At 67.2% G+C, this 113,220-nt stretch carries 103 protein-coding genes and 1 pseudogene (1 of these 104 only partly in view); 63 read left to right on the plus strand and 41 right to left on the minus strand.

Annotated features, from left to right (window positions below; all coding sequences use genetic code 11):
* The first annotated feature begins 388 nt into the window (after nucleotides 1-388).
* On the plus strand, nucleotides 389-853 hold the full coding sequence (locus tag DIE06_RS24560; RefSeq protein ID WP_124663608.1) for a GNAT family N-acetyltransferase: 465 nt from the start codon (nucleotides 389-391) through the stop codon (nucleotides 851-853).
* Between the two features lie 31 nt (nucleotides 854-884).
* Here the strand turns inward: DIE06_RS24560 and DIE06_RS24565 are convergent, their stop codons facing one another.
* The gene (locus tag DIE06_RS24565; protein WP_124663609.1) at nucleotides 885-1,763 is read right to left on the minus strand and encodes a helix-turn-helix domain-containing protein; all 879 of its coding nucleotides are present in this window, start codon (nucleotides 1,761-1,763) and stop codon (nucleotides 885-887) included.
* A 300-nt stretch (nucleotides 1,764-2,063) separates the two neighbouring features.
* Between DIE06_RS24565 and DIE06_RS24570 the strand changes: the two genes are divergently transcribed.
* A complete protein-coding gene (locus DIE06_RS24570) occupies nucleotides 2,064-2,489 on the plus strand; it encodes a gamma-glutamylcyclotransferase (RefSeq protein WP_124663610.1) in 426 nt (141 codons plus the stop codon).
* A 108-nt stretch (nucleotides 2,490-2,597) separates the two neighbouring features.
* Here the strand turns inward: DIE06_RS24570 and aceB are convergent, their stop codons facing one another.
* Both aceB and DIE06_RS24580 read right to left on the minus strand, forming a co-directional pair.
* Entirely contained in the window at nucleotides 2,598-4,190 is a 1,593-nt protein-coding gene (aceB, locus tag DIE06_RS24575; protein ID WP_124663611.1) for a malate synthase A, read from the minus strand.
* A gap of 67 nt (nucleotides 4,191-4,257) precedes the next feature.
* Nucleotides 4,258-5,019 (minus strand): haloacid dehalogenase type II, encoded by a 762-nt coding sequence (locus tag DIE06_RS24580; RefSeq protein WP_124663612.1) that lies wholly within the window; start codon nucleotides 5,017-5,019, stop codon nucleotides 4,258-4,260.
* Between the two features lie 153 nt (nucleotides 5,020-5,172).
* On the opposite strand from DIE06_RS24580, the gene DIE06_RS24585 reads away from it, so the two are divergent.
* Nucleotides 5,173-6,078, plus strand: a complete 906-nt coding sequence (locus DIE06_RS24585) for a LysR family transcriptional regulator (protein WP_124663613.1) — start codon at nucleotides 5,173-5,175, stop codon at nucleotides 6,076-6,078.
* A gap of 159 nt (nucleotides 6,079-6,237) precedes the next feature.
* Complete coding sequence (locus DIE06_RS24590; RefSeq protein ID WP_057929788.1) at nucleotides 6,238-6,672, plus strand: universal stress protein; 435 nt, start codon at nucleotides 6,238-6,240, stop codon at nucleotides 6,670-6,672.
* A gap of 219 nt (nucleotides 6,673-6,891) precedes the next feature.
* On the opposite strand, the gene aceA is transcribed toward DIE06_RS24590, so the two are convergent.
* The 3 genes from aceA to DIE06_RS24605 all read right to left on the minus strand — a co-directional run bounded on the left by aceA (nucleotide 6,892) and on the right by DIE06_RS24605 (nucleotide 10,770).
* Nucleotides 6,892-8,199, minus strand: a complete 1,308-nt coding sequence (aceA, locus tag DIE06_RS24595) for an isocitrate lyase (protein WP_124663614.1) — start codon at nucleotides 8,197-8,199, stop codon at nucleotides 6,892-6,894.
* A gap of 390 nt (nucleotides 8,200-8,589) precedes the next feature.
* Nucleotides 8,590-10,131: a DEAD/DEAH box helicase gene (locus tag DIE06_RS24600; RefSeq protein WP_124663615.1), complete on the minus strand. Its 1,542-nt coding sequence runs from the start codon at nucleotides 10,129-10,131 to the stop codon at nucleotides 8,590-8,592.
* A 369-nt stretch (nucleotides 10,132-10,500) separates the two neighbouring features.
* The gene (locus tag DIE06_RS24605; protein WP_124663616.1) at nucleotides 10,501-10,770 is read right to left on the minus strand and encodes an acyl-CoA-binding protein; all 270 of its coding nucleotides are present in this window, start codon (nucleotides 10,768-10,770) and stop codon (nucleotides 10,501-10,503) included.
* Between the two features lie 147 nt (nucleotides 10,771-10,917).
* Here DIE06_RS24605 and tsaB point away from each other — a divergent pair, with 147 nt between their 5' ends.
* The 4 genes from tsaB to DIE06_RS24625 are packed head-to-tail and all read left to right on the plus strand — an operon-like array spanning nucleotide 10,918 to nucleotide 14,180.
* Nucleotides 10,918-11,685 (plus strand): tRNA (adenosine(37)-N6)-threonylcarbamoyltransferase complex dimerization subunit type 1 TsaB, encoded by a 768-nt coding sequence (gene tsaB, locus DIE06_RS24610; RefSeq protein ID WP_124663617.1) that lies wholly within the window; start codon nucleotides 10,918-10,920, stop codon nucleotides 11,683-11,685.
* Nucleotides 11,682-12,182 (plus strand): ribosomal protein S18-alanine N-acetyltransferase, encoded by a 501-nt coding sequence (gene rimI / locus DIE06_RS24615; protein WP_124663618.1) that lies wholly within the window; start codon nucleotides 11,682-11,684, stop codon nucleotides 12,180-12,182. The genes tsaB and rimI overlap by 4 nt, the downstream gene beginning before the upstream one ends.
* Nucleotides 12,169-13,224, plus strand: a complete 1,056-nt coding sequence (locus DIE06_RS24620; protein WP_124663619.1) for a uracil-DNA glycosylase — start codon at nucleotides 12,169-12,171, stop codon at nucleotides 13,222-13,224. Before rimI ends, DIE06_RS24620 begins: the two co-directional genes overlap by 14 nt.
* Entirely contained in the window at nucleotides 13,221-14,180 is a 960-nt protein-coding gene (locus tag DIE06_RS24625) for a DUF1853 family protein (protein WP_124663620.1), read from the plus strand. The genes DIE06_RS24620 and DIE06_RS24625 overlap by 4 nt, the downstream gene beginning before the upstream one ends.
* 18 nt (nucleotides 14,181-14,198) lie before the next feature.
* On the opposite strand, the gene thiD is transcribed toward DIE06_RS24625, so the two are convergent.
* The gene (gene thiD, locus DIE06_RS24630; RefSeq protein WP_124663621.1) at nucleotides 14,199-15,008 is read right to left on the minus strand and encodes a bifunctional hydroxymethylpyrimidine kinase/phosphomethylpyrimidine kinase; all 810 of its coding nucleotides are present in this window, start codon (nucleotides 15,006-15,008) and stop codon (nucleotides 14,199-14,201) included.
* A gap of 67 nt (nucleotides 15,009-15,075) precedes the next feature.
* Nucleotides 15,076-16,383 carry a lysophospholipid transporter LplT gene (lplT, locus tag DIE06_RS24635; protein WP_124663622.1) on the minus strand — a complete coding sequence of 436 codons (1,308 nt, stop codon included), beginning with the start codon at nucleotides 16,381-16,383 and terminating at the stop codon, nucleotides 15,076-15,078.
* Between the two features lie 218 nt (nucleotides 16,384-16,601).
* Here lplT and alr point away from each other — a divergent pair, with 218 nt between their 5' ends.
* The 3 genes from alr to DIE06_RS24650 all read left to right on the plus strand — a co-directional run bounded on the left by alr (nucleotide 16,602) and on the right by DIE06_RS24650 (nucleotide 19,476).
* Entirely contained in the window at nucleotides 16,602-17,672 is a 1,071-nt protein-coding gene (alr, locus tag DIE06_RS24640; protein WP_124663623.1) for an alanine racemase, read from the plus strand.
* An 11-nt stretch (nucleotides 17,673-17,683) separates the two neighbouring features.
* Nucleotides 17,684-19,060 carry a DNA repair protein RadA gene (gene radA / locus DIE06_RS24645; RefSeq protein WP_124663624.1) on the plus strand — a complete coding sequence of 459 codons (1,377 nt, stop codon included), beginning with the start codon at nucleotides 17,684-17,686 and terminating at the stop codon, nucleotides 19,058-19,060.
* Nucleotides 19,061-19,209: 149 nt separating this feature from the next.
* Nucleotides 19,210-19,476 carry a DUF2866 domain-containing protein gene (locus DIE06_RS24650; protein ID WP_063549890.1) on the plus strand — a complete coding sequence of 89 codons (267 nt, stop codon included), beginning with the start codon at nucleotides 19,210-19,212 and terminating at the stop codon, nucleotides 19,474-19,476.
* A 188-nt stretch (nucleotides 19,477-19,664) separates the two neighbouring features.
* Here the strand turns inward: DIE06_RS24650 and DIE06_RS24655 are convergent, their stop codons facing one another.
* The gene (locus DIE06_RS24655; protein ID WP_124663625.1) at nucleotides 19,665-21,593 is read right to left on the minus strand and encodes an ATP-binding cassette domain-containing protein; all 1,929 of its coding nucleotides are present in this window, start codon (nucleotides 21,591-21,593) and stop codon (nucleotides 19,665-19,667) included.
* 136 nt (nucleotides 21,594-21,729) lie between these two features.
* Between DIE06_RS24655 and DIE06_RS24660 the strand changes: the two genes are divergently transcribed.
* Entirely contained in the window at nucleotides 21,730-22,209 is a 480-nt protein-coding gene (locus DIE06_RS24660) for a glutathione peroxidase (RefSeq protein ID WP_124663626.1), read from the plus strand.
* Nucleotides 22,210-22,329: 120 nt separating this feature from the next.
* On the opposite strand, the gene cls is transcribed toward DIE06_RS24660, so the two are convergent.
* From cls to dapC, 6 genes are all read right to left on the minus strand, one after another.
* The gene (gene cls / locus DIE06_RS24665; RefSeq protein WP_124663627.1) at nucleotides 22,330-23,769 is read right to left on the minus strand and encodes a cardiolipin synthase; all 1,440 of its coding nucleotides are present in this window, start codon (nucleotides 23,767-23,769) and stop codon (nucleotides 22,330-22,332) included.
* A gap of 111 nt (nucleotides 23,770-23,880) precedes the next feature.
* Complete coding sequence (gene prmB / locus DIE06_RS24670) at nucleotides 23,881-24,789, minus strand: 50S ribosomal protein L3 N(5)-glutamine methyltransferase (protein ID WP_124663628.1); 909 nt, start codon at nucleotides 24,787-24,789, stop codon at nucleotides 23,881-23,883.
* An 11-nt stretch (nucleotides 24,790-24,800) separates the two neighbouring features.
* Nucleotides 24,801-25,940, minus strand: coding sequence for a succinyl-diaminopimelate desuccinylase (dapE, locus tag DIE06_RS24675; protein ID WP_124663629.1), 1,140 nt, complete (start codon nucleotides 25,938-25,940; stop codon nucleotides 24,801-24,803).
* A 90-nt stretch (nucleotides 25,941-26,030) separates the two neighbouring features.
* Nucleotides 26,031-26,399 carry an ArsC family reductase gene (locus DIE06_RS24680; RefSeq protein WP_044847939.1) on the minus strand — a complete coding sequence of 123 codons (369 nt, stop codon included), beginning with the start codon at nucleotides 26,397-26,399 and terminating at the stop codon, nucleotides 26,031-26,033.
* Nucleotides 26,399-27,226, minus strand: coding sequence for a 2,3,4,5-tetrahydropyridine-2,6-dicarboxylate N-succinyltransferase (gene dapD, locus DIE06_RS24685; RefSeq protein WP_014896723.1), 828 nt, complete (start codon nucleotides 27,224-27,226; stop codon nucleotides 26,399-26,401). Before dapD ends, DIE06_RS24680 begins: the two co-directional genes overlap by 1 nt.
* Before the next feature lie 45 nt (nucleotides 27,227-27,271).
* Nucleotides 27,272-28,519: a succinyldiaminopimelate transaminase gene (dapC, locus tag DIE06_RS24690; RefSeq protein WP_124663630.1), complete on the minus strand. Its 1,248-nt coding sequence runs from the start codon at nucleotides 28,517-28,519 to the stop codon at nucleotides 27,272-27,274.
* Nucleotides 28,520-28,678: 159 nt separating this feature from the next.
* Here dapC and DIE06_RS24695 point away from each other — a divergent pair, with 159 nt between their 5' ends.
* The 5 genes from DIE06_RS24695 (at nucleotide 28,679) to def (ending at nucleotide 37,437) form a co-directional block, all read left to right on the plus strand.
* On the plus strand, nucleotides 28,679-29,620 hold the full coding sequence (locus tag DIE06_RS24695; RefSeq protein ID WP_124663631.1) for a DMT family transporter: 942 nt from the start codon (nucleotides 28,679-28,681) through the stop codon (nucleotides 29,618-29,620).
* Between the two features lie 141 nt (nucleotides 29,621-29,761).
* Nucleotides 29,762-33,274, plus strand: coding sequence for a chromosome segregation protein SMC (gene smc / locus DIE06_RS24700; RefSeq protein ID WP_124663632.1), 3,513 nt, complete (start codon nucleotides 29,762-29,764; stop codon nucleotides 33,272-33,274).
* An 85-nt stretch (nucleotides 33,275-33,359) separates the two neighbouring features.
* The gene (locus DIE06_RS24705) at nucleotides 33,360-34,652 is read left to right on the plus strand and encodes a cell division protein ZipA C-terminal FtsZ-binding domain-containing protein (protein WP_124663633.1); all 1,293 of its coding nucleotides are present in this window, start codon (nucleotides 33,360-33,362) and stop codon (nucleotides 34,650-34,652) included.
* Nucleotides 34,653-34,831: 179 nt separating this feature from the next.
* Nucleotides 34,832-36,907 (plus strand): NAD-dependent DNA ligase LigA, encoded by a 2,076-nt coding sequence (gene ligA / locus DIE06_RS24710; protein WP_124663634.1) that lies wholly within the window; start codon nucleotides 34,832-34,834, stop codon nucleotides 36,905-36,907.
* Nucleotides 36,904-37,437: a peptide deformylase gene (gene def / locus DIE06_RS24715; protein WP_124663635.1), complete on the plus strand. Its 534-nt coding sequence runs from the start codon at nucleotides 36,904-36,906 to the stop codon at nucleotides 37,435-37,437. Before ligA ends, def begins: the two co-directional genes overlap by 4 nt.
* Nucleotides 37,438-37,545: 108 nt before the next feature.
* Here the strand turns inward: def and DIE06_RS24720 are convergent, their stop codons facing one another.
* From DIE06_RS24720 to map, 3 genes are read right to left on the minus strand one after another with little or no spacing between them, the layout of a single operon-like run.
* Nucleotides 37,546-39,363 carry a pseudouridine synthase gene (locus tag DIE06_RS24720; protein WP_124663636.1) on the minus strand — a complete coding sequence of 606 codons (1,818 nt, stop codon included), beginning with the start codon at nucleotides 39,361-39,363 and terminating at the stop codon, nucleotides 37,546-37,548.
* A 16-nt stretch (nucleotides 39,364-39,379) separates the two neighbouring features.
* Entirely contained in the window at nucleotides 39,380-41,956 is a 2,577-nt protein-coding gene (locus tag DIE06_RS24725; RefSeq protein ID WP_124663637.1) for a [protein-PII] uridylyltransferase, read from the minus strand.
* A gap of 51 nt (nucleotides 41,957-42,007) precedes the next feature.
* On the minus strand, nucleotides 42,008-42,823 hold the full coding sequence (gene map / locus DIE06_RS24730) for a type I methionyl aminopeptidase (protein WP_012328760.1): 816 nt from the start codon (nucleotides 42,821-42,823) through the stop codon (nucleotides 42,008-42,010).
* A 389-nt stretch (nucleotides 42,824-43,212) separates the two neighbouring features.
* Between map and rpsB the strand changes: the two genes are divergently transcribed.
* The 16 genes from rpsB to DIE06_RS24810 all read left to right on the plus strand — a co-directional run bounded on the left by rpsB (nucleotide 43,213) and on the right by DIE06_RS24810 (nucleotide 58,849).
* A complete protein-coding gene (rpsB, locus tag DIE06_RS24735; protein WP_006483818.1) occupies nucleotides 43,213-43,953 on the plus strand; it encodes a 30S ribosomal protein S2 in 741 nt (246 codons plus the stop codon).
* Nucleotides 43,954-44,115: 162 nt separating this feature from the next.
* Complete coding sequence (tsf, locus tag DIE06_RS24740; protein WP_034184758.1) at nucleotides 44,116-44,997, plus strand: translation elongation factor Ts; 882 nt, start codon at nucleotides 44,116-44,118, stop codon at nucleotides 44,995-44,997.
* A gap of 156 nt (nucleotides 44,998-45,153) precedes the next feature.
* Nucleotides 45,154-45,867 (plus strand): UMP kinase, encoded by a 714-nt coding sequence (gene pyrH, locus DIE06_RS24745; RefSeq protein WP_011885142.1) that lies wholly within the window; start codon nucleotides 45,154-45,156, stop codon nucleotides 45,865-45,867.
* Nucleotides 45,868-45,969: 102 nt separating this feature from the next.
* Entirely contained in the window at nucleotides 45,970-46,530 is a 561-nt protein-coding gene (gene frr / locus DIE06_RS24750) for a ribosome recycling factor (RefSeq protein WP_124612218.1), read from the plus strand.
* Between the two features lie 49 nt (nucleotides 46,531-46,579).
* Entirely contained in the window at nucleotides 46,580-47,362 is a 783-nt protein-coding gene (gene uppS, locus DIE06_RS24755) for a polyprenyl diphosphate synthase (protein ID WP_124612219.1), read from the plus strand.
* On the plus strand, nucleotides 47,356-48,177 hold the full coding sequence (locus tag DIE06_RS24760) for a phosphatidate cytidylyltransferase (RefSeq protein ID WP_124663638.1): 822 nt from the start codon (nucleotides 47,356-47,358) through the stop codon (nucleotides 48,175-48,177). The genes uppS and DIE06_RS24760 overlap by 7 nt, the downstream gene beginning before the upstream one ends.
* 15 nt (nucleotides 48,178-48,192) lie before the next feature.
* Nucleotides 48,193-49,389 carry a 1-deoxy-D-xylulose-5-phosphate reductoisomerase gene (locus DIE06_RS24765; RefSeq protein WP_124612221.1) on the plus strand — a complete coding sequence of 399 codons (1,197 nt, stop codon included), beginning with the start codon at nucleotides 48,193-48,195 and terminating at the stop codon, nucleotides 49,387-49,389.
* A gap of 11 nt (nucleotides 49,390-49,400) precedes the next feature.
* Nucleotides 49,401-50,774, plus strand: a complete 1,374-nt coding sequence (gene rseP / locus DIE06_RS24770; RefSeq protein ID WP_124663639.1) for an RIP metalloprotease RseP — start codon at nucleotides 49,401-49,403, stop codon at nucleotides 50,772-50,774.
* A gap of 64 nt (nucleotides 50,775-50,838) precedes the next feature.
* Nucleotides 50,839-53,145: an outer membrane protein assembly factor BamA gene (gene bamA / locus DIE06_RS24775; protein ID WP_124663640.1), complete on the plus strand. Its 2,307-nt coding sequence runs from the start codon at nucleotides 50,839-50,841 to the stop codon at nucleotides 53,143-53,145.
* A 64-nt stretch (nucleotides 53,146-53,209) separates the two neighbouring features.
* Nucleotides 53,210-53,707: an OmpH family outer membrane protein gene (locus DIE06_RS24780; RefSeq protein WP_185733470.1), complete on the plus strand. Its 498-nt coding sequence runs from the start codon at nucleotides 53,210-53,212 to the stop codon at nucleotides 53,705-53,707.
* A gap of 16 nt (nucleotides 53,708-53,723) precedes the next feature.
* On the plus strand, nucleotides 53,724-54,803 hold the full coding sequence (gene lpxD / locus DIE06_RS24785) for a UDP-3-O-(3-hydroxymyristoyl)glucosamine N-acyltransferase (RefSeq protein ID WP_124663642.1): 1,080 nt from the start codon (nucleotides 53,724-53,726) through the stop codon (nucleotides 54,801-54,803).
* Between the two features lie 129 nt (nucleotides 54,804-54,932).
* Nucleotides 54,933-55,400, plus strand: coding sequence for a 3-hydroxyacyl-ACP dehydratase FabZ (gene fabZ, locus DIE06_RS24790; RefSeq protein ID WP_006495559.1), 468 nt, complete (start codon nucleotides 54,933-54,935; stop codon nucleotides 55,398-55,400).
* Between the two features lie 67 nt (nucleotides 55,401-55,467).
* On the plus strand, nucleotides 55,468-56,256 hold the full coding sequence (gene lpxA, locus DIE06_RS24795; RefSeq protein ID WP_124663643.1) for an acyl-ACP--UDP-N-acetylglucosamine O-acyltransferase: 789 nt from the start codon (nucleotides 55,468-55,470) through the stop codon (nucleotides 56,254-56,256).
* 3 nt (nucleotides 56,257-56,259) lie between these two features.
* Nucleotides 56,260-57,429 (plus strand): lipid-A-disaccharide synthase, encoded by a 1,170-nt coding sequence (gene lpxB, locus DIE06_RS24800; protein WP_124663644.1) that lies wholly within the window; start codon nucleotides 56,260-56,262, stop codon nucleotides 57,427-57,429.
* Nucleotides 57,426-58,070, plus strand: a complete 645-nt coding sequence (gene rnhB / locus DIE06_RS24805; protein WP_124663645.1) for a ribonuclease HII — start codon at nucleotides 57,426-57,428, stop codon at nucleotides 58,068-58,070. Before lpxB ends, rnhB begins: the two co-directional genes overlap by 4 nt.
* A complete protein-coding gene (locus DIE06_RS24810; RefSeq protein ID WP_124663646.1) occupies nucleotides 58,067-58,849 on the plus strand; it encodes an RNA methyltransferase in 783 nt (260 codons plus the stop codon). The genes rnhB and DIE06_RS24810 overlap by 4 nt, the downstream gene beginning before the upstream one ends.
* A gap of 119 nt (nucleotides 58,850-58,968) precedes the next feature.
* On the opposite strand, the gene DIE06_RS24815 is transcribed toward DIE06_RS24810, so the two are convergent.
* Nucleotides 58,969-59,784, minus strand: coding sequence for a pyruvate, water dikinase regulatory protein (locus DIE06_RS24815; protein WP_059450011.1), 816 nt, complete (start codon nucleotides 59,782-59,784; stop codon nucleotides 58,969-58,971).
* Between the two features lie 374 nt (nucleotides 59,785-60,158).
* Between DIE06_RS24815 and ppsA the strand changes: the two genes are divergently transcribed.
* The 3 genes from ppsA (at nucleotide 60,159) to DIE06_RS24835 (ending at nucleotide 64,167) form a co-directional block, all read left to right on the plus strand.
* On the plus strand, nucleotides 60,159-62,558 hold the full coding sequence (gene ppsA, locus DIE06_RS24825; RefSeq protein ID WP_124663648.1) for a phosphoenolpyruvate synthase: 2,400 nt from the start codon (nucleotides 60,159-60,161) through the stop codon (nucleotides 62,556-62,558).
* 205 nt (nucleotides 62,559-62,763) lie between these two features.
* Nucleotides 62,764-63,198, plus strand: a complete 435-nt coding sequence (locus tag DIE06_RS24830; RefSeq protein WP_124663649.1) for an NfeD family protein — start codon at nucleotides 62,764-62,766, stop codon at nucleotides 63,196-63,198.
* 33 nt (nucleotides 63,199-63,231) lie between these two features.
* Nucleotides 63,232-64,167, plus strand: a complete 936-nt coding sequence (locus tag DIE06_RS24835; RefSeq protein WP_124663650.1) for an SPFH domain-containing protein — start codon at nucleotides 63,232-63,234, stop codon at nucleotides 64,165-64,167.
* 233 nt (nucleotides 64,168-64,400) lie between these two features.
* Here DIE06_RS24835 and smpB read toward each other — a convergent pair whose 3' ends face one another.
* A complete protein-coding gene (smpB, locus tag DIE06_RS24840; RefSeq protein WP_050012888.1) occupies nucleotides 64,401-64,847 on the minus strand; it encodes an SsrA-binding protein SmpB in 447 nt (148 codons plus the stop codon).
* A 98-nt stretch (nucleotides 64,848-64,945) separates the two neighbouring features.
* Between smpB and DIE06_RS24845 the strand changes: the two genes are divergently transcribed.
* Nucleotides 64,946-65,383: a type II toxin-antitoxin system RatA family toxin gene (locus DIE06_RS24845; RefSeq protein WP_044843759.1), complete on the plus strand. Its 438-nt coding sequence runs from the start codon at nucleotides 64,946-64,948 to the stop codon at nucleotides 65,381-65,383.
* A 4-nt stretch (nucleotides 65,384-65,387) separates the two neighbouring features.
* Complete coding sequence (locus DIE06_RS24850) at nucleotides 65,388-65,711, plus strand: RnfH family protein (protein WP_006752170.1); 324 nt, start codon at nucleotides 65,388-65,390, stop codon at nucleotides 65,709-65,711.
* 64 nt (nucleotides 65,712-65,775) lie between these two features.
* On the opposite strand, the gene DIE06_RS24855 is transcribed toward DIE06_RS24850, so the two are convergent.
* The 3 genes from DIE06_RS24855 to DIE06_RS24865 all read right to left on the minus strand — a co-directional run bounded on the left by DIE06_RS24855 (nucleotide 65,776) and on the right by DIE06_RS24865 (nucleotide 68,873).
* Complete coding sequence (locus DIE06_RS24855; protein WP_124663651.1) at nucleotides 65,776-66,759, minus strand: DMT family transporter; 984 nt, start codon at nucleotides 66,757-66,759, stop codon at nucleotides 65,776-65,778.
* Nucleotides 66,760-66,938: 179 nt separating this feature from the next.
* Complete coding sequence (locus DIE06_RS24860) at nucleotides 66,939-67,622, minus strand: glutamine cyclotransferase (protein WP_124663652.1); 684 nt, start codon at nucleotides 67,620-67,622, stop codon at nucleotides 66,939-66,941.
* Nucleotides 67,623-67,652: 30 nt separating this feature from the next.
* On the minus strand, nucleotides 67,653-68,873 hold the full coding sequence (locus tag DIE06_RS24865; RefSeq protein ID WP_124663653.1) for a helix-turn-helix domain-containing protein: 1,221 nt from the start codon (nucleotides 68,871-68,873) through the stop codon (nucleotides 67,653-67,655).
* Nucleotides 68,874-68,986: 113 nt separating this feature from the next.
* Between DIE06_RS24865 and DIE06_RS24870 the strand changes: the two genes are divergently transcribed.
* The 17 genes from DIE06_RS24870 to DIE06_RS24950 all read left to right on the plus strand — a co-directional run bounded on the left by DIE06_RS24870 (nucleotide 68,987) and on the right by DIE06_RS24950 (nucleotide 85,947).
* Complete coding sequence (locus DIE06_RS24870; RefSeq protein WP_124663654.1) at nucleotides 68,987-69,751, plus strand: DUF899 domain-containing protein; 765 nt, start codon at nucleotides 68,987-68,989, stop codon at nucleotides 69,749-69,751.
* A gap of 30 nt (nucleotides 69,752-69,781) precedes the next feature.
* Entirely contained in the window at nucleotides 69,782-70,609 is an 828-nt protein-coding gene (locus DIE06_RS24875; RefSeq protein WP_124663655.1) for a DUF2182 domain-containing protein, read from the plus strand.
* Between the two features lie 276 nt (nucleotides 70,610-70,885).
* Nucleotides 70,886-72,346, plus strand: a complete 1,461-nt coding sequence (gene guaB, locus DIE06_RS24880) for an IMP dehydrogenase (protein WP_059464274.1) — start codon at nucleotides 70,886-70,888, stop codon at nucleotides 72,344-72,346.
* Nucleotides 72,347-72,352: 6 nt separating this feature from the next.
* Nucleotides 72,353-72,940: a hypothetical protein gene (locus DIE06_RS24885; protein ID WP_124663656.1), complete on the plus strand. Its 588-nt coding sequence runs from the start codon at nucleotides 72,353-72,355 to the stop codon at nucleotides 72,938-72,940.
* Between the two features lie 107 nt (nucleotides 72,941-73,047).
* Entirely contained in the window at nucleotides 73,048-74,667 is a 1,620-nt protein-coding gene (gene guaA, locus DIE06_RS24890) for a glutamine-hydrolyzing GMP synthase (protein ID WP_124663657.1), read from the plus strand.
* A gap of 455 nt (nucleotides 74,668-75,122) precedes the next feature.
* Nucleotides 75,123-76,340 (plus strand): MFS transporter, encoded by a 1,218-nt coding sequence (locus DIE06_RS24895; protein WP_124663658.1) that lies wholly within the window; start codon nucleotides 75,123-75,125, stop codon nucleotides 76,338-76,340.
* Between the two features lie 274 nt (nucleotides 76,341-76,614).
* Nucleotides 76,615-77,016 (plus strand): DnaJ family domain-containing protein, encoded by a 402-nt coding sequence (locus tag DIE06_RS24900; protein WP_057925390.1) that lies wholly within the window; start codon nucleotides 76,615-76,617, stop codon nucleotides 77,014-77,016.
* Complete coding sequence (gene tadA, locus DIE06_RS24905) at nucleotides 77,013-77,594, plus strand: tRNA adenosine(34) deaminase TadA (protein WP_124663659.1); 582 nt, start codon at nucleotides 77,013-77,015, stop codon at nucleotides 77,592-77,594. Before DIE06_RS24900 ends, tadA begins: the two co-directional genes overlap by 4 nt.
* A 108-nt stretch (nucleotides 77,595-77,702) precedes the next feature.
* Nucleotides 77,703-78,641 (plus strand): muramoyltetrapeptide carboxypeptidase, encoded by a 939-nt coding sequence (gene ldcA / locus DIE06_RS24910; protein ID WP_124663660.1) that lies wholly within the window; start codon nucleotides 77,703-77,705, stop codon nucleotides 78,639-78,641.
* 306 nt (nucleotides 78,642-78,947) lie between these two features.
* Nucleotides 78,948-79,652 carry a GntR family transcriptional regulator gene (locus DIE06_RS24915; RefSeq protein ID WP_124663661.1) on the plus strand — a complete coding sequence of 235 codons (705 nt, stop codon included), beginning with the start codon at nucleotides 78,948-78,950 and terminating at the stop codon, nucleotides 79,650-79,652.
* A 149-nt stretch (nucleotides 79,653-79,801) separates the two neighbouring features.
* A complete protein-coding gene (locus DIE06_RS24920) occupies nucleotides 79,802-81,286 on the plus strand; it encodes an NCS1 family nucleobase:cation symporter-1 (protein ID WP_124663662.1) in 1,485 nt (494 codons plus the stop codon).
* 10 nt (nucleotides 81,287-81,296) lie between these two features.
* Nucleotides 81,297-82,133, plus strand: coding sequence for an aspartate/glutamate racemase family protein (locus tag DIE06_RS24925; RefSeq protein ID WP_124663663.1), 837 nt, complete (start codon nucleotides 81,297-81,299; stop codon nucleotides 82,131-82,133).
* 150 nt (nucleotides 82,134-82,283) lie between these two features.
* Nucleotides 82,284-83,237 (plus strand): allantoinase PuuE, encoded by a 954-nt coding sequence (gene puuE / locus DIE06_RS24930; protein WP_124663664.1) that lies wholly within the window; start codon nucleotides 82,284-82,286, stop codon nucleotides 83,235-83,237.
* The gene (gene uraD, locus DIE06_RS24935) at nucleotides 83,234-83,755 is read left to right on the plus strand and encodes a 2-oxo-4-hydroxy-4-carboxy-5-ureidoimidazoline decarboxylase (RefSeq protein WP_124663665.1); all 522 of its coding nucleotides are present in this window, start codon (nucleotides 83,234-83,236) and stop codon (nucleotides 83,753-83,755) included. Before puuE ends, uraD begins: the two co-directional genes overlap by 4 nt.
* A gap of 62 nt (nucleotides 83,756-83,817) precedes the next feature.
* Nucleotides 83,818-84,831 carry an allantoicase gene (gene alc / locus DIE06_RS24940; RefSeq protein ID WP_124663666.1) on the plus strand — a complete coding sequence of 338 codons (1,014 nt, stop codon included), beginning with the start codon at nucleotides 83,818-83,820 and terminating at the stop codon, nucleotides 84,829-84,831.
* On the plus strand, nucleotides 84,828-85,340 hold the full coding sequence (locus DIE06_RS24945; protein WP_124663667.1) for an ureidoglycolate lyase: 513 nt from the start codon (nucleotides 84,828-84,830) through the stop codon (nucleotides 85,338-85,340). Before alc ends, DIE06_RS24945 begins: the two co-directional genes overlap by 4 nt.
* A gap of 196 nt (nucleotides 85,341-85,536) precedes the next feature.
* A complete protein-coding gene (locus tag DIE06_RS24950) occupies nucleotides 85,537-85,947 on the plus strand; it encodes an ACT domain-containing protein (protein ID WP_124663668.1) in 411 nt (136 codons plus the stop codon).
* A 97-nt stretch (nucleotides 85,948-86,044) separates the two neighbouring features.
* Here the strand turns inward: DIE06_RS24950 and DIE06_RS24955 are convergent, their stop codons facing one another.
* The 3 genes from DIE06_RS24955 to DIE06_RS38435 form a co-directional block, all read right to left on the minus strand.
* The gene (locus DIE06_RS24955) at nucleotides 86,045-87,238 is read right to left on the minus strand and encodes a urate hydroxylase PuuD (RefSeq protein WP_124663669.1); all 1,194 of its coding nucleotides are present in this window, start codon (nucleotides 87,236-87,238) and stop codon (nucleotides 86,045-86,047) included.
* A gap of 53 nt (nucleotides 87,239-87,291) precedes the next feature.
* Nucleotides 87,292-87,645 carry a hydroxyisourate hydrolase gene (gene uraH, locus DIE06_RS24960; protein ID WP_011657188.1) on the minus strand — a complete coding sequence of 118 codons (354 nt, stop codon included), beginning with the start codon at nucleotides 87,643-87,645 and terminating at the stop codon, nucleotides 87,292-87,294.
* A gap of 77 nt (nucleotides 87,646-87,722) precedes the next feature.
* Nucleotides 87,723-88,028, minus strand: a complete 306-nt coding sequence (locus DIE06_RS38435; RefSeq protein WP_185733471.1) for a hypothetical protein — start codon at nucleotides 88,026-88,028, stop codon at nucleotides 87,723-87,725.
* 126 nt (nucleotides 88,029-88,154) lie between these two features.
* Between DIE06_RS38435 and DIE06_RS24970 the strand changes: the two genes are divergently transcribed.
* Entirely contained in the window at nucleotides 88,155-89,567 is a 1,413-nt protein-coding gene (locus DIE06_RS24970) for an 8-oxoguanine deaminase (protein WP_124663670.1), read from the plus strand.
* A 130-nt stretch (nucleotides 89,568-89,697) separates the two neighbouring features.
* Here DIE06_RS24970 and DIE06_RS24975 read toward each other — a convergent pair whose 3' ends face one another.
* Both DIE06_RS24975 and DIE06_RS24980 read right to left on the minus strand, forming a co-directional pair.
* Nucleotides 89,698-90,627: a LysR substrate-binding domain-containing protein gene (locus tag DIE06_RS24975; RefSeq protein ID WP_084903657.1), complete on the minus strand. Its 930-nt coding sequence runs from the start codon at nucleotides 90,625-90,627 to the stop codon at nucleotides 89,698-89,700.
* Between the two features lie 224 nt (nucleotides 90,628-90,851).
* Nucleotides 90,852-91,061, minus strand: a complete 210-nt coding sequence (locus tag DIE06_RS24980) for a dodecin (RefSeq protein WP_006755984.1) — start codon at nucleotides 91,059-91,061, stop codon at nucleotides 90,852-90,854.
* A 135-nt stretch (nucleotides 91,062-91,196) separates the two neighbouring features.
* On the opposite strand from DIE06_RS24980, the gene DIE06_RS24985 reads away from it, so the two are divergent.
* Nucleotides 91,197-92,105, plus strand: a complete 909-nt coding sequence (locus DIE06_RS24985) for an NAD(P)-dependent oxidoreductase (protein ID WP_124663671.1) — start codon at nucleotides 91,197-91,199, stop codon at nucleotides 92,103-92,105.
* 77 nt (nucleotides 92,106-92,182) lie between these two features.
* Here DIE06_RS24985 and DIE06_RS24990 read toward each other — a convergent pair whose 3' ends face one another.
* The 4 genes from DIE06_RS24990 to DIE06_RS25005 all read right to left on the minus strand — a co-directional run bounded on the left by DIE06_RS24990 (nucleotide 92,183) and on the right by DIE06_RS25005 (nucleotide 95,599).
* On the minus strand, nucleotides 92,183-92,629 hold the full coding sequence (locus DIE06_RS24990; RefSeq protein WP_027784713.1) for a hypothetical protein: 447 nt from the start codon (nucleotides 92,627-92,629) through the stop codon (nucleotides 92,183-92,185).
* 341 nt (nucleotides 92,630-92,970) lie between these two features.
* Nucleotides 92,971-93,402 (minus strand): large conductance mechanosensitive channel protein MscL, encoded by a 432-nt coding sequence (mscL, locus tag DIE06_RS24995; protein WP_006752022.1) that lies wholly within the window; start codon nucleotides 93,400-93,402, stop codon nucleotides 92,971-92,973.
* 244 nt (nucleotides 93,403-93,646) lie between these two features.
* A complete protein-coding gene (locus tag DIE06_RS25000; protein ID WP_124663672.1) occupies nucleotides 93,647-94,840 on the minus strand; it encodes a tetratricopeptide repeat protein in 1,194 nt (397 codons plus the stop codon).
* A gap of 78 nt (nucleotides 94,841-94,918) precedes the next feature.
* Entirely contained in the window at nucleotides 94,919-95,599 is a 681-nt protein-coding gene (locus tag DIE06_RS25005) for a PspA/IM30 family protein (RefSeq protein ID WP_044843730.1), read from the minus strand.
* Between the two features lie 439 nt (nucleotides 95,600-96,038).
* On the opposite strand from DIE06_RS25005, the gene DIE06_RS25010 reads away from it, so the two are divergent.
* Nucleotides 96,039-98,552: a penicillin-binding protein 1A gene (locus tag DIE06_RS25010; protein WP_124663673.1), complete on the plus strand. Its 2,514-nt coding sequence runs from the start codon at nucleotides 96,039-96,041 to the stop codon at nucleotides 98,550-98,552.
* Nucleotides 98,553-98,639: 87 nt separating this feature from the next.
* On the opposite strand, the pseudogene DIE06_RS25015 reads toward DIE06_RS25010, so the two are convergent.
* The 4 genes and pseudogenes from DIE06_RS25015 to mfd form a co-directional block, all read right to left on the minus strand.
* A pseudogene (locus tag DIE06_RS25015) lies at nucleotides 98,640-98,750 on the minus strand (DUF3574 domain-containing protein); the annotation flags it as partial.
* Nucleotides 98,751-98,882: 132 nt separating this feature from the next.
* On the minus strand, nucleotides 98,883-99,902 hold the full coding sequence (locus tag DIE06_RS25020) for a threonine/serine dehydratase (RefSeq protein WP_124663674.1): 1,020 nt from the start codon (nucleotides 99,900-99,902) through the stop codon (nucleotides 98,883-98,885).
* A gap of 60 nt (nucleotides 99,903-99,962) precedes the next feature.
* The gene (gene argE / locus DIE06_RS25025; protein WP_124663675.1) at nucleotides 99,963-101,183 is read right to left on the minus strand and encodes an acetylornithine deacetylase; all 1,221 of its coding nucleotides are present in this window, start codon (nucleotides 101,181-101,183) and stop codon (nucleotides 99,963-99,965) included.
* A gap of 107 nt (nucleotides 101,184-101,290) precedes the next feature.
* Nucleotides 101,291-104,761 (minus strand): transcription-repair coupling factor, encoded by a 3,471-nt coding sequence (mfd, locus tag DIE06_RS25030; protein WP_124663676.1) that lies wholly within the window; start codon nucleotides 104,759-104,761, stop codon nucleotides 101,291-101,293.
* Between the two features lie 108 nt (nucleotides 104,762-104,869).
* Here mfd and ispD point away from each other — a divergent pair, with 108 nt between their 5' ends.
* Nucleotides 104,870-105,580 carry a 2-C-methyl-D-erythritol 4-phosphate cytidylyltransferase gene (gene ispD / locus DIE06_RS25035; RefSeq protein ID WP_124663677.1) on the plus strand — a complete coding sequence of 237 codons (711 nt, stop codon included), beginning with the start codon at nucleotides 104,870-104,872 and terminating at the stop codon, nucleotides 105,578-105,580.
* Nucleotides 105,581-105,609: 29 nt separating this feature from the next.
* Nucleotides 105,610-106,095 (plus strand): 2-C-methyl-D-erythritol 2,4-cyclodiphosphate synthase, encoded by a 486-nt coding sequence (ispF, locus tag DIE06_RS25040; RefSeq protein WP_057925367.1) that lies wholly within the window; start codon nucleotides 105,610-105,612, stop codon nucleotides 106,093-106,095.
* A 137-nt stretch (nucleotides 106,096-106,232) separates the two neighbouring features.
* Here the strand turns inward: ispF and DIE06_RS25045 are convergent, their stop codons facing one another.
* From DIE06_RS25045 to ompR, 4 genes are all read right to left on the minus strand, one after another.
* Nucleotides 106,233-106,760 (minus strand): carboxymuconolactone decarboxylase family protein, encoded by a 528-nt coding sequence (locus tag DIE06_RS25045; RefSeq protein WP_124663678.1) that lies wholly within the window; start codon nucleotides 106,758-106,760, stop codon nucleotides 106,233-106,235.
* A gap of 75 nt (nucleotides 106,761-106,835) precedes the next feature.
* Nucleotides 106,836-107,384, minus strand: a complete 549-nt coding sequence (locus tag DIE06_RS25050) for a peroxiredoxin (protein ID WP_031399305.1) — start codon at nucleotides 107,382-107,384, stop codon at nucleotides 106,836-106,838.
* Nucleotides 107,385-107,573: 189 nt separating this feature from the next.
* Nucleotides 107,574-108,935, minus strand: coding sequence for an ATP-binding protein (locus DIE06_RS25055; RefSeq protein WP_124612264.1), 1,362 nt, complete (start codon nucleotides 108,933-108,935; stop codon nucleotides 107,574-107,576).
* Between the two features lie 40 nt (nucleotides 108,936-108,975).
* Entirely contained in the window at nucleotides 108,976-109,710 is a 735-nt protein-coding gene (ompR, locus tag DIE06_RS25060) for a two-component system response regulator OmpR (protein ID WP_004192636.1), read from the minus strand.
* A 258-nt stretch (nucleotides 109,711-109,968) separates the two neighbouring features.
* On the opposite strand from ompR, the gene DIE06_RS25070 reads away from it, so the two are divergent.
* From DIE06_RS25070 to DIE06_RS25080, 3 genes are all read left to right on the plus strand, one after another.
* Nucleotides 109,969-110,247 (plus strand): hypothetical protein, encoded by a 279-nt coding sequence (locus DIE06_RS25070; protein ID WP_124663679.1) that lies wholly within the window; start codon nucleotides 109,969-109,971, stop codon nucleotides 110,245-110,247.
* Between the two features lie 118 nt (nucleotides 110,248-110,365).
* Nucleotides 110,366-111,862 carry a DUF1800 family protein gene (locus DIE06_RS25075; RefSeq protein ID WP_124663680.1) on the plus strand — a complete coding sequence of 499 codons (1,497 nt, stop codon included), beginning with the start codon at nucleotides 110,366-110,368 and terminating at the stop codon, nucleotides 111,860-111,862.
* A gap of 67 nt (nucleotides 111,863-111,929) precedes the next feature.
* Nucleotides 111,930-113,150 carry a DUF1501 domain-containing protein gene (locus DIE06_RS25080; protein WP_124663681.1) on the plus strand — a complete coding sequence of 407 codons (1,221 nt, stop codon included), beginning with the start codon at nucleotides 111,930-111,932 and terminating at the stop codon, nucleotides 113,148-113,150.
* 24 nt (nucleotides 113,151-113,174) lie between these two features.
* On the opposite strand, the gene hpnD is transcribed toward DIE06_RS25080, so the two are convergent.
* Nucleotides 113,175-113,220 carry the 3' end of a presqualene diphosphate synthase HpnD gene (hpnD, locus tag DIE06_RS25085; RefSeq protein WP_124663682.1) on the minus strand. Its footprint extends 788 nt past the window's final position, so only the last 46 of its 834 coding nucleotides appear in the window; its start codon lies beyond the right edge, outside the window; the stop codon is at nucleotides 113,175-113,177.

A 113,220-nucleotide genomic window follows, 5' to 3' on the forward strand; every position in this document is an offset into this window, starting at 1 on the left:
GGTTAGAATACCGGCCTGTCACGCCGGGGGTCGCGGGTTCGAGTCCCGTCCGCTCCGCCAAAAATGAAGAAGCCCGCCTTGTGCGGGCTTTTTCATTTGTACCGTCGGCTGCGCCCGCTTGCGGGTGCGTGACTGCGGAGTGGAGGAAGCCGCCTGCGCGGCTTCCGGCGGGACTCGAAGGGCAGCGCGTGCACGCGCTGCCGCGGCCTGCGGGATGTAGGCGAGTCCCGTTCGCTCCGCCAGAAAATGAAGAAGCCCGCCTTGTGCGGGCTTTTTCATTTGTATCGCCGGTTTCTGCGCTGACGGGGCGCGCCGCTACGAGAAATTCGCGATTGCATCCACCCGCGACTGCGCTATCGTGGCGGGATGCGTTCTTGACCCCTGCGCGATGCTCGATCCGACCGACCTGCGATTGCTGTATCAGCTCCGGCCCGCGGAGCCTGGCGATTTTCCCTTTGCCGAGGCGCTGACGCACGGCAACATGGGCGGCTATTACAAGCGCCATGGGCTCGTCTGGCGCAGCGACCTGTTTTATGCGAGCTGGCGCGAATCCGAAAACTTCATCCTGGAAGCCGACGGCGAACGTATCGGCGTGCTGCGCGTGACCGAGGAGGGCGATTCGCTGCACATCCGCGACGTGCAGATCGCAGCCGGTCATCGCGGGCAGGGCGCCGGCACCTACATGCTCGACATGTCGCATCGCTGGGCGCGCGCCCGCGGGCTGCACGAACTGCAGTTGCGCGTGTTCGTCGACAATCCGGCCGCGCGCCTTTACCAGCGCATGGGCTACAGCGTTACCGGGTCGAAGCTGGCCCAGCTCGGATCGATCCGCCACATGGTGCGCCCGGTTTGAGCGCGTGACGGTACAACGCGGGGTGCGGCGGTCAGCGTGCAGTGCCGATCGAGTCGTCGTCGGGGGCGTCGTCAGTTGCGATGCTGTCTTCCGCGCCACGATGCTCGTAGCCGCGCAGCATGAACGCGCGCGGGCTTTCGCCGAACGCGCGCCGGAACATCGCTGAAAACGCGCTCTGGCTCTGGTAGCCGAGTTCGCGCGCGATATGCGACAACGGACACCCCTGGTTCAACAGCGGAATCGCGCGCGCGAGCAGCGCCTGCTGCCGCCACTGCGAAAAACTCACGCCCAGTTCCTGCTTGAATAGCCGCGAGATCGTGCGCGTGCTCGCGCCGACCTCGCTCGCCCAGTGTTCGAGCGATTCCGCATGCGCCGGTTGCGCGAGCACCGACTCGCACAGCATGCGCAGCCGTTTCTCGTCGGGCATCGGTACCGCGAGCGGCAGCGGTTCGGCGCGGCTCAGCTCGTCGAGTACCAGCCCGCACAGCAGCCGTTCGCGGGTGCTGGTCAGGTCGCGCGCGTCGAGCGCGACGATCAGTTCGCGCAGCAAGCCCGTCACTTCGACTACCCGGCAGGCGTCGAGCCCTTCCGGCACGGCCGACTCGTCGATATACAGCGTGCGCAAGTACGCTTCTTCGACGATCACGACCTCGTGCGTGACATGCGGCGGCACCCAGATCGCGCGGGAAGGCGGGACCATCCATGTCGTCCCGGTCGTTGCGACGCGCAGCACGCCGCGCGACGCATATGCAAGTTGCGCCCACGCGTGCGTGTGCAGCGGGATCCGGCGGCCGGCATCCACCTGCCGCGCCCGAACACGCATCGGGTGGATGCGGGTCGGCGCGAACTCGGGCGGGATGTCGATGACGTCGTAGGGGTTCGATGCGTCGGCTTGGGCAGGCGGATTCATGGACGATTCGGTCGGCGCGGCGGCGATGCCGTTATTTTAGAAGGCGCCGCGCAGGCGCATGCGGCGGTTTTTCGGCCGATAATGCGCCGTTCAAATGAACTTTGTATGGGGCCGCACGTGTTCCGGCCGATGCAAGCCCGGGCCCGGGGCAGCGCGAAGCATCGTGCCGAAAAGAACCATCATGTCGCCGGTGCAGTCTATCGATGCGGGCGCGTCTTCGCGCGAGCGGCGACGCCGGCGCCCGCGGCGCGGCCGCGACGGCCCGGCACGGCAACACCTGAATCGAAGAGGAGAACCACAATGCGCTACGTATTCGTCTACGGCACGTTGAGAGCGGGAGAAGCCAACGACATCGGCCATGCGGCCGCGCGGCACGGGATCGCCGCGCCGACGCTGCTCGGTGCGGCCGCGCTGCCGGGCGAACTATATGATTTCGGTACGTATCCGGGGATGCTTGCCGGGACGGCCGGCCAGTCGCTCGTGTGGGGCGACGTCTACGAGATCGACGAACAACTGGTGCCCGTGCTCGACGAGATCGAGCGCGTCTATCCGGGTGTCGACACGCTGTTCCGGCAGGAGCCCGTGACCGTCGCGCTCGGCGGCCGTACGTATGCGTGCGTCTACTATCCGGTCGCCGCGCATGCGGCAGCCGACCGTCCGCGCATCGCGTCGGGCGACTGGGTTCAGCACCGGCGCGAGCGGGAAGCCGCCGGAGCGTCCGCATAGCGAACCGCTGCGCCGCAAAATGAAAAGCGCCCCGCGGGGCGCATTTTTTTGTGCCGCCTTGTCGTGCGACCGGCGGCGGGCAGGACCGAGGCAACCCGGTCCGGGTCGTCAGATTTCCTCGTACAGCGGCAGCGTCAGGAATTCGGTGAAGCCTTCCGACGTCGACATCTGTTCGAAGATCGCCGCGGCACGCTCGTACGGCTGCGTGTTGCCGCCGACCGAACGTTTCACGTTGTCGAGCTCGGCCTTCGCGAATTCGCGCACGAGTTCCGCGCTGACCTTGCGGCCGTCGTCGAGCACGCCCTTCGGCGAGCGGATCCACTGCCACACCTGCGAACGGGAGATCTCGGCGGTCGCCGCGTCTTCCATCAGGTTGTGGATCGGCACGCAGCCGTTGCCGTCGAGCCAGGCGCCGAGATAGTGGATGCCGACGTTGATGTTGTTGCGCAGGCCGGCTTCGGTGATCGGTGCTTCAGGCTGGAAGTCGAGCAGGTTCCTGCCTTCGATCTGCACGTCGTCACGCTGCTTCGCGATCTGGTTGGGCTTGTCGCCGAGCACCTTGACGAATTCTTCCATCGCGATCGGCACGAGGCCCGGGTGCGCGACCCAGCCGCCGTCGTACCCGTCGGTCGCGTCGCGCTGCTTGTCCGAGCGCACGCCGCCCATTGCCTTGTCGTTCGCTTCCGGATCGTTCTTGATCGGAATCAGCGCGCTCATCCCGCCAATCGCCGGCGCATTGCGCTTGTGGCAGGTCTTCAGCAACAGCAGCGCGTACGCGCGCATGAACGGCACCGTCATCGTGATCTTCGAGCGGTCGGCCAGGCAGAAGTCGCGGTCGTTCTTGAACTTCTTGATCGCCGAGAAGATGTAGTCCCAGCGGCCGGCGTTCAGGCCCGAGCTGTGTTCGCGCAGTTCGTACAGGATCTCGTCCATCTCGAACGCGGCGAGGATCGTCTCGATCAGCACCGTCGCGCGGATCGTGCCGCGCGGCACGCCGATTGCCTCCTGTGCCGCGACGAAGATGTCGTTCCACAGGCGCGCCTCGAGATGGCTTTCCATCTTCGGCAGGTAGAAGTACGGGCCCGAGCCGCGCGCGATCAGTTCCTTGGCGTTGTGGAACAGGAACAGCGCGAAATCGAAGATGCCGCCGGACACGCGCTGGCCGTCGACCGTCACGTGCTTCTCGTCGAGGTGCCAGCCGCGCGGACGCACGATCAGCGTCGCGACCTTGTCGTTGAGCTGGTACGACTTGCCGTTCTGCTCGAGCGAGATCGTGCGTCGCACCGCGTCCTTCAGGTTGATCTGGCCGTCGATCTGGTTCGTCCAGCTCGGCGCGTTCGAATCCTCGAAGTCCGTCATGTATGAGTCGGCGCCCGAGTTCAGCGCGTTGATGATCATCTTGCGCTCGACGGGGCCGGTGATCTCGACACGGCGGCATTGCAGGTCGGCCGGCAGCGGCGCGACCTTCCAGTCGCCTTCGCGGATCGCCTTCGTGTCGGCCAGGAAATCGGGGCGTTCGCCGGCGTCGAGGCGCTTGGTGCGCTCGACGCGGGCCTGCAGCAGCGCCTGGCGGCGCGGCTCGAAGGTGCGGTGCAGCGCCGCGACGAGCGCGAGCGCGTCAGGCGTCAGGATCGCTTCGTAACCCGGCTTGAGTTCGCCGGTGATCGCCATGCCTTGCGGCAGCGTGATCGGGGTGCTCATGAGTCTCATCTCCTTGGTCGGTCAGTTGCGGTTTCGGTGAAGGGGGAAGGTGGCAGCGCCGCGAACGTCATGCGCCCGGGCCGGGGCGCGCGCGGTTTGCGGGTCTGCCGGACGGAGCCGGGGTGGCGAGGAAGGCGAGCAGGTCGGCCATGCCGCTGCCGGTGCCGTCGGGCGGCACGCCGAGTTCCTCGGCGGGCGCGCCCGTGCGGTTCAGCCAGAACGTCGTGTAGCCGAACCAGGCGGCCCCGGCGACGTCCCAGGCGTTCGACGACACGAACACGATGTCGCGCGGGTGCGCGCCGAACGCGGCGGTGCCGAGTGCGTACGCGACCGGGCTCGGCTTGTACGCGCGCACCGCGTCGGCCGACAGCACGCGATCGAACAGGCCGGTCATGCCGGCGCTCTTGATCGCGATGTCGAGCATCTCCGGGTTGCCGTTCGACAGGATCGCGAGCGGCGGCCGCGGTTCAAGCGCGCGCAGCTTGCGCAGCGCGGGCACCGTGTCGGGATAGGTGGACAGGCACGCGTATTCGTCCATCAGCCGCTTCTCGGCCGCGCTGTTCAGCGTGAGGCCGAGCAGGCGCGCGGCGAACCGCAGCGCATCGAGCGTGATGTCGCGGAACGGGCGATAGCGGGCGCCGGACGGATCGGCGAGCGTGCGCAACTGCGAGTATTCGATTTGCTTGCGTCGCCACAGCTGCGACAACCGGTCCCCGTGACCGGGAAACATCTGCTCTGCCGCGGCCACGACCGCATGCACGTCGAACAACGTGCCGAATGCGTCGAAGAGGATTGCGTCGGGAGAGGAGAGTGCCGTTGTGGCCGACATAGCCTTGCGCTCCAGTTTCAGAGGTCGGGTCGATTCTATTCGTGATAACAGGTGCTAAAAAAGACGCTAATCATCACTTGATCTTTTACTTTCATATACCTAATCTTGGCCGCTCAAGCTATTTGAAGGGCGGGAGCGCCGCCCTTGCGAGTCATGGACCGGTTCAAACAGATCGAAACGTTCGCCGCGGTCGCGGCGAAGGGCAGCCTCTCGGCGGCTGCGCACGCGGAAGGCGTCGCGCCGGCCATCATCGGCCGCCGCCTCGACGCGCTCGAGGAGCGGCTCGGCGTCAAGCTGCTGGTGCGCACGACGCGCAAGCTCACGCTGACCTTCGAGGGTTCGGCCTTCCTCGAGGATTGCCAGCGGATCATCAACGACATGCAGAACGCGGAGGCGAGCGTGTCCGCAGGCGGCGTGAAGGCGAGCGGCCACCTGCGCATTTCCGCGCCGGCCGGCTTCGGGCGGCGCCACGTCGCGCCGCTCGTGCCCGAGTTCAGCGGCGCGCATCCGGACGTGTCGGTCACGCTGGACCTGTCCGACCGGATGGTCGACCTCGTCAATGAAGGGTTCGATTGCGCGGTGCGGCTCGGTGAGCTGCCCGATTCGTCGCTGGTATCGCTGAAGCTCGGCGAGAACCGGCGCGTGTGCGTCGCGTCTCCCGCGTATCTCGCGCGGCGCGGCACGCCGGCCACGCTCGCGGAACTCGCGCGCCACAACTGCCTTGCACTTGCCGCGAACGCGAACCAGCAACGCGGCTGGGCGTTCCAGGCGGACGACAAGGTCGTGTCGATTCGCGTGAACGGCACGATGGAATGCTCGGACGGCGCGGTGCTGCACGAGTGGTGCCTTGCCGGCTACGGGCTGGCATGGCGATCGTGGTGGGAGGTCGGCGAAGACATCGCGGCCGGCCGCCTCGTCAGCGTGCTCGACGCGTTCGCGGCGCCGCCGATCGGCATCCACGCGGTGTTTCCGCAGCGCCGCCACCTGCCGCTGCGCGTGCGCCTGTTTCTCGATTACCTGAAACATACTTACGAACGGCCCGGGTATTGGGGCGAGTAGGGCGCGCCCGCCCGCGCGTTTCCGATATGAGGGCGAACCCGCTGCCGGCGCCGGTCGCCCGGTTTCGCGCACTACAATCGAAACTGGCATGCGCGACGCGCCCGGGCCAGCCCGCATGGGTTTGCGGCGCGCGCGGTGCATCTGACGCAGGAGGGCGCGATGTTCCGGCACATCCTCGTTCCAACCGACGGTTCCGAACTGTCGCAGAAGGCGATCGACGGCGCGATCGATCTGGCGCGTGCGGTCGGCGCGCAGGTCACGGCCTATGCGTGCCTGCCGCAGTATCCGTACTCGCCGTTTTCCGAAGTGATCATCGAGCCGCCCGCCGATTTCCGGGCGCGCAGCGAGCGCGAGGCGCGCGCGCACCTGGACGACGTGCAGGCGGCCGCGAAGGCGGCCGGCGTCGTCTGCGACAGCTGGACGAGCGTGCATCCGTCGCCGTACCTCGGCATCATCGAGGCGGCCGAGCGCGGCGGCTGCGACGTGATCTTCATGGCGTCCCACGGACGCCGCGGGCTCGGCAGTCTGCTGATCGGCAGCGAAACGCAGCGCGTGCTGACCCATACGAAAATTCCGGTGATCGTCTATCGGTAGATGCGGCGCCGTGTGTGGCCGCGCGGGCGGCCGCACGGCAGCACCGCTGAAAGAAGGGCGCGCCGGACGAAGCCGGCGCGCGTCGTTGCTGGCGGCCGCAGCCGCGCGGCGGGTCGCGCGGATCACCGCGCGCCTGCCGTCTCCTCCCTGATTGTTGTTCGTGCGGCCGATGCTGCGCCGTCGCGTGACGGGCGGGCATCGGCATGACGCTTTCGCGCGTTACGCGACCTTCTTGCCGTCGAAGAACTGTTCGTCTTCGGTCGAGCCGTGCAGCGCGGTCGTCGAGGCTTCGCGCTCGACCGTCTGCGTGACGGCGTCGAAGTAGCCGGTGCCGACTTCGCGCTGGTGCTTGACGGCCGTGAAGCCCTTGTCGGCCGCCGCGAACTCGGCCTGCTGCAGTTCGACGAACGCGCTCATCTGCATGCGCGCATAGCCGTGCGCGAGGTTGAACATCGAGTAGTTCAGCGCATGGAAGCCGGCCAGCGTGATGAACTGGAACTTGTAGCCCATCGCACCGAGTTCCTTCTGGAACTTCGCGATCGTCGCGTCGTCGAGGTTCTTCTTCCAGTTGAACGACGGCGAGCAGTTGTACGACAGCATCTTGCTCGGAAACTGCTTGTGGATCGCTTCCGCGAACTTCTTCGCGTACTCGAGATCCGGCTTGCCCGTTTCGCACCAGACGAGATCGGCGTGCGGCGCATACGCGAGGCCGCGCGAGATCGCCTGCTCGATGCCCGGTTTCGTGCGGAAGAAGCCTTCGACCGTGCGCTCGCCCGTCAGGAACGGCTTGTCGTTGTCGTCGATGTCGGACGTGATCAGGTCCGCCGCTTCCGCGTCGGTCCGCGCGACCAGCACGGTGGGCGTGCCCATCACATCGGCCGCGAGCCGCGCCGCCGACAGCTTCGCGACCGCTTCGCGCGTCGGCACGAGCACCTTGCCGCCCATGTGGCCGCACTTCTTCACCGACGCGAGCTGGTCCTCGAAGTGGACGCCCGACGCGCCTGCCTCGATCATCGCCTTCATCAGTTCGAACGCGTTCAGCACGCCACCGAAGCCGGCTTCAGCGTCCGCGACGATCGGCGCGAAGAAATCGACATAGCCTTCGTCGCCCGGGTTCTTGCCTTCCGACCACTGGATCTGGTCGGCGCGCGTCAGCGTGTTGTTGATACGCTTGACCACGAGCGGCACCGAGTTCGCCGGGTACAGCGACTGGTCCGGGTACATTTCGCCCGCGACGTTCGCGTCGCCGGCCACTTGCCAGCCGGACAGGTAGATCGCCTTCAGGCCGGCCTTTACTTGTTGCATCGCCTGGTTGCCGGTCAGCGCGCCGAGTGCGTTGACGAACGGCTCTTCGTTGATGAGGCGCCACAGTTTTTCCGCGCCGCGCTTGGCCAGCGTGTGCTCGACGGCGATCGAGCCGCGCAGGCGCACCACGTCCTCAGCCGTGTAGCTGCGCTTGATGCCCTTCCAGCGCGGATCGGTTTCCCATTGCTTTTGCAGTTCCTGTGCCTGTTGCTGTCGCGACATGATGAGCTCCTTGATGCGGTGTGTTGCCAAATCGGTCGAATCGGATGGTGCGGACGCTGTTCTCGAAGCGGGGCGGGATGCGTACCGTTTCGCGAAGTCTTGTATAAGAGTCTAGGCAAACCGATCGGAGTGAAACAGAGGCCGTCTCAGGAAGTTTTAAACTTTTTAATCGTTATTAATCAATGATTTATGATTTGTGTTTCGCAATAAGAAACGATTTTTCCCATCTCGCAATTGTAAGGTTGTGCCGCGCAGCATGATTTTTTACGACGCAAAAAAATTTTCCGCATCGTGAAATTTGGCTCGGGACGAAAAAAAACCGGCGCGGGTGCGCCGGTCTGCCGGATGGGGCGGCCATCCGCGGGCGGCCGCGGGGCCGCCGGGGCGTGCTTACGACGCCGAATTGCTGCGACGCGGGCCGCCGCTGCGCTGGCCGTCGCGACGCGGGCCGCCGTCACGGCTGCCGCCCGGCTTGCCGCTCCAGCCGCCGCCATTGCCGCCGCCGTAGCTGCGGCCGTTGCCGCCATGACCGCCGCCCGGCTTGCCGCCGAAACGACGACCGCCGTTACCGCCGCCCGGACGGCCGCGGCCGCCGGTGCCGCGATCGTTGCGCGGGGGGGCCTTGCGCGGCTCGAAGCCTTCGATCACGTTGACCGGCAGCGGCGAGCGCACGAAGCGCTCGATGCGCTTGAGCGTGCCCTGTTCGGCGTGGTGCACGAGGCTCACCGCGGTGCCCGAACGGCCGGCCCGGCCCGTACGGCCGATACGGTGCACATAGTCTTCCGCGAACTTCGGCAGGTCGTAGTTGAACACGTGCGTGATGCCCGGGATGTCGATGCCGCGTGCCGCGACGTCGGTGGCCACCAGCACACGCACGCGGCGCTCGCGCAGCGCACGGATCGTGCGGTTACGCGCGCCCTGCGGCAGGTCGCCGTGCAGTGCGGCCGATTCGAAGCCGGCGTCGGCGAGACGGCCGGCGAGCTGGTCGGCATCGATCTTGGTCGCCGTGAAGATGATCGCCTGGTCGAGCGCGTCGTCGCGCAGCAGGTGATCGAGCAGGCGATCCTTGTGGTCGCGGTCGTCGACGTAATGGACGGTCTGCGCGATGTTCGCGCGCGATTCGAGACGCTGCTGGATTTCGATGCGCTCCGGATCCTTCAGCAGGCGGCTCGTCAGCGAACCGATCTTGCCGTCGAGCGTGGCCGAGAACAGCATGGTCTGGCGCGACTCGGGCGTCGCGGCGACGATCGTCTCGATGTCTTCGATGAAGCCCATGTCGAGCATGCGGTCGGCTTCGTCGAGCACGAGCATCTTCAGTTCGGACAGGTCGATGCGGCCGCGCTCGAGGTGGTCGAGCAGGCGGCCCGGCGTGGCGACCAGGATCTCGGGGTTCTTCGCGAGCAGCATCAGCTGCTGGCCGTAGGCGACGCCGCCGAGGATGCTGACCGTGCGCAGGCGCTTCAGGTGTTTGCCGTAGGTCGACGCGGCCGTGGTGACCTGCATCGCGAGTTCACGGGTCGGCGTCAGCACGAGCAGGCCCGGACGGGCGACGGGCTGCGGGCGGCGCGCACGGCGGTCGCCCTGGTTCGGTTCACGCGGCGCGCGCGGTTGCTGCGCCTGCGCCTTCTGGAGCTGCGCGAAACGTTCGATCGCGGGCAGCATGAATGCCGCCGTCTTGCCCGAACCGGTCGGGCTCGACACCAGCAGGTCCCGACCGGCGATGCCGGCCGGAATCGCGCGCTGCTGGACCGGCGTCGGCTTGGCGTAGCCGGCAGCCTGCAGCGCGGAGACGATCTCCGGCGACAACCCGAGCGACGCGAAAGTCGGCTCGTCCGACGCCGGTTCGACCGCGGCCGGTGCGGCGGCGGCGTCGAGACCGAGCGCCTGGTCGGCGATCGCGTTGAGCGGGCTGGAGTTGATGCTCGAAGTCATAACAATCCTTGAAACACAGTGGGTGAAACGTCGGCGCCAATCGCGCATACCCAAGTCGTCGGATTCAGCGAGCAAATCGGGAAACGGGTGCAATCCGCCGAACCGTCGGCGGATGAGGCATTAGAAGCTGTTTTGGGTGCGGCGCGCTTCTGGAGCGAGGCCGCCAGCCTAGTTGACGACCGCAAGGGTCGAAGCAGGAGGGGACAGGTTCTAAACCGGATTGGAGCTTAACGCTACGAGGCGTCGGGCCGGAACGGCTTGCGAGCCGAGCGCGGGGGTGACGCAGCCAGCATTATAAGGAAATTTGCTGCGCTGCGCCACTGATTTGATTGCCTATTGCGGACTGTCTATTGCGGCGGGAGGGACAGGTCAGGACGCCGTGCCGTTCTTCAGCGATTCGACGAGCTCGATGTATTGCTGCTTCGCTGCATCCCGCGACGTGCCTTTCAGCGCTTCCCACGCGTCGTACTTGTACTTGCCGACGATATCGGTGAAGCCCGGCTTGTCGCCGTGCGCGTCGCCGTCGGTCGCTTGCTTGAAGAGCGCGTACAGGCGCAGCAGCGTCAGGTTGCCCGGTCGCTCGGTCAGTTGCTTGACGTCGACCTGGGCCTGGTCGAATTGGGCGGTGAGTTCGCTCATCGTGTGTCTCCGTAAGGGTTTCAAGTCGGGCGATCTTAACAAGCGCCGCGCCGCGCGGGGTCGAGCGATCCTTCCAAACCGCCGGCCACGCGGCGCACGCATCGCAATCGGGTCCGATCGCCCGTGGGAGCGGGGCGCCGCATTACAATGTCGGCCATGACGCAAACAGTGCTCCTCGCCATCGATACGTCGACCGAATACTGCTCGGTCGCGCTGCTGCGCTCGGCTCCGGCCGATGACGCCGTTTTCACCCCGCAAACCTGGGTCCGCCACGAGCTGACGGGCGCCGTGTCGAGCACGCGCGTGCTGCCGGCCATCCAGGAGCTTTTCGCCGAATCGGGCCTCACGTTCGCCGACTGCGATGCGATCGCGTTCGGCGCGGGCCCCGGCTCGTTCACCGGGCTGCGCACCGCGACCGGCATCACCCAGGGTCTCGCATTTGGCCGCGGGCTGCCGGTCGTGCCGGTCGGTACGCTGCTCGCATGCGCCGAGCACGCGCGCTTGCGCGCGCCCGGCACGACGCGCGTGCTGGCCGCGCTCGATGCGCGGATGGACGAAGCGTACTGGGCCGACTTCGCGTGGGACGACCAGGCGGGCGACTGGCGCACGCTGCATCCGGCGTCGCTCGATGCGCCGGGTGCCGTCGGCGTGCCCGACGCGCCGTTCACGCTCGCGGGCAACGCGGCGGCCGCGTTCGGCGCGCAGCTGCCGGCCGCGGCCGCCGCGGCCGTGATCGACGGCGACGCGCTGCCGCATGCGCTGGCGGTCGCGCATGCCGCGCTGCGGGCGTTCCGCGCCGGCCGTACGGTGCCAGCTGACCAGGCGGCGCCGGAGTACGTACGCGACAAGGTCGCGCAGACCACCGCCGAGCGCATCGCGGCCCGCGCGGCGCAGACGGGCGGAGCGAAGGGATGACGGGCGTATTGTTGAGCGACCGCTATCTGTCGCCGATGACCGACACCGATCTCGACGAGGTCGTCGCGATCGAGCAGGCCGCGTACGAATTCCCGTGGAGCCGCGGCAATTTCGAGGATTCGCTGCGCAACGGCTATTTCGGCGTGTGCCTGCGGCACGTGACGGGGGCGCTCGTCGGCTATTGCGTGCTGATGCCGGTGATCGACGAAATGCACCTGCTGAACCTGTGCGTCGCCCCGGCCGCCCAGCAGTCGGGCGCGGCCCTCGCACTGCTGCGCGAAGCCGTGCGCATCTCGCGCGCGGAGCGGCTCGACGGCATGCTGCTCGAGGTGCGGCCGTCCAATCTGCGCGCGATCCATCTGTACGAGCGCTTCGGCTTCGCGACGATCGGCCGGCGCAAGAACTACTATCCGGCGCGGCATCGCAGCCGGGAGGACGCGATCGTGATGCGTCTGACGCTGAACAAGGACGAAGGGGACGCGCATGGCGTGGGCTGAAGCAGCGCTCGAGGAAATGGGGCTCGCGCAGATCTGGGTGCGGCGCGGGCAGCGTGCGGAAAGCAGGGAAGCGGGCGAATCAGGTGGAACGCCGGCTGCGTCACCGGGCGCGGCCGACGAGGTACCTGCCGTTGCGGCCGCAACCGTCGCGGCAACGCCGCGGACGGCGGCAGAGCGGCCTCGCGATACGCAACCGCCTGCGACGCATGCGTTCGCACGTGACGATACGCCGCCGGTTGACGAAGCCGTGCGCGATGCGGTGCCGGCCGGCGAAGCGGGCAGCGCTCCGCGTGCCGCGATGCGCGACGATCGTGCGTCCGTCAAGCCTGTGCCGGCCGCTGCCGCGGACGACGTGCCGCCGCTCACCGAAGACGATTTCGCCTGGTTCGATGCGGCGCCGCCCGGCGATCCGCTGCCGCCGGCCGAATCGCGTCCTGCCGCGACGCCGGTCGCGATGCTCGACTGGGATGCGCTCGCTGCCCGCGTCGCCGGCTGCACGAGTTGCCGCCTGTGCGAGAAGCGCACCAATACCGTGTTCGGTGTCGGCGATCGTGAAGCGGACTGGATGCTGATCGGCGAAGCGCCAGGCGAGAACGAGGACAAGCAGGGCGAGCCGTTCGTCGGCCAGGCCGGCAAGTTGCTCGACAACATGCTGCAGTCGCTCGCGCTCAAGCGCGGCGACAACGTCTACATCGCGAACGTGATCAAGTGCCGCCCGCCCGGCAACCGCAATCCGGAACCCGACGAGGTCGCGCGCTGCGAGCCGTACCTGCAGCGCCAGGTCGCGCTCGTGAAGCCGAAGCTGATCGTCGCGCTCGGCCGCTTCGCCGCGCAGACGCTGCTGAAGACGGACGCGAGCATCGCATCGCTGCGCGGCCGCGTGCACACGTACGAAGGCGTGCCGGTGATCGTCACCTACCACCCGGCATACCTGCTGCGCAGCCTGCAGGACAAGTCGAAGGCGTGGGCCGACCTGTGCCTGGCGCGCGATACGTTCCAGCAGGCGGAGGGCGTCGACGCGAACGGGCCGGCCGGACAATGATGCGCGACGCGGCGGTCGCGTTCGTCGATACGCTGCACGATGCCGCGGTCCGTGATCTGGGCTGGCTCCTCGCGAGCCCGAGCCTGCTCACCGCGGCGCCCGGCGCACCGCTCGCGCATCCGTGGTCGGATGCGGTCGAGCGGGTGGCCGTCGAAGCGTGGCTCGTCGCGCTCGATGCCGCGCCCGAGCCGCTGCACCGAGCGCTCGACGGGCTGCGGCCCGTGCGACTCGGCCGCTATGCCGAATGCCTGCTCGAATACTTCCTCACGCACGGGCCGTCGCTGCGGCTCGTCGCCGCCAACCTGCCGCTGCGCAGCAACGGCAAGACGCTCGGCGAGGTCGATTTCCTCGTCGATGCGCCGGGCGGGCTGCGCCTGCACTGGGAACTCGCGGTGAAGTGCTATCTATGCGCGCCGGTGGACGGCGACGCATCGCTGGCGGATTTCGTCGGGCCGAATCTCGTCGACCGCCTCGACCGCAAGCGCAACCGGCTGCTCGAGCATCAACTGCGGCTGAGCGATCGCCACGGGTTCGTGCTGCTCGGCTACGGCGCGCCGTCCGATGCCCAGATGTTCATCAAGGGCTGGCTGTTCTATCCGCACGGCGTGCCGCTGCCGCCGGTGGCCGCCGAAATCGCGGCCGATCATCCGCGCGGGTTCTGGCTCACGCACGCGCAGTGGCCCGCCTGGGCAGCCGCGCAGCCCGACGATGCGGCGTGGAACGTGCTGCCGCGGCTCGCGTGGCTCGCGCCGCGGCGGGTGGCGGCCGACGCCGCGCCCGAACCGCTGGCGCATTCGCTTGCGTTGCCATCCGTATTGACGGCGCGCCAGGCGCCCGCGCTGATCGGTGTCCATCGTCAGGACGGCGACGGCGTATGGCGGGAGACGGCGCGAGGCTTCATCGTGCCGGACGACTGGCCCGCGCGTGCGCGGGCGTTCGCTGGCCAGGACCACTGACGTCGCGTCAGCTGGCGCTTACCACCAGCGATGGAAGTGATGGACGGGGCCGACGCCGCGGCCGACGTCGAGCTGGCCGCTCGCGGCGATCGCGCCGCTCAGGTAGGCCTTCGCTTCGCGTACCGCGCACTCGAGATCGGGTTGCTGCGGCAGCAGCGCGGCAATCGCCGACGACAACGTGCAGCCCGTGCCGTGCGTGTTGCTGACCGGCACGCGCGTGCCGTCGAACCGCACCGTATGCGTCGCATCGACGAGCCAGTCGGGGCTCGCGGCCGCATCGGGCAGGTGGCCGCCCTTCATCAGTACGGCGCGCGCACCGCGCTTCAGCAGCGCGTGGCCCTGCCGGACCATGTCGTCTTCGGTCGTCGCGGGCGTGTCGCCGAGCAGGGCGGCCGCTTCGGGCAGGTTCGGCGTGACGACGGTCGCGAGCGGCAGCAGCGCGTCGCGCAATGCGTCGACCGCGTCGGGCGCGAGCAGCGCGTGCGAGCTCTTCGAAATCATCACCGTGTCGAGCACGACGAAACGCGGCATGTAACGCCGCAGCGCATCGGCCACCGCATGCACGATCGCTGCGTTCGCGAGCATGCCGATCTTGACCGCGTCGATGCGGATGTCGTCGAACACGGCGTCGAGCTGCGCGGTCACGAACGCGGCGTCCGGCGCGTGCACGCCGGTCACGCCGCGCGTGTTCTGCGCGGTCAGCGCGGTGATCACGCTCGCGCCGTACGCGCCGAGCGCGGAGAAGGTCTTGAGGTCGGCCTGGATGCCTGCGCCGCCGCCCGAGTCGGAGCCGGCGATCGTCAGGACGTTGGGTATCGGGTGCGTCATGATGGCAAGGCGCCGGTTCGAGGACCGGCGCCGACGGACGGAAGCGGAACGAAAGAGAAGTGTAGCGTCAGTGCCGCGATTCGCCGATCAGCGCGACCGAGTCGAACTGACGCTGGTTCGCCTGGTGGCGGCGCATCACGAGCCACATCGTCAGGCAGACGAACGTGCCGAACAGCACGATCACGACGCCGACCGGCACGTCGAGCCAGACCAGCACCGCATACAGGCACAGCATCACGAGCACCGACAGGTTCTCGTTGAAGTTCTGCACCGCGATCGAGTGGCCGGCCGACAGCAGCACGTGGCCGCGATGCTGCAGCAGCGCGTTCATGGGAACCACGAAATAGCCGGACAGCGCGCCGACGCAGATCAGGAAGATGTACGCGACGATCAGGTACACCGGCAGGCGCAGGTGGCCGAAGTGCACGGCCCAGTGCGACGGGAACAGGTCGCGCGTGTAGAACGCCATCAGCATGACCGCGATGCCCATGATGATGCCGACGGGCAGCACGGCAAGCGACTTCTTCAGCGGGATCCGCGCGGCGGCGGCGATCGCGCCACCCGCGACGCCGACCGCGACCACGGCCTGCAGGATCGCGCCTTCGGACAGCGACATGTTGAGCGAGACTTCGGCCCACTTCAGCACAATGAACTGCAGCGTCGCGCCGGCACCCCAGAACAGCGTCGTGACTGCGAGCGAGATCTGGCCGAGCTTGTCGCGCCAAAGCACCATGAAGCAGTCGGCGAAGTCGGTGAGGAGCTTGACCGGGCCGCGCTCCTGCTTCGGGTAGCGCGCGCCCGTATCGGGGATTCGCAGGTTGAAGATGGCGGCGATCACATAGATCGCCATGATGATCACCATCGCCGCTTCCGCGGGCGTGGCAATCCAGGCGGGCGTGTGCGCGATCACGTGCGACGCGATGTGCGGGCTGATCAGCGCGCCGCCCAGCACGGTGCCGAGAATGATCGAGCTGACGGTCGTGCCTTCGATCCAGCCGTTCGCGGCGACGAGCCGGTCGGCCGGCAGCAACTCGGTCAGAATGCCGTATTTCGCGGGCGAGTAGGCCGCGGCGCCGAATCCGACGATCCCGTACGCAATCAGCGGATGGGCGCCGAACAGCATGATCAGGCAGCCGACCACCTTGATCGAATTGGTGATGAACATCACGCGGCCCTTCGGGCGCGAGTCGGCGAACGCACCGACATACGCCGCCAGCACCACATAGGACAACACGAAGAACAGCTTGAGCAGCGGTGTCATCCAGTTGGGGGCGTGGAGGTCTTTCAGCAGGGCGATGGCGGCGATGAGAAGCGCATTGTCGGCCAGCGACGAGAAAAACTGCGCGGCCATGATGGTGTAAAAACCTTTTTTCATCTGATGCGATGCTTTCGTCGCTGCGGCAGGGCCGCGTAGGCCGCCTGGTATGCGATCGGCTTATTCCGTTCGAAATGGGTTGTGCGCACGGCTTTATAACACGAAAATACGGCAATTCGGACTAGCAAGATTCCCCGATCGTTCCGCAAATTGTCGGCTTCGGTGCTCAAAAGGCGCGGTAAGCTGATGATTCGCAAGCGTCTTTACGTAAATTTCCCATGCCGCGCCCGATCTCCGCCACCATCCATACCGCCGCTCTCGCGAACAATCTCTCCGTCGTCCGCCGATTTGCCGGCCCGTCCAAGGTCTGGGCGGTCGTCAAGGCCAACGCTTACGGCCACGGTCTCGCGCGCGTGTTTCCCGGCCTGCGCGGCACCGACGGCTTCGGCCTGCTCGACCTCGACGAGGCCGTGAAGCTGCGCGAGCTCGGCTGGGCCGGCCCGATCCTGTTGCTCGAAGGGTTCTTCCGCTCGACCGACATCGACGTGATCGACCGCTACAGCCTGACGACCACCGTCCACAACGACGAGCAGATGCGGATGCTGGAGACGGCGCGGCTGTCGAAGCCCGTCAACGTGCATCTCAAGATGAACAGCGGGATGAACCGGCTCGGCTACGTGCCGGAGAAATACCGCGCCGCGTGGGAGCGCGCCCGCGCGTGCCCCGGCATCGGCCAGATCACGTTGATGACCCATTTTTCGGACGCCGACAACGAGCGCGGCGTCGCCGAGCAGCTTGCGACGTTCGAGCGCGGCGCGGAAAACATCGCCGGCGCGCGCAGTCTCGCGAATTCGGCGGCCGTGCTGTGGCATCCGGATACGCACTTCGACTGGGTGCGGCCGGGGATCGTACTGTACGGCGCATCGCCGTCGGGGCTGTCGGCCGACATCGCCGACACCGGGTTGAAGCCAGCGATGACGCTCGCGTCCGAGTTGATCGCGGTGCAGACGATCGCGAAGGGGCAGGCGATCGGCTACGGCTCGACGTTCTCCGCGCAAGCGCAGATGCGCATCGGCGTCGTCGCGTGCGGCTACGCGGACGGCTATCCGCGGGTCGCGCCCGAAGGCACGCCGGTGATCGTCGACGGCATCCGCACGCGGATCGTCGGCCGCGTGTCGATGGACATGATCACCGTCGACCTGACTCCGTGCCCGCAGGCCGGCGTCGGCGCGCGGGTCGAGCTGTGGGGCAACGTGCTGCCGATCGACGACGTCGCGCGCCATTGCGGGACCATCGGCTATGAATTGATGTGCGCGGTTGCCGGCCGCGTACCGGTGCGCGCGGAATAAGGGCAGCACGCGTGGCCAAACAGAAAACCGTCTACGTCTGCAGCGAGTGCGGCGGACAAACCCCGAAGTGGCAAGGGCAATGCCCGTCGTGCCAGGCCTGGAATACCCTCGTCGAATCGGTCGCCGAGTCGCCGGCCGCCCATCGCTTCCAGTCGCTCGCGAAGCGGGCGCCCGTGCAGCGCCTCGTCGACATCGAGGCGGCCGACGTGCCGCGCTTCTCCACCGGCATCGGCGAATTCGATCGCGTGCTGGGTGGCGGGCTGGTCCCGGGCGGCGTCGTGCTGATCGGCGGCGATCCCGGCATCGGCAAGTCGACGCTGTTGTTGCAGTCGCTCGCGGACATCGCGAGCGAGCGGCGCGCACTGTATATTAGCGGCGAGGAGTCGGCCGCGCAGATCGCGTTGCGCGCGCAACGGCTTGCGCTGCTCGACGGCGGCGCGCCGGCGGCCGAGCTGAAGCTGCTCGCCGAGATCCAGCTCGAGAAGATCCAGACCGCGATCGACGCGGAGCGGCCGGACGTCGCCGTCATCGACTCGATCCAGACCGTCTATTCCGAAGCGTTGACGTCGGCGCCCGGCTCGGTCGCGCAGGTGCGCGAATGCGCGGCGCAGCTCACGCGCATCGCGAAGCAGTCCGGTACTGCCATCATCATGGTCGGGCACGTGACGAAGGAAGGCAACCTCGCCGGCCCGCGCGTGCTCGAGCACATCGTCGACACGGTGCTGTACTTCGAGGGCGACACCCATTCGTCGTTCCGGCTCGTGCGCGCGTTCAAGAACCGCTTCGGCGCGGTCAACGAACTCGGCGTGTTCGCGATGACCGAGCGCGGGCTGCGCGGCGTCGCGAACCCGTCGGCGCTGTTCCTGTCGCAGCACGAGCAGGTCGTGCCGGGCTCGTGCGTGCTCGTCACGCAGGAGGGCACGCGCCCGCTGCTCGTCGAAATCCAGGCGCTCGTCGATACGGCCCACGTGCCGAATCCGCGCCGGCTCGCGGTCGGCCTCGAACAGAACCGGCTCGCGATGCTGCTTGCGGTGCTGCACCGGCACGCGGGCATCGCGTGTTTCGACCAGGACGTGTTCCTGAACGCGGTGGGCGGCGTGAAGATCACCGAACCGGCCGCCGACCTCGCGGTGCTGCTCGCGATCCATTCGTCGATGCGCAACAAGGCGCTGCCGAAGGGCCTGATCGTGTTCGGCGAAGTGGGGCTGGCGGGCGAGATCCGGCCGTCGCCGCGCGGCCAGGAACGGCTGCGCGAGGCGGCGAAGCTCGGTTTTACCGCCGCGCTGATCCCGAAGGCGAATGCGCCGAAACAGCCGATCGAAGGACTGAACGTGATGGCCGTCGAGCGGATCGAGCAGGCGATCGACCGCGTGCGCGATCTCGAATGACCGTGCGTGGCCGGCACCCGCGCGGGCCGGTGGGCCGCGATCTGTCGCGTAATTCGTTGTAAAGATTATGTAGGCTTCTGTAACCCGCCGGACATTGCTTTTCCCTATCCTTTGCCGGATTGTCGAACCGCGCAATGCGAAGGGAACCTATGTTTAAACAGTATGGGGAAACGCCGGGCGGACGCAGTTACAACCTGCGCGGCTGCCGTGTGTCGGAGCCGATCGTTCAGCCGTGGGGCGGTGGATGCCGGATCGTCGAGTGGATCGACGACGAAGGGCGTCTCGCGCGCCGGGTCGTGTCCGAGGACGTGACGGAAGCGGAGGTCGCCGCGGCGATCCGCCGGCCGACCGAAGGGCGGCGTCACCTGATGGGCGATGACGAGCAGATGCCGCGCGATACGTTGCCGCGGCGTTGAGCGGGCGGCGCGTCCGACGGACGGCCGACGCAACGATGTCGAACGCGACAATGACGAAGAGGCCGGGCCTGGGCGCCCGGCCTTGTCCTTTCCGGGCCCGGCACGGCCGGGCGGGTTCGGGGATCGTCGACACCCCCGGGGATGCCGCGTGGCCGTTGAAGGGAACGGCGACGGCGCCGGGGCCGCGTTCAGCCGATCTGCTCGAGTTCTTCCTGCACGGCGAGCCAGTCCGCCTCGACGGTTTCGAGCCGCGTATTGACCTCGCCCAGCTTGCGGATCGCTTCGGTCAGTTCCGTCTTGCGCGCGGCCTCGTAGCTCGCCGGATCGGCGACGAACGCGTCGAGGCGCGCCTTCTCCGCGTGCAGCGTTTCCATTTCCTTTTCGAGCTTCGTGATGCGGTTCTGCAGCGGCTTCTTCAACTGCGACAGCCGCTGGCGCTCCTCGGCCGCCTGGCGCTTCTGATCCTTGCGGTTGACGCCCGGATCCGCGCCCGCCGCCGCGCTGTCGGCCTTCGCGGCCGCGCGCTGCTCGGCCGCATGCTGCAGTAGCCAGTCGCGGTAGTCGTCGAGGTCGCCGTCGAACGGCTGCAGCCGGTGCTTTGCGACGAGCATGAACTGGTCGGTGGTCGCGCGCAGCAGGTGGCGGTCGTGCGAGACGAGAATCAGCGTGCCTTCGAACTGCGCGAGCGCCATCGTCAGCGCGTGACGCGTTTCGAGGTCGAGGTGGTTGGTCGGTTCGTCGAGCAGCAGCAGGTTCGGCTTCTGCCAGATGATCAGCGCGAGCGCGAGCCGCGCTTTCTCGCCGCCGGAGAACGGGCCGACCGGGCTCGTCGCCATGTCGCCCGAGAAATTGAAGCCGCCGAGGAAGTCGCGCAGTTCCTGCTCGCGCGTATCGGGGGCGAGCCGTGCGAGATGCGCGAGCGGCGAATCGTCTTCGCGCAGCGTTTCGAGCTGGTGCTGCGCGAAATAGCCGATCGTCAGCCCCTTGCCGTCGCGCACGTGGCCCGACAGCGGCGCGAGCGTGCCGGCCAGCGTCTTGATCAGCGTCGACTTGCCCTGGCCGTTCGCGCCGAGCAGGCCGATGCGCTGGCCGTTCTGGATCGACAGCGCCACGCGTTCGACGATGGGGATGTCCGTGCCGTCGTCGGCATGGTAACCGCAGCGGACATCCTCCATCACCATCATCGGGTTCGGCGCGGCGTCGGGCGTGCGGAACTCGAACGTGAACGGCGATGCGATGTGCGCGGGCGCGATCAGCTCCATCTTCTCGAGCGCCTTCATCCGGCTTTGCGCCTGCTTGGCCTTGGTCGCCTTGGCCTTGAAGCGGTCGACGAAGCTCTGCAGGTGCTCGATTGTCTTCCGCTGCTTTTCGTAGGCGCTTTGCTGCAGCGCCAGTTGCTGCGCACGCAGCACTTCGAACTGCGAGTAATTGCCGCCGTAGCGCTTCACCTGGCGATTCTCCAGATGCAGCGTGACATTGCAGATCGAGTCGAGGAATTCGCGGTCGTGCGAGATCACGACGAGCGTGCCGGCGTAGCGGTGCAGCCAGTCTTCGAGCCAGACGATCGCGTCGAGGTCGAGGTGGTTGGTCGGTTCGTCGAGCAGCAGCAGGTCGGAGCGACACATCAGCGCCTGCGCGAGGTTCAGCCGCATGCGCCAGCCGCCGGAGAAGCTGGCGACCGATTCGCGCGTCTGCGCGAGCGTGAAGCCGAGGCCGAGCAGCAGCGCTTCGGCGCGCGCCGGTGCGGTGTAGCCGTCGGCGTCGGCGAAGGCCGCGTGCGCGTCGGCTTCAGCCGCGCCGTCGTGCGCGGCCGAGGCGGAGGCGATGCGTGCCTCGATTTCGCGCAGCGCGGTGTCGCCGTCGAGCGTGTAGTCGAGCGCCGAGCGGTCGACCGCGGGCGTTTCCTGCGACACATGGGCGATCCGCCACGACGGCGGCATCGCGAAATCGCCGCCATCGGAATGCAGCTCGCCGCGCAGGACCGAGAACAGCGTCGATTTGCCGGCGCCGTTCGCGCCGATCAGGCCGGCTTTCTCGCCGGGATTGAGCACGAACGAGGTCGACTCGAACAGCGGCTTGGTGCCGCGCGCAAGGCTGAACTGATTGAAACGGATCACGGCGGGAATGACTGACCAAAACCGCTATTCTAGACTGCGTGCGCGTTGCTCCGGATATCGGCCGAACGGCCGGTGCCGCAACGGCGCAATTTCGCCTAGACTCCACGTCGATCCGGTTTCGTAAAAGGAGTGCCCGATGTCCACCCTGTATTCGTTCAGCGCAGAGACGCTCGCCGGTGAGCCGGCGTCGCTCGATGCGTACCGCGGCAAGGTACTGCTGATCGTCAATACCGCGAGCGAGTGCGGTTTCACGCCGCAGTATGCGGGTCTGCAGAAGCTGTACGACCAGTACGCGGCGCGCGGTTTCTTCGTGCTCGGCTTCCCGTGCAATCAGTTCGGCAAGCAGGAGCCGGGCGACGCCACGCAGATCGGCGCGTTCTGCGAGCGCAACTACGGCGTCACGTTCCCGATGTTCTCGAAGATCGACGTGAAGGGCGATCATGCGCATCCGCTGTACCGATACCTGACCGACGAGGCGCCCGGCATCCTCGGCCTCAAGGCGATCAAGTGGAATTTCACGAAGTTCCTGGTCGACCGCGACGGGCGGATCGTCAAGCGCTACGCGCCGTCGACGAAGCCCGAGGAAATCGCCGCGGATATCGACAGGCTGCTGTAACCGCGTGAAGCGGCGAGCGGGCGTCCCGGACCGAACCGGCCGAGACCGCGGCGCCGGGCCGAACGGTGCGGAAACGTGCGCCGCCGGACGGGCGGCGCGCGGCCGGCGCTCGCGCGACCGCTACAGGATCGGCGCGAACAGGCGCGCGACGTGCATCGCGATGCGCCGCCACGCGGGCGAGTGCCGATACTCGTTCGCATCGACTTCGTAGGCCTGCGCAAAATCGGCGTCGAGCATGGCCTCGACCTCGTCGGCGAACGTGCGATCGACGGTCAGCACCATGATTTCGAAGTTGAGCCGGAACGAGCGGTTGTCGAGATTCGCGCTGCCGATCGCGGCCGCCACGCGGTCGATCAGCACGACCTTCTGGTGCAGGAAGCCGGGGCGGTAGCGGAACACCTTGACGCCCGCGTCGACGAGATCGCGTGCATAGAGCCTGGACGCCTCGAACACGACGTAGTGGTCGCGCCGGCTCGGGATCAGGATGCGCACGTCGACGCCGCGCATCACCGCGAGCTTCAGCGCGGCGATCACCGCTTCGTCGGGCACGAGATACGGCGTCGTGATCCAGACTCGTTCGTGCGCGGCGTTGATCGCCTCGACGAAGAACAGCGAGCCGGTTTCCTGCTTGTCGGCCGGCCCCATCGGCACGGCGAGGCAATGCATCGCGTCGTCCGGCAGCGCCTCCGGCGGCGCGGCGAGCGGCGGCAGCGTCTGCGTGGCCCAGTGCCAGTCCTCGGCGAACACATACTGAATGCTGGCCACCACCGGGCCACGGATCTCGATATGCGTGTCACGCCACGGCGACAGGCGCCGGTTCGCGCCGAGATATTCGACGCCGACATTGAGCCCGCCGACGAACGCGCGATTGCCGTCGACGACGACGATCTTGCGATGATTGCGGAAGTTGAGCTGGAAGCGGTTGACGAACTTGCGGTGGGTCGCGAACGGATGGACCTCGACGCCGCCGCGGCGCAGCGTGTCGACGTAGCTGCGCGGCAGGTCGAAGCTGCCGATGCTGTCGTACAGCAGGTAGCAGCGCACGCCGGCCGCCGCGCGTGCGAGCAGCGCGTCGCGCAGCATCTGGCCGAGCGCGTCGTCGCGCACGATGAAGAACTGGACGATCACGTAATCGCGCGCGGTGTCGATCGCCGACAGGATCGCCGAGAAGGCCGCGTCGCCGTTCACGAGCGTGCGCACCGCATTGCCGCCGACGAACGGCATCCCGCCGAGCCGCGTGAGCGCGAGCACGGCGGTCCGGCCGATCGCGTCGGCTGCCGGCCCGTCGGTTGCGTCCGCGTCGAGCCACGGCGCGCGCGGCGTGTGCGTGCGCAACGCTTCCATCTCGTGGCGCCGCGCGTCGACGTAGCCGGAGAACTTGCTGCGGCCGAGGAACAGGTAGGGGATGAGCGTCAGGTACGGCATCGCGGCGAGCGACACGGCCCATGCGATCGCGCCTTGCGACGTGCGCGTATTCATGATCGCGTGACACGCCGCGATGATCCCGAGCACATGGATGGCCAGGATCAGGGTGCCGAGATGTAGCCAGTCGAGGGTCATGGGCGCGTGACGGACTCCTGAAGTCGTGCGGCGCGACGGCCGCTTACGCGCATCTTACCCAACCGTGCGGGACAGCGGTGTGCCGTACCGCACGGTTCGGTCTCGGGGCCGTCAGGCCTTGCGGGGCAGGTCCGACGCCTGGATCAGGAACACGGCGTCGTCACCCGCGCTGGTGGGCAGCCACGTGAGCTCGAGGCCGCCGAACGCGGCTTCGACGTGCTCGCGCTCGTTGCCGATCTCGACGACGAGTACGCCATCGTCGTGCAGCCACTTGTGCGCCTGCCCGATGATGCGCCGCACGATGTCCATCCCGTCGTCGCCGCCCGCGAGCGCCATTTCCGGCTCGTGCCGGTACTCGGGCGGGAGGGCCGCCATCGACGCTGCGTTCACGTACGGCGGGTTCGTCAGGATGACGTCGTAGCGCGTGTCGGGTTCGGCGCGAAACGCGGGCAGCGGCGCGTAGAGGTCGCCGTGATGCAGCGTGATGCGATCGTCGAGGCCGTAGTCGCGCACATTGATCGCGGCGACTTCGAGTGCCTTCTCGGACAGGTCGACCGCGTCGATCTCGGCATTCGGAAACGCGCTCGCCGCGAGGATCGCGAGGCAGCCGGAGCCGGTGCACAGCTCGAGCACCGCGCCGACCTGCTCGGGGTCGGCGACATACGGCTGCAGCCCGTCGTCGAGCAGTTCGCCGATGAACGAGCGCGGCACGATCACGCGTTCATCGACGTAGAAGCGGTGGCCGTGCATCCACGCTTCATGCGTGAGATACGCGGCCGGCACGCGGTCCGCCGCGCGTCGTTCGATCACCGCGAGCACGGCCGCGATTTCGTCGGGCAGCAGGCGGGCATCGAGGAACGGCTCGAGCGTGTCGAGCGGCAGGTCGAGCGTGTGCAGCACGAGGTAGGCGGCTTCGTCGTACGCGTTGTCCGAGCCGTGACCGAACGCGAGCTTCGCCTTCGAGAAGCGCGTAACCGCATAGCGCAGCAGGTCGCGAACAGTTGCAAAAGGTGTCGTCATGCGAGGCTCCGTCAGGCGATCAGTTGTTCGAGCACGCGGCGGTACACGTTCTTCAGCGGGTCGACGAAGCGCACGTCGATGTGCTCGTCGATCTTGTGGATGCTGCCGTTCGGCGGGCCGAATTCGATCACCTGCGGGCAGATGCGCGCGATGAAGCGCCCGTCGGACGTGCCGCCCGTCGTCGACAGCTCGGTCGTGAGGCCGGTCTCGGCGCGGATTGCGTTCTCCAGCGCGTTCGACAGGTCGCCGCGCGGCGTGAGGAACGGCAGGCCGCTCACCGACCACTTCAACGTGTACTCGAGGCCGTGCTTGTCGAGGATCGCATGCACGCGTGCCTGCAGGCCCTCGACGGTGCTCGCCGTCGAAAAGCGGAAGTTGAACATCAGGTCCGCGTGGCCGGGGATCACGTTGGTCGCGCCAGTGCCCGCGTGCAGGTTCGACACCTGCCAGGTGGTCGGCGGGAAGTATTCGTTGCCTTCGTCCCACTGTTCGGCGGCGAGCTCGGCGAGCGCCGGCGCGAGCAGGTGGATCGGGTTCTTCGCAAGGTGCGGGTACGCGATATGGCCCTGCACGCCCTTGACGATCAGTTCGCCCGACATCGAGCCGCGGCGGCCGTTCTTCACGACGTCGCCGAGTTCCGCGGTCGAGGTCGGCTCGCCGACGATGCAGTAGTCGAGGCGTTCGCCGCGCGCTTCAAGCAGCTCGACGACCTTCACGGTGCCGTCGGTGGCCGGGCCTTCCTCGTCGCTCGTGATCAGGAACGCGATTGCGCCGCGGTGGCCAGGGTGGGCCGCGACGAATTCCTCGGCGGCGACGACGAATGCCGCCAGCGACGTCTTCATGTCGGCCGCGCCGCGGCCGTACAGCTTGCCGTCGCGATGCGCAGGAATGAACGGCGGCGAGGTCCACTGCTCGAGCGGGCCGGTCGGCACGACGTCGGTGTGGCCCGCGAACGCGAGCAGCTTGCCGTCGCGGCCGTCGGTGCCGCGCTTGACGGCCCACAGGTTGGTCACGCCGTGCGACGCGATGGTCTCGCATTCGAAGCCGAGCGCGGCGAGGCGCTCGGTCATGATCTGCTGGCAATGCTGGTCGTCGGGCGTGACGGACGCGCGGGCGATCAGCTGTTCGGTAAGGGCTAGGGTGGCGGACATGGTTCGGACCACTTTCGATAAAAAATGCCGGCGCGGTGGCCGGCAGCGATGAGACGTCGGGCCGCGCCCTCGGACGCGGCGCGGGCGGCCCTAGGCGGCAAACAGCGCCGCGTACTGATCGGCCACGAAGCCGAGCGATTTCACGCGGCCGTTGACGACGAGCACGGGGCGCTTGATGACCGACGGCTTGTGGATCATCAGCGCGACCGCGCCGGACTTCGTTTCCGCGGCCGCCTTCATGGCGTCGTCCAGGCCGCGCCACGTCGTGCCGCGCTTGTTCACGAGCGCGTCGAGCGACACGTCCTTCAGCCAGTCCTCGACGAGCGGTGCGCTGACGCCAAGCTTCTTGAAGTCGTGGAACTCGAACTCGACACCGTGATCGTCGAGCCACACGCGGGCCTTCTTCACGGTGTCGCAGTTCGGAATGCCGTAGACGACCACGGTGCGCGGCTTCGCCATCAGTCGCCTCGCAGCAGCTCGTTCAGGCCGACCTTCGCGCGGGTCTTCGCGTCGACCTTCTTCACGATCACCGCGCAGTACAGGCTGTGCGAGCCGTCCTTCGACGGCAGGTTGCCGGCGACGACGACCGAGCCGGCCGGGATGCGGCCGTAGCTGACTTCGCCCGTCTCGCGATCGTAGATCTTCGTGCTCTGGCCGAGGTACACGCCCATCGAGATCACCGAGTTCTCCTCGACAATCACGCCTTCGACGACTTCCGAGCGCGCGCCGATGAAGCAGTTGTCTTCGATGATGACGGGGTTCGCCTGCAGCGGCTCGAGCACGCCGCCGATGCCGACGCCGCCCGACAGGTGCACGTTCTTGCCGATCTGCGCGCACGAACCGACGGTCGCCCACGTGTCGACCATCGTGCCTTCGTCGACGTATGCGCCGATGTTGGTGTACGACGGCATCAGCACGACGTTCTTCGCGATGAACGAGCCGCGGCGCGCGATGGCCGGCGGCACGACGCGGAAGCCGCCCGCGGCGAAATCCTCAGCCGTGTAGTTCGCGAACTTCGACGGCACCTTGTCGTAGAACTGCGAGTAGCCGCCCGCGGGCATCGGCGCGTTGTCCTCCAGGCGGAACGACAGCAGCACGGCCTTCTTCAGCCACTGGTGCACGGTCCAGTTGCCGTCGATCTTCTCGGCAACGCGCAGCGCGCCTTTGTCGAGCTGCTCGATCGCGTGCGCGACGGCTTCGCGGACGTCGGCCGGTGCGGCCTTCGGCGACAGCTCGGCGCGGTTGTCCCAGGCGGTATCGATGATTTGCTGAAGTTGTTGCGACATGTTCGTTTTCGCAGGAGATGAATGGAATTGATCGGGATGGACGTCTTACTGCGCGAGAGCCCGGCAGAAATCGACGATGCGTTGCGCGCCCTCGACGCATTCGGGGGTGCCCGCGACGAGCGCGATCCGGATGAAATCGCGGCCTGGATTCGTGCCGTGCGCATCGCGCGCCAGGTACGAGCCGGGCAGAACCGTCACATTATAGTCGGCGTACAGGCGGCGGGCGAACTCGGTGTCCGACAGGCCGGTGCGCGCGACGTTGGCCCACAGGTAGAACGCGGCGTCGGGCAGCTTCACGTCGATCACGTCGGCCAGCATCGGCGTGACCGTGTTGAACTTCTGCAGGTACAGCGCGCGGTTCTCGCGCACGTGCGCCTCATCGTTCCACGCGGCGATGCTCGCGTGCTGCCAGACCGGCGACAGCGCGGCGCCGTGGTAAGTGCGATACAGCAGGAATTTCTTGAGCAGCGCGGCGTCGCCGGCGACGAAGCCCGAGCGCATGCCCGGCACGTTCGAGCGCTTCGACAGGCTCGACAGCATCACGAGCCGCTCGAAGCCACGGCCGAGGCGGTGCGCGGCCTCGAGGCCGCCGAGCGGCGGCGCCGCTTCGTCGAAATAGATTTCGGAATAGCACTCGTCGGACGCGATCACGAAACCGTGGCGGTCGGACAGCGCGAACAGCTCGCGCCAGTCGTCGAGCGTCAGCACGGCGCCCGTCGGGTTGCCCGGCGAACACACGTACAGCAGCTGGGTGCGCGCCCAGACTTCATCGGGCACGGCCGCGTAGTCGCACGCGAAGTTGCGCGCGGGGGCGCTGTTCGCGAAATAGGGTTCGGCACCGGCCAGAAGCGCCGCGCCTTCGTAAATTTGATAGAAAGGATTCGGACAGAGTACGATCGCCTTCTTGCCGTCCGAGGTCGGGCGCGCGTCGATCACCGTCTGCGCGAGCGAAAACAACGCCTCGCGCGACCCCGACACGGGCAGCACCTGCGTGGCCGGGTCGATCGTCGGCAGCCCGTAGCGGCGTTCGAGCCAATGTGCGATCGACGTGCGCAGCGCGTCCGAGCCGGCCGTGGCCGGGTACGACGCGAGGCCGTCGAGCGAAGCCACCACGGCGTCGCGGATCAGTGCCGGGGTCGGGTGCTTGGGCTCGCCGATGCCGAAGCTGATCGGTTTCAGGCCGGCGGAAGGCGTACCGGCACCGGGCGTCACGTCCTTGAACAGGGCGCGCAGCTTTTCGAAGGGATAGGGCTGGAGCGAGTCGAGTCGAGGGTTCACGGGCGAAGCGGCCATCGCGGCCGGTTGGAGCGAAAGGGGCGGCGCAGGTGCCGCACGGCTGCGAACGGGCGCCGACGGCGCGCGGGTCGCAGCGGACGATTATAGCGTGACGCAATGCGGTCACGGCCCGCCGGAACGGCGGCCGGGCCGGTCGAATAAAGGGTATCGAACCAAATGAATAACGCGGTACGCGGCAGCCTGCCGACGCTGGCCATCCTTATCGGCGCGTCGGTATGGGGCCTGATCTGGTATCCGCTGCGGATCCTCGCGTCGCTCGGCCTCACCGGCACGCTGGCGAGCGCGCTGACGAGCGCGGTCGCATTCCTGTTCGTGGTCGTCGTGCGCCACCGCACGATTGCGACGCTGCGCTGGCACTGGGTGCTGCCGGGCATCGCGGTCACGGCGGGCGTGACGAACCTCGGCTTCGTATGGGGCACGATCCACGGCGAAGTGCTGCGCGTGATGCTGCTGTTCTACCTGACTCCCGCATGGACCGCGATCTACGCGCATTTCCTGCTGCGCGAGCGGCTGACCTGGGCCGGCGCGGGGCTCGCGGCGCTGTCGATCGGCGGCGCGATGCTGATGCTGTGGTCGCCGAGCCTCGGCATGCCGCTGCCGGCCAACCCGGCCGAATGGGCGGGGCTCGCGGCCGGCCTGAGTTTCGCGATGAGCAACGTGCTCGTGATCAAGGCGAGCCGCGAGCTGCCGGAGATGCGCGCCGAGATGCGCACGGCGACGCTGTTCGGCGGCGCGGCGGTGTTCGGCGCGATCGCGTCGCTGTTCGAAGGGTTGCCGGTCGCGCCGGCGGGCAGCCAGCTTGGCATGGCCGCACTGATCATCGCCGCGATCGGCGTGACGATGGCCGCGAACAACCTGCTCGTGCAATACGGGCTCGCGCGCGTGCCGGCAAACCGCGCGTCGATCATCATGCTGTTCGAGATCGTGATCACCGCGCTGTCCGCGTGGGTGTTCGCGAACGAACTGCCGAGCGCGCGCGAGTGGGCGGGCGGCGCGTGCATCGTGCTGGCGACGCTGCTGTCGAGCCGGGTCCATCGTGCCGCGCCGGTATCGGGCAAACCCGGCGACGGGCGGGACGGTGCACGCGCGATGGTATGATGGAAGCCGTTTGCGGGGCCCAACGCTTGAGATGCGCGCGGCCCCGCTTTTGAATTCCGGGGCGCATCGCGCGCATGGGCCGTCCGGCCCCGCGCGTCGCGGCCCCGTCCGTTTCACACCTTCTTCACATCCGATACCGCCGTGCGTCTGAGCTCGATCAAACTCGCTGGCTTCAAATCCTTTGTCGATCCCACGCATTTCCAGGTTCCGGGCCAGCTTGTCGGCGTGGTGGGCCCGAACGGGTGCGGCAAGTCCAACATCATCGATGCCGTGCGCTGGGTGCTCGGCGAATCGCGCGCGTCCGAGCTGCGCGGCGAATCGATGCAGGACGTGATCTTCAACGGCTCGACCGCCCGCAAGCCCGGCAGCCGGGCTAGCGTCGAACTGATCTTCGACAACTCCGACGGCCGCGCGGCCGGGCAGTGGGGCCAGTACGGCGAGATCGCCGTGAAGCGCGTGCTGACGCGTGACGGCACGTCGAGCTACTACATCAACAACCTGCCGGCGCGCCGCCGCGACATCCAGGACATCTTCCTCGGCACGGGCCTGGGGCCCCGCGCATACGCGATCATCGGGCAGGGCATGATCGCGCGGATCATCGAGGCGAAGCCGGAAGAGCTGCGCGTGTTCCTCGAGGAAGCCGCGGGCGTGTCGAAGTACAAGGAACGCCGCCGCGAGACCGAGAACCGTCTTCACGACACGCGCGAGAACCTGACGCGCGTCGAGGACATCGTCCGCGAGCTCGGCGCGAACCTCGCGAAGCTCGAGGCGCAGGCCGTCGTCGCGACCAAGTACAAGGAACTCGTCGCCGACGGCGAGGAGAAGCAGCGCCTGTTGTGGCTGCTGCGCAAGAACGAGGCCGCGGGCGAGCAGCAGAAGCAGCAGCGTGCGATCGAACAGGCGCAGATCGACCTCGAGGCGCAAACGGCGAAATTGCGCGAGGTCGAGGCGCAGCTCGAGACGCTGCGGGTCGCGCATTACTCGGCGAGCGACGCGATGCAGGGCGCGCAGGGCGCGCTCTACGAGGCGAATGCCGAGGTGAGCCGCCTCGAGGCCGAGATCAAGTTCATCGTCGAGTCGCGCAACCGCGTGCAGGCGCAGATCGCCGCGTTGAACGCGCAGCGCGAGCAGTGGCGCGCGCAGGCCGAGAAGGCGCAGGACGAGCTCGAGGAAGCCGAAGAGGCGCGCGCGATGGCCGACGAGAAGGCCGTGCTCGCGGAAGACAACGCAGCCGCGAAGCACGACGCGCTGCCGGCGCTCGAGGCGAAATGGCGCGATGCGCAGGCGCAGCTCAATGACGAGCGCGCGCGGATCGCGCAGACCGAACAGTCGCTGAAGCTCGAGGCCGCGCACCAGCGCAATGCCGACCAGCAACTCCAGCAGCTCCAGCAGCGTCATGAGCGCCTGAAGTCCGAGGCGGGCGGGCTCGACGCACCGGACGAAGCGCAGCTCGAAGAGCTGCGCATGCAGCTCGCCGAGCAGGAAGAGATTCTCGCCGAAGCACAGGCACGCCTTGCCGATGCGCAGGAAGCGCTGCCGCGCCTTGACGGCGAACGCCGTGCGGCTCAAGAGCGTGTGCAGGCCGAAAGCGCGCAGATCCATCAGCTCGAGGCGCGGCTCGCCGCGCTCAAGCAGCTGCAGGAGAACGTGCAGACCGAAGGCAAGATCCAGCCGTGGCTCGACAAGCACGAGCTCGGCGCGCTGCCGCGTCTCTGGAAGAAGCTGCACGTCGAGGCCGGCTGGGAAGCGGCGCTCGAGGCCGTGCTGCGCGAGCGCCTGGCGGCGCTCGAAGTGTCGAATCTCGACTGGGTGAAGGCGTTCGCGACCGATGCGCCGCCCGCGAAGCTCGCGTTCTACGCGCCGCCCGCGGCCGGTGAGCCGCCGGCCGCCGCCGCCGGGCTGCGCCCGGTGCTGTCGCTCGTGCGCATCGACGATGCAGGCATCCGTGCGGTGCTGAACGACTGGCTCGGCAACGTGTACGTCGCCGACGACGTAGCGCAGGCGCTCGCGACGCGCGCGCAACTGCCGGCAGGCGGTGCGTTTGTCGTCAAGGCCGGCCACATCGTCACGCGTGTCGGCGTGCAGCTGTACGCGGCCGATTCGGAACAGGCGGGGATGCTGGCCCGCCAGCAGGAAATCGAGAACCTGACACGCCAGGTGCGCGCACAGGCGCTGCTCGCCGACGAGGCCCGCACGGCCGCGGTGCGGGCGGAAGCCGCGCACACGCAGGCCACGCAGGCGCTCGGCGACGTGCGCGCGCAGGCCGAACGCGCGACGCAGCGCGTGCACGCGCTGCAGATGGACGTGCTGAAGCTCGCGCAGGCCCATGAACGCTACACGCAGCGCAGCACGCAGATCCGCGAGGAACTCGAGGAGATCGGCGCGCAGATCGACGAGCAGCGCGCACTGCGCGCGGAATCGGAGGCGAACTTCGAGCGCTTCGACGGCGAACTAGCGGAACTGCAGGCGCGCTTCGAGGACAACCAGCTCGCATTCGAGGCGCTCGACGAATCGCTGACGCAGGCGCGCCAGGAGGCGCGCGACCTCGAGCGCGGCGCGAACGACGCGCGCTTCGCCGCGCGCAACGCGGTCACGCGGATCGACGAGCTCAAGCGCAGCATCCAGGTCGCGCACGAGCAAAGCGAGCGCGTTGCCGCGTCGCTGGAAGACGCGCGCGCCGAACTCGAGACGATCAACGAGCAGACCGCGCACACGGGCCTGCAGGATGCACTCGAAATCCGCGCGGTGAAGGAAGAGGCGCTGCAGGCCGCGCGGATCGAACTCGACGACCTGACCGCGAAGCTGCGCGCGTCGGACGAGCAGCGCCTCGTTGCCGAGCGTTCGCTGCAGCCGCTGCGCGACCGCATCACCGAGCTGCAGCTGAAGGAGCAGGCCGCGCGCCTGTCCGTCGAGCAGTTCGCGGAGCAGCTCACGGCGGCCGAGGTCGACGAGGCAGCGCTGCGCGAGAAGCTGACGCCGGACCTGAAGCCGTCGTATCTGCAGGGCGAGGTCACGCGCCTGAACAATGCGATCAACGCGCTGGGTCCGGTCAACATGGCCGCGCTCGACGAGTTGAAGGCCGCGAGCGAGCGCAAGGTGTTCCTCGATGCGCAGTCGGCCGACCTGACCGACGCGATCACGACGCTCGAGGATGCGATCCACAAGATCGACCAGGAAACCCGCACGCTGCTGCAGGGCACCTTCGACGAGGTCAACCGTCACTTCAGCGACCTGTTCCCGCGTCTGTTCGGCGGTGGCCAGGCGAAGCTGATCATGACGGGCGACGAAATCCTCGATGCGGGCGTTCAGGTGATGGCGCAGCCGCCGGGCAAGAAGAACGCGACCATCCACCTGCTGTCGGGCGGCGAAAAGGCGCTGACCGCCACCGCGCTGGTGTTCGCGATGTTCCAGCTGAATCCGGCGCCGTTCTGTCTGCTGGACGAGGTCGACGCGCCGCTCGACGACGCGAACACCGAGCGTTTCGCGAATCTCGTGCGCGCGATGTCCGACAAGACGCAGTTCCTGTTCATCTCGCACAACAAGATTGCGATGGAAATGGCGCAGCAGCTGATCGGCGTGACGATGCAGGAGCAGGGCGTGTCGCGGATCGTCGCGGTGGACATGGAAACCGCCGCGGGTTTTGCCCAGAATTGACGTTTGACGAAACCGGACCGCGTTCGCGCGGCGCATGGGCGCCCGTTCGCGGTTCCGACGAACAAGAATTGCTGATGGAGCGTGCATGGACGAGTTGACACTCGGTTTGATCGGCGCGGGCGCCGTCGTGGTGGGCGGCGTCGTGGTCTACAACGCATGGCAGGGCGCGAAGGTGCGGCGCAGGATGCCGCGCCCGATGCCGGAAGAGGCGGCCGAGGCGATGAATCGCCCCGAGCGCGACGAAGAGTTGCCGTTCATCGAGCCGGTGCGCCAGCCCGTGCGCCGTGAGCCCGCCGCACCGACACCGGCCGCCGCCGCGAGCGCGCCGGTCGAAGCCGCGCGCGTCGAGCCTACCTTCGGCGGCGTGGCGCCTGCCGACACGCCGGCCGACCTGCAGGCCGAGGCCACCGGGGTCGACACGCCGTTGGCGTCGACCGAGTCGGCCGAGCAGGCCGTTGACGAAGCTGCGGTCGCCGCCGCGCAGGACGCGCCGGCCGCCGACGCCTCGCACGAACCGGCCGAATTCGTGCTGCCGGCCGCGACGACGATTTCGTCGGCGCCGCCCGCGATCGTCGACCGCCGGATCGACTGCATCGTGCCGATTCGCCTCGGCGCGCCGATGCCGGGCGACAAGATCCTGCCGGCCGCGCAGCGGCTGCGCCGGGCGGGCAGCAAGCCCGTGCATATCGAAGGCAAGCCGGAAGGCGGCCAGTGGGAGCTGCTGCAGAACGGCGTGCGCTATGAAGAGCTGCGCGCGGCCGCGCAGCTCGCGAACCGCAGCGGCGCGCTGAACGAGCTCGAATTCTCCGAGTTCGTGACCGGCGTCCAGCAGTTCGCCGACGCGATCGACGGCGCACCGGAATTCCCGGACATGATGGAGACGGTCGCGATGGCGCGCGAACTCGACGGCTTTGCCGCGCAGTGCGACGCGCAGCTGTCGATCAACGTGATGTCGGATGGTGCGCCGTGGTCGGCGAACTACGTGCAGGCCGTGGCGTCCCAGGACGGGCTGCTGCTGTCGCGCGACGGCACGCGGTTCGTGAAGCTCGACGCGAAGCAGAACCCCGTGTTCATGCTGCAGTTCGGCGACACGAACTTCCTGCGCGACGACCTGACCTACAAGGGCGGCAACATGATCACGCTGGTGCTCGACGTGCCGGTCGCCGAAGAGGACATCCTGCCGTTCCGGCTGATGTGCGATTACGCGAAGTCGCTGTCCGAACGGATCGGCGCGCGTGTCGTCGACGATTCGCGCCGGCCGTTGCCGGAGTCGACGCTGGTCGCGATCGACCAGCAACTGATGAAGCTGTACGCGAAGCTCGAGGAAGCCGGTATCCCGGCCGGTTCGCCGGTCACGCGCCGCCTCTTCAGTCAGTAACGCGTTACACGGGCGGCGGTCTGCGGTGCCGTCGCCCGTCAGCCCAGCGTAGCTGCAGTGCCGCACACACTGCCCGTGTGCACCGCAGCGGGCCTGCGCGGCACGCATCGCGCCCCCCGCCGCGGCGTCAAACTGAGATAATCGAACATCCGATTTTTCAGAACGAAACTGCCGCCAGCATGGCCCGAACCCAAGCCGAACCGCCAGCCAGCCAGCCCGACGCGCGTGCAGCGTGGCTGCGCGACCAACTCGAGCGGGCGAACTACGCCTATTACGTGCTCGACCAGCCGGATCTGCCCGACGCCGAATACGATCGGCTGTTTGGCGAACTGCAGCAAATCGAAACCGATCATCCCGAACTCGTGACGCCCGATTCGCCGACGCAGCGCGTCGGCGGCGAAGTGGCGCACGGTTTCACGCCGGTCGTTCATGACGCGCCGATGCTGTCGTTGAACAACGGCTTCACCGACGAGGACATTGCCGCGTTCGACAAGCGGGTCGCCGACGCGCTCGACAAGACGACCGATCTCGCCGGTTCGGTGACGGACCCGGTCGAGTACGCATGCGAGCTGAAATTCGACGGGCTTGCGATCTCGCTGCGCTACGAGCACGGCGTGTTCGTGCAGGCGGCGACGCGCGGCGACGGCACGACGGGTGAGGACGTGACGGAGAACGTCCGCACGATCCGCTCGATCCCGCTGAAGCTGAAGGGCAAGCACGTGCCGGCCGTGCTGGACGTGCGCGGCGAGGTGCTGATGTTCAAGCGCGATTTCGCACGCCTGAACGAACGCCAGCGTGCGGCCGAGCAGCGCGAATTCGCGAATCCGCGCAACGCGGCGGCCGGCAGCCTGCGTCAGCTCGACCCGAAGATCACCGCGCAGCGCCCGCTGTCGTTCTTCTCGTACGGGATCGGCGTGCTCGACGGGATGCCGATGCCGGACACGCACGGCGCGCTGCTCGACTGGTACGAGTCGCTCGGCTTGCCGGTGAACCGCGAGCGCGCGGTCGTGCACGGCGCCGACGGCCTGCTCGGCTTCTTCCGCAAGGTCGGCGAGAAGCGCGAGTCGCTGCCATACGATATCGACGGCGTCGTCTACAAGGTGAACCGGCGCGACGAGCAGGATCGCCTCGGCTTCGTGTCGCGCGCGCCGCGCTTCGCGCTCGCGCACAAGTTCCCCGCGCAGGAAGCGCTGACGAAGCTCGTCGCGATCGACGTGCAGGTCGGCCGCACGGGGGCGATCACGCCGGTCGCGCGGCTCGAACCCGTGTTCGTCGGCGGCGCGACGGTGACCAACGCGACGCTGCACAACGAGGACGAAGTGCGCCGCAAGGACATCCGGATCGGCGATACCGTGATCGTGCGGCGCGCGGGCGACGTGATCCCCGAGGTCGTCGGTGCGCTGCTCGACCGCCGGCCGGCCGATGCGGCCGAGTTCGTGATGCCGACCGAGTGCCCGGTGTGCGGCTCGAAGATCGAGCGCCTGCCGGACGAGGCGATCGCGCGCTGCACGGGCGGCCTGTTCTGCCCGGCGCAGCGCAAGCAGGCGTTGTGGCATTTCGCGCAACGCCGTGCGCTCGACATCGACGGGCTCGGCGAGAAGATCATCGATCAGCTTGTCGAACTGAACCTCGTGCGCACGCCGGCCGACCTGTTCAATCTCGGTTTCGCGACGCTGGCGGAACTCGACCGGTTCGCCGAGAAGTCCGCGCAGAATTTGCTCGACTCGCTCGAGAAGGCGAAGCACACGACGCTCGCGCGCTTCATCTACGGGCTCGGGATCCGCCATGTCGGCGAATCGACCGCGAAGGATCTCGCGAAGCATTTCGGGTCGCTGACCCCGATCATGGACGCGTCGATCGAGGAACTGCTCGAAGTGAACGACGTCGGACCGATCGTGGCCGAGTCGCTCCACCAGTTCTTCGCGGAAGAGCACAACCGCACGGTGATCGAGCAACTGCGCGCGCCCGGCAAGGTGACGTGGCCTGAAGGCCCGCCCGCGCCGAAGGCGCCGCAGGGCGTGCTGGCCGGCAAGACGGTCGTGCTGACGGGCACGCTGCCGAACCTTACGCGCGACGCGGCGAAGGAGATGCTTGAAGCGGCGGGCGCGAAAGTCGCGGGCTCGGTATCGAAGAAGACGGATTACGTGGTCGCGGGCGCCGAAGCCGGCAGCAAGCTCGCGAAGGCCGAGGAACTCGGCATCCCCGTACTGGATGAAGACGGACTGCACCAACTCCTGGAGGGCAACACGCCATGATTCGCGAGATCCTGAAGATGGGCGATCCGCGCCTGCTCGAAGTCGCCAAGCCGGTCGAGCGGTTCGATACCCCCGAACTGCACGAGATCGTCGCGGACATGTTCGAGACGATGCATCACGCGAACGGTGCGGGGCTAGCCGCGCCGCAGATCGGCGTCGGGCTGCAGATCATCATCTTCGGCTTCGGCAGCAACAACCGCTATCCGGACGCGCCGCCCGTGCCCGAGACCGTGCTGATCAACCCGAAGCTCGAGTACATGCCGCCGGACATGGAAGAGGGCTGGGAAGGCTGCCTGTCGGTGCCGGGCATGCGCGGTGTCGTCAGCCGCTATGCGAAGGTGCGCTACAGCGGCTTCGACCAGTTCGGCGCGAAGCTCGACCGTGTCGCCGAAGGCTTCCACGCGCGGGTCGTCCAGCACGAGTACGACCACCTGATCGGCAAGCTGTATCCGATGCGGATCACCGACTTCACGCGCTTCGGCTTCACCGAGGTGCTGTTCCCGGGGCTCGATTCGGCCGACGACGACTGACATTGAAGCGGTTGCGCACACCGTGTTGCGCGTCGTCGTTGTATCGAAACGAAAAAGCCCGCTCGCGCGGGCTTTTTTCATCGCGTGGCACGCAGTGCGTGTCCGCGGTCAGAACGACTCGTCGGCCGACAGGTAGCGCCATTGCCCCTGCGGCAGCGCGCCGAGCATCACGCGACCCATCCGTACGCGCTTCAGGCCGATCACTTCGAGGCCGACCAGTTCGCACATGCGGCGGATCTGGCGCTTCTTGCCCTCGCGCAGCACGAAACGCAGCTGTTCGCCGTTTTGCCAGCTCACCATCGCCGGCTTCAGCGGGACACCGTCGAGCTCGAGGCCGTGGCGCAGCTTCGCGAGCGATTCAGCAGGGAAGTGCTGGTCGATGTCGAGCAGCCGTTCGCCGAAGCGCACGCGCACCAGGTACTCCTTGTCGATATCCGACTGCTCGCCGATCAGCTGCTTCGCGATTCGGCCGTTCTGCGTCAGCACGAGCAGGCCGGTCGAATCGATGTCGAGCCGCCCGGCCGGCGCGAGCGCGTGCAGGTGCTGCGGCGAGAAGCGCAGAGGCGAACGGTCGCCGCTCCACTGGTTCGCGCGCGTGATCAGTACCGACGCCGGCTCGTAGCCGTCTTCCGCCTGCCCTGACACATAGCCGACCGGCTTGTGCAGCAGGATCGTCACCTGCGCAGCCTGCGCGGCGCTCGCGCGCTCGTCGATCTCGATCTTCTGGTCCGGGCGGACCTTGGTGCCGAGCGTGTCGATGCGTTCGCCGTCGACGAGCACCCAGCCCTTTTCGATCCACTCGTCGGCTTCGCGGCGCGAGCACAGGCCGAGTTCGGACATGCGCTTCGACAGGCGCATCAGGCCCGTTTCATCGCCGTGGTCGACGTCGGCGGCGCGGCGCTTGAGCGGTTGTGCGGTCTTCAGCGCGGCGCCGGTCGAGCGGCGTTCGGTGCTGCCGCGCTCGCCGTCGCGTGCGGGGCGAGCCGGGCGATCGGACGACGTGCGGCGCTCGCCGAAGCTGCGCTTTTCGCCAGAGCCGGCTGTCTTGTCGCGATAGGGCGCCCGTGCGCCGCCTTCGGCACCCGCGCGGCGCGGGCGTGCATCGTCGTCGCTGCGACGTGCCGGACGATCGGACGACGTGCGGCGTTCACCGAAGCTGCGTTTCTCGCCGTAGCCCTCTGCCTTGTCGCGATACGGTGCCCGTGCGCCGCCTTCGGCGCTTGCACGGCGCGGCCGTGCATCGTCGTCGCTGCGACGTGCCGGACGATCGGACGACGTGCGGCGTTCACCGAAGCTGCGTTTCTCGCCGTAGCCCTCTGCCTTGTCGCGATACGGTGCCCGTGCGCCGCCTTCGGCGCCTGCACGGCGCGGCCGTGCATCGTCGTCGCTGCGACGTGCCGGACGATCGGACGACGTGCGGCGTTCACCGAAGCTGCGTTTCTCGCCGTAGCCCTCTGCCTTGTCGCGATACGGTGCGCGTGCGCCGCCTTCGGCGCCTGCACGGCGCGGGCGTGCATCGTCGTCGCTGCGACGTGCAGGACGGTCGGACGGTGTACGGCGCTCGCCGAAGCTGCGCTTCGCGCCTTCGCCGGCTGCCTTGTCGCGATACGGTGCGCGCGCGCCGCCTTCGGCGCTTGCGCGGCGCGGCCGCGCCTCGTTGTCGCTGCGATAGCCGCGTTCAGCACCGCCGTCACGCGGCGTGCGCTTCGCCGGCGCGCGATCCGCACCGGAACCTTCGCCGCGCGGCTTGAACGCGCGTTCGCCGGCGGCGGCCGGAGCGGCGGCCTTCTTCGGGCGCGGCGGCTTGTCGGCCGCGGACGGCGCGGCGGGGCGCACCGCCTTGCGGGCGACGAGGCTGCCGGAGCGGACGGGTGCGCGGGTCGGCGACGCCGGCCGCGGATTCTTGACGGTCAATTTGGTGCGCATAAACGCTGGGATTCATTCAGACTGCGATCGCGCGCAGCAATTCGGTTTCGAGCTGGATCTGCAGGCGGTTGTCGGACAGGCCGGCACCATCGAGCAGGAAGATGTCCTCGACGCGTTCGCCGAGCGTATTGATCCGCGCCGCGTGGACGCCGACCTGATGCTCGGCCAGGACGCGCGCGATCGAATAGAGAAGGCCCGGCCGGTCGTTGGCGGACACGGACAGGATGTAGTACTGACCGCGCTCGTCGGCCCGGAGGTCGACGCGCGGCGTGATCGGAAACGTCCGGGATAGCCGCGACAGGCGGCCCTTGGACGGCTCCGGCAGCGACGCGGTTTCGGCCAGGCGCGTCGCGAGTTGCTGTTCGACGAGATTCGCGATGTCGCGGTAGCGCACGTCGTGTTCGGTCTGCGTGACGATGAAGTTGTCGAGCGCATAGCCGTGCCGTGTCGTGCTGACGCGTGCATCGAGCACCGACAGTCCGTTGCGGTCGAAGTATGCGCAGATGCCCGCGAACAGGTCGGGGCGGTCCTTCACGTACACGAGCACCTGCAGCGCGTCGCCGATCGGCGACGGCCGCGCTCGGACGATCGCGGTCTCGGCGTTCACGTGCCGGTACAGCACGCGCGTCTGCCATGCGATGTCAGCGGCGTCGTGGCGCAGGAAGAAGCCGATGTCGAGCTGATCCCAGAGTGCGCGGTGCGCGTCGTCGGGCACGGTTTCGAGGCGCAGCAGCGCGAGCGCCTGCTCCTGCCGCGACTTCAGTTCCGAATGCGCGTCGGGATTGGCGCCGCCGAGCACCGCGAGCGTGATGCGGTAAAGATCCTCGAGCAGCTTGCCCTTCCAAGTGTTCCACACCTTCGGGCTCGTGCCGCGGATATCGGCGACGGTCAGCAGGTAGAGCGCGGTGAGGTACCGTTCGTTGCCGACGACGTCGGCGAAGCGCTTGATGACGTCAGGGTCGCTCGTGTCCTGCTTCTGCGCGACCTGGCTCATCGTCAGGTGATGCTGGACGAGCCACACGATCAGCGCCGCGTCGTCGCCAGTGATCCCGTGCTCTCGGCAGAAGCGCCGCGCGTCGGCCATCCCGAGCGTCGAGTGGTCGCCGCCGCGGCCTTTCGCGATGTCGTGGAACAGCGCCGCGACATACAGCACCCATGGGCGTTCGAAATTACCGATCAACTGGCTGCAGAACGGGTACTCGTGCGCGTGCTCGGCCACAGCGAAGCGGCGGATGTTGCGCAACACCATCAGGATATGCTGGTCGACCGTGTACACGTGGTACAGGTCGTGCTGCATCTGGCCCACGATGCGGCGGAAATTCAGCAGGTAGCGGCCGAGCACGCTCGTCTGGTTCATCAGCCGGAACGCATGCGTGATGCCTTCGGGCTGCTGCAGGATCTGCATGAACGTGCGGCGGTTCTGAGGATCGCGCCGCCACGTGTGGTTCATGATCTCGCGCGAGTTGTACAGCGCGCGCAGCGTGCGGGCGGACAGGCCCTTCACGCCGCGGGTCGCCTCGTACAGCAGGAACGCTTCGAGGATCGCGTCGGGATGGCGTTCGAACACGCCGTCGTCCACGATCTCGAGCATGCCCTGTTTCTCGACGAAGCGATCGGGCGACAGCACGCGCGTGATGCCGCTCGTCGCGGGGAACAGCTGCGCCTCGATGTTCTGGATCAGGATCGTCGCGAGCTGCGTGACCGCCTTCGCGGCCCAGTAGTAGCGGCGCATCAGCTGCTCGCTCGCGCGCTTGGCTTGCGTCGGCCGGTAGCCGAAGCTCTCGGCGGCCTGCGTCTGCAGGTCGAACACGAGCATGTCCTGGCGGCGGCCGGCGATCACGTGCAGCCGTGCACGCAACGTCTTCAGGAATCCTTCGTTGCGGCGCAGCTCACGCGCCTCGCGATCGGTGATGAGGCCGCGCGTGTCGAGTTCGCGCCAGCTGCTGCCGAAGCCGGCCGCGCGCGCGATCCACAGGATCGTCTGCAGGTCGCGCAGCCCGCCGGGGCTTTCCTTCACGTTCGGCTCGAGGCTGTACGGCGTGTCCTGGAACTTCGCGTGGCGCTGGCGCATCTCGAGCACCTTCGCGGTGAAGAACGCGCGCGCGTCGAGTGCCTCGTGATACCGCACGGTAAAGCGTTCGAACAGCGCGGTGCTGCCGACGATGCGGCGCGCCTCGAGCAGCGAGGTCTGCACGGTGACGTCCTGCGACGCTTCCTCGATGCATTGGGCAACCGTGCGCACGCTGCTGCCGATCTCGAGGCCGAGATCCCATGCCATCCCGATGAAGCGCTCGATGCGCGCGTCGAGCGCCGGGTCGTGCGCATCGGGCAGCAGCACCAGGATGTCGACGTCGGAGTGGGGCGCGAGCTCGCCGCGCCCGTAGCCGCCGACGGCGACGAGCGCGAGCGTCGCGGGCAGCCCGCAGTCGTCCCACACGCGCTTGAGCGCATCGTCGGTGAGTTTCGACTGCGCGTGCATCAGCGACGCGACGTTCGTCGCGCTGCGAAAGCGCTCGAGCATGTCGGCCTTGGCGGCCTTGAATTCGGCGCGTCGCGACAGCGCTTCGGGCGAGGGGGCGGCGTGAGCGCTCATGGGCGGCCGTTCAGGTCAGGGGCGGGGGGGGGCGGGCCAGCGCGACGGCGCTCAGACCGCGGCGGCCGGTTGCGCGAACACCGGGCGCGCCGGCGTGCCGGCGGACACCGTCAGCACCTCGTAGCCCGTTTCCGTGACGAGCACCGTGTGCTCCCACTGCGCGGACAGGCTGCGGTCGCGCGTCTTGACCGTCCACTGGTCGGGCATCGTGCGGATGTCGCGCTTGCCGGCGTTGATCATCGGCTCGATCGTGAAGATCATCCCGGCCTTCAGCTCGATGCCGGTGCCCGGGCGGCCGTAGTGGACGACCTGCGGATCCTCGTGGAACACCGTGCCGATGCCGTGGCCGCAATATTCGCGCACGACGCTGTAGCCCTGCGCCTCGGCGTGCTTCTGGATCGCGTAGCCGATGTCGCCGAGGTGCGCGCCGGGCTTGACCTGGTCGATGCCGAGCCACATGCACTCGTAGGTGGTCTGCACCAGACGCTTCGCGAGAATCGAGCCCTCGCCGACGATGAACATCCGGCTGGTGTCGCCGAAGTAGCCGTTCTTGATCACGGTGATGTCGATGTTCAGCGCGTCGCCGTTCTTGATCACCTTCTCGCCCGGAATGCCGTGGCAGATCACATCGTTGACCGAGATGCAGGTGGCCTTCGGGTACGGCGGATAGCCGGGCGGCTGATAATTCAGCGGCGCGGGGATCGTGCCCTGCTCGTTGAGCATGAATTCGTGACAGAGCCGGTCGAGTTCGGCGGTCGTGACGCCCGCGACGACGTGCGGCGTGATGAAGTCGAGCACTTCGCTCGCGAGACGGCAGGCGACGCGCATCTCGGCGATGTCGTGTTCGTTTTTGAGCGTAATAGCCATCGAGGTATGCCTGGAATGCGGTGAATTGACGGATTATCGCACCTTATGGCGGGCCTCGCAGCCCCTGCCGGCGGTGCCGATGCGGGTTTTCGCGGATTGTCCGGCCGACTGCCGCGCGGCAAGCGAAAGTGGCAGGCGACTTGAGAGCCGACAAATCGGCGTGCTATACTCTTTGGCTAAGTCGACATCCAAATGCCGAACATGCCCCGTTGTGGGGTGGTATGGGGCGGTATGGCGATGAAAGGCTTGCGGCACGGGCATTTTCGCACGTGCCGAATCGCAAGCCGGCGCAACCAGGGTGCCGGCCGCGCGGAATTCGCGCCCTTCGGGGCAGGTTCGCGCGGCGGTACGGCAGCCGGCTTAAGACCCAACCCTCGTGGAGAATTTACATGGCAGTCACGATGCGCCAAATGCTGGAAGCGGGTGTCCACTTCGGTCACCAGACGCGCTTCTGGAACCCGAAGATGGCTCCGTTCATTTTCGGTCACCGCAACAAGATTCACATCATCAACCTCGAAAAGACGCTGCCGATGTTCACGGACGCACAGAAGTACGTGCGCCAGCTGGCAGCGAACCGCGGCACGATCCTGTTCGTCGGCACGAAGCGCCAGTCGCGTGACACGATCGCCCAGGAAGCGCAACGTGCGGGCATGCCGTACGTCAACGCACGCTGGCTCGGCGGCATGATGACCAACTTCAAGACGCTGAAGGTATCGATCAAGCGCCTGAAGGACATGGAGGCGGCAGTCGAGGCAGGTGAGCTCGAGAAGATGAGCAAGAAGGAAGCGCTGCTGTTCGAACGCGAAATCGCCAAGCTGCAGAAGTCGATCGGCGGCGTGAAGGACATGGGCGGTATTCCGGACGCAATCTTCGTCGTCGACGTCGGCTACCACAAGATTGCCGTCACGGAAGCGAACAAGCTGGGCGTGCCGGTCATCGCCGTGGTCGACACGAACCACTCGCCGGAAGGTGTGGACTACGTGATCCCGGGTAACGACGACTCGAGCAAGGCAGTCGCGCTGTACGCTGAAGGCGTGGCCGACGCGATCCTGGAAGGCCGTGCGAACGCGGTCAACGAAGTGGTCCAGGCAGCGCGTGGCGACGACGAGTACGTCGAGGAAAACGCGTAACTGGCCCCGAGCCGGCGCAAAAAGGGGGCTCTCAACAGGCCCCCTTTTTTTAAGCTTGTGCGCCGGACCTGATCGCGCCGAATCGGTGCGGGTCCGGAAACGATTTTCGGCCGTTCGCGTCCAAGCGGGCGGCGTTGTGAATACAGACTCAAGGAGCGAATGATGGCGGCAATTACCGCAAGCATGGTGGCAGAACTGCGCGCAAAGACCGACGCACCGATGATGGAGTGCAAGAAGGCGCTGACGGAAGCCGACGGCGACCTGGCCAAGGCTGAAGAGCTGCTGCGCGTCAAGCTCGGCAACAAGGCAAGCAAGGCGGCATCGCGCGTGACGGCCGAAGGCGTCGTTGCATCGTTCGTCGGCGGCAACGCAGGCGCGCTGGTCGAACTGAACTGCGAAACCGACTTCGTCGCGAAGAACGACGACTTCCTCGCATTCTCGAAGACGGTTGCAGAACTCGTCGCGACGCAAAACCCGGCCGACGTGGCAGCGCTGTCGGCACTGCCGCTCGAAGGCTCGACCGTCGACGCAGTCCGTCTGGCCCTGATCGGCAAGATCGGCGAGAACGTGTCGATCCGCCGTTTCGTCCGTTTCGAAACCGCGAACAAGATCGCGACGTACCTGCACGGCGCGCGTATCGGCGTGATCGTCGAGTACACGGGTGCTGAAGAGCAGGTCGGCAAGGACGTCGCGATGCACATCGCCGCGATGAAGCCGGTCGCGCTGTCGTCGGCCGACGTGCCGGCGGAACTGATCGAGACGGAACGCCGCGTGGCCGAGCAGAAGGCTGCCGAATCGGGCAAGCCGGCTGAAATCGTCGCGAAGATGGTCGACGGCAGCGTCCAGAAGTACCTGAAGGAAGTGTCGCTGCTGAACCAGACGTTCGTGAAGAACGACAAGCAGACGATCGAGCAGATGCTGAAGGCGGCGGATTCGGCAGTGCAGAAGTTCGCGCTGTTCGTCGTCGGCGAAGGCATCGAGAAGCGTCAGGACGACTTCGCCGCCGAAGTGGCCGCGCAAGTCGCAGCAGCAAAGCAGCAGTAAGCAGTCAGGCAGTATCCGCGGCGGGCGTCCGCTCCGCCGCGGCCGGCGGCGCCGCCGGCCGGCCGGGAACCCCGGTCCGACCGTCGGCGCTTGCCCGAATCAGTATTTCGCCCCTACAGTTCGTGGTTGTCATCCTCTCGTCGCTCGGAAGCCCCTATGTCCAATGCCTATAAACGCGTCCTCCTCAAACTCTCCGGCGAAGCGCTGATGGGCGACGATGCCTTCGGCATCAATCGCGCGACGATCGAGCGGATGGTGGCGGATATCGCCGAAGTCGTGGGTCTCGGCACGCAGCTCGCGGTCGTGATCGGCGGCGGTAACATTTTCCGCGGTGTCGCGGGCGGTGCGGCGGGCATGGACCGCGCGACGGCCGACTACATGGGGATGCTGGCGACGATGATGAACGCGCTGGCGCTGCAGGATGCGATGCGCCACGCCGGCATCGTCGCGCGCGTGCAGTCCGCGCTGCGCATGGATCAGGTCGTCGAGCCGTACATCCGGCCCCGCGCGATCCGCCAGCTCGAGGAAGGCAAGGTCGTGATCTTCGCGGCCGGCACGGGCAACCCGTTCTTCACGACGGACACGGCCGCCGCGCTGCGCGGTTCGGAAGTGGGCGCCGAGGTCGTACTGAAGGCGACCAAGGTCGATGGCGTATATTCTGCCGATCCGAAGAAGGATCCGTCGGCCACGCGCTACACGACGATCAGCTTCGACGAGGCGATCAGCCGCAATCTGCAGGTGATGGACGCGACGGCCTTCGCGCTGTGCCGCGACCAGAAGCTGCCGATCCGCGTGTTTTCGATCAACAAGCCGGGCGCGCTCAAGCGTATCGTGCTGGGCGAGGACGAAGGTACGCTCGTCCACGTGTAAACTCCCGCGGATGCGGGCAAGCGGCGTGGGTTGCCGGCCGCGGCGCGTCGCGCGCCGGGCGGGGCCCGCGTTCTTTGAAGGTTGGAAGGTTTGGAGGTTGAAATGAGTGTCGCTGATGTCAAGAAGGGCGTAGAGCAGAAGATGCAGCGCTCGATCGAAGCGTTCAAGAACGATCTGGCGAAGATCCGTACCGGCCGTGCGCATACCGGTCTGCTCGATCACGTGCAGGTCGACTACTACGGTTCGATGGTGCCGATCTCGCAGGTTGCGAACCTGACGCTCGTCGACGCACGCACGATCGGCGTGCAGCCGTGGGAAAAGAACATGGTCGCGAAGGTCGAGAAGGCGATCCGCGAAGCCGATCTCGGCCTGAACCCGGCGACGGCCGGCGACCTGATCCGCGTGCCGATGCCGGCGCTGACGGAAGAGCGCCGCCGCGAGCTGACCAAGGTGGTCAAGAGCGAAGGCGAAACGGCCAAGGTCGCGATCCGCAACCTGCGCCGCGACGCGAACGAAGCGCTCAAGAAGCTCGTGAAGGACAAGGAAATCTCGGAAGACGACGAGCGCCGTGCGAGCGACGACGTGCAGAAGCTGACCGACAAGCACGTTACCGAAGTCGACAAGCTCGTGCAGAGCAAGGAAGCCGAGATCATGACGGTCTGACGACCGTCCTCGCGCGCCGCCTTCTTCCCGCATTACTGTCTCAACGGCCATGACCTATACCAGCTCAACTGTTCGCGTGCCTGACGTCGGCGCCGTGCCGCGTCATATCGCGATCATCATGGACGGCAACGGCCGTTGGGCGACCGAACGCCGCTTGCCGCGCGTCGCGGGGCACACCCGCGGCGTGGACGCCGTGCGGGCGGTGGTCGAAGGCTGCGCGCGCGCCGGCGTCGAATACCTGACGCTGTTCGCGTTCAGTTCGGAAAACTGGCGCCGCCCGAACGACGAAGTGTCGTTCCTGATGCGACTGTTCATCACTGCGCTCGAGCGCGAGATCGGCAAGCTGCATGCGAACGGGATCCGCCTGCGGGTGGTGGGCGATCTCGAGCGCTTCGAGCCGCGCATCCGCGAACTGATCCGCCGCGCCGAAACCAAGACGGCGCGCAACACCCGTCTGACCCTGACGATTGCCGCGAACTACGGCGGCCGCTGGGACATCCTGCAGGCGACGAAGAAGCTCGTCGAGCAGGCCGTGCGCGAGGGCCGCGAGGTCGACGTGACCGAAGACGCGTTCGCGCCGCACCTGGCGATGGCCTATGCGCCGGAGCCCGATCTCTTCATCCGCACCGGCGGCGAGCAGCGCGTCAGCAACTTCCTGCTGTGGCAGCTCGCGTACGCCGAATTCTATTTCACCGACAAATACTGGCCGGATTTCGACGGCGCGGCGCTGGCCGACGCGATCGCGTCGTATACCGAGCGCGAGCGCCGTTTCGGGCGCACCAGCGCGCAGCTCGAACCGCACTCGCAGAACGCCGATTCCCTTTCATGCTGAAGACCCGTGTGATCACGGCGGTCGTGATGCTGGCAGTATTGCTGCCGGTGACGCTGTTCGCGCCGCTCGCCGCGTTCGGCGCGCTGATCGGCGTCGTGCTCGTATTCGCCGCGTGGGAATGGGCGCGCCTGCTGAAGCTCGGCGCGACCGGTTCCGTGGTCTATGCGATCGTCGCGGCGCTGGCGCTCGCGGCGACCGCGCCGCTCGGCGTCGATGCCGCTTCATCCCGTCCCCTTTTCATGGCGGCCGGCGTGTTCTGGCTGCTGGTCGGTCCGTTCTCGTTGCGGCGCAAGCCGGAACTCGCAGGCGGCGTATGGCGGCCGTTCCTGCTCGCGGCCGGGCTGGTGGTGTTCGCGGCCTGCTGGCATGCGGTCGTCGCGGCGCGTGCGCAGGGCGTTCCGTTCGTGCTGTCGCTGCTTCTGGTCGTCTGGCTGGCCGATATCGGTGCATATTTCGCGGGCAAGGCCTTCGGAAAGCGTAAACTCGCTATTACGATCAGTCCCGGGAAGAGCTGGGAAGGCGCGATCGGCGGCTGGCTCGCCGTGATGGTCGTCGCGGGTGTCGCGATGGCCGCGCACTGGTTCGAGCCGACCCTGTTTTCCGCATTCGCGACGCGCTACGGGATGCCCGGCGCGTGGGCCGCGCTGACACTGCTGGTCGCGTACAGCGTGATCGGCGACCTGTTCGAGTCGCTGCTCAAGCGTCAGGCGGGCGTGAAGGATTCGAGCGGCCTGCTGCCCGGTCACGGCGGCGTGCTCGACCGCGTCGACGCGCTGCTGCCGGTGCTGCCGCTCGCAATGCTGCTGCTTGGTTAAACCACTATTTCTGTTATGCAAAAACGTCTGACACTGCTCGGTTCCACGGGCTCGATCGGAGACAGCACGCTCGACGTGGTCGCCCGCCATCCCGAGCGTTTCTCGGTCTACGCGTTGACCGCGCACCGCAACGGCGACAAGCTCGTCGAGCAGTGCCTGCGCTTCGCACCCGAAGTCGCGGTGGTCGGCGATGCGGACACGGCGGCGCACGTCGAGGCGAAACTGCGCGCGGCGGGCAGCAAGACCACGGTACTGTACGGGCCGCAGGCGCTCGTCGACGTGTCGAAGAGCGACGGCTGCGATACGGTCGTCGCGGCGATCGTCGGCGCGGCCGGTCTCGCGCCGAGCCTCGCGGCCGCGCGCGCCGGCAAGCGCATCCTGCTCGCGAACAAGGAATCGCTCGTGATGTCGGGCGCGATCTTCATGGACGCCGTGCGCGACCATGGCGCGATCCTGCTGCCGGTCGACAGCGAACACAACGCGATCTTCCAGTGCATGCCGCGCGACGAGAACGAGCACGGCGGGATCTCGAAGATCATCCTGACCGCGTCGGGCGGCCCGTTCCGCACGCGCGAGCCGGCCACGCTCGTCGACGTGACGCCGGACGAGGCGTGCAAGCACCCGAACTGGGTGATGGGCCGCAAGATTTCCGTCGATTCCGCGACGATGATGAACAAGGGCCTCGAGGTGATCGAGGCGCACTGGATCTTCGGCCTGGCCGGCGACCGGATCGACGTGCTGATCCACCCGCAGAGCGTGATCCATTCGCTCGTGTCGTACCGCGACGGCTCGGTGCTCGCGCAGCTCGGCAACCCCGACATGCGCACGCCGATCGCGCATGCGCTGGCGTTTCCGGAGCGCGTCGACGCGGGTGTCGACCAGCTCGATCTCGCGCAGATCGCGCAGCTGTCGTTCGAGAAACCCGACTACACGCGCTTCCCGTGTCTCGCGCTCGCGCTGAAGGCGCTTGAAGAGGGCGGTATCGCGAGCGCCGCGTTGAACGCGGCGAACGAAATCGCGGTCGAAGCGTTTCTCGAGCGCCGGATCGGCTTCATGGCGATCGCGGCGACGGTCGATGCGGTGCTCAACGCACTGCCGAACCGCAACCCGAACGGGCTCGACGACGTCCTGGCGGCGGATGCCGAGGCACGCCGCCTCGCCGCCGAGATCATTGCGAAAGCGCCTGCGCCACGCGTGGAGCGCACAGTCTGAATGAGGTGCTCATGAACGTGCTGGTCGAACTGATCGCGTTTGCGGTGGCGATCGGGGTGCTGGTCGTCGTGCATGAGTACGGACATTATCGTGTCGCGCGCTGGTGCGGCGTGAAGGTGCTGCGTTTCTCGATCGGCTTCGGCCAGCCCGTCGCACGCTGGGTCAGCCGCAGGACCGGCACCGAGTGGACGCTCTCCGTGCTGCCGCTCGGCGGCTACGTGAAGATGCTCGACGAGCGCGAGCCGGGGCCGGGCGTCAAGCCCGAGGAACTCGACCAGGCGTTCAACCGGCAATCGGTGTTCAAGCGCATCGCGATCGTCGCGGCCGGCCCGATCGCGAACTTCCTGTTGGCAATCGTCCTCTTTTCCGCCGTATTCGCAACCGGCGTGACCGAGCAGGCCGCTGTGCTCGCGCCGCCGGCCGCCGGCACGTTGGCGGCCCGCGCGGGCTTCGACGGCAGCGAGACGATCGTCTCGATCCGCAACGCGCAGGGCGGCGATGCCGTGCCGGTGCGCTCGTGGTCGGACCTGCGCTGGAAGCTGCTGGCCGCCGCGTTCGATCATCGCGAGGTCGTGCTCGGCGCGCGCGACGGCGGCGCGTCGACGTTCGACTTCCGCGTCGACCTGCGCAATGTTCCCGAAAGCGAGCTCGACGACGATTTCATGATGCACCTGGGCTTCGAGACCGGCGGCGGCACGCTGTCGGTCGCGTCGGTGCAGCCCGGCAGCGCGGCCGAGCAGGCGGGCCTGAAGGCCGGCGACAAGCTGCTCGCGCTCGACGGCAAGCCCATCGGCGGCGCATCGCGCTTCATCGATGCGGTGAAGCACCATGCGGGCCAGGCGGTCCAGCTGCAGGTCGAGCGCGGCGGCGCCACCCGGATGGTATCGATCGTGCCGCAGGCGCAGCGCGACGATGAAACGGGGCAGCAGGTCGGCCGCATCGGCGCGGCGTTGTCGATGCACACACCGTCGGTCGATGTGCGCTACGGGCCGATCGAGAGCCTGCAGCTCGGCGCGCGCCGCACGTGGGACATCGCCGTTTATTCGCTGAGGATGTTCGGGCGGATGATCACGGGCGATGCGTCGCTGAAGAATCTGTCCGGCCCGGTGACGATTGCCGACTACGCGGGCAAGAGCGCGCGGCTCGGTCCGTCGGCCTTCCTGTCGTTCCTCGCCCTTGTCAGCATTAGCCTCGGGGTGCTGAACTTGCTGCCGATTCCCGTTTTGGACGGGGGGCATCTGTTATATTATCTGGTTGAAGCCGCGACCGGGAAAGCCGTATCGGAGCGCTGGCAGCTGATTCTGCAAAGAGCCGGGTTGATCTGCATCGTCGCGTTGTCGGCGATCGCGCTGTTCAACGACCTGGCTCGGTTAATCCATTTCTGAAGCGTCAGGCGGCGGCCGGTCGGCCGCCGCCTGATTTGATGCAGCTAAATATTGGGGATGCACGTTGTTCAAACCTCATCGCTTTGTACCTAAGACAGTTGCAGCGGCCGCGCTCGCCGCGCACGGCCTCGCGGCGCATGCAGCGGCACCGTTCGTGGTGCAAGACATCAAGATCGAGGGGTTGCAGCGCGTCGAAGCGGGGTCGGTGTTCGCCTACCTGCCGATCAAGCAGGGCGATACCTTCACCGACGACAAGGCATCCGAAGCAATCCGCGCGCTGTACGCGACGGGCTTCTTCAACGATGTGCGCATCGCCACCCAGGGCAACGTCGTGATCGTGCAGGTGCAGGAGCGTCCGGCCATCGCGTCGATCGACTTCACCGGCACGAAGGAATTCGACAAGGACAACCTGACGAAGGCGCTGCGCGCGGTGGGTCTGGCCGACGGCCGCTACTACGACAAGGCGCTCGTCGACAAGGCGGAGCAGGAGCTCAAGCGCCAGTACCTGACGCGCGGCTTCTATGCGGCCGAGGTCAAGACGACGATCACGCCGGTCGACGCGAATCGCGTGTCGATCCTGTTTGCGGTCGCCGAAGGTCCGAGCGCGAAGATCCGCCAGATCAACTTCATCGGCAACAAGGCGTTCAGCACCAGCACGCTGCGCGACGAGATGCAGCTGTCGACGCCGAACTGGTTCTCCTGGTACACGAAGAATGACCTGTACTCGAAGGAAAAGCTGACGGGCGACCTCGAGGCCGTGCGCTCGTACTACCTGAACCGCGGCTACCTCGAGTTCAACATCGAATCGACCCAGGTGTCGATCTCGCCGGACAAGAAGGACATGTACCTGACGGTCACGCTGCACGAAGGCGAGCCGTACACGGTGTCGGGCATCAAGCTGTCGGGCAACCTGCTCGATCGCGAAGCCGAGCTGAACAAGCTGATCAAGATCAAGCCGGGCGATCGCTTCTCGGCCGAAAAGTTGCAGCAGACGACGAAGTCGATCGTCGACAAGCTCGGCGAATACGGCTATGCATTCGCGACCGTCAACGCGCAGCCGGACATCGACCAGGCGAACCGCAAGGTGAACCTGAACCTCGTCGTCGATCCGAGCCGCCGCGTGTACGTGCGCCGCATCAACGTGGTCGGCAACACGCGGACGCGCGACGAGGTCGTGCGCCGCGAAATGCGCCAGCTCGAAAGCTCGTGGTTCGATTCGAACCGCCTCGCGCTGTCGAAGGACCGCGTGAACCGCCTCGGCTACTTCACCAACGTCGACGTGACGACGGTGCCGGTCGAAGGCACGAACGACCAGGTCGACGTGAACGTGAAGGTCGACGAAAAGCCGACCGGCGCGATCACGCTGGGCGCGGGCTTCTCGTCGACGGACAAGGTGGTGCTGTCGGCCGGCGTGTCGCAGGACAACGTGTTCGGCTCGGGCACGAGCCTGTCGGTGAACGTCAACACCGCGAAGAGCTACCGCACGCTGACCGTCACGCAGGTCGACCCGTATTTCACGGTCGACGGCATCAAGCGGATCACGGACGTCTACTACCGCACGTACCAGCCGCTCTACTATTCGACGAGCTCGAGCTTCCGGATCATCAGCGCCGGCGGCAACCTGAAGTTCGGCATTCCGTTCTCGGAAGTCGACACCGTTTACTTCGGCGCGGGCTTCGAGCAGAACCGTCTCGACGTCGACTCGAACACGCCGCAGAGCTACCAGGATTACGTGAACGAGTTCGGCCGCGTGTCGAACACGGTGCCGCTGACCGTCGCGTGGTCGCGCGACGCGCGTGACAGCGCGCTGATCCCGAGCCGCGGCTACTTCACGCAGGCGAACGTCGAATACGGCGTGCCGGTCGGCAAGATCCAGTACTACAAGGCCGACCTGCAGGCGCAGTACTACTATTCGTTCTCGCGCGGCTTCATCCTTGGCATGAACCTGCAAGGCGGCTACGGTAACGGTATCGGCAACCCGTATCCGATCTTCAAGAACTACTACGCGGGCGGTATCGGCTCCGTGCGTGGCTACGAGCCGAGCTCGCTGGGCCCGCGCGACACGAAGACGAACGACCCGATCGGCGGTTCGAAGATGCTGGTCGGCAACATCGAGCTGACGTTCCCGCTGCCGGGCACCGGCTACGATCGCACGCTGCGCGTGTTCACGTTCCTCGACGGCGGTAACGTGTGGGGCAACGCGCCGGGCGGCACGAGTACCGGCGCGAACGGCCTGCGTTACGGCTACGGTGTGGGTCTCGCGTGGATCTCGCCGATCGGCCCGCTGAAGCTGAGCCTTGGCTTCCCGCTGCAGAAGCACGAAGGCGACCAGTACCAGAAATTCCAGTTCCAGATCGGGACGGCGTTCTGATCGAACGCATGACAACAGCAACGAGAGGGTAATTTTGCTAACCGGTAAGTTTTCGAAACGAGTGATGTGTGCGCTGACCGTTGCGCTGGCCTTGGGCGCGGCGGCGGCACACGCTCAGGACGTCGCCCGCATCGCGGCGGTCAATTCGGATCGGATCCTGCGCGAGTCGGCGCCCGCCAAGGTGGCGCAGACGAAGCTCGAAGCCGAGTTCGCGAAGCGCGACAAGGATCTGCAGGATCTCGCGGCGCGCCTGAAGTCGATGTCCGACTCGCTGGACAAGAACGGTGCGTCGCTGTCGGCGGCCGATCGCGCGCAGAAGCAGCGCGATCTCGCGCAGCTCGATACCGACTTCCAGCGCAAGCAGCGCGAGTTTCGCGAAGACCTGAACCAGCGCCGCAACGAGGAGCTCGCAGCGGTGCTGGAGCGAGCGAACAAGGTCATCAAGCAGATCGCCGAGCAGCAGAATTACGACCTGATCGTGCAGGAAGCGGTGTACGTCAGCCCGCGCATCGACATCACCGACAAGGTGCTCAAGGCGCTCGCGTCCGGCTCGACGAACTGAACGGAGCAGACGACGAATGGCATTGACGCTTGAGGCACTCGTAAAGCGATTCGGCGGCGAGATCGCCGGCGACGCCCAGTGCAAGGTGGGGGGGCTCGCGCCGCTCGACCAGGCAGGCCCTCAGCAACTCGCGTTCCTCGCGAATCCGAAGTACCTGTCGCAGGTCGAGACGACCCGCGCCGGCGCGGTGCTGATCGCGCCGAAGGATCTCGAAAAACTGGGCGCGGCCGCCAATGGCCGCAGCTTCATCGTGACGCCGAATCCGTACGCGTACTTCGCGCGCGTCGCGCAGATGTTCATCGATCTCGCCACGCCGCCGCGCGCGGCCGGCGTGCATCCGAGCGCGACGATCGATCCGGCCGCGCAGGTCGCCGCGAGCGCGGTGATCGGCCCGCACGTGACGGTCGAGGCCGGTGCGGTGATCGAGGACGGTGTGCAGCTCGACGCGAACGTGTTCGTCGGCCGCGGCACGACGATCGGCGCCGGTTCGCACCTGTACCCGAACGCATCGGTGTACCACGGCTGCAAGATCGGCCCGCGCGCGATCATCCATTCGGGTGCCGTGATCGGTTCAGACGGCTTCGGCTTCGCGCCGGATTTCGTTGGCGACGGCGATGCGCGCACCGGCAGCTGGGTCAAGATCCCGCAGGTCGGCGGCGTGTCGGTCGGCCCGGACGTCGAGATCGGCGCGAACACGACGATCGATCGCGGCGCGATGGCGGACACCGTCATCGAGGAATGCGTGAAGATCGACAACCAGGTCCAGATCGGCCACAACTGCCGGATCGGCGCGTATACGGTGATCGCAGGCAGTGCGGGCATCGCGGGCAGCACGACGATCGGCCGCCACTGCATGATCGGCGGCGCGGCGGGCATCGCCGGGCATGTGACGCTCGGCGACTATGTCATCATCACCGCGAAGTCGGGCGTGTCGAAGTCGCTGCCGAAGGCCGGCATCTACACGAGCGCATTCCCGGCCGTCGACCACGGCGAATGGAACCGGAGCGCCGCGCTCGTGCGCAACCTCGACAAGCTGCGCGACCGCATCAAGGCGCTCGAAACCGCGCTGGCCGCCCAGGGCGGCACGGACGCCTGACCGCACCATGCGAGACCACGAACCGGGCACGGCCAGCGCATCCGGCCCGGTTTGCCAGACTGGGCCGCGCGGCGGCCCGCTTCAGCCTTTGCATCACCACCGCGCAGCCTCTGCGTGAGACGAACCATCATGAGCACTGAAAAAATCAATCTCGACATCCACAAGATCCTCACGCTGCTGCCGCATCGCTACCCGATTCTGCTCGTCGATCGCGTGCTCGAACTCGAGCCGCACAAGGGGATCAAAGCGCTGAAGAACGTGTCGATCAACGAGCCGTTCTTCCAGGGGCACTTCCCGAAGCGGCCGGTGATGCCGGGCGTGCTGATCCTCGAGGCGCTCGCTCAGGCGGCCGCGCTGCTGACGTTCGCGGAAGAGCAGCCGAAGGATCCGGAAAACACGCTGTACTACTTCGTCGGCATCGACGGCGCGCGCTTCAAGCGTGTGGTCGAACCGGGCGACCAACTGATTCTGAACGTGACGTTCGAACGCTACATCCGCGGCATCTGGAAGTTCAAGGCGGTGGCGGAAGTGGACGGCAAGGTGGCGGCGGAAGCCGAACTGATGTGCACGGTCAAGACGGCCGACGCGGCGCCCTGAGCGACGCGGCACGCATGGGTAACGTAACGCGAGCAACGCGACACATCACATCGAGAGGCAACGGCGCATGACCAGGATTCATCCTACCGCGATCGTCGAACCGGGCGCGCAGATCGACGAGTCCGTCGAGATCGGGCCGTACGCGATCGTCGGGCCGCACGTCACGATCGGCGCGCGTACCACGATCGGCTCGCACAGCGTGATCGAAGGTCACACGACGCTCGGCGAGGACAACCGCATCGGCCATTACGCGTCGGTCGGCGGCCGTCCGCAGGACATGAAGTACAAGGACGAGCCGACTAAGCTCGTGATCGGCAACCGCAACACGATCCGCGAATTCACGACGATCCACACCGGCACCGTGCAGGACGTCGGCGTGACGACGCTCGGCGACGACAATTGGATCATGGCCTATGTGCACATCGGTCATGACTGCCGCGTCGGCAACAACGTGATCCTGTCGAGCAACGCACAGATGGCCGGTCACGTCGAGATCGGCGACTACGCGATTGTCGGCGGGATGTCGGGCGTGCACCAGTTCGTGCGCATCGGTGCGCACTCGATGCTGGGTGGCGCCTCGGCGCTCGTGCAGGACGTGCCGCCGTTCGTGATCGCGGCCGGCAACAAGGCCGAGCCGCACGGCATCAACGTCGAAGGCCTGCGCCGGCGCGGTTTCTCGCCCGACGCGATCTCGGCGCTGCGCAGCGCGTACCGCCTGCTGTACAAGAACGGCCTGTCGCTCGAGGAAGCGAAGGTGCAGTTGCGCGAGCTGGCGGCGGCGGGCGGCGAAGGCGACGCAGCGGTCACCGCGCTCGTCGAGTTCATCGACGCGTCCCAACGCGGCATCATCCGCTAAGCGATGTCGCTCCCGACCAATCAGCTCCGGCTCGCGATGGTGGCCGGCGAGCCGTCGGGCGACCTGCTCGCGGCGTCGCTGCTCGGCGGGCTTCAAGAGCGGCTGCCCGCGTCGACCCGGTACTACGGGATCGGCGGGCAACGGATGCTCGCGCACGGCTTCGACTCGCACTGGCAGATGGACAAGCTGACGGTGCGCGGTTACGTCGAGGCGCTGGGCCAGATTCCCGAGATCCTGCGGATTCGCGGCGAGTTGAAGCGCCAGCTGCTCGCGGAGCGGCCCGACGCATTCATCGGCGTCGACGCACCCGATTTCAACTTCAACGTGGAGCAGGCCGCGCGCGACGCGGGCATCCCGTCGATCCACTTCGTGTGTCCGTCGATCTGGGCGTGGCGCGGCGGGCGGATCAAGAAGATCGCGAAGTCCGTCGACCACATGCTGTGCCTGTTCCCGTTCGAACCGGCGATTCTCGACAAGGCCGGCGTCGCGTCGACGTATGTCGGCCATCCGCTGGCCGACGAGATTCCGCTCGAGCCCGACACGCACGGCGCGCGCATTGCGCTCGGTCTGCCGGCCGACGGCCCGGTGATCGCGGTGCTGCCGGGCAGCCGGCGCTCCGAGATCGGGCTGATCGGCCCGACGTTCTTCGCGGCGATGGCGCTGATGCAGCAGCGCGAGCCTGGCGTGCGGTTCGTGATGCCCGCGGCGACGCCTGCGCTGCGCGAACTGCTGCAGCCGCTCGTCGATGCGCATCCGCAGCTCGCGCTGACGATCACCGACGGCCGCTCGCAGGTCGCGATGACGGCCGCCGACGCGATCCTCGTGAAGAGCGGCACCGTCACGCTGGAAGCCGCGCTGCTGAAGAAGCCGATGGTGATCTCGTACAAGGTGCCCTGGCTGACCGGGCAGATCATGCGCCGGCAGGGTTATCTGCCGTACGTCGGCTTGCCGAACATCCTGGCGGGGCGCTTCGTCGTGCCCGAGCTGCTGCAGCATTTCGCGACGCCCGAGGCGCTCGCCGATGCGACGCTCACGCAGCTGCGCGACGAAGCGAACCGCCGCACGTTGACTGAAGTGTTTACCGAAATGCATCTCTCGCTGCGGCAGAACACGGCCGCCAAGGCGGCCGAAGCGGTCGTGCGCGTCCTCGAGCAACGCAAGGGGCGCGCATGACGGCACCTCGTGCACCACGCCGCCGCGCATCGACCGACGTGCAGGGCGGCTTCGACTTCAGCCGGCCCGACCAGATCGTCTGCGGCGTCGACGAAGCAGGCCGCGGCCCGCTCGCGGGGCCGGTGGTTGCCGCCGCGGTGATTCTCGATCCTGCGCAGCCGATCGACGGCCTCGACGATTCGAAGGCGCTGTCCGCGAAAAAGCGCGACGCGCTGTACGAGCTGATCGTCGCGCGCTCGCGCGCGTATTGCGTCGCGTCGGCGAGTGTCGACGAGATCGATACGCTCAACATCCTGCATGCGACGATGCTCGCGATGAAGCGGGCCGTCGAGGGCCTGTCGGTCGTGCCGACGCTCGCGCAGATCGACGGCAACCGCTGCCCGACGCTGATGGTGCGTGCCGAGGCGATCGTCAGCGGCGACGCGCTCGTGCCGAGCATCTCGGCCGCGTCGATTCTCGCGAAGGTCACGCGCGACCGCATGCTCGTCGACCTGCATGAACGCTTTCCGGTGTACGGCTTCAACGTGCATGCCGGCTACGGCACCGAGAAACACCTTGCCGCACTGCGCGAGCACGGCCCGTGCGAAGCGCATCGGCGCTCGTTCGCGCCCGTGCGCGCGGCACTCGATCTGATTCGATGAAGAGCATCACTTCCCGCGACAACCCGCTGTACAAGCGTCTGAAGGCACTCGCGGGTTCGACGTCCCAGCAGCGCCGCGGCGGCCACGCGCTGCTCGAAGGCTTCCACCTCGCCAGCGCCTATCTCGATACGGGCGCGACACCCGAGTTGTGCGTCGCGACCGAAGGCGCGCTCGCGCACGACGAAGCGCAGGCGATCATCGCGCGCGTCGACGCGCAGCGCGTCGTCACGCTGCCCGACGCGCTGTTCGGGCAACTGTCGAACGTGGTCAGCGGCGTCGGTTTCCTGCTGCTCGTCGACCGGCCCGCGCAGCCGCTGCCTGAGCGCGTCACACACACGTCGGTCGTGCTCGACGGCGTGCAGGACGCCGGCAACGTCGGCTCGATCCTGCGCAGCGCGGCGGCGGCCGGCGTGCGGCATGTGTTCTGCGCGCCAGGCACCGCCTATGCGTGGTCGTCGAAGGTGCTGCGCTCGGGAATGGGCGCGCATTTCCTGCTGTCGATCCACGAGGACGTCGAGGCCGGCGCGCTCGCCGAACGCCTCGGCGTGCCGGTCGCGCTGACCGATTCGCACGGCGCGCAGGCGATCTACGACTGCGACCTGGCCGGCCCGGTCGCATGGGTGTTCGGCAACGAAGGCGCCGGCGTGTCGGCGTTCTGGCGCGACGCGGCCACGCATCGCGTGACGATCCCGCAGCCGGGTGGCATGGAGTCGCTGAACGTCGCGGCAGCGGCGGCGGTGTGCCTGTTCGAGCAGGTGCGGCAGCAGCGGCGCGCATGACACGACGACGTGACGTGCGGCGTGGTCCGCGCGTCGTACCCCGCACCATGAAAAAAGGCCGCGTTCGCGGCCTTTTTGCTTCCGGCGGCGGCCTGGCGGCCGCGCCGGTGGACACATCGTCAGTACGACTGCCGGTCGAGACGGATTTCCTGCAGGATCGTCGTGGCGATCTCCTCGATCGACTTGTGCGTCGACGACAGCCACTTGATCCCTTCGCGGCGCATCATCGCCTCGGCCTCGTTGATCTCGTAGCGGCAGTTCTCCGGCGCCGCGTACTTGCTGCCGGGGCGGCGCTCGTTGCGGATCTCCGACAGGCGCTGCGGATCGATCGACAGCCCGAACAGCTTGTCGCGATGCGGTGACAGCGCCGACGGCAGCTTGCCGCGTTCGAAGTCTTCCGGGATCAGCGGATAGTTGGCTGCCTTCACGCCGTACTGCATCGCGAGATACAGGCTCGTCGGCGTCTTGCCGCTGCGCGACACGCCGACCAGGATCACGTCGGCTTCCGACAGGTTGCGGTTCGACTGGCCGTCGTCGTGCGCGAGCGAGAAGTTGATCGCCTCGATCCGCGTCTTGTATTCCTCGGTATCGGCGTTCTGGTGGCCGCGGCCCATCGCATGGCTCGACTTCAGCTCCAGTTCCTGCTCGAGCGGCTCGACGAAGCGCTGGAACATGTCCAGCACGAGCGCGTTCGAGCGCTTGACGATATCGTTCGACTCGCTGTCGACGAGCGTCGTGAACACGATCGCGCGGCGGCCGTCGTGCACCGCGGCCTCGTTGATTTTTTCGACGGTCGCAAAAGCCTTGTCGAGCGAGTCGACGAACGGCAGGCGCACGAGGCGGAATTTCTGGTCGAACTGGGAGAGGATCGAGTGCGCGAAGGTTTCGGCAGTGATCCCGGTGCCGTCGGAGACGATGAAAACGGTAGGCAGCATGAATCTGGGCGTCGAACGTGAAGGGCGGTTGCGCGGGGGCTGGAGGTCCGCCTCCAGACACAGTGAGAAGGTCGCGCCACATCCGGCAGCCGGCACGGTAGAATAGCGGCAACCTGTTGGATAAGCAATTGCGGGGGCAGGGTGCGAACGGCACTCCGGGCTTGCCGTGATCGATCGAAAATTCCCGGCAAGTTCGGCGATTTGTCTGAATATATCGCCCTTCTGCCGGGATTTTTGCAAATCGGGTCGGAATATTCCTCGCCCTGCGATTGTTTCTCCAACAGGTTGCGCAAGACGCGCCGCGCCTTTTTGCAAGCGCCCGCGTCCGAGCCCACTTGCGCAATCGAGCATTTTTTTCACACTTAGGGGCTTGTATGACTAACGCAGCAAACGTCGCAAAGGACCAGGCGTATGTAATCCCGTTCGAGCAGTTGCGGATGACCGATGTGGAGATCGTGGGCGGCAAGAATGCGTCGCTCGGCGAGATGATCAGCCAGCTTTCCGAAGCAGGCGTTCGCGTGCCCACCGGTTTCGCCACGACCGCGCTCGCTTTCCGCGATTTCCTCAAGCACAACGATCTGACCGATCGCATCGCCAAGCGTCTCGAGTCGCTCGACATCGACGACGTGAAGGCGCTCGCCGAAGCCGGTGCCGAAATCCGCAAGTGGATCGTCGACGCACCGATGCAGGCGCGTCTTGAGCAGGAAATCCGCGCACAGTTCGAAATCCTGAAGAACGGCTCGCCGGGCGAGCTGTCGTTCGCCGTGCGTTCGTCCGCGACCGCGGAAGACCTGCCCGACGCGTCGTTCGCCGGTCAGCAGGAGTCGTATCTGAACGTCGTCGGCATCGACGACGTGCTCGATCGCATGAAGCACGTGTTCGCGTCGCTGTACAACGACCGCGCGATCTCGTACCGCGTGCACAAGGGCTTCACGCACGCCGAAGTCGCGCTGTCGGCCGGCGTGCAGCGCATGGTCCGCTCGGACGTCGGCGCGGCCGGCGTGATGTTCACGATCGACACCGAATCGGGCTTCAAGGACGCCGTGTTCATCACGTCGAGCTACGGTCTGGGCGAAACCGTCGTGCAGGGCGCGGTGAACCCGGACGAGTTCTACGTGTTCAAGACGACGCTCGCCCAGGACAAGTACCCGATCATCCGCCGCTCGATCGGCTCGAAGCTGATCAAGATGGAATTCACGCAGCCGGGCGAGCCGGGCCGCGTGAAGACGGTCGACGTGCCGCACGAGCAGCGCAACCGCTACTCGATCACCGACGAAGACGTGATCGAACTCGCGAAGTACGCGGTCATCATCGAGAAGCACTACCAGCGTCCGATGGACATCGAGTGGGGCAAGGACGGCCGCGACGGCAAGATCTTCATCCTGCAGGCGCGTCCGGAAACGGTGAAGAGCCAGGCGACCGGCAAGGCCGAGCAGCGCTTCAAGCTGAAGGGCCAGTCGCAGGTGCTGGCGACGGGCCGCGCGATCGGCCAGAAGATCGGTGCGGGCCCCGTCCGCGTGATCCAGGATCCGTCGGAAATGGAACGCGTGCAGCCGGGCGACGTGCTGGTGGCGGACATGACCGACCCGAACTGGGAGCCGGTGATGAAGCGTGCGGCGGCAATCGTCACGAACCGTGGCGGCCGGACCTGCCACGCGGCGATCATCGCGCGTGAGCTCGGCGTGCCGGCAGTCGTTGGCTGCGGCGACGCGACCGACGTGCTGAAGGACGGCGCGCTCGTCACGGTGTCGTGCGCGGAAGGCGACGAAGGCAAGATCTACGACGGGCTGCTCGAGACGGAAGTCACGGAAGTGCAGCGCGGCGAACTGCCGGAAATCCCGGTCAAGATCATGATGAACGTCGGCAACCCGCAACTCGCGTTCGACTTCTCGCAACTGCCGAACGGCGGTGTTGGCCTTGCGCGTCTCGAGTTCATCATCAACAACAACATCGGCGTGCACCCGAAGGCGATCCTCGAGTACCCGAACATCGACCAGGACCTGAAGAAGGCGGTCGAGAGCGTCGCGCGCGGTCACGCGTCGCCGCGCCAGTTCTACGTCGACAAGCTGACGGAAGGCGTCGCGACGATCGCCGCGGCGTTCTATCCGAAGCCCGTGATCGTGCGTCTGTCCGACTTCAAGTCGAACGAGTACAAGAAGCTGATCGGCGGTTCGCGCTACGAGCCGGACGAGGAAAACCCGATGCTGGGCTTCCGCGGCGCGTCGCGCTACATCGCCGAAGACTTCGCGCAGGCGTTCGAGATGGAATGCCGTGCACTGAAGCGCGTGCGCGACGAGATGGGCCTGACCAACGTCGAAATCATGGTGCCGTTCGTGCGTACCGTGAAGCAGGCGGAGCGTGTCGTCGGCCTGCTCGAGAAGTTCGGCCTGAAGCGCGGCGAGAACGGCCTGCGCCTCGTGATGATGTGTGAAGTCCCGACCAACGCGATCCTCGCCGAAGAGTTCCTCGAGCACTTCGACGGTTTCTCGATCGGTTCGAACGACCTCACGCAGCTCACGCTCGGCCTCGATCGCGACTCGGGCATGGAACTGCTGGCCGTCGACTTCGACGAACGCGACCCGGCCGTCAAGTTCCTGCTCAAGCGTGCGATCGATACCTGCCGCAAGATGGGCAAGTACGTCGGCATTTGCGGCCAGGGCCCGTCCGATCACCCGGACTTCGCGCAATGGCTGACCGACGAAGGCATCGTGTCGATCTCGCTGAACCCGGACACGATCATCGATACGTGGCAAGCGCTCGCCAACCGGAAGTAACGGTCGGTCATGCAACTTCGACGAAAGGGCGGTCCGCCGCGCTTTCGTTGAAGGCAAAATGCAAGGTTCATGCTATAAACACCCCGGTAAGCGCCGGGGTGTTTTTTTTGCCGGTCCGGGGCACCTCAAAAGCATGCCGCCCGCCCCCTCGGGGCAGGCGCAGCGAATATAGTGAGCATGGGGGCCGTTTTTTCGGGAGACCACAATGATGTCGGGGCATCTGTTCTGGTGGGTCGGGGTCGGCGTGCTGGTCGTCGCCGAATTGCTGACCGGCACGTTCTATCTGCTGATGATCGCGCTCGGCTTTCTCGCGGGCGGGTTGCTGCAGTTCGCCGGTTTCACGCCGCACATGCAGGTCGGGGCGGCCGCCGCGGTCGCGATCATCGCGATGATCCTGCTGCGCCGCTCGGGGCTCGGGCGCAAGCAGAAGCGCGACACGTCGACGAATCCGGACGTCAATCTCGATATCGGCGCGACCGTCACGGTCGACGCGTGGCATGACGGCCGCGCGCGCGTGCAGTATCGCGGGGCCGACTGGGACGTCGAACTCGCGGCCGGGGAGCGCGACGACGCGCGCGTGTATCAGGTGCGTGCCGTGCGCGGCAACAGTCTCGTCGTCGTCGCAAAACCCGCGGGCTGATCGTCCACTGATAAAACAAGGAGGGAACACTTCATGGATTCGCTGATCATCTGGGTCGTCCTGTTCGTCATCGCCATCGTGATCGTGTCGAAGACGGTGAAGATCGTGCCGCAGCAGCATGCGTGGGTACTCGAACGCTTCGGGCGCTATCACGCGACGCTGTCGCCCGGTCTCAATATCGTGTTGCCGTTCGTCGACCGGATCGCCTACCGGCACGTGCTGAAGGAAATTCCGCTCGACGTGCCGAGCCAGGTCTGCATCACGCGCGACAACACGCAACTGCAGGTCGACGGCGTGCTGTACTTCCAGGTGACCGATCCGATGAAGGCATCGTACGGGTCGAGCAACTTCGTGCTCGCGATCACGCAGCTCGCGCAGACGACGCTGCGCTCGGTGGTCGGCAAGCTCGAACTCGACAAGACCTTCGAGGAGCGCGACTTCATCAACCACAACATCGTGTCGGCGCTGGACCAGGCCGCCGCGAACTGGGGCGTGAAAGTGTTGCGCTACGAGATCAAGGACCTGACGCCGCCGAAGGAGATCCTGCACGCGATGCAGGCGCAGATCACCGCCGAGCGGGAAAAGCGCGCGCTGATCGCCGCCTCCGAAGGCCGCAAGCAGGAGCAGATCAACCTCGCGTCGGGCGCGCGCGAGGCGGCGATCCAGAAGTCCGAGGGCGAGCGGCAGGCCGCGATCAACCAGGCGCAGGGCGAAGCGGCCGCGATTCTCGCGGTGGCCGAGGCGAACGCGCAGGCCATCCAGAAGATCGCGAACGCGATCCAGTCGCAGGGCGGGATGGATGCGGTGAACCTGAAGGTCGCCGAGCAGTACGTCGGCGCGTTCTCGAACCTCGCGAAACAGGGCAATACGCTGATCGTGCCGGCGAACCTGTCGGATCTCGGCACCGCGATCGCGTCCGCGCTGACGATCGTCAAGAACGCGGCGCCGGCCGCGAGCGGGAGGGGTTGAGCGCACGCGCGGGTTTCGCGTGCCGGCGGTCGCTGTCTGCGCCGGCCGTGTGCCGGGTGTGCGGCGAATCGTCGCGCGATGGAGGCGCAATACCTATCGCATCGCACGGGCGGCGCAGCGTGTCATCCGCGACGGCGAGCGCCTTTCGATCGCCGCTCACACGAATCACACCACACAAAGCAGCACGGCCCGCTTCGAGCGGGCCGTGTCGTTTGTGACGCAGCAACTGAGCGTCAGGTGCCGGCTCGCATGATGCGGGCCTTTTCGCGTTCCCAGTCGCGCTTTTTCTCGGTTTCGCGTTTGTCGTGCAGTTTCTTGCCCTTCGCGAGCGCGATGTCGCATTTCACGCGACCGCCCTTGTAGTGGAAGTTCAGCGGCACGAGCGTGTACCCACGCTGCTCGACCTTGCCGATCAGTTTCTTGATTTCGTCGCGGTGCAGCAGCAGCTTGCGCGTGCGGACCGGATCGGGCTTGATGTGCGTCGAGGCTTCGGGCAGCGGGCTGATGTGGGTGCCGATCAGGAAGATTTCGGCGTTCTTGACCACGACGTAGCCTTCCTTGATCTGGCCGCGCCCGGCGCGCAGCGCCTTGACTTCCCAGCCCTCGAGCACGAGCCCCGCCTCGTAGCGTTCCTCGATGTGATAATCGAAGTGCGCTTTCCTGTTGTCGATGATGCTCATGAAAGGATCGGGCCAACTCGTTTAAAATCACGATTTTAGCAAAGCGGGGCGGGAATCGCCCGGCTTGCGTTCCCACCTTGAGCGATGCCGCGCGATTTATGGCAGATGTCCAGAAAACCGTATTGATCCGCCATTCGGCGGAACAGATGTTCGACCTCGTCACCGACGTGGCCGACTACCCCAATTTCCTGCCCTGGTGCGGCGGCGTCGAGATTCGCCGTCAGGACGACAGCGGGATGGAAGCGCGCATCGACATCAACTTCAAGGGCATCAAGCAGCATTTCGCGACCCGCAATACGCAGCAGCGCCCGACGCGGATCGACATGGAGTTCGCGGACGGCCCGTTCAGGAAGTTCACGGGCTCGTGGCGCTTCATCCCGCTGCGCGCCGATGCGTGCAAGATCGAATTCGCGCTGCACTACGAATTCTCGAGCATCCTGCTCGAGAAGATCATCGGGCCGGTGTTCAGCCACATCGCGAACACGTTCGTCGATTCGTTCGTGAAGCGCGCCGACCAGCGCTACGGGAAGGGGTGACGCGATGCTGTCGATCGAAGTCTGTTACGCGCTGCCGGATCGCCAGACGCTGATTCCGGTGTCGCTGCCCGAGGGTGCGACCGTGCGCGCGGCGATCGACGCGAGCGGCGTGCTCGCGCTGCACCCGGAAATCGACCTCGCGCACGCGAAAACCGGCGTATTCGGCAAGCTGGCGCCGCTCGACGCGCCGCTCGCCGACCACGACCGTGTCGAGATCTATCGCCCGTTGATCGTCGATCCGAAACTCGCGCGCCAGCGGCGCGTCGACAAGACCCGCCGCGAGGGCTCCGTCGAGGGTCGCAAGTGGATGCACAAGGACGCGCGCTGACGCGCCGCGCCAGCTCCGCTCCATCTCGTTCCGCTCCGATTCGTCAGACCAGGCCCGGCTGCGCTCAGGGGGGCGTGACGTTCGCGTTCACGGCGGTGCTGCCGGGTGTATTGCCGCCCGCGTGCGTGTCGCTGTGCCGGCGCACCGATCCGTAGACGCCCGCCAGTAGCAGCACGAGCGCAGCGATCTCCAGCACGCGCGGCATCCGGTGGTCGTAGATGAATGCGTAGAGCATCGCGAACACGGTTTCGAACACGATCAGCTGACCGGACAGCGTGAGCGGCAGCCGCTTCGACGCCGCGTTCCACAGTCCGTTGCCGAGCCACGACGCGCCGATCGCGAGCACGAGGTTCAGCAGCCAGAACAGTTGCCAGCGCGATGCCGGGACAGCCGCCTGCACCGTGCCGGCCGGCAGCGCGAGGATCGCGAGCCAGCAGAGGCCGCCGATCAGGCCCGTCACGACACCCCACAGCACCGACCACTCGTTGCCGCCGAAATGATGATGGCGCTGCAGGTAGCGCGCGTTCGCGACCGCATACCAGGTCCAGCTTGCGAGTGCGCCGGTTGCGCACGCGATGCCGGCGAGCTTCTGGCCGAGCGTCGTCGCCTGCGCGGCTTCCGAGGTGAAGAGGTCGACGTTGATGCAGACGATGCCGGCCATCACCAGCGCGAGCGGGGCGGCGAGGCGCCGCAGCGGCACCGCGCCGTGGTCACCGAGGCCCGCGAGCGTGACCGTCACGGGCAGCACGCCGACGATCAGCGAGCTGGGCGCGATGCCGATCAGGTGCACGGCGCCGGACAGCAGCATGTAGTACGCGACGTTGCCGATCAGCGCGAGCTTCGCGAGCGCGACCAGATCCTCGCGGGTCAGCCGCGCGAGCAGCGCGCGGGCGGCCGGCAGCGCCGCGGCCAGCGACACGAGGCCGTACATCGCGTAGCGGCCCGCGCTCAGCAGCAGCGGCGAGAAGTCGGTCATCAGTCGCGGCACGAGAAAGACCATCCCCCACAACGCGCCCGCGAGGACGCCATACACCACACCGCGCTGCATCGACTGCTCCGAACGAAAGACTGACGAGCGCGCATCTTAGCGACGGCGCCGCAACCGCGTCTTGTTCATTCCTGCACTCGGGAGCGGGTGGCGTTCGGGGTCGGCTGCGAGCGCCGCCGCGATCCGGTCCTGCTTCCCGGGGATCGCGGAGGTCCGGGCCGCCCTTCGACGATGGCTGATCAGCGTTCGACCGGCTCGGCCGGCGCCGCATCGTCTCTTGCCGTGCGTGCCCGTGACGGGCGGCGCACGGTGCGCAGCTTGCCGCTGTTGCCGCCGCCGCAGTAGAAGAGGTCGCGACCGTCGGATTCCAGCCCCGACACGCCGATGCCCGGCGGCATGTCGACCTGTTCGAGCACGTGCCCGGTATGCGGGTCGATGCGCCGCAACGCGCTCTCGTCCGCTTCCCAGGTGCCGTGCCACAACTCGCCGTCGACCCACGTCACGCCGGTGACGAAGCGGTTCGATTCGATCGTGCGCAGCACGGCGCCCGATTGCGGATCCACCTGATGAATCTTGCGCTCGCGATACTGGCCGACCCACAGCGTGCCTTCCGCCCAGGCCAGCCCCGAATCGGCGCCGCCGCCGGGCGCTGGGATCGTCGCGAGCACGCGGCCCGATTCGGGATCGATCTTCTCGATGCGGTCCTCCACGATCTGGAACAGGTGGCGCCCGTCGAACGCGGTGCCTGCGTGCGCGGCGACGTCGAGTGCGCGCACGGTCGTGCCGCGTTCCGGGTCGAGCGCGTTCAGCTTGTCGCCGGACGCGAACCAGACGCGCTGCCCGTCGAACGTGACGCCGTGCACGCCGTCGACGCCCGGAAACGGGCCGTATTCGCGGACGATGTCTGCGGTGGATCGTTTCATGTCTGTTACCTCGTCGTTGCTATCCCCATCCTAGTCGCCGGGCAGCGACACGGGGAGTAACAAGGTCGTCGCGAATCCGGGCAGCGGCGGCGTCATCCAGCGGCGCGCGCGACCGCGGCCGACCGCCTGCACCTTGTCCGCTTCGGCGAGCGCATCGAGCGCGCGCTGCACGGTGCGCTGGCTCGCGCCGAGCGCGAGCGCCAGCGCGGAACTCGACCACGCCTCGCCGTCCGCGAGCAGCGCGAGCACGGCTGCGTGGCGATCGTCGACGGGACGCGCGAGCACGACGGTCGCGCGTGAGCCGAGCGGTTCGAGTGAGAAGCCGCGCGGCGTCGCGGTGACGTTCGCGAGCGGCCGCAGCATCGCGCGCAACCGGCCGATCTCGACGCGCAGGCGGGCGCGATGCGATTCGTCCGCGTGCTTCGCGCGGAACGCCGCGGCGACGAGCGCGTTTCTCGACACGTCGCCGGGCCACGCCTCGCCCAGCGCGCGGGCGAGCACGAACAGCACCGGGCGGCGCGCGAGCGACACGGTCGTGCGCGCGTCGCGCACCGCGTGGCGGCATGCATCGACGACGAGCGCGTTCGATTCCAGCAGCGCCTCGACCTCGTCGAGCAGCACGAGACGCGACGCCCCGCGCGCGATGAGTCGCGCGGCCGGCGTATCGAGCATGCGTGCGGCCGTCTCGACTTCGGCCGTCAGCGCGGCGATGCCGGCGTCCTGCGCGGCCGCGCGTGCACGGGCGAGCGCCATGCGCGCCGCGTGCGGGCGGATGCGGCGCATCGCGATGCCGGCCGCGATCAGTTCGTGAGCCGCGCGCGATGCGGCGGGCAGCGGTGCGGGGTCGAGGTTCGCGAGCTGCTGTTCGGCATCCTCGACGTGCCCGATCAGCAGCAGTCGGCGCACGCCGAGATAGCGCGCATGCGCGGCGTTCGCGCGGTCGCCGTGGGCGTCGAGCGTTGCGCAGGCGGCGTCGAGGGCGCGCGACGGCCAGCCGAGGTCGCGAGACGCCAGCGCGATCTCGGCTTCCGCGACGACGCAGCGCGCCCGTGCGACGGCTTCCTTCGCGCCGAACGCGCGCGCCGCGCTACGCACGAGCGAGCGCGCGCGCTCGAAATCGCCGAGCTGCGCCATTGCGATTCCGCGCAACGCGAGCGCCGGCGCGTCGTCGCGCAATGCGACGCGGTTCAGCGCGCCGAGCGGGTCGCCCGCCGCGAGTGCACGCGCGGCGGCCGTGATCAGCGAATCCATCCGAATCCCGACACAGTTGTCACTCCCTCCGGTCCGATGCCCGGTCCTAATCTAGCACCACGCACACGGCAGATGCGCCGTGTCCGGACATCCATCGAAAGGAGGAATCCGCAATGACGAATCATCTCACCGGAACACGCGACGAATGGCTGGCTGCGCGCCGCGCGCTGCTCGATGCGGAAAAGGCGCTGACGCGGCAGAGCGACGAACTCGCGCGGCGGCGCCAGGCGCTGCCGTGGGTGCGCGTCGACAAGGCCTACCGGTTCGATACCGAGGACGGCCCGGCGACGCTCGACGATCTGTTCGGCGACCGCTCGCAGCTGCTCGTCTATCACTTCATGTTCGGTCCCGACTACAAGGCCGGCTGCCCGTCGTGCTCGGCGCTTGCCGACGGCTTCGACGGTTTTGCGGTCCACCTCGCGAATCACGACGTGACGCTCGCGGCCGTGTCGCGCGCGCCGCTCGTGAAGCTGCTGGCGTACCGGCAGCGGATGGGCTGGCACTTTCCGTGGGCGTCGTCGGACGGCGGCGAATTCAACTTCGACTTCAACGTGTCGTTCACCGAAGCGCAGCAGCGCGCCGGCGACGTCGAATACAACTATGCGCGGGCCGGCCACGCGATGGACATGGACCCGCCGCCGGCCGCCGTCGCCCAGTTCGCGGCGACGTGCGGCACCGACGCCGCCACGTACTCGCTCGACCGGCCGGGGATGAGCGCATTCGTGCGCGAGGACGGTGTCGTCTATCACACGTATTCGACGTACGCGCGCGGGCTCGACGGGCTGTGGGGGATGTACCAGTGGCTCGATCGCGCGCCACTCGGGCGCAACGAGACGGGCGTGTGGTGGCGCCGTCATGACGAATACGCGCGCGGCTGAGCGCGGGCCGGCGAGCAGCGGGAGCGGGCGATGCGTGCCGCGATGAAACCGGCTGCGACCGGTACTGCGGGCGGCGGCCGGCGCGTGTTCTGCGCCGTGCTCGTCGCGGTATTCGCCGCCGCCATCCGGGCGACACTCGCGCAGCACGCATCGATGGACGCGATGGGCGGCATGCCGATGGCGGGCGGCTGGACGCTGTCGGCCGCATGGTTCGGGCCGTGCGGTTGGCAGGCGGGACGCGCGTTCGCCGCGTTCGCCGGCATGTGGGGCGCGATGACGGTGGCGATGATGCTGCCGGTGCTGGCACCGGTGCTCTGGCGATATCGGCAGAGCCTCGGCCCGTTGGGCGAGGTGCGCGCGGCATGGTTCGTCGCGGTCGCGGGCGCCGGGTATTTCTCCGTGTGGATGGTGCTCGGCGCGCTGGTGTTTCCCGTCGGCGCCGCATCGGCGGTGGTCGCCGCGCGGCTGCCCGCGCTCGCCGCCGCGATGCCGTTCGCGGCCGGCGTGGTCGTGCTCGGCGCGGGCGTGCTGCAGCTTTCCGGCTGGAAGGCACGCCGGCTCGCATGCTGCCGGCATGGCCCGGACGACGCATGCGCGCGGCGGGCGGCAGCCGGGGCCGCGGTTGCGTGGTGGTACGGCGTGCGTACCGCGTTGCGTTGCGGCGCCTGCTGCGGGAACCTGATGGCCGTCGCACTGGCGGCCGGCCTGATGGATCTGCGCGTGATGGCCGTCGTGACCGTGGCGATTGCCGCCGAGCGGCTGGCGCCGGCCGGCGAGCGCGTCGCGCGGATCGTCGGCGGCGTCGCGGTCGGCGCCGGCGCGGCGATGATCGCATGCGCGGCGGCCGGGCTGGCCTAGCGGCGCCCGGGGCCGCCAGCGCGCGGCGAACGGGGCCGGCGGAGGCGCCGCCGGCAGGTCCTGCGTCGTACGGCAACGTCGTGCGATCGGCCCGATTCCGGCCGTCTGCGCGAATGGGGCGATCCGGGGGTGAAACGAAAGACGATCGAAAACGAACCGAACGGCGATCCGAACGATTCGGCCCCCGAACGCCTGGAAACGGCTAACCCGTTGTTCGTGTTGTGAAAATTCGCAGCGCTTCGCGTATAATTCGCTTTTGCGCCCATAGGATTTGCCATGCGTCTGATCCAAAAAGCACTCACTTTCGATGATGTGCTCCTCGTTCCCGCCTTCTCCGACGTTCTCCCGCGCGACACCAGCCTGAAGACCAAGCTGACCCGCAACATCTCCCTGAACATGCCGCTCGTGTCCGCCGCGATGGACACGGTCACCGAAGGTCGCCTCGCGATCGCGATGGCGCAGCAGGGTGGTGTCGGGATCGTCCACAAGAACCTCACGCCGGCCGAGCAGGCCCGCGAGGTCGCGAAGGTCAAGCGTTTCGAATCGGGCGTCGTGCGCGACCCGATCACGGTTCCGCCGCAGATGAAGGTGCGCGACGTGATCGCGCTGTCGCGTCAGCATGGCATCTCGGGCTTCCCGGTCGTCGAAGGCCCGCAGCTCGTCGGCATCGTCACGAACCGCGACCTGCGTTTCGAATCGCGCCTCGATGAGCCGGTCAAGTCGATCATGACGCCGCGCGAGCGTCTCGTCACGGTCAAGGAAGGCACGCCGCTCGCCGAAGCGAAGGCACTGATGCACAGCCACCGCCTCGAGCGCGTGCTGGTCGTCAACGATGCGTTCGAACTGCGCGGCCTGATGACCGTCAAGGACATCACGAAGCAGACCGAACACCCGGATGCGTGCAAGGACGAACACGGCAAGCTGCGCGCAGGCGCGGCGGTCGGCGTCGGCCCCGACAACGAAGAGCGCGTCGAGCTGCTGGTGCAGGCCGGCGTCGACGTGATCGTCGTCGATACCGCGCACGGTCACAGCAAGGGCGTGCTCGAGCGCGTGCGCTGGGTCAAGCAGAACTTCCCGCACGTCGAGGTGATCGGCGGCAACATCGCGACGGCAGCGGCCGCGAAGGCACTCGTCGAGTACGGCGCGGACGCGGTCAAGGTCGGTATCGGCCCGGGCTCGATCTGCACGACGCGTATCGTCGCGGGTGTTGGCGTGCCGCAGATCAGCGCGATCGCGAACGTCGCGGAAGCGCTGAAGGGCACCGGCGTGCCGTGCATCGCCGACGGCGGCGTGCGTTTCTCGGGTGACGTGTCGAAGGCCCTCGCGGCCGGCGCGAACGCGGTGATGATGGGCAGCATGTTCGCGGGCACCGAAGAGGCGCCGGGCGACGTGTTCCTGTACCAGGGCCGCCAGTACAAGTCGTACCGCGGCATGGGTTCGGTCGGCGCGATGAAGGACGGCGCGGCAGACCGCTACTTCCAGGACAACTCGGCGAACATCGACAAGCTGGTGCCGGAAGGCATCGAGGGCCGCGTCGCGTACAAGGGTTCGGTCAACGCGATCCTGTTCCAGCTGGTCGGCGGCGTGCGCGCGAGCATGGGCTACTGCGGCTGCCGCACGATCGACGAGCTGCACGACAAGGCCGAATTCGTCCAGATCACCGCGGCGGGCATGCGCGAGTCGCACGTGCACGACGTGCAGATCACGAAGGAAGCCCCGAACTACCACGTGGACTGATCGCCGATGAAACCGCTGCTGCGAGCCGTGCTGATCGTCGATGCCGTGCTGCTGCTGGCGTTCGGCGTGCTGTTCGTGCTGACGCCCTGGCAGGCGCTGTTCAACGCGCTGCAACTGGCGAACATCCAGCCGGCGATGCTCGGCCAGGCGTTCGGCATCGCGCTGCTCGGCCTCGCGTGGCTCGCGTTTCATGCAGCGGTCAACGGTGAATTGACGGCGCCCGTCGCGCGTCCGGTCGGCCATGTGAACTGGCTGATCGGCGTGCTGGCGGTCGTGTGGTCGTTCGGCACCGGCAACGGTCCCGCGCTCGCGGCCGCTGGCCGTGTGCTGTCGGCGATGGCCGGCGTCGCGCTGATCATCCTCGGCCTCGGCGGCGTGCGGCTCGCATCGGCCGTGCGGCGGCGCGAGAAGGCGCAGGCGCTCGAGGGCCGGGACGCGCAGCGTCCGGTCGACTCGGCGCCGGCCCCCGTCCCGCAGCAGCGGGTCGAACCTGTCGTCAGCCGTCCGGCGGCGCCTTCGGCAGCCACGGTGGCCGCATCCGACCGCTTGTCGGGCAGCGTCGCATTCGACGCGCGCCCGCCGTCGCAGGATTGACCGGCGATGCGTCGCGCGAGCCGCCTGCCGCCCGACGCCGTTGTCCATGCTATTGACGCAGCGCTTCATGCGCTGCTTTTCTTATTCTCTTCATCCCGTCCGCAGCCATGCACGACAAAATCCTGATTCTCGACTTCGGTTCGCAAGTCACCCAACTGATCGCACGCCGCGTGCGCGAAGCGCACGTCTACTGCGAAATTCACCCGAACGACGTGTCCGACGACTTCGTCCGCGAGTTCGCGCCGAAAGCGGTGATCCTGTCGGGCAGCCACGCAAGCACATACGAAGACCACCAGCTGCGCGCGCCGCAGGCCGTGTGGGATCTCGGCGTGCCGGTGCTCGGCATCTGCTACGGCATGCAGACGATGGCCGTGCAGCTCGGCGGCAAGGTCGAGTGGAGCGACCATCGCGAATTCGGCTACGCGGAAATGCGTGCGCATGGCCATACGCGCCTGCTCGACGGCATCGAGGATTTCAAGACGAGCGAAGGCCACGGGATGCTGAAGGTCTGGATGAGCCACGGCGACAAGGTTGCCGAGCTGCCGCCGGGCTTCGCGCTGATGGCCTCGACGCCGAGCTGCCCGATCGCCGGCATGGCCGACGAGGCGCGCGGCTACTATGCGGTGCAGTTCCACCCGGAAGTCACGCACACGGTGAAGGGCCGCCAGATCATCGAACGCTTCGTGCTGCAGATTGCCGGCGCGAAGCCCGACTGGATCATGAAAAACCACATCGAGGAAGCCGTCGCGAAGATCCGCGAGCAGGTCGGTGACGAAGAAGTGATTCTCGGCCTGTCGGGCGGTGTCGACTCGAGCGTCGCGGCCGCGCTGATCCATCGCGCGATCGGCGACCAGCTGACCTGCGTGTTCGTCGACCACGGCCTGCTGCGCCTGAACGAAGGCAAGATGGTGCTCGACATGTTCGAGGGCCGCCTGCATGCGAAGGTCGTGCACGTCGACGCATCCGAGCAGTTCCTCGGCCATCTGGCCGGCGTGACCGATCCGGAAGCGAAGCGCAAGATCATCGGCCGCGAGTTCGTCGAGGTGTTCCAGGCCGAGGCGCAGAAGCTGTCCAAGGCGAAGTGGCTCGCACAGGGCACGATCTATCCGGACGTGGTCGAGTCGGGCGGCACGAAGACGAAGAAGGCGACGACGATCAAGAGCCACCACAACGTCGGCGGCCTGCCGGAAACGCTCGGCCTGAAGCTGCTCGAGCCGCTGCGCGACCTGTTCAAGGACGAAGTGCGCGAGCTGGGCGTCGCGCTCGGCCTGCCGCCGGAGATGGTGTACCGCCATCCGTTCCCGGGCCCGGGCCTCGGCGTGCGGATTCTCGGCGAAGTGAAGCGCGAATACGCGGACCTGCTGCGTCGCGCGGATGCGATCTTCATCGAGGAACTGCGCAACACGACCGCGACCGCGCAGGATGCGGCAGCGGGCCTGTGCGGCGAGGCCGACGTCGGCAAGAGCTGGTACGACCTGACGAGCCAGGCGTTCGCGGTGTTCCTGCCGGTAAAGTCGGTCGGCGTGATGGGTGATGGCCGCACGTACGACTACGTGACGTCGCTGCGCGCGGTGCAGACCACCGACTTCATGACCGCGCACTGGGCGCATCTGCCGTACGCGCTGCTCGGCCGCGCGTCGAACCGGATCATCAACGAGGTGCGCGGGATCAACCGCGTCGTGTACGACATCTCGGGCAAGCCGCCGGCGACGATCGAGTGGGAATGATTCGACGTCGAGGTTTGCCTCGGTAGCGGATCACGGCATCGGACGATGCGAACGCCCGGCAGGGGAACCTGCCGGGCGTTTTTTTTGTGCCGCACGCGGTCTGCATGTAGAGCGGGGCCGCCGACAGCGGCACGACCTCGGGTGGGTCATTGGTTACAACTTGTCATGACACGAGGACTCGAGTGTGGTGAGTGCACTCGCGCACCCATATCAACTATTTCCGATCCCGGAGAAACGGAGTGGCGGTGCGGCCGAGGTTCGTCCGGATCCGTCCCTTGTCGGTCGCTAGAGTCGGCCGACAATCGGATATTCGCACTCGCCCGTGCCGCGCGTGTCGAATATCCGGTACGTCGTTCGTCGTATCGATATCGACTGGGCCGTGCGGCGGCGTCCGCGCGCGGTTGTGGCCCGATTACTTGTCGATGCCTGACAGACAGAGCGCAAGGAGATGCCAGATGCCTGATTCCCGCTATCGCTGGGTGATCGTCGCCGCGGGCGGCCTGATGGGCTGCGTCGCGATCGGCGCGATGTTTTCGCTGCCCGTGTTCCTGCGGGCCATCGCACGCGACACCGGCTGGTCGATGACCGGCATTTCCGCCGCGATGACGCTTGGTTTCATCGCGATGGCGTTCGCGAGCATCGGCTGGGGCAGCCTGTCGGACCGGATCGGCACGCGCGCGGTGGTCGTGACGGGCGCCGTCCTGCTGGCGGCGAGCCTGGCGCTTGCGAGCCGTGCGCCGTCGTTGCTCGCGTTCCAGCTGATTTTCGGGCTGGCCGTCGGTAGCGCGACGGCCGCGGTGTTCGCGCCGATGATGGCCTGCGTGACGGGCTGGTTCGACACGCATCGCAGCCTCGCGGTATCGCTGGTGTCGGCCGGCATGGGAATGGCGCCGATGACGATGTCGCCGCTCGCCGCCTGGCTCGTATCGGCACACGGCTGGCGCACGTCGATGCTGTTGATCGCCGCGTTGGCGGCCGTCGCGATGATTCCGGCAGCGCTGCTCGTGCGGCGCGCGCCCGCGCTGGATGCAGCGCACGCCGAACCGGCGAATGCAGGTGGGCCGGCAGCCGCGCCACTGTCGGCCGGTGCCGCGCTGCGTTCGCCGCAGTTCCTCGTGCTGCTGTCGACCAACTTCTTCTGCTGCGCGACGCACTCCGGCCCGATTTTCCATACGGTCAGCTACGCGGTGACCTGCGGGATCCCGCTGATCGCCGCGGTGTCGATCTACAGCGTCGAGGGGCTGGCCGGCATGGGCGGGCGCATCGCATTCGGGCTGCTGGGCGATCGCCTTGGCGCGAAACGCATGCTGGTGGCGGGGCTGCTCGCGCAGGCGCTTGGCGCGCTCGGCTACTACTTCGTGCGCACGCTCGACGGGTTCTACGCGGTCGCGATGCTGTTCGGCTTCATCTACGCGGGCGTGATGCCGCTCTATGCGGTGCTCGCACGCGAGAACTTCCCGCTGCGGATGATGGGCACCGTGATCGGCGGCTGCGCGATGGCCGGCAGCCTCGGGATGGCGGCGGGGCCGGTCGCGGGCGGCCTGATCGTCGATGCGCTGGGCAGCTACGGCTGGCTGTACCTCGGATCGTTCGCGATCGGCATCGGCGCGTTCCTCGTCGCGATGATGTTCCGGCCGTTTCCGAAGGCGCGGTCGCAGCCGCTCGCCGCATGACCCGGCAGTCGCGAAACGGCGTGTTCGGCGGGACGACGAATACCGATCGACCCGGGGCGAAAATAAAAAAACAGGGCCGGACATCGCCCGCGCAAACCGCCCCAATTCCGCGCGGAGCCTGCTGCGGCGCAGCACAGCGGCAAGTCACGGCGATCGGCACGCATGCGCGCCGATTTGGCCCCTAAAAACACAATATCGAGCATGCCCTCGAAGGGCCTGTCATACGCACGTCACCCTGCTAGAATTCGGCTGCCGCATTTGTTCCGATTGACTGATGAGATTGCTTGACGCACTGGTCGAACAACGCATTGCCGCCGCCGCCGCGCGGGGCGAGTTCGACGATTTGCCGGGTACCGGCGCGCCGCAGGCGCTGGATGACGACCTGCTCGTACCCGAGGAGGTGCGGGTGGCCAACCGTATCCTGAAGAATGCGGGCTTCGTGCCGCCGGCCGTCGAGCAACTGCGCGCGCTGCGCAACCTGCAGGACGAACTGCAGGCGGTCAGCGACCGTGCCGCGCGCTGCCGGCTGCAGGCGAAGATCCTCGCGCTCGACATGGCGCTCGAATCGCTGCGCGGCGGCCCGATGGTGATGCCGCGCGACTATTGCCGGCGCATCGCGGAACGTCTGTGCGAGCGCGGGCTCGACGACGTGCCCGCCGAAGCGGGGCCGATGTGAGCGCCGACGCGCTGCACGACGCGGCAGACGGAACCGCTGCCGCTTCCGATTCTCCCGTTCCTGAAGCCGCGCCGGTATCGGCGCGCGACATGCATTTCATGCGGCTCGCGCAGGCCGCGGCCGAGGAGGCGCGCGCGGCCGGCGAAGTGCCGGTCGGCGCGGTGCTCGTGCGCGGCGACGAAGTGATCGCACGCGGCTTCAACCATCCGATCGGCGGGCACGACCCGTCGGCCCACGCGGAAATGGCCGCGCTGCGCATGGCCGCGCAGCATCTGCAGAATTACCGGATGCCCGGCTGCGAGCTGTACGTGACGCTCGAGCCGTGCCTGATGTGCGCGGGTGCGATCATGCACGCCCGGATCGCGCGGGTCGTCTACGGTGCCGCCGATCCGAAGACAGGCGCATGCGGCAGCGTGATCGACGCATTCGCGAATCCGCAGCTCAATCACCATACAGAAGTGGCCGGTGGCGTGCTCGCCGACGAATGCGGCGCCGCGCTGAAGTCGTTCTTCGCTGAGCGCCGCCGCGCGCTGCGGGAAGCACGGCTCGCCCGCGACGCCGAATCCGGCGCGACATGATCGTCTCGGCCGCGGCAGTTGCCCCGGGAGGGGCAGGCCGTGCGCTTCGATGAACCTGAAACGGTTCAGGCCCTCTAAGCAGTTTTGACGAACCCGATACCTTCCGCCATGTCCTTCCAGCCCGCCGCGTCCTACACCATCCGCCTGCTGGCGCCGTCCGGTTATCCGCACGACCCCGATGCGATCAATCGCGCGCTCGAGCGCCTGAGCGGCGCGCAGCATCGCATCGAGAACATCGACGCGACGCAGCGCCGTTTTCAGCGATTCGGCGGCACCGACGGCGAGCGGGCCGGCGACCTGAACCGCCTCGCGGACCCGGAGCGCGCGCTGCCGGATATCGCGATCGCGGTGCGCGGCGGCTACGGCGCCGCGCGCATCCTGCACGGGCTCGACTATCGCGGGCTCGAGCGTCGCCTGCGCGATCAGCCGATCGCGCTGGTCGGCCACAGCGACTTCACCGCAATCCAGCTCGCGCTGTACGCGAAGGCGCGCATCAAGACCTTCGGCGGCCCGATGCTGTCGGCCGACTTCGGCGCGGAAACGCCGAGCGACTTCACGATGCAGCACTTCTGGCGGACCCTGTCGCAGCCGACCACGACGATCATCGCCGAGGCGCCGCAATTGCAGACGGTGAACGTGACGGGCACGCTATGGGGCGGCAACCTCGCGATCCTCACGTCGCTGGTCGGCACGCCTTACATGCCCGACATCGAGGGCGGCATCCTGTTCATCGAGGACGTCAACGAGCAGCCGTTCCGGATCGAACGGATGATCTACCAGCTGCACCTGTCGGGGCTGCTCGCGCGCCAGCAGGCGCTCGTGCTCGGGCAGTTCACGGGCGCGCGGCCGTTCGAGTACGACAATGGCTACGACATGCAGGCGATGATTGACCAGGTGCGCTCGGTGGTCGGCATTCCGGTGGTCACGGGGCTGCAGTTCGGTCACGTGCCGGACCTGCTGACGCTGCCGTTCGGCGCGCAGGCGCAACTCGTCGCGAACGCGCACGGTTTCCGGCTCACGCTGTCGGACTATCCGCATCTCGGCTGAGTCGGGCAGGTACCATCGAAAGGCGGGTTCCCGCCTTTTTCTTTAAGTAAATGCGCAACTAACGGTCATAAATTTTCGTCGCCATTGATCGGGTTGGTGTCGCGGCGTGCACCATTTTTGTCAACAAAATATCCGGAAGGGCATGCACCGTGAGCCGCCATGGGCAAGCGCAAGTGGCTTGTCGTGCCTGGATTTTGCGCGTCGCGCACCGCGCTGGTACAGGGCGATGCACGTGAATTGTGCGCATTCGTGGAAAAGAATTGTTGACAATCTTTATGTCCGTCCTAGGATGAGGACCATCACACGATGCAGAACATGAACGACTCCGATACCCATCCGTCCGGCGCTGCCGGTCCCGAAGCGATCGCCGAGCGGATCCGCACCGCGATCCTCGAGCATCGGCTCGCGCCCGGCGCGAAGCTGACGGAGGCGCAGCTTTGCGACGTGTTCGGCGTGAAGCGCGGGACGATCCGGCAGGCGCTCTCGCAACTCGCGGCCGACAAGCTGGTGGATCTCGAGCCGAACCGCGGTGCGTTCGTCGCGAGTCCGACGCTGCAGGACGTGCACGAGGTGTTCGAGATGCGCCGGATCATCGAGCTGGCCGTCGTCGAGCGCCTCGCGACGGGGCCGGGTGCGAAGCGGCTGAGGGGCGTCGCCACGCTGATCGACAAGGAACGCAAGGCGTTCGAGCGGCACGACTTCGCGGCGTGGATCCGCCTGTCGGGCGAATTCCATACGGCGCTTGCGGCGTTGACGGGCAATGCGACGCTCTGCGAGTGCCTCGACGGGCTCGTCGCACGCTCGACGCTGATGTCGGCGTTGTACGAATCGCACGGGCGCAGCCCGTGCTCGTGCGACGACCATGACGAGATCCTGACCGCACTGGAAGCGGGCGATTCGAAGCGGGCGGTGACGCTGATGGCGCACCACCTGCAGCATGTCGAACTGAAGATGCTGGACCGGCCCGCGCAAGGGCAGGTCGATTTGCGCGAAGTGTTCGGCGGCGCCTGAGCGGCGACGCGAACCCGGCCACGCGCCACACGACGAGAGCAATGCAGGCCGGCGGTTTGCGCCGCCGGCCGCCAGTCCGACTCCGGGCGACGACCCGGAGCGATATCGATGACGGTGGAGCGGCTGTCCGGCCGCGTCAAGGAGAAGTCATGGCTCAGTTCAGTGTGGCGCACGACAGTGCGTATCCGGCGGAAGAAGGCGGCGAGGGCGGCGGCCCCGCGTTGCCGGACGGTTACAGTCAACGTTTGTATAACGAAGATTTGGCACCACTAAAGAATCAGACGTGGGGCTCGTACAACATCTTCGCGTTCTGGATGTCGGACGTGCACAGCGTCGGCGGCTACGTGTTCGCGGGCAGCCTGTTCGCGCTCGGGCTGACGAGCTGGCAGGTGCTGATCGCGCTGATCGTCGGCATCACCATCGTGAACCGGCTGTGCAACCTGATCGCGCGGCCGAGCCAGCAGATCGGCGTGCCGTATCCGGTCGCGTGCCGCGCGACCTTCGGCGTGCTCGGCGCGAACGTGCCGGCCGTGATCCGCGGGCTGATCGCGATCGCGTGGTACGGCATCCAGACCTATCTCGCGTCCAGCGCGCTCGTGATCGTCGTGCTGAAGTTCCTTCCGCAATGGCTGCCGTACGCGGACGTCCATCGCTACGGCTTCCTCGGGCTGTCGGCGGTCGGCTGGGCCGGCTTCATGCTGCTGTGGGTGCTGCAGGCGCTCGTGTTCTGGAACGGGATGGAGACGATCAAGAAGTTCATCGACTTCGCGGGCCCGGCCGTCTACGTCGTGATGTTCATCCTCGCCGGCTACATGGTGTGGCGCGCGGGCTGGCGCAACATCGGCATCAACCTCGGTGGCGTCAAGTATCACGGCGCCGAAGTGATTCCGGTGATGATCACGGCCGTGTCGCTCGTCGTGTCGTATTTCTCCGGACCGATGCTCAACTTCGGCGACTTCTCGCGCTATTGCCGCTCGTTCGGCGACGTGAAGCGCGGCAACTTCTGGGGGCTGCCGGTCAACTTCCTCGCGTTCTCGCTCGTCACGGTGATCACCACCGCCGCGACGCTGCCGGTGTTCGGCGAACTGATCACCGATCCCGTCGAGACGGTCGGCCGCATCGATCATCCGACCGCGGTGATCCTCGGCGCGCTGACCTTCACGATCGCGACGATCGGCATCAACATCGTCGCGAACTTCGTGTCGCCCGCGTTCGACTTCTCGAACGTCGCGCCGCGGCTGATCAGCTGGCGTGCGGGCGGGATGCTCGCGGCCGTCGCGTCGATCTTCATCACGCCGTGGAACCTGTTCAACAACCCGGCCGTGATCCACTACACGCTCGACGTGCTCGGCGCGTTCATCGGCCCGCTGTACGGCGTGCTGATCGCCGACTTCTACCTCGTCAAGCGCGGCCGGCTCGTGCGCGACGACCTGTACACGATGTCGGAGCGCGGCACCTACTGGTACACGGGCGGCGTGAACCGCCGCGCACTCGCCGCGCTGCTGCCGGCCGCGGTGATCGCCGTCATCTGCGTGATGGTGCCGGGCTGGCAGGCCGCCGCGAACTTCTCGTGGTTCATCGGCGCGGGGCTCGGCTTCGTGTTCTATCGGCTGCTCGTGAGCGCGAAGGCCTGAGGAACGTGCGATGAAGATCAAGCTGATCAATCCGAACACGACGCAGCGGATGACCGACGCGATGGGCCGCTGCGCGCGCGAAGTCGCGGCGTCGGGCACCGAGATCGTCGCGGTGAGCCCGCCGATGGGGCCGCCGTCGATCGAGGGCTATTACGATGAAGCACTCGCGACGCCCGGGCTTCTCGCCGAGATCGCGCAGGGCGAGCGCGACGGCTGCGACGCGTACGTGATCGCGTGCTTCGGCGACCCCGGCCTGTATGCGGCGCGCGAGGTCGCGCGCGGGCCGGTGATCGGGATCGCCGAGGCGGCGATGCACGCGGCGAGCGTGCTCGCGCCGGGCTTCTCGGTCGTCACGACGCTTGCGCGCACCTGCGGAATGGCCTGGCATCTCGCCGAGCGCTACGGGATGAAGCGGTTCTGCCGCAACGTGCGCGCGACCGATGTCGCGGTGCTCGAGCTCGACCGGCCCGGTTCGGCCGCGCGGCGGATCATCGTCGACGAATGCCGGCGCGCGCTCGACGAGGACGGCGCCGACGCGATCGTGCTCGGCTGTGCCGGGATGGCCGAATTCGCGCACGAGATCGAGCAGCAGATCGGCGCGCCGGTGGTGGAAGGCGTCACGGCGGCCGTCAAGTGGGCCGAGGCGCTCGTCGCGCTGCGCCTCGCGACCGCGAAGCGCGGCGATTATGCGCTGCCGCTGCCGAAACGCTATGACGGCGAATTCGCGCGTTTCAGCCCGCCGGAGGACGCGTCGGCGGCCGCGCCGGCCGCCGCCACGGCGCAAAGCGTGACCGCCCCGCGGGAACCTGTCCCGAATTTGCCGCAACCGCACATACACGCCGTCTGACCTGCACTATCTGCGCCGCTGTATGGGCGCGTATGAACGTTTTCGCTACACTGGGTCGTCATCGCATCGGCCCGTGCCGCCGGCCTCCGGCACCCGCGCGGGTCGATGTGAACCCATTATTTCAGCGGGCTTTCGCCGCACTTCGAACCCATGTCACTCGATCCCAACTATCCTCGCGACCTGATCGGCTACGGCCGCCATCCCGTGCAGGCGAACTGGCCCGGGCGTGCCCGCGTCGCCGTGCAATTCGTCCTGAACTACGAGGAGGGCGGCGAGAATTGCGTGCTGCACGGTGATCCGGGTTCCGAGCAGTTCCTGTCCGAAATCGTCGGCGCGGCCGCCTATCCGGACCGCCACATGAGCATGGAGTCGATCTACGAGTACGGTTCGCGTGCCGGCGTGTGGCGCATCCTGCGTGAATTCGAGAAGCGCGGGCTGCCGCTGACGGTGTTCGGCGTCGGCATGGCGATCGAGCGCCATCCTGAACTCGCGCGCGCCTTCGTCGAGCTCGGCCATGAGATCGCGTGCCACGGCTGGCGCTGGATCCACTACCAGAGCATGACGCCCGAGCTCGAGGCCGAGCACATGCGCCTCGGGATGGCAGCGATCGAGCGCGTGACGGGCGAGCGTCCGCTCGGCTGGTACACCGGCCGCGACAGCCCGAACACGCACCGTCTCGTCGCGGAATACGGCGGCTTCCTGTACGACTCCGACAACTACGGCGACGACCTGCCGTTCTGGATGGACGTCGCAGTGTCGGGCGGCAGCACGTCGCCGCAGCTGATCGTCCCGTACACGCTCGATACGAACGACATGCGCTTCGCGACGCCGCAGGGCTTCAACACCGGCGATCACTTCTTCGACTACCTGCGCGACGCGTTCGACGTGCTGTACGCGGAGGGCGACGAGGCGCCGAAGATGCTGTCGATCGGCATGCACTGCCGACTGCTCGGTCGTCCTGGACGTTTCCGCGGGCTGCAGCGTTTCCTCGATCACATCGAGAAGCACGATCGCGTATGGGTGACGCGCCGTGTCGATATCGCGCGTCATTGGCGTGAACATCATCCGTATCAGCCCAATCATCGAAACGAAGGGAAAGCATGAAGGCGATGCGTTACACGTTGGATCAACTGAACACGATGGCGCCGAGCGCATTCGTCGCGGCGCTGTCGGGGATCTTCGAACATTCGCCGTGGGTGGCCGAGGTCGCCGCGGGCGCGCGGCCGTTCGCGAGCATCGACGCGCTGCACAAGACGATGTCGGGCGCGGTGGAAGCGGCCGGCGAAGTGCGTCAGCTCGCACTGGTCAACGCTCACCCGGAGCTGGCCGGCAAGGCCGCCGTGCGCGGCGAGCTGACGGCCGAGTCGACTCGCGAGCAGAGCGGCGCGGGTCTCGACCAGTGCACGCAGGAAGAGTTCGACAAGCTGCTGACGCTGAACCGCACGTATCGCGAGAAGTTCGGTTTTCCGTTCATCCTCGCGGTGCGCGGCTATGACCGGCACGGCATCATCGCGAACTTCGAGTCGCGCGTGAATCATTCGCGCACCGAGGAACTGCGCACGAGCCTCGACCAGATCTACCGGATCGCACGCTTCCGCCTCGACGACCTGATCGACGCCTGACACCGCAACACGGCCTGCTGCGTCGCAGCGGCCTGACCGCATCACTGAAACAAGGAAACATCATGGCTGTTCCGCTTCTCGATCCCGACGCACCCGATTTCACGCGGCGCTACGTGAACCTCGCCGACCCGCGTCTCGGCGCGCAGGCGCTCGAGGCCAGCGACGACTTCTTCGCGCCGAAGGACCGGATGCTGAACCCCGAGCCGGCGGTGTTCATTCCCGGCAAGTACGACGACCACGGCAAGTGGATGGACGGCTGGGAGACGCGCCGCAAGCGCACGACAGGCTACGACTGGTGCATCGTCAGGCTCGCGCGGCCGGGCGTGATCAAGGGCTTCGACATCGATACGAGCCACTTCACCGGCAACTTCCCGCCGGCCGCGTCGATCGAGGCGGCGTTCGTGGCCGACGGCGCGCCGACGCATGCGACGGAGTGGGTCGAGATCGTGCCGTCGACGACGCTGCAGGGCAACAGCCATCACTACGTCGCGGCGAGCGACGCCCGCGCGTTCACGCACCTGCGCGTGAACATCTACCCGGACGGCGGCATCGCGCGCCTGCGCGTGTACGGCCAGCCGCAGCTCGACTGGGCCGGCGCGAGCGCGACCGAGCAGTTCGACCTCGCGGCGATGGAAAACGGCGGCTACGTGGTGGCCGCGAACAACCAGCACTTCGGCGTCGCGTCGAACCTGCTGCTGCCGGGCCGCGGCGTGAACATGGGCGACGGCTGGGAAACCCGCCGCCGCCGCGAACCGGGCAACGACTGGGCGATCATCGCGCTCGCGCAGCCGGGCGTGATCCGCAAGATCGAAGTCGATACCGCGTTCTTCAAGGGCAACTACCCGGACCGCTGCTCGATCCAGGCCGCGTACGTGTCGGGCGGCACCGACAGCTCGCTGATCACGCAGTCGATGTTCTGGCCGGCGCTGCTCGGCGAACAGAAGCTGCAGATGGACAAGCAGCACTATTTCGAACACGAAATCGCATCGTTGGGCCCCGTGACCCACGTGCGCCTGAACATCATTCCGGACGGCGGTGTATCGCGCCTGCGTTTGTGGGGGACGCTCGACCAATGAAGACGCTTGCAATCGAACCGCTGACCCGGGAAGCGTTCGCGCCGTTCGGCGACGTGATCGAAACGGAAGGCGCGAAGCAGATTCCGATCAATCTCGGCACGACGATCCGCTTTCACGATCTCGCCAAAGTCGACGTGACGGACGAAGACGGCCGCACGCTCGTCAACCTGTTCCGCGGCCAGCCGCGCACGCTGCCGTTCGAGGTGAAGATGCTCGAGCGCCATCCGCTCGGCAGCCAGGCGTTCGTGCCGCTGAACGACCAGCCGTATCTCGTCGTCGTCGCGCCGGCGGGTGAGCTCGATCCGTCGAAGATCCGCGCGTTCGTGACGAGCGGGTGGCAGGGCGTCAACTACGCGAAGGGCGTGTGGCATCACCCGCTGATCGCGCTGGGCGGCGTCAGCGACTTCATCGTCGTCGATCGCGGCGGTGACGGCCTGAACCTGAACGAGCAGAACCTTCGGGAATCGTTGTGGCTCACCGACGACGCACTGGATGCACTGACGGCCTGAGCGGCATGTCGTTCGTTGCATGGAGAAGAAACCCGCGCGATTTGCGCGGGTTTTTTTATGTACGCTTCACGGCGATCGTCGCAGACGAGGTCGCGCCGCGACGGGCGTGACGTTGTCGGCATGTCGAGGAGGTCGGCTGCGTGCTATCGTGCCCGCATCGCCACCTCCCGATGCCCGCTTCCGGGCCCGTACCCCGATGAGCCAACCTGAAAACGACCTTGCGGTCCTGCTGCGGACGATGCGGCCCGAACTGCATCCGGGTGCGTTCGCATTCGTCGCACTGCCGGCTGATGCAGACATATCGTTATCCGAAACGATCGCGACGTTCCGCGAAGCGGAAGGCGTGACAGTCGTGGTCGACGAGGCGACGGCCGCGCGTCGCGGCTGGCCCGTGCTGTTCCGCGCCGCGTGGATCACGCTGACGGTGCATTCGGATCTCGCGGCGGTCGGCCTGACGGCCGCGTTTGCGCGGGCATTGGGTGAGGCCGGCATCAGCTGCAACGTGATGGCCGCCGTGTACCACGATCACATCTTCGTGCCGTTCGACGACGGCCCGCGCGCGCTCGATGCGCTCGTCGCACTGCAGCGCGGCGCGCTGCGCGGCTAGCGGGGGACGCGTTCCGGACAGGCAAAAAAACGGGCCCGTTTCCGGGCCCGCGAACGGAGAGGATTGTGCCGGCAACCAACCGCCGGCGCATGGCGGCTTACTTGGCCGCGCCACCCTCGAACCAGGCGGCGAGCTTCACGCGCTCGTCGTCGGTCATGTGCGTGACGTTGCCGATCGGCATCGCCTTCAGGCGCACGGCCTGTTCGTAGATGCGCTGCGCGTTCTTCGACACTTCGTCCGGCGTGTCGAACATCACACCGGCGGGCGCGCTGCCCATCAGCGTCGGCTTTGCCGAGTGGCACTCGACGCAGCGCTGCTGCAGGACCGGCATGATGTCGTTGATCACGATCTTCGGTGCGTTCGCTGCCTGCGCTTCCGGTGCGACCGGCTTCGGCATCGTCCACACCAGCGCGCCCGACAGCAGCGCGACGCCGCCGATCGGCAGGTACCACAGCTGTTTGCCGCGGTGACGCATCACGAAGAACTGGCGAATCAGCGCGCCGGCCAGCATGATCAGCACGAGCACGACCCAGTTGAACTTGTTCGTGTACGTCATCGCATAGTGGTTCGACAGCATTGCGAACACGACCGGCAGCGTGAAGTAGGTGTTGTGCACCGAGCGCTGCTTGCCGCGCTTGCCATAGATCGGGTTCGGCTCTTCGCCCTTGAGCATCTTGTCGACCATCTTGCGCTGGCCGGGGATGATCACGAAGAACACGTTCGCCGACATGATCGTCGCGAGCATCGCGCCGACGATCAGATATGCCGCACGGCCCGAGAAGATGTGGCAGGCGAGGTACGCGGCGACGACGACGTAGAGGCCGACGCAGATGCCCAGCACGCGATCGTTGGTGCCGAGGATGCGGCACAGCGAGTCGTAGACGATCCAGCCGGCCGCGAGGAAGCCGAGCGCGGACGCGACGGCGACGACCGGGCCCATGTCGAGCACGCTCCTGTCGATCAAGTATGTGTTCGGTGCGAGCAGGTACAGCACGAAGAACAGCGAGAAGCCCGACAGCCAGGTCGTGTACGACGGCCATTTCGACCAGTGCAGGTCATCCGGCATTTCCGGCGGGGCGACCGTGTACTTCTGCATGTTGTAGAAACCGCCGCCGTGGACGTGCCACAGTTCGCCGAACACGCCGCGCTTGCGCTGGTTCGCGTCGGTGGGCGGTTTCAGGCTGTTGTCGAGCGCGACGAAATAGAAGGACTCGCCGATCCACGCAATGGCGACGATGACGTGCAGCCATCGCAGCGCGAGGTTCAGCCAGTCGGTGATGAAGCCTTCCATGAAACTCCTCCAGACTCAGATCGTTGTCTTTGATGCAGGCGCCGATGCGTGTGTCAGCTGCCGCGATAGGTGCTGTACGACCACGGCGACACGAGCAGCGGCACGTGGTAGTGCGATGCGGTGTCGGCGATGCCGAAGCGCAGTACGACGCGGTCGACGAAGCGGGGTTCGGGCACCTTCACGCCGAGCGACGCGAAGTAGTCGCCGGCATGGAATACGAGTTCGTATTCGCCGGCGGCGAGCGCGGCGCCTTCGAGCAGGGGTTCGTCGCAACGGCCGTCGCTATTGGTCAGCACGGTCTTGATCGCGCGGCGCGATTCGCCGTCCAGCGCGTAGAGGTCCACCTTGATGGCAGCGCCGGGACGACCGTGTGCCGTATCGAGTACGTGGGTAGTGAGCTTTCCCATTCGCAATTGTCCTTGTGTGAATGCGAGGTTCGGCGGCGACTCGATCCATTGACTGTGCGGCGGATCGAGGCTCCACGTCACGTGGCTACATACCCGTCGGCGAGATTGAAGCGAGCGCCGTGCAGGCATTGTAAAAAGGTTCCCCGCGCAAATACGGGCGCGATATCAAAGATAATGCGCCGCGCATGAACCGCTGTCGACGGCATGCCGGGAGCGGCCGCGGCCCGGGATTCCCGCGCCCGGCGGCTGCGTGCGGCGTACCATATCGAATCCGTGAAGCGCGGTATTCCGGATCGCGCATTGTGCGTCGCGCGCGCTTGGGCGATGCTGCCGCCGTGCGCGTCGGCCTTCGGGCCCGCGCGTACCCCGAAGACGGCATTCACGCCGGGTAACCGGGCCAGCGCGTTCGAACGGACGCAGGCACCGGGGCGTGCCGCGAATCAGCGTTCGAACGGCTTTGTGAGCGTCTCCGGGAGCGGCTCCCGGGGGCAGAACGACGCGGAGAACGCATGAACCTCGAGCAGCACGCCGGCGCACGCGCGCGGCACCCATCCTCACCCCGCCCGACGACTCTGCTGGTCAAGCACGCCGACGTGCTCGTGACCATGGACGATACGCGCCGCGAACTGCGCGACGCGGGGCTCTATATCGAAGACAACCGGATCGTCGCGGTCGGCCCGAGCGCCGAGCTGCCCGATACCGCGGACGAGGTGCTCGACCTGCGCGGCCATCTCGTGATCCCGGGGCTCGTGAACACGCACCACCACATGTACCAGAGCCTCACGCGCGCGGTGCCGGCCGCGCAGAACGCCGAACTGTTCGGCTGGCTCACGAACCTGTACCGGATCTGGGCGCACCTGACGCCCGAGATGATCGAGGTGTCGACGCTGACCGCGATGGCCGAGCTGCTGCAGTCGGGCTGCACGACGTCGAGCGACCATCTGTACATCTACCCGAACGGCAGCCGGCTCGACGACAGCATCGGCGCCGCGCGGCGGATCGGCATGCGCTTTCACGCGAGCCGCGGCGCGATGAGCGTCGGCCAGCGCGACGGCGGGCTGCCGCCCGATTCGGTCGTCGAGCGCGAGCCCGACATCCTGCGCGACGCGCAACGCCTGATCGAGACCTATCACGACGAAGGCCGCTACGCGATGCTGCGGGTGGTGGTCGCGCCGTGCTCGCCGTTCTCGGTGAGTCGCGGCTTGATGCGCGACGCGGCCGTGCTGGCGCGCGACTACGGTGTGTCGCTTCACACGCACCTGGCCGAGAACGTCAACGACATCGCATACAGCCGCGAGAAGTTCGGGATGACGCCTGCCGAATACGCGGAGGATCTCGGCTGGGTCGGCCACGACGTGTGGCACGCGCACTGCGTGCAACTCGACGACGCGGGCATCGGCCTGTTCGCGCGCACCGGCACCGGCGTCGCACACTGTCCGTGTTCGAACATGCGGCTCGCGTCGGGCATCGCGCCGGTGAAGAAGATGCGTCTCGCGGGCGTGCCGGTCGGCCTCGGAGTCGACGGTTCGGCATCGAACGACGGCGCGCAGATGGTCGCGGAAGTGCGGCAGGCGCTGCTGCTGCAGCGGGTCGGTTTCGGGCCCGATGCGATGACCGCGCGCGAGGCGCTCGAGATCGCGACGCTGGGCGGCGCGAAGGTGCTGAACCGCGACGACATCGGCGCGCTGAAGCCCGGCATGGCCGCGGACTTCGCCGCGTTCGACCTGCGCCAGCCGCTGTTCGCGGGCGCGCTGCACGATCCGGTCGCGGCGCTCGTGTTCTGCGCGCCGTCGCAGGCGGCGTACACGGTGGTGAACGGGAAGGTGGTGGTGCGGGAAGGGCGGCTCGCGACGCTCGACCTGCCGCTGGTGATCGAGCGTCACAACGCGCTGGCGCACGCGCTCGTGGAGGCGTCGCGCTGAAGCGTCGGAGGGGAGGTCGCGCAGCGCGTTGCGGATCGGTTGCGTGGCCGTTGCGGCCATCCCCGCCGCGCAACGCGCCGCAGCCACGCGCAACGGCGTGACCGGCGCGCGCGGTGCGCGCCGTATGCGATTACGCCTCGATCAGCGTGCGGGTGGCTTCGGCGACGAGGCTGCGCAGCCAGCGCACTTCGTCGGAGTAGTGGCAGCGTTCGTGCCACAGCTGGTAGTACTGCATCGGCGGGAAGTCGAGCGGCGCCGGCACGACCGACAGCGGCAGGAACTTCGCGTAATGATCGGCGAACAGGCGCGTCGTCGTGAAGATCAGGTCGGACTTCACCAGCACGTATGGTGCGAGGTTGAAGTACGGCAGCGTGACGACCACGTGACGCTTGAGCCGCTCGCGCGCGAGATGCACGTCGATCGCGCCGCGCTGGCCGACCGAGTACGGCGTCGGCGCGAGATGCGGCGCGTTCAGGTACTGGTCGAGCGTGAGCCCGCCGCGCTTCGCGAACGGGTGCGTGTTGCTCATCAGGCAGACGATTTCGTCGACGAACAGGTTCGACAGGTGCAGTTGTTCTGGCGGCTCGGGCCAGTTGCCGACGACGATGTCGAGCTTGCCGTCTTCCAGCGCGAGCTCGTAGTCGAATGCGGGCCCGAGCGAGTGAAACTCGAGCGTCGCATTCGGCGCGGCCAGGCGGAAGCGTTCGACGACGGTCGGCACGAACAGCACGTTCAGGTAGTCGGGACAGCCGATCCGGTAGCAGCGGATCGACGTGGCCGGGTCGAAGCTGTGCTGCTGGAACTTGATGCGCTCGATTTCGCGCAGTGCGTTCTGCACCGGTTCGAGCAGGCGCAGCCCGTATTCGGTCGGGACCATGCCGGACTTGCCGCGCACGAGCAGCGGGTCGCCGGTGATGTCGCGCAGGCGCCGCAGCGCGGCGCTGATCGCCGGTTGCGACTGGTTCAGTTTGACGGCCGCGCGCGTGACGCTGCGCTCCATCAACAAGGTGTGCAAGACGCGCAAGAGGTACGTGTCGATCGCCTCGCGTTGCTGACTCATGATATCTCCGGTTTATATGTCCAGGCTGATCGAAGGGGCGGGGGGATATATGGTTTTTAATATGAACCAAAGCCAGCGTCAAGAGATGGATACCCGCAGACGCCCGCCGGCCGGGCCTCGGCAAGGGGGCCGGACGGGGCGGAAGGCACGCGTGCGCGGTGCCGCGCGGATGCGCATTGCACGCATCCGGTGGCCGGGGCACCGCGCGTGACGCGCGCGGCGCGTCAGTCGTCGATGCGCATGCCGACTTTCAGCGTGACCTGCCAGTGGATGACCTGGTCGCCTTCGATGTGGCCGCGCGTTTCGGTCACCTGGAACCAGTGCAGGTTGTGCAGCGTCTTGCCGGCTTTCGAGATCGCGTTGCGGATGGCGTCGTCGCACGATTGCCGCGACGAACCGGTCAGTTCGATCAGCTTGTAGACGTGGTCGCTCATGATGCGCTCCCTGGGATATCGGTGTGTGCGGCCGATGCAAGCGGCGGGCCCGAAGCGGCGCCGCGCGTGTCCGGCTTCTTGAGTGATAGGTATGATGGGCGGCAAGTGCAACCCCAATTGGAGACGAGGAACATCGTGGAAGTCGGATTTTGCGGACCGGGACTGATGGGCGCGCCGATGATTCGGCATTTGCTGGCGGCGGGCCACCGGGTCAGCGTTTGGAACCGGACGCGCGGCAAGGCCGAGACGCTTGAAAAGGATGGCGCGCAGGTGGTTGACACGCCGCGCGACCTGGCCGAGCGCGTCGATACGGTGTTCGTATGCGTGCTCGACGGTCGCGCGGTCGGTGACGTCGCGTTCGGCGAGCACGGGCTCCTTGCCGGCGATGCGAAGGCACGCCGCTTGAAGCGCATCGTCGATCATTCGAGCATCCCGCCTGCCGCGACGCGCGACTACGCGGCGCGCGCGGCCGCGCTCGGCGTCGGCTGGGTCGACGCGCCGGTGTCGGGCGGCGTGCCCGGCGCGCAGGCCGGCACGCTCGCGGTGATGGCGGGCGGCGGCGCGGCCGACCTCGATGCGGTGCGTCCTCTGATCGGCACCTATGCATCGCGCATCACGCACATGGGCGACGCAGGTGCGGGCCAGACCGCGAAGCTGTGCAACCAGGCGATCGTTACCGCGACGGTGACCGCGATCGCGGAGGCCGTCGGCCTGGCACAGGCGAGCGGCATCGACGCCGCGCGTCTGGCCGACGCGCTGGCCGGCGGATGGGCCGATTCGGTGCTGCTGCAGACCTTCGTGCCGCGCATGACGTCAGGCGGGCACGCGCGGGGCGGCCATCCGCCGATCGGCGCGCTCAGCACGTTCCAGAAGGATGTCGATGCGATCGCCGACGCCGCGCGCGACACGGGCGCGGTGATGCCCGTATCGGCCACGGTGCAGCAGGTGCTGCGGCTGGGCGCCGCGCAGGGGCTCGCCGGTGCCGATTTCGCCGCGTTCATCGACATCGTCCGGCCCGGCAACGGGCGCGGGACGGCACAGTGATCGCGCGGCGCCGGTGAAGCGGGAAGCCTGAATGACCGATGGGCCGCCCGGAGGCGGCCCATCGTGTCGGGTTGGGTTCAGCCGAGGGAGCGCGGGGTCGTGTCGCCGGCGTTCTGGCGTCCGAGCCCGCCGCGCAGGCTCGCCTTCGTGCCTGCACCAAATTCGGGCAGGATGCGCGCACGGGCGCGGCTCGCGAACACGAGGAAGCCGAAGCCGTTCGCCTCGTACCAGTACCCACCGTTCTCGAGGCCGTCGAGCGGCTGTTCGAGTGCATTGGCGATCGATTCGATGCAGCGCTTGCGCAGTTCGGCGATGGCCGGATAGGGCGGCTGTGCGCCGCGCACGCTGCACAGGAGCACGTCGAGGCCGGGCAGCACATGCGCATAGAGGACGGGTTCGTCCTGCGCACGGGCGCGGGCAATCTTTGTGTCGAGCTGAGCAAACGGTTTCGAATGGCGCAATACCGCGAGGAAGGACTCCTGGCCATCCTGTTGCGCACGTCGACGTTTTTTCGGGAAGGACATAAACACTCGCCTCAAAAACAATTGCAAGAAATGCGGCACTTTCATGCGACCCACTCCCGGCTATGTACGCCGCATGTCGATCCTTTATAGCACACGAAAATGCTGCACTCGTGCGGTACGACGATCAATGTCTCCCGTCGACCCGCATGCCACGATGATCGACACAGCCAGCGTCTTGGCGCCCGTACTGTCGTTTAGTCTCCATCATAGACCTGCTTTCCCCGCGCGTGCATTCGCGCGTCACAAAAAAGTGAGATAAGCCGCGCGCGGCGGTGCGCGGCGCGCGCCCATGAAAAAAGCCCGCACTTGGCGGGCCCGGCAGATGCTGTGTGGCGCGGCGCTCAGCGTTGCTTGAGCGAATCGCGGATCTCGCGCAGCAGCACGATGTCTTCCGGCGTCGCGGCCGGCGCGGCTTCTTCCGGCTTGCGCAGCTTGTTGATGAATTTCACCATCAGAAAGATGATGAACGCGAGGATCACGAAGTTGATCGCCACGGTGATGAACGAGCCGTAGCCGAATGCGGCCACGCCCGCGGCCTGCAGGTCCTTGAACGAATCGGGATTACCCTTGAACGACGGGGGGATGGTGCCGAGCAGAACGAACTTGTTCGAGAAATCCAGACCGCCCGTCAGCACACCGATGACCGGCATGATGAGGTCTTTCACGACCGAGTCGACGATCTTGGAGAATGCGCCGCCGATGATCACGCCGACGGCGAGATCCATCACGTTGCCTTTGACGGCGAACTCCTTGAATTCCTTGATTATGCTCATGAGCGGCTTTCTCCTGGTTGGGCGAGGGGAGGCGTGCCGCGACGCGCAGGGCTGCGAAGCGTCTGATGGGTCGGATGGGGATCGGAGGCACGCCGATGGCCGCATGATAGCGAACGTACCCCATTGCCGGTAGCCCATCTTGAAATGATTAACAAATCAGGGAGCCGGTGCGAGTGGAAATGAAAGGAAGCGCGGTGTTGGGGGCGGGCGCGGTGCGATGCGCCGACGCCCGCGTGTGCAATGCTCAGGTGTTGTCGTCGGTCCACCCGTCGTCGTTGCTGCCGAGATCGACGCCGCCGCTGTTGCCGTTGCCGTCGCTCCAGTTCGCATTGTCGCCGCGGCCGAAGTCGAAGCCCGGATCGTTGTTCTCCTGGCGTCGGCGCTGGTCGTCGACGATCACGTCGCGTTCGACCACGCGTTCGCGGCCGCCGGACATCGCTTCACCGAGCAGCACGCCGGTCAACAGCCCGCCCATTCCGCTGCCGAAACCGCCGCCTTGCTGGACCACGACGGGCGGCTGCTGTTGCGGATACGGTTGCGGCGGATACGGCTGTTGCGGGTACGGTGGCTGCTGATACGGCTGGCCTTGCATGCCGGTCACACGATCGGCTTCCTGTGCATACACGGAGCCGCCGCCGTTGGCCGGCACCGCGGGTTGCGCGCTCGGATCGGGGCGGCCTTCGACGCGTGCCTTCACGCTCGCGTGCCGCTGTTCGAGTTCGTCGATGCGATACGGCGGCACCGGGTTCTTGCCGTTCGACAGCGCTTCGACGAGCGCGCGTGCATCGGTCTCGATGCCTTCGAGTTCGCCGGTGAGCGCTGCGGCGCCCGGCGCCGTCGACAGCTTCGCGTCGAGTTTCAGCGGACGGATGTCGTTCAGCACGTCGGTTGCGCGCTTCAGCTGCGTGCGGCGTTCGTCGCCGGCGCGGCTGTCGTCGGCCGAGCGTGCGCGGCGCAACGTCCAGCGCAGCACCAGCGCGATGATTGCGACGATCAACCCGAGGCCGATCCACATGCCGGTCGACGGACCGTGTTTCGCGATCGGCGCGGCGGGGGCGAGCGACGACTGCAGCGAACCGCTCTGCGTGGCCGACGGTGCGGTGCCGCTGACGCGCGCGGCGTCCGCGCGAATGCGCGATTCGGTTTGCGCGAAATGCGACGCGTCGGTGAAGCGCAGCTGCGGATCGAGCGACTTCGCCTGCTGCAGTTGCGCGAGCGCGTCGGACGCGCGGCCTTCGCGGTCCAGCACCTGTGCGTACAGGTAGTGCGCATGCGCGTTGTTCGGATGGGCGTCGATGACTTGCGACAGCTGCGTGTCGGCGCGCTGCCAGTCACGCTGTGCGATCGACTGCTCGACTTGCTGCAGCGACGGGACCGCAAATGCGGCGGAGGACAGCAGCATCAGCGAGAAGCCGAGTGCGGCGAGAGATTTCTTCATGGTCGAACCGGGCGCAAGCGCCCGTCTCCTGACGATCGGTGCGCGCCGCGGGCCCGGCGGGCCGCGGCGCGGTTGCCGTTACTGCGCGGGTGTGTCGAGCTGCTTCTTCAGCGCGGCGAGGCGGTCCTCGACCGACGGGCCCTTGTTCAGCGCGGCGAGCTTGTCGTCGAGCGCCTTGCCGCTCGACGTGTCGGCCGAATTCAGGCGGGCGTCCGAGCGTGCATTCTGCAGCGCGACCTTGTCCTCGAGCTTCTGGAAGTCCTCCGACAGGTTCTTGCCGCCGATGCCGCCCAGCGCGCTCGCTGCGACGTCCTTCGCCTGCGCGATTTCCTGCTTGGCCTGCAGGATGTTCGAGCGTGCGTTCAGGTCGTTGCGGCGCTGACGCATGTCGGCGATCTGCCCCTTCAGCTTGTCGACCGACGGCTCGAGCGTCGTCAGCTCGGCCGCGAGCGCATCGCGCTCGGCTTCCGCGTTCGACTGCGCGGCGAGCGCCTCGCGTGCGAGCGCTTCGTCGCCTGCCTGCAGCGCGCGCTTCGCGCCGTCCTCGTACTTCTTCACCTTGTCGTCGGCCGCATCGCGCTTGCTGCGCTGGGTCGCGACTTGTGCCTCGATCTCGATCAGCGAATTCTCGGCACGGCCGATGCTGTCGTCGAGCTCCCGCACGATCTGCCGTGCGTCGCGCGACGGATCCTGTACCGAGTCGGCCGCATCGTTCAGCAGGCCTTTGATCGTGCGCGAAACAGAGTCGAAAAGCGACATGAAATCCTCCGTGATTGAAAGGTGCCGCGTGAGCGCGGCAGTGCCCGTCGCGAATCGGTTCCGACCCGCGTGAGCTGGCGGATATTACACCGCCGGCCCCTTAAATACGGCTTAAGCGCCGGAGTTCAAGCGGCGCGCGTGTGCAGCATTCGGACCTTTCGTGTTTGAAAGAAACGCTGCGGCATGCGCGGGGCTGCGTGTCCATCATAGGCGGAGCATGCCGCCAATACGTTCCGCAATTCGCGGCCGTGCGGGAATTTTTACAAAAAATCGCGAAGTCAATCGGTCGATTTCATTAAAATGCGCTGTCACGTCGCGGGAACGGATCGCCGCGCGGCGGGGTCTGTCGACGTGACAGTTGCCACGATGCACCCACTCTGATTCATCCGCTTGCATTTCCGCATGCGTCCGAGGGCGCCACGCCGCCCGCCATTCCGACATGCCAATTATCAAACGACCGTCTTCTCCTTCCGACCGGAACGAACCTCACTACACGTTGCGCCGTTCGCCGTCGGGGGCCTATTACCCCGATGACGACGACCGCGGCGACGACCGTCGCGCGCAGCGCAGCGGGGGCGGCGGTCGCCGCTCGTTCGGCTCGCGCGTCGCGCTGTGGTTCATTGGCCTGTTCGCGACGCTTGCAATCGTCGGTGCGCTGATCGTCGGCTACGCACTCGTCGTGATGGCGCCGCAACTGCCGTCGCTCGATGCGCTGACCAATTACCAGCCGAAGGTGCCGCTGCGCGTGTTCACCGCCGATCACGTGCTGATCGGCGAGTTCGGCGAGGAGCGCCGCAGCCTCGTGCGCTTCCAGGAGATTCCCGACGTGATGAAGAAGGCGGTGCTCGCGATCGAGGACTACCGCTTCTACGAACACGGCGGCGTCGACTTCCTCGGCATCCTGCGCGCGGGCGTGGCCGACCTGATGCACGGCGGCGCGCGCCAGGGCGCGAGCACGATCACGATGCAGGTCGCGCGCAACTTCTTCCTGTCGAGCGAGAAGACCTACACGCGCAAGATCTACGAGATGCTGCTCGCGTACAAGATCGAGAAGGCGCTGACGAAGGACCAGATCCTCGAGCTGTACATGAACCAGATCTACCTGGGCCAGCGCTCGTACGGTTTTGCCGCGGCCGCGCGCGTGTATTTCGGCAAGGACCTGAAGGACATCACGCTCGCGGAAGCGGCGATGCTCGCGGGGCTGCCGAAGGCGCCGTCCGCGTACAACCCGGTCGTCAATCCGAAGCGCGCGAAGGTGCGTCAGGAGTACATCCTGAAGCGCATGCTCGAGATCGGCTACATCACGCAGCCGCAGTACGACCAGGCGGTGAAGGAAGAGATCCACGTGCGCACGCCGGGCAACCAGTACGCGGTGCACGGCGAATACGTCGCCGAAATGGTGCGGCAGATGATGTACCAGCAGTACAAGGACGAAACCTATACGCGCGGGCTGACCGTCACGACGACGATCAACTCGACCGACCAGGAAGCGGCGTACCAGGCCGTGCGCCGCGGCATTCTCGATTACGAGCGCCGCCACGGCTATCGCGGGCCGGAAGGTTCGATCAACCTGCCGGCGGCCGGCGACGATCGCGACGAGGCGATCGACGACGCGCTCGCCGATCACCCGGACAACGGCGACCTGCAGTCGGCGGTGGTGCTGGCGGCGTCGCCGAATGCGGTCGAGGTGCAATTCGTCGGCGGCGCGACGACGACGATCGGCCCGGCCGGGCTGCGCTTCGTGGCGGCCGCGCTGAGCCCGCGCGCAAATGCGACGCTGCGCATCAAGCCCGGCTCGATCGTGCGAGTGCTGAGGGACGGCAAGGCGGGTTGGCAGGTCGTGCAGCTGCCGCAGGTCGAAGGCGCGCTCGTCGCGATCGCGCCGCAGGACGGCGCGATCCGCTCGCTCGTCGGCGGCTTCGACTTCAACAAGAGCAAGTTCAACCACGTGACGCAGGCGTGGCGCCAGCCGGGCTCGTCGTTCAAGCCGTTCATCTATTCGGCGTCGCTCGACAAGGGGCTCGGGCCGGCGTCGATCATCAACGATGCGCCGTTGTACTTCCCGCCGAGCGTGCCGGGCGGGACCGCGTGGGAGCCGAAGGACGACGACCAGCCTGACGGCCCGATGTCGATGCGTACCGGCCTGCAGCGTTCGAAGAACCTCGTGTCGATCCGGATCCTCGCGTCGATCGGCACGCAGTACGCGCAGCAGTACGTGACGCAGCGCTTCGGCTTCGATCCGGCGAAGACGCCGCCGTACCTGCCGATGGCGCTCGGCGCTGGCCTCGTGACGCCGCTGCAGCTCGCGACCGGCTATGCGGTGTTCGCGAACGGCGGCTACAAGGTCGACCCGTACCTGATCGCCGAAGTCGACGACGCGCACGGCCAGCCGCTGCAGAAGTCGCAGCCGGTGATCGCTGGCGGCACCGCGCCGCGCACGATCGAAGGCCGCAATGCCTACGTGATGAACAGCCTGCTGCACACGGTCGCGACGGCCGGCACGGGCGCGGGCACCAACGCGCTCGGCCGCAGCGACCTGCAGGGCAAGACCGGTACGACGAACGATGCGAAGGACGGCTGGTTCGCCGGCTACCAGCAGTCGCTCGTCGCGGTCGCGTGGATGGGCTTCGACCAGCCGAAGAGCCTCGGCAGCCGCGAATTCGGCGCGCAGCTCGCGCTGCCGATCTGGGTGAACTACATGCGCACCGCGCTGAACGGCGTGCCCGAGCAGCAGATGCCGATGCCGGACGGCCTGACCTCGATCGACGGCGAGCTGTACTATGCCGATCGCACGCCGGGCAACGGCTTCGTCGCGAGCGTGGACATCAACCCGGCCGCGAACGCGATCAGCGCGAACGACGCGCTCGGCTCGGCCGGGTCGGAGGGGCTCGCACCGCCGCCCGTCACGCAGCAGGAGAAGCAGCAGATCATGGACATGTTCGAAAACAAGTAAGCGATTCGCGGATGTTTCGCATGCGACGGGCGTCTTCGGGCGCCCGTTTTTTTGCGCGTCGTCGCGCGTCAGCCGCAGGAGGACGAATCAGAACGACGCACACGCCGGCACGAGCGTGATGCCGACCGACTCCTGCCGGAAGCGCTCGCGGTACGACTGCCGGATCGCGGCGAGCCGTGCGTGCGTGTCGGCGGCATCTGCCTATTTCGCGTCCGGCACGCTTCGTGCGCATAAAACGCTGCGCGCTCAACCACTTGCGTGCTTGTCCGGCGGGTTATCAACAGGGCTGTCAACATAAACTGGGGATAACCCTGAGTGCCCTGCGCGGGTTCAGTGCTGCAGTTTCGCGTGGGCGAGATGCATGCCGAGCGTCGCGGGGTCGGTGTTCGTGCCCGACAGCAGCACGCCGACCCGCTTGCCCTGCAGCGTTTCGCGCAGCGGGCCGAGCAGCGCCGCGAGCGGCGCCGCGCACGCCGGTTCGACCGACAGCTTCAGGTGCGAGAACAGGAACAGCATCGCCGCGCGCAGCGCGTCGTCGGACACCGTGACGATGCGGTCGATGTGGCGCCGGCACAGCTGATAGCTGTATTCCTCGGTGTGCGGCGCCATCAGCGAGTCGGCGATGGTCTGCATCGCGCTCATCTTGATCGTGTGATTCGCCGCGAAGCTGCGGCTCATCGCATCGGCGCCTTCCGGCTCGACGCCGTACACGTGCACGCGCGGATTCGCGAGCCGCAGCGCGGTCGCCATGCCGGCCGCGAGCCCGCCGCCGCCGATCGGCACGATCACCGCGTCGAGATCGGGCGTCTGCGTCGCCCATTCGTAGCCGAGCGTCGCGGTGCCGAGAATCGTGTGATAGCCGTTGAACGGATGGATGAAGAAGCGGCCTTCCTCGGCCTCGATCCGCCGCACGAGGTCGAACGCCTGCGACGCGCTGCCGGCGAGCACGACTTCCGCGCGGTACTGCTTGCACTGCGCGATGCGCGTCGGGCTCGCGGTATGGAACATCACGACCTTCGCGCTGCTGCCGAGCCGCATCGCCGCATAGGCGACGGCCGCCGCATGATTGCCGGCCGACACACACGTGACGCCGGCGTTCTTGCGCGCTTCGTCGAGGGCCAGCAGGTGCGTGAACGCCCCGCGCGCCTTGAAGCTGCCGCTCGCCTGCAGCAGTTCGAACTTGAAGTTGACGTGCGCGCCCTCGAGGGACGGCAGGTCGGCGCGCTCGAACACGGGCGTGCGCGCGACCCACGGTGACAACGCGAAATGCTGCGCGGCGATTTCGTCGAGCGTCGGAATCGGCTCGCCGTCGATCGTCGTATGGGCAGTGCCCCGTTGTTGAGTCGACATGACGTGGCGGGTGGCGGGGTGGGCCGGCCCGCTCACGCAGGCCGGCGTGGCGGGGGGCAGTCAGTGTGCGTCGACCGACATGCTGCGGATGAACTTGCGCAGGAACTGCTCGCAGGCGGCGAGCTGCGCAAGCTCGACATACTCGTTCGGCTTGTGAGCCTGTTCGATGTTGCCGGGCCCGCAGACGATGCTCGGGATGCCCGCGCGTTCGAACAGGCCGGCTTCGGTGCCGTATGCGACCTTGCGCTTGTCCTGGTCGGCCGTCAGCGCGCGCACGAGCTGCGTGATCGCGGCCTGTTCGGTCGCGTCGAGCCCGGGCGCCGCGGCGATCTTCGAGAACTCGATCGCCGCGTTCGGATGCTCGCGGCGCATCTGCGGCAGCAGCGTTTCCAGTGCATACGCCTCGATGCGCGTGAAGATCTGCTCGGGATCGAGCGTCGGCAGGTTGCGGAACTCGAAGTCGAACCGGCATTCGGCCGGCACCGTGTTGATCGCGTTGCCACCCTGGATCGTGCTCGTCTGCGCGGTCGTGAACGGTACGTCATACAACTCGTCGAACGGGCCTTCGGCGCGGAAGCGGTCGGCGATGTCGCGGATGTGGCAGATGAGGCGCGCCGCGTATTCGATCGCGTTCAGGCCCTTCGGCGTCAGCGACGAGTGCGCCGCGTGGCCGCGCACGCAGCAGCGGTAGGCGTTGATGCCCTTGTGCGCGATGATCGGCCGCATGCTGGTCGGCTCGCCGACGATGCATCCGGACGGCTTCACGCCGCGCTTGACGAGATCGGCGATCAGCAGCGGTGCGCCCGCGCAGCCGATTTCCTCGTCATAGGACAGCGCGAAATGGATCGGCTTCGCGAGCTTCGTCGCCTGCATCTCGGGCAACAGCGCGAGCGCCACGCCGATGAAACCCTTCATGTCGCATGTGCCGCGGCCGTACAGGCGGCCGTCGCGCAGCTCCGGCGCGAACGGGTCGCTGTCCCATTGCTGGCCATCGACCGGCACGACATCGGTGTGCCCCGACAGCACGATGCCGCCGTCGGTCGAGCCGTCGTGCGCGGGCACGGTCGCGAACAGGTTGGCCCAGCCTTCGCGCGGATCGTGCGTGAGCGTCGACGCGATGCCTTTCGCGGCGAGTGCGTCGCGCACCGTTTCGATCAGGCCGAGGTTCGGCACGCGGCTCGTCGTGTCCATCGACACCAGCTGCTTGATCCAGGGCAGGCTGACGAGCGAAGCGTCGCCTTGGTCGGCGGCGGACGGCGCCGGCGCGTCGAGAGTGGACATGGCAAAACTCCGTCTGAGGAATGGGAAAATCATACTCAAAAACGCGCCGGCCCGCCTTCGCCGGCCGCGATGCGGTGCAGCATCGCGGCCGTGTCGTCAGCGTGTCGTCAGCGTGCCGCGTTCGTCGCGTCGGCGCGCGGCGCGAGCGCGCGCAGCGTTTCCTTGATCGTCGACACGCGGATCGCGAGATCGGGCGAGCGCGTCTCGATGCGCAGCCTGTCCTGTCCCGCGAGCTTGATGTGCCGGTGCTTCTGCACCATCTCGATGATCCGCATCGGATCGATCGGCGGGTTCGGCTCGAACTGCAGCCCGATCGCGGCCTCGCTCGCGTCGATCTTGACGATGCCGAGCGGCTTCGCCGCCAGCCGCAGCCGGTGCGTCTCGACGAGCGCGTGCGCCTGCGGCGGCAGCTTGCCGAAGCGGTCGATCAGCTCCTCCTGGATGCCGTCGATCGAATCGCCGTGCTCGCAGTTCGCGAGACGCTTGTACAGCGACAGCCGCTCCTGCACGTCCGCGCAGTAGTCGGCCGGCAGGATCGCGGGCGCATGCAGGTTGATTTCCGTCGTCGCGGCGAGCGGGGCGGTGAGATCGGGCTCCTTGCCGTTCTTCAGCGCCTTCACGGCGTCGTTCAGCATGTCGGTGTACAGCTGGAAACCGATCTCGTGGATCTCGCCCGACTGCTTGTCGCCGAGCACTTCGCCGGTGCCGCGGATCTCGAGGTCGTGCATCGCGAGATAGAAACCCGAACCGAGTTCCTCCATCTGCTGGATCGCCTCGAGCCGGCGCTGCGCCTGCTTGGTCAGCGACTGCGGGTCGTGGACCAGCAGGTACGCATAGGCCTGGTGGTGCGAACGGCCGACGCGGCCGCGCAGCTGGTGAAGTTGCGCAAGGCCGAACTTGTCCGAGCGATGCATGATGATCGTGTTCGCGCTCGGTACGTCGATGCCCGTCTCGATGATGGTCGTGCACAGCAGCACGTTCGCGCGCTGCGCGACGAAATCGCGCATCACGCGCTCGAGTTCGCGCTCGTGCATCTGGCCGTGCGCGATCGCGATGCGCGCCTCGGGCACGAGCTCCTCGAGCATCGCCTTGCGGTTCTCGATCGTCTCGACCTCGTTGTGCAGGAAGTACACCTGGCCGCCGCGCTTCAGCTCGCGCAGCATCGCCTCGCGGATCACGCTTTCCTCCTCGCGGCGCACGAAGGTCTTGATCGCGAGCCGCTTCTGCGGCGCGGTCGCGATCACGGAGAAGTCGCGCAGCCCCTCGAGCGCCATCCCGAGCGTGCGCGGGATCGGCGTCGCGGTCAGCGTCAGCACGTCGACTTCCGCGCGCAGTGCCTTCAGCGCTTCCTTCTGGCGCACGCCGAAGCGGTGTTCCTCGTCGATGATCACGAGGCCGAGTCGCTTGAACTGCACGTCCGACGACAGCAGCTTGTGCGTGCCGATCACGATGTCGACGCTGCCTTCGTTGATCTGCGCGATCGCCGCGTTGACTTCCTTCGCGGTCTTGAAGCGCGACAGCTCGACGATGCGCACCGGCCAGTCCGCGAAGCGGTCGGCGAAGGTCTGCGTGTGCTGCTCGGCGAGCAGTGTGGTCGGCGACAGCAGCGCCACCTGCTTGCCGCCCATCACCGCGATGAACGCGGCGCGCAGCGCGACTTCCGTTTTGCCGAAGCCGACGTCGCCGCACACGAGGCGGTCCATCGGCTTGCCGCTCGTCATGTCGCCGATCACGGCCGCGATCGCCGCGGCCTGGTCGGGCGTCTCCTCGAAGCCGAAGCTCTCCGCGAACTTCACGTAGTCGCGCGGCTCGAGTGCGAACGCATGGCCTTCGCGGGCCGCGCGGCGCGCGTACAGGTTCAGCAGCTCGGCCGCCGTGTCGCGGATCTGCTGCGCGGCCTTGCGCTTCGCGCGCTCCCACTGGCCCGAGCCGAGCGCGTGCAGCGGAGCGCTGTCGGGATCGGCGCCGCTGTAGCGCGAGATCACGTGCAGTTGAGCGACCGGCACGTAGAGCTTGCTGTCGCCGGCGTATTCGAGATGCAGGAATTCGGTTTCGCCTTCGCCGAGATCCATCGACACGAGGCCCATGTAGCGGCCGATGCCGTGCTGCGCATGGACGACCGGATCGCCGACCTTCAGTTCCGACAGGTCGCGCACCATCGCGTCGACGTTGCTCGCCTGCTCCTGGCGGCGGCGCCCGGCGCGGCGGCCGAGCGCACCGTACAGCTCGGTCTCGGTGACGATCGCGTAGCCTTCGCCCGGCACCGCGAAACCGCTCGCGAGCGGCGCGACACCGAGCGCGAAGGGCGCGTCGCTTTCGAGCCAGCCCGCGAAGTGGTCGTTCGACGCGGGGCGCAGGCGATGTTCGGCGAGCAGTTGCAGGATCGTTTCGCGGCGGCCGGCCGATTCGACCGTCAGCAGCACGCGCTTGCCCGACGATTCGACGAACGTGCGCAGCGCGGCGAGCGGATCGTCGGCATGGCGGTCAACGGTGAGCTCGGGCAGGCCCGTCGCCCAGCCGCCGGCCGGCTGCGCGGGCAGCACGACGCGCGCGAACGGCTTCGCTAACGCGAAGAAATCCTCGTCGGACAGGAACAGGCGCTGCGGCTCGAGGATCGGCCGCTCGCGATCGTGCGCGAGGAACGCGTGACGCTGCTTCGTATCGGCCGTGAAGCGGCGGATCGACGCCTCGAGGTCACCGGCGAACACGAGGTGCGCATCCTGCGGCAGGTAGTGGAACAGCGTGGCCGTCTCGTCGAAGAACAGCGGCAGGTAGTACTCGATGCCGGCCGACGGCACGCCGTTGCCGATGTCCTTGTAGATCGGCGCGCGGCTCGGGTCGCCTTCGAAGGTTTCGCGCCAGCGGCTGCGGAAGGCCGTGCGCGCGGCTTCGTCGAACGGGAACTCGCGGCCGGGCAACAGGCGCACGTCGCGCACCGGGTAGAGGCTGCGCTGCGTATCGGGATCGAACGCGCGGATCGAGTCGACCTGGTCGTCGAACAGGTCGATCCGGTACGGCAGCGGCGAGCCCATCGGGTACAGGTCGATCAGCGAGCCGCGCACGCAGTATTCGCCGGGCCGCACGACCTGGCTCACGTGCTCGTAGCCGGCCAGCGTGAGCTGCGCCTTCAGCTTCGCCTCGTCGAGCCGCTCGCCCTGCGCGAACGCGAAGGTATACGCGGCCATGAACGATGCCGGTGGCATCCGGTACAGCGCGGTGGTCGCGGGCACCAGCAGGATGTCGCAGCGGCCCTCGCCGAGGTCGTGCAGCGTCGCGAGGCGCTCGGAAACGAGATCCTGGTGCGGCGAGAACGTGTCGTACGGCAGCGTTTCCCAGTCCGGCAGCAGGCGCACGCGCGCATCGGGCGAAAAGTAGCGGAGTTCCTGCGACAGCCGCTGCGCGTCGACCGCGTTTGCGCAGATCACCGCAAGGAGCGGGACCGCGTCGCGGTTGTCGGCGAGATAGCGGGCGATGGCGAGTGCGTCGGCGGAGCCGTGCGCGCCGTCGAAGGCGAACCGCTGGCCCGGTTTGACGCGGGCGACGGGCGAGGCGAACGGGGTGGAAGCGTTGTCTGGCATAGGGACGGCAGGGTTGGCGGGCACGGGCGCGGCGCGGCGCGCCGGTCGAGACGAAAGACCTATTATAAAATCCGCTTCTCGATTTCATCTTTCCGGCGTTTCCCTTTCGTGACTCCCCGACTTTTCGCCCTGATTCCCTGCGCCGGCACGGGCAGCCGTTCCGGTTCGGCCGTGCCGAAGCAATACCGCACGCTGGCCGGCCGCGCGCTCCTGCACTACACGCTCGCCGCGTTCGACGCGTGCAGCGAATTCGCGCAGACGCTCGTCGTCCTCGCGCCCGACGACACGCACTTCGACCCGCGCCGCTTCGCGGGCCTGCGCTTCGCGGTGCGCCGCTGCGGCGGAGGCTCGCGGCAGGCGTCGGTGCTGAACGGGCTGCTCGGGCTGGCCGAATTCGGCGCGACCGACCAGGACTGGGTGCTCGTGCACGACGCCGCGCGCCCCGGCATCACGCCGGAGCTGATCCGCACGCTGGTCGCGACGCTGAAGGACGATCCGGTCGGCGGCATCGTCGCGCTGCCGGTGGCCGATACGCTCAAGCGCGTGCCGGCCGGCGGCGACGCGATCGCGCGCACCGAGTCGCGCGACGCGCTGTGGCAGGCGCAGACCCCGCAGATGTTCCGCATCGGCATGCTGCGCGACGCGATCCTGCGCGCGCAGCGCGAAGGGCACGACTTGACCGACGAGGCCAGCGCGATCGAATGGGCCGGCCATACGCCGCGCGTCGTGCAGGGCAGCCTGCGCAACTTCAAGGTCACGTACCCGGAAGATTTCGCGCTCGCAGAAGCGATCCTCGCGCGCCCCGCGAACGCTTCCTGACTTTCACTTCATCTCAAACCGGATTACGCATGGACTTCAGAATCGGACAAGGCTACGACGTGCACCAGCTCGTCCCGGGGCGTCCCCTCATCATCGGCGGCGTGACGATTCCGTACGAGCGCGGCCTGCTCGGCCACTCGGACGCGGACGTGCTGCTGCACGCGATCACCGACGCGCTGTTCGGCGCGGCGGCGCTCGGCGACATCGGCCGCCATTTCTCCGACACCGACGCGGCGTTCAAGGGCGCGGACAGCCGCGTGCTGCTGCGCGAGTGCGTCGCCCGCGTGAAGGCGGCCGGCTTCACGATCCAGAACGTCGACAGCACGGTGATCGCGCAGGCGCCGAAGCTCGCGCCGCACATCGACGGGATGCGCGCGAACATCGCGGCCGATCTCGGCCTGCCGCTCGAGCGCGTGAACGTGAAGGCGAAGACCAACGAGAAGCTCGGCTACCTCGGCCGCGGCGAGGGCATCGAGGCGCAGGCCGCCGCGTTGCTGGTGAAGCAGGGCGCGTGAACGCCTGATGCCGGTCCGAAGCGGCGTGCAGGCACGCCGCCGGAATGAAAAATGCCACGCGCTTGCGTGGCATTTTCGTTGTTGCGGCCCGATGTGGTGCGCATGGCCGCCGACCGGGCTGTTGCTTGCGCGAGCGCTTATCCGGCTTCGGCGGCGATCACCTGCGCGGCGGCGTTGATTACCGACGCGATGCGGCCGACGTCGCGCAGCTGCGTCGTCGTCATCCCTTGCTCGTTCTTCAGCAGCGCATAGTGCGACTTCACGCAGAAGTGGCACTTGCCGACGATCGACGCGGCGAGCGCGTACATCTCGAACCTGCGCTTGTCGACGCCGCCGTGCGACGCATACGCGCCCATCCGCAGCTCGGCGCGCTGCGTCTTCAGGTCGGCGTCGTCGGCCATCTCGACATACGGATACCAGGTGTTGTTCATCCCCATCAGCGCGGCCGCCGTCAGCACGGCGTTCGTCTCTTCGGGCGACAGCACGCCGGCTTCGCGGATCGTGTTCACGAGCACGGTGCTCTTCGCCGCGACCGCCGCCGCCAGCGCGACGCCGACCGCATCGTTGCCTTCGAGCGACGAGCGCGAGATCGTGCCGTCGAGGTTCAGGCGAATGTCCTTCGCGTAGTCGGGGATACGTGCCTTAATCGAGTCGATGAATTCCATTGATATCTCCTATGGGTTGGCCGTTAAAAAAGCCCGCAGGCAGAGGTGCGCCGCGGGCTTCGTGCATCGATGCGCTTACAGCGTTGCGCCGCCGACTGCACGGTTGCACGGGCACAGTTCGTCCGTTTGCAGGCCGTCCAGAATGCGCAGGACTTCTTCCGGGCTACGGCCGACGTTCAGGTTGTTCACCGAAACGTGCTGGATCGTGTTGTCCGGATCGACGATGAACGTCGCGCGCAGGGCCACGCCGGCTTCCTTGTCGCGCACGCCGAGCTGGTCGATCAGCTCGCCCTTGACGTCGCCGAACGAGTAGTGGTTCAGCTTGTTCAGGTCCTTGTGCTCACGGCGCCATGCGAGCTTCACGAATTCGTTGTCCGAGCTGCCGCCGAGCAGGACGGCGTCGCGCTCTTCGAACTGCTTCGTCAGCTTCGCGAACTCGACGATTTCCGTCGGGCACACGAACGTGAAATCCTTCGGATAGAAGTAGATGATCTTCCACTTGCCCGGGAACGATGCTTCGGTGACGGTCTCGAATGCCGACTGGCCGTTTTCCTCGTGATTGTTGAAGCCCGGCTTCGCGGCTACGACGGTGAATGCTTCGAGTTTATCGCCCACGGTTTTCATGCGGATACTCCTGTGTGAGTTGGGAAGAAGACTGAGTCAAGCTACCTCGGTGCTGCAACGGTGATGTGACAGCATGGGCACGACTATAACACTATTAGCAAGGCGCTTCAATAGTTTTTGACTAACGACTTCCATAGTTTTTTTCAACCGCGCCGATAGTGTGACGCGCAAGAAGCGTGCGCGAACGCGTCACGCGGTCGCACGCGCCTTGCCGGCGCCGGGGAATTCGAGCGTGACTTCGAGGCCCGCATCGGGGCTGCGGTTGCGCAGGCGCAGCGCGCCGCGATAGCGGCCGACGAGGCGCAGCACGATCGCCATGCCGAGCCCCGTTCCGTCCGCCTTGGTGCGCGCCGTGTCGACGCGGTAGAACGGCCGCATCACGAGCGGCAGCTGGTCCTCGGGGATGCCGGGGCCCTCGTCGCTCACCGACAGCTCGACGCGCGCGTGGGTCACGCGTGTCTCGAGCGTGATGCGCGACACGCCGTCGTCGCGGCTCTGGCCGTATTTGCGCGCGTTCTCGACGAGGTTGCCGATCACGCGGCGCATGTCCGTCTCGTCGGCTTCGATCACGGCGGTCGGGGCGAGCCGCGTGCGGATCTCGACGCCGTCCTCGCCCGACACGCGCGCGGCGACTTCCTGCGCGATCGACGACAGGTCGACCGGCTCCGGCTTGCGCTGGGTCGGACGCGCGTAGTCGATGAAGGCCGCGATGATGCGGTCCATCTGCTCGATGTCGTCGACCATCGCATCCTTGGTCGCCTGGTCGGACGGGCTCATCTCGGTCTCGAGCCGCAGCCGCGCGAGCGGCGTGCGCAGGTCGTGCGAGATGCCCGCGAGCATCAGCGCGCGATCGGCCTCGAGCTGTTCGAGGTCGCGCACCATCTGGTTGAAGCTGCGGTTGGTATCGGCCGCGACGCCCATCCCGCGCTCGGGCAGCGGATCGGGCGCCTGGCCCGAACCGACCTGGCGTGCGGCGAGCGCGAGCCGCGAGAACGGCCGGTTCACGAGGCTCGTGATGAACGCGGAGCCGAACAGCGACAGCGCGAGCGCGAACAGGCCCCAGCCGGCCCACTGCAGGCCCGTGACGCTGTCGAGCTGGTCGCGGTCGAGCGCGACCCAGTAATCGTCGTCGTCGATCTTGAAGCTGATCCACACGCCCGGGATGTCGTTGACCGACTGCGCGATCACGGTATCGTCGCCGAGACGGCTGCGGATGTCGTGTTCGATCAGGCGGTTCAGCGATTCGTCGGGCTGCAGCTTGAACTTGTCGGTTTTTTCGCGCGGATACACGCGCACGCCCTCGTTGCTCTCGAGATCCTGCAGCAGCGCGCGCCGCAAATCGGGATCGGAATAGAGCAGGGCGGTGCGGGTGAGCTTCACGATCGCGACGAGCTGGAGCGCGACGCGCTGCGCGCGCGGCTCGCGCTCGATCACGCGAAAGCTCTGGAACCACGCGGCGAGGCTGACCGAGATCAGCAGCGCGATCAGCAGGAAGGTGCGCCAGAACAGCCCGCCGAACGCGAGCTGCAGGAGGCGCCGGTCGATACGCATGGGACGGGCCGTGGACGGGCGAAACCGGAAAGGAAAAAGATCAGGCGGCGCCGTCCGGGATGAACACGTAGCCGAGGCCCCAGACGGTCTGGATGAAGCGCGGGCTGCCCGGATCCGGTTCGATCAGCTTGCGCAGGCGCGAGATCTGCACGTCGAGGCTGCGGTCGAACACTTCGTATTCACGGCCGCGCGCGAGTTCCATCAGCTTTTCGCGCGACAGCGGCTGGCGCGGATGGCGGGCGAACACCTTCAGCACGGAGAATTCGCCGGTCGTCAGCGGAATTTCCTGGCCCGACTTCGTCAGCGTGCGCGTCGCGAGGTTCAGCGAGAACTCGCCGAACTCGAACACCTCGGTGGTTTCCGACGGTGCGCCCGGCAGTTCGGCCGGCGCCTGGCGGCGCAGCACCGCGTGAATGCGCGCGACGAGCTCGCGCGGGTTGAACGGCTTCGGCAGGTAGTCGTCGGCGCCCATCTCGAGGCCGACGATGCGGTCGACGTCCTCGCCCTTCGCGGTGAGCATGATGATCGGCGTGCGATCGTTGCTGCCGCGCAGGCGGCGGCAGATCGACAGGCCGTCTTCGCCCGGCAGCATCAGGTCGAGCACGAGCAGGTCGAAGCGCTCGCGCACCCAGAGCTTGTTCATCGCGGTCGCGTTCTCCGCGACGTATACGTTGAAACCCTGCTCGCCGAGATAGCGGCGCAGCAGATCGCGCAGGCGCGGGTCGTCGTCGACGACGAGAATCTTGGAGGGGTTTTTCGTTTCCATGAGCGGCATCTTATCGCGAATGGGAAATCACGCATGGTCGCGCAATTTCGCACGTTACAGTCCGTTACAAAATTTACCCGTAGTGTCGTGCGGAGTAAAGGCAGGCTATAGAGATTCCTTTACTCGAAGCCGAAATTCGGTAGATACTCCCCTGCACTCCATCTTTCATCTTTGTACACCCGAATTCCGCAGGGTTTTTCAAGTACCAGAGGTAACCGGTTGCCGCGTGACGAAGGGAACAAATCGACCAAAGAAGCGAGGACGGTCATGCGATCTGCCCGGATTGCACTGATGCTGACGATCGCACTTGCCGGTCCATATGCGTCGAACTTCGCGTATGCGCAGCGCCCCGAGCAGGGCGCCCCGTCGCGCAAGCTGCAGCGCGGCAAGGCGCCGCAGTCCGACCGCGCCGCCGACATGGCGGTCCGTTCCGCCGTGCCTCCCGATCTCGAACAGCACCGCCGCGACGGGCACATGACGCCCGAGGAGCGCCACCTGCTGCGCCAGCATATCGAGGACGCCGTTCGCGAGCTGTACAAGCGCTGACACGCACGCGCCTTCGCACGTCGGAAAGATTCCGTAGCAATTTTTCCGTCAACTTTCGAATGCGTGCTGGCGTTGAACCGGCATCCGCACCGCCGGTGCGTTCCGGGAGCCCACGACGATGAAAGCGAACGCTGCCGCCCCGGCATCGCCCGCGATGCAGGCGCCACTCGACGCCGACGACGCGCTGTTCTTCCTGAGCCGTACCGGCTTTTCTCCCGCACCGGCCGAGGTTGCCCGCATCGTCGGGTTGACGCGCGCGCAAGTCGTGGCCGATACGCTCGGCAACATTCGTCGCGAGCCCGTGACGACCTGGCCGGACTGGCTCGCCGAGTTGCCGCCGACCCGCGCGCAGCGACAGGCGCTGACGCCCGACATGCGGCGCGACGAGCAGCGCGAACGCAATCGCCGCTACGATGCGTTGCGCGCGGCGTGGGTCAGCGAGATGATCGTGACGCCGTCGCCGCTCACCGAACGCATGACGCTGTTCTGGCACGGTCACTTCACGTCAGGCCAGGACAAGGTTCCGTATCCGCAGACGATGGCCGTGCAAAATGCGCTGTTGCGCCGCGAGGCGCTCGGCAACTTCGGCACGCTGCTACATGCGATCGCGAAGGATCCGGCGATGCTCCAGTATCTCGACGGCGCGAGCAACCGCAAGGGCCGCCCGAACGAGAATTTCGCGCGCGAGGTGATGGAGCTGTTCACGCTCGGCGAAGGGCATTACACGCAGCACGACGTGACCGAGGCCGCGCGCGCGATGACCGGCTGGAGCGTCGATCCCGATACGCTGCGCTTCGTGGTGCGGCCCGAATGGCACGACGCGGGCGACAAGACGATACTCGGCGAGACCGGCGCGTTCGACGGCGACGGGTTTCTCGACATCCTGTTGAAGCGGCCCGATACCGCACGCTTCATCGCCGGCAAGCTGTGGCGCGAGTTCGTCTCCGATACACCCGACGCCGGTGTGCTCGATGTCCTGGCCGAACGGTTTCGCGCGAGCGGCTACGACATCCGCGCGGCGCTCGCCGCGCTATGGTCCACCGATGCATTCTGGGATCCGCGCAATCGCGGCGTGCTCGTGAAGTCGCCGGCCGAGTTCGTCGTCGGGTCGGTGCGGCTGTTCGACGTCGCGTACGGCGATCCGCAGATGCTTGCGAACACCGTGCGCACGCTTGGGCAGAACCTGTTCTATCCGCCGAACGTGAAGGGCTGGCCGGGCGGCGCGATGTGGATCAACAGCACCACGCTGCTGGCGCGCAAGCAGTTCGTCGAGCAGTTGTTCCGCGCGACCGAGACGGCCGGCATGCGGCCGCCTGCGCATGCGATGGCGGCGCCGTCGCCGAATGCGCGTGCGATGCCGGTTGCGGACGCCGCGTCGGTTGCCGGCGTGCGCGGCGCGCCGCTCAAGGCCGCGCGCGGCGGCCTGCGATTCGACCTCGAACGCTGGCTTGCGCAGTATCGGGCGCGGCCGCAGGCGATTGCGGGATTGTCGACCGAACTCCAACTGCAGCACGCGGTGCTGCCGGTGTCGCCGGTTGCGGCGATCGACACGGACTCGACCGGCAGCGCGTATCTCGAGGCGCTGCTGATGGATCCAGCCTATCAACTGAAATGACCGAAATGACGACGAACAGGCGCGCTGCCGCGGACGCCATACCGCACGGCGAACCGAAGGATGCACGATGAACCGACGTGATTTTCTGACGCTGACGGGCGCCGCGGCCGCGGCGGGCGTGTCGTTGTGGCAGCCGCCCGCGCAGGCGGCGTCGATGGCCGCGGCGGGGCGGCAGCCGGCGGCCGGCTATGCGAACGTGCTGATCCTCGTCGAGCTGAAGGGCGGCAACGACGGCCTCAACACGGTGGTGCCGTATTCCGATCCGCTCTACTACCAGTTCCGCCGCGGCATCGGCATCAAGCGCGACCAGGTGCTGCAGCTTAATGCGCAGACTGGGCTGCACCCGTCGCTCGCGCCGTTGATGCCGCTATGGCGCGACGGACAGGTCGCGATCGTGCAGGGCGTCGGTTATCCGCAGCCGAACCTGTCGCATTTCCGCTCGATCGAGATCTGGGATACCGCGTCGCGCTCGGATCAGTACCTGCACGAAGGCTGGCTCACGCGCACGTTCGCGCAGGCGCCGGTGCCGCCCGGCTTCGCGGCGGACGGCGTCGTGCTCGGCAGTGCGGAGATGGGACCGCTCGCGAACGGCGCGCGCGCGATCGCGCTCGTCAATCCCGCGCAGTTCATCCGCGCGGCACGGTTGGCCGAACCGTCGTCGCTGCGCGAACGGAACCCGGCGCTCGCGCATATCATCGACGTCGAGAACGACATCGTGAAGGCGGCCGACCGGCTGCGCCCGCGCGGCGGGATGCGCGAGTTCAGGACGGCATTTCCGGCCGGTACGTTCGGTACCTCGGTGAAGACCGCGATGCAGGTGCTCGCGGCCTGCGAGGCGTCGGGGCCCGGCGCGCAGGACGGCGTCGCGGTGCTGCGGCTCACGCTCAACGGTTTCGATACGCACCAGAACCAGCCGGGGCAGCAGGCTGCGCTGCTCAAGCAGTTCGCGGAAGGGATGAGTGCGATGCGAGGCGCGCTGGCCGAGCTCGGTCGCTGGAACCAGACGCTCGTGATGACGTATGCGGAATTCGGGCGGCGCGTGCGCGAGAACCAGAGCAACGGCACCGATCACGGTACCGCCGCACCGCATTTCGTGATGGGCGGCCGCGTGGCCGGCGGGCTGTACGGCGCGGCGCCGGCACTCGGGCGTCTCGACGGCAACGGCAACCTGCCGGTCGCGGTCGATTTTCGCCAGCTCTATGCGACCGTGCTCGGGCCGTGGTGGGGGCTCGATGCCACGCACGTGCTGCAGCAGCGCTTCGACACGCTGCCGCTGCTGAAGGTGTGAGGTGTATGTGCGTGACGGGACGGATCAGCGGCGGCGTGCGGCGCGCCACGCGATCCACAGCTTGCGGATC

The sequence above is a fragment of the Burkholderia sp. Bp8998 genome (assembly GCF_003854235.1).
GTDB lineage: Bacteria > Pseudomonadota > Gammaproteobacteria > Burkholderiales > Burkholderiaceae > Burkholderia.

Coding starts and splice junctions, on each gene's coding strand:
- frr (WP_124612218.1), top strand. CDS start 45,970: ATGAGTGTCGCTGATGTCAAGAAGGGCGTAGAGCAGAAGATGCAGCGC.
- DIE06_RS24975 (WP_084903657.1), bottom strand. CDS start 90,627: ATGAGTCAGCAACGCGAGGCGATCGACACGTACCTCTTGCGCGTCTTG.
- ldcA (WP_124663660.1), top strand. CDS start 77,703: ATGTCCTTCCAGCCCGCCGCGTCCTACACCATCCGCCTGCTGGCGCCG.
- guaB (WP_059464274.1), top strand. CDS start 70,886: ATGCGTCTGATCCAAAAAGCACTCACTTTCGATGATGTGCTCCTCGTT.
- DIE06_RS25000 (WP_124663672.1), bottom strand. CDS start 94,840: ATGAAGAAATCTCTCGCCGCACTCGGCTTCTCGCTGATGCTGCTGTCC.
- DIE06_RS24625 (WP_124663620.1), top strand. CDS start 13,221: ATGATGCGCGACGCGGCGGTCGCGTTCGTCGATACGCTGCACGATGCC.
- ispF (WP_057925367.1), top strand. CDS start 105,610: ATGGACTTCAGAATCGGACAAGGCTACGACGTGCACCAGCTCGTCCCG.
- DIE06_RS24875 (WP_124663655.1), top strand. CDS start 69,782: ATGCGTGCCGCGATGAAACCGGCTGCGACCGGTACTGCGGGCGGCGGC.
- uraD (WP_124663665.1), top strand. CDS start 83,234: ATGAAGGCGATGCGTTACACGTTGGATCAACTGAACACGATGGCGCCG.
- DIE06_RS24585 (WP_124663613.1), top strand. CDS start 5,173: ATGGACCGGTTCAAACAGATCGAAACGTTCGCCGCGGTCGCGGCGAAG.
- DIE06_RS25005 (WP_044843730.1), bottom strand. CDS start 95,599: ATGTCGCTTTTCGACTCTGTTTCGCGCACGATCAAAGGCCTGCTGAAC.
- DIE06_RS24720 (WP_124663636.1), bottom strand. CDS start 39,363: ATGCGCACCAAATTGACCGTCAAGAATCCGCGGCCGGCGTCGCCGACC.
- DIE06_RS24765 (WP_124612221.1), top strand. CDS start 48,193: ATGCAAAAACGTCTGACACTGCTCGGTTCCACGGGCTCGATCGGAGAC.
- DIE06_RS24895 (WP_124663658.1), top strand. CDS start 75,123: ATGCCTGATTCCCGCTATCGCTGGGTGATCGTCGCCGCGGGCGGCCTG.
- DIE06_RS24760 (WP_124663638.1), top strand. CDS start 47,356: ATGCTGAAGACCCGTGTGATCACGGCGGTCGTGATGCTGGCAGTATTG.
- DIE06_RS25045 (WP_124663678.1), bottom strand. CDS start 106,760: ATGGAATTCATCGACTCGATTAAGGCACGTATCCCCGACTACGCGAAG.
- DIE06_RS24660 (WP_124663626.1), top strand. CDS start 21,730: ATGTCCACCCTGTATTCGTTCAGCGCAGAGACGCTCGCCGGTGAGCCG.
- map (WP_012328760.1), bottom strand. CDS start 42,823: ATGGCTATTACGCTCAAAAACGAACACGACATCGCCGAGATGCGCGTC.
- DIE06_RS25075 (WP_124663680.1), top strand. CDS start 110,366: ATGAAAGCGAACGCTGCCGCCCCGGCATCGCCCGCGATGCAGGCGCCA.
- DIE06_RS24650 (WP_063549890.1), top strand. CDS start 19,210: ATGTTTAAACAGTATGGGGAAACGCCGGGCGGACGCAGTTACAACCTG.
- rimI (WP_124663618.1), top strand. CDS start 11,682: ATGACGGGCGTATTGTTGAGCGACCGCTATCTGTCGCCGATGACCGAC.
- DIE06_RS25070 (WP_124663679.1), top strand. CDS start 109,969: ATGCGATCTGCCCGGATTGCACTGATGCTGACGATCGCACTTGCCGGT.
- dapD (WP_014896723.1), bottom strand. CDS start 27,226: ATGTCGCAACAACTTCAGCAAATCATCGATACCGCCTGGGACAACCGC.
- mfd (WP_124663676.1), bottom strand. CDS start 104,761: ATGCCAGACAACGCTTCCACCCCGTTCGCCTCGCCCGTCGCCCGCGTC.
- aceA (WP_124663614.1), bottom strand. CDS start 8,199: ATGTCGCGACAGCAACAGGCACAGGAACTGCAAAAGCAATGGGAAACC.
- DIE06_RS24600 (WP_124663615.1), bottom strand. CDS start 10,131: ATGACTTCGAGCATCAACTCCAGCCCGCTCAACGCGATCGCCGACCAG.
- lplT (WP_124663622.1), bottom strand. CDS start 16,383: ATGAAAAAAGGTTTTTACACCATCATGGCCGCGCAGTTTTTCTCGTCG.
- DIE06_RS24915 (WP_124663661.1), top strand. CDS start 78,948: ATGCAGAACATGAACGACTCCGATACCCATCCGTCCGGCGCTGCCGGT.
- DIE06_RS24580 (WP_124663612.1), bottom strand. CDS start 5,019: ATGTCGGCCACAACGGCACTCTCCTCTCCCGACGCAATCCTCTTCGAC.
- DIE06_RS24955 (WP_124663669.1), bottom strand. CDS start 87,238: ATGGAAGGCTTCATCACCGACTGGCTGAACCTCGCGCTGCGATGGCTG.
- DIE06_RS25055 (WP_124612264.1), bottom strand. CDS start 108,935: ATGCGTATCGACCGGCGCCTCCTGCAGCTCGCGTTCGGCGGGCTGTTC.
- DIE06_RS24860 (WP_124663652.1), bottom strand. CDS start 67,622: ATGAAACGATCCACCGCAGACATCGTCCGCGAATACGGCCCGTTTCCG.
- ompR (WP_004192636.1), bottom strand. CDS start 109,710: ATGCCGCTCATGGAAACGAAAAACCCCTCCAAGATTCTCGTCGTCGAC.
- DIE06_RS24620 (WP_124663619.1), top strand. CDS start 12,169: ATGGCGTGGGCTGAAGCAGCGCTCGAGGAAATGGGGCTCGCGCAGATC.
- lpxB (WP_124663644.1), top strand. CDS start 56,260: ATGTCGCTCCCGACCAATCAGCTCCGGCTCGCGATGGTGGCCGGCGAG.
- DIE06_RS24925 (WP_124663663.1), top strand. CDS start 81,297: ATGAAGATCAAGCTGATCAATCCGAACACGACGCAGCGGATGACCGAC.
- ppsA (WP_124663648.1), top strand. CDS start 60,159: ATGACTAACGCAGCAAACGTCGCAAAGGACCAGGCGTATGTAATCCCG.
- guaA (WP_124663657.1), top strand. CDS start 73,048: ATGCACGACAAAATCCTGATTCTCGACTTCGGTTCGCAAGTCACCCAA.
- argE (WP_124663675.1), bottom strand. CDS start 101,183: ATGTCCACTCTCGACGCGCCGGCGCCGTCCGCCGCCGACCAAGGCGAC.
- DIE06_RS24855 (WP_124663651.1), bottom strand. CDS start 66,759: ATGCAGCGCGGTGTGGTGTATGGCGTCCTCGCGGGCGCGTTGTGGGGG.
- lpxD (WP_124663642.1), top strand. CDS start 53,724: ATGGCATTGACGCTTGAGGCACTCGTAAAGCGATTCGGCGGCGAGATC.
- tsf (WP_034184758.1), top strand. CDS start 44,116: ATGGCGGCAATTACCGCAAGCATGGTGGCAGAACTGCGCGCAAAGACC.
- ligA (WP_124663634.1), top strand. CDS start 34,832: ATGGCCCGAACCCAAGCCGAACCGCCAGCCAGCCAGCCCGACGCGCGT.
- rnhB (WP_124663645.1), top strand. CDS start 57,426: ATGACGGCACCTCGTGCACCACGCCGCCGCGCATCGACCGACGTGCAG.
- rseP (WP_124663639.1), top strand. CDS start 49,401: ATGAACGTGCTGGTCGAACTGATCGCGTTTGCGGTGGCGATCGGGGTG.
- DIE06_RS24865 (WP_124663653.1), bottom strand. CDS start 68,873: ATGGATTCGCTGATCACGGCCGCCGCGCGTGCACTCGCGGCGGGCGAC.
- DIE06_RS24870 (WP_124663654.1), top strand. CDS start 68,987: ATGACGAATCATCTCACCGGAACACGCGACGAATGGCTGGCTGCGCGC.
- DIE06_RS24885 (WP_124663656.1), top strand. CDS start 72,353: ATGAAACCGCTGCTGCGAGCCGTGCTGATCGTCGATGCCGTGCTGCTG.
- DIE06_RS24705 (WP_124663633.1), top strand. CDS start 33,360: ATGGACGAGTTGACACTCGGTTTGATCGGCGCGGGCGCCGTCGTGGTG.
- def (WP_124663635.1), top strand. CDS start 36,904: ATGATTCGCGAGATCCTGAAGATGGGCGATCCGCGCCTGCTCGAAGTC.
- DIE06_RS24570 (WP_124663610.1), top strand. CDS start 2,064: ATGCGCTACGTATTCGTCTACGGCACGTTGAGAGCGGGAGAAGCCAAC.
- fabZ (WP_006495559.1), top strand. CDS start 54,933: ATGAGCACTGAAAAAATCAATCTCGACATCCACAAGATCCTCACGCTG.
- DIE06_RS24695 (WP_124663631.1), top strand. CDS start 28,679: ATGAATAACGCGGTACGCGGCAGCCTGCCGACGCTGGCCATCCTTATC.
- DIE06_RS24920 (WP_124663662.1), top strand. CDS start 79,802: ATGGCTCAGTTCAGTGTGGCGCACGACAGTGCGTATCCGGCGGAAGAA.
- DIE06_RS24845 (WP_044843759.1), top strand. CDS start 64,946: ATGGCAGATGTCCAGAAAACCGTATTGATCCGCCATTCGGCGGAACAG.
- DIE06_RS24900 (WP_057925390.1), top strand. CDS start 76,615: ATGAGATTGCTTGACGCACTGGTCGAACAACGCATTGCCGCCGCCGCC.
- DIE06_RS24605 (WP_124663616.1), bottom strand. CDS start 10,770: ATGAGCGAACTCACCGCCCAATTCGACCAGGCCCAGGTCGACGTCAAG.
- DIE06_RS24560 (WP_124663608.1), top strand. CDS start 389: ATGCTCGATCCGACCGACCTGCGATTGCTGTATCAGCTCCGGCCCGCG.
- dapE (WP_124663629.1), bottom strand. CDS start 25,940: ATGTCCGCCACCCTAGCCCTTACCGAACAGCTGATCGCCCGCGCGTCC.
- mscL (WP_006752022.1), bottom strand. CDS start 93,402: ATGAGCATAATCAAGGAATTCAAGGAGTTCGCCGTCAAAGGCAACGTG.
- alr (WP_124663623.1), top strand. CDS start 16,602: ATGCCGCGCCCGATCTCCGCCACCATCCATACCGCCGCTCTCGCGAAC.
- uraH (WP_011657188.1), bottom strand. CDS start 87,645: ATGGGAAAGCTCACTACCCACGTACTCGATACGGCACACGGTCGTCCC.
- DIE06_RS24815 (WP_059450011.1), bottom strand. CDS start 59,784: ATGCTGCCTACCGTTTTCATCGTCTCCGACGGCACCGGGATCACTGCC.
- dapC (WP_124663630.1), bottom strand. CDS start 28,519: ATGGCCGCTTCGCCCGTGAACCCTCGACTCGACTCGCTCCAGCCCTAT.
- rpsB (WP_006483818.1), top strand. CDS start 43,213: ATGGCAGTCACGATGCGCCAAATGCTGGAAGCGGGTGTCCACTTCGGT.
- DIE06_RS24725 (WP_124663637.1), bottom strand. CDS start 41,956: ATGAGCGCTCACGCCGCCCCCTCGCCCGAAGCGCTGTCGCGACGCGCC.
- DIE06_RS24780 (WP_185733470.1), top strand. CDS start 53,210: ATGTGTGCGCTGACCGTTGCGCTGGCCTTGGGCGCGGCGGCGGCACAC.
- DIE06_RS24810 (WP_124663646.1), top strand. CDS start 58,067: ATGAAGAGCATCACTTCCCGCGACAACCCGCTGTACAAGCGTCTGAAG.
- DIE06_RS25080 (WP_124663681.1), top strand. CDS start 111,930: ATGAACCGACGTGATTTTCTGACGCTGACGGGCGCCGCGGCCGCGGCG.
- DIE06_RS24970 (WP_124663670.1), top strand. CDS start 88,155: ATGAACCTCGAGCAGCACGCCGGCGCACGCGCGCGGCACCCATCCTCA.
- DIE06_RS24980 (WP_006755984.1), bottom strand. CDS start 91,061: ATGAGCGACCACGTCTACAAGCTGATCGAACTGACCGGTTCGTCGCGG.
- DIE06_RS24565 (WP_124663609.1), bottom strand. CDS start 1,763: ATGAATCCGCCTGCCCAAGCCGACGCATCGAACCCCTACGACGTCATC.
- DIE06_RS24830 (WP_124663649.1), top strand. CDS start 62,764: ATGATGTCGGGGCATCTGTTCTGGTGGGTCGGGGTCGGCGTGCTGGTC.
- DIE06_RS24990 (WP_027784713.1), bottom strand. CDS start 92,629: ATGTCCTTCCCGAAAAAACGTCGACGTGCGCAACAGGATGGCCAGGAG.
- smpB (WP_050012888.1), bottom strand. CDS start 64,847: ATGAGCATCATCGACAACAGGAAAGCGCACTTCGATTATCACATCGAG.
- DIE06_RS24680 (WP_044847939.1), bottom strand. CDS start 26,399: ATGGCGAAGCCGCGCACCGTGGTCGTCTACGGCATTCCGAACTGCGAC.
- cls (WP_124663627.1), bottom strand. CDS start 23,769: ATGACCCTCGACTGGCTACATCTCGGCACCCTGATCCTGGCCATCCAT.
- DIE06_RS25010 (WP_124663673.1), top strand. CDS start 96,039: ATGCCAATTATCAAACGACCGTCTTCTCCTTCCGACCGGAACGAACCT.
- aceB (WP_124663611.1), bottom strand. CDS start 4,190: ATGAGCACCCCGATCACGCTGCCGCAAGGCATGGCGATCACCGGCGAA.
- lpxA (WP_124663643.1), top strand. CDS start 55,468: ATGACCAGGATTCATCCTACCGCGATCGTCGAACCGGGCGCGCAGATC.
- DIE06_RS25020 (WP_124663674.1), bottom strand. CDS start 99,902: ATGTCGACTCAACAACGGGGCACTGCCCATACGACGATCGACGGCGAG.
- uppS (WP_124612219.1), top strand. CDS start 46,580: ATGACCTATACCAGCTCAACTGTTCGCGTGCCTGACGTCGGCGCCGTG.
- DIE06_RS24835 (WP_124663650.1), top strand. CDS start 63,232: ATGGATTCGCTGATCATCTGGGTCGTCCTGTTCGTCATCGCCATCGTG.
- DIE06_RS24945 (WP_124663667.1), top strand. CDS start 84,828: ATGAAGACGCTTGCAATCGAACCGCTGACCCGGGAAGCGTTCGCGCCG.
- puuE (WP_124663664.1), top strand. CDS start 82,284: ATGTCACTCGATCCCAACTATCCTCGCGACCTGATCGGCTACGGCCGC.
- tsaB (WP_124663617.1), top strand. CDS start 10,918: ATGTCGGCCATGACGCAAACAGTGCTCCTCGCCATCGATACGTCGACC.
- DIE06_RS24590 (WP_057929788.1), top strand. CDS start 6,238: ATGTTCCGGCACATCCTCGTTCCAACCGACGGTTCCGAACTGTCGCAG.
- DIE06_RS25050 (WP_031399305.1), bottom strand. CDS start 107,384: ATGAAAACCGTGGGCGATAAACTCGAAGCATTCACCGTCGTAGCCGCG.
- prmB (WP_124663628.1), bottom strand. CDS start 24,789: ATGACGACACCTTTTGCAACTGTTCGCGACCTGCTGCGCTATGCGGTT.
- pyrH (WP_011885142.1), top strand. CDS start 45,154: ATGTCCAATGCCTATAAACGCGTCCTCCTCAAACTCTCCGGCGAAGCG.
- thiD (WP_124663621.1), bottom strand. CDS start 15,008: ATGACGCACCCGATACCCAACGTCCTGACGATCGCCGGCTCCGACTCG.
- alc (WP_124663666.1), top strand. CDS start 83,818: ATGGCTGTTCCGCTTCTCGATCCCGACGCACCCGATTTCACGCGGCGC.
- DIE06_RS24850 (WP_006752170.1), top strand. CDS start 65,388: ATGCTGTCGATCGAAGTCTGTTACGCGCTGCCGGATCGCCAGACGCTG.
- DIE06_RS24950 (WP_124663668.1), top strand. CDS start 85,537: ATGAGCCAACCTGAAAACGACCTTGCGGTCCTGCTGCGGACGATGCGG.